This window comes from Edwardsiella hoshinae NBRC 105699 = ATCC 33379 (genome assembly GCF_000474215.1).
GTDB classification, from domain to species: domain Bacteria; phylum Pseudomonadota; class Gammaproteobacteria; order Enterobacterales; family Enterobacteriaceae; genus Edwardsiella; species Edwardsiella hoshinae.
Genome location: NZ_BAUC01000013.1, coordinates 1 through 90,596 on the forward strand (window position 1 = coordinate 1; position 90,596 = coordinate 90,596).

The 90,596-nt window shown below is 58.0% G+C and carries 79 protein-coding genes, 1 other RNA gene and 3 pseudogenes; 44 read left to right on the forward strand and 39 right to left on the reverse strand.

Annotation, left to right across the window (positions count from 1 at the left end; genetic code table 11):
- Positions 1–100 precede the first annotated feature (100 nt).
- An RNA gene (gene ffs / locus EHO01S_RS18190) (signal recognition particle sRNA small type) lies at positions 101–197 on the reverse strand.
- A gap of 142 nt (positions 198–339) precedes the next feature.
- On the opposite strand from ffs, the gene EHO01S_RS05590 reads away from it, so the two are divergent.
- Entirely contained in the window at positions 340–669 is a 330-nt protein-coding gene (locus EHO01S_RS05590) for an MGMT family protein (protein WP_024523033.1), read from the forward strand.
- 80 nt (positions 670–749) lie between these two features.
- Complete coding sequence (gene tesB, locus EHO01S_RS05595; RefSeq protein WP_024523034.1) at positions 750–1,616, forward strand: acyl-CoA thioesterase II; 867 nt, start codon at positions 750–752, stop codon at positions 1,614–1,616.
- Positions 1,617–1,640: 24 nt separating this feature from the next.
- Here tesB and amtB read toward each other — a convergent pair whose 3' ends face one another.
- From amtB to cof, 4 genes and pseudogenes are all read right to left on the reverse strand, one after another.
- The gene (gene amtB, locus EHO01S_RS05600; protein WP_024523035.1) at positions 1,641–2,918 is read right to left on the reverse strand and encodes an ammonium transporter AmtB; all 1,278 of its coding nucleotides are present in this window, start codon (positions 2,916–2,918) and stop codon (positions 1,641–1,643) included.
- A 26-nt stretch (positions 2,919–2,944) separates the two neighbouring features.
- A complete protein-coding gene (gene glnK, locus EHO01S_RS05605; RefSeq protein WP_024523036.1) occupies positions 2,945–3,283 on the reverse strand; it encodes a P-II family nitrogen regulator in 339 nt (112 codons plus the stop codon).
- 278 nt (positions 3,284–3,561) lie between these two features.
- Positions 3,562–4,023 carry an Lrp/AsnC family transcriptional regulator gene (locus EHO01S_RS05610; protein WP_024523037.1) on the reverse strand — a complete coding sequence of 154 codons (462 nt, stop codon included), beginning with the start codon at positions 4,021–4,023 and terminating at the stop codon, positions 3,562–3,564.
- A gap of 168 nt (positions 4,024–4,191) precedes the next feature.
- A pseudogene (gene cof / locus EHO01S_RS17435) lies at positions 4,192–5,006 on the reverse strand (HMP-PP phosphatase).
- A gap of 98 nt (positions 5,007–5,104) precedes the next feature.
- Here cof and EHO01S_RS17440 point away from each other — a divergent pair.
- Genes EHO01S_RS17440 through queC form a run of 4 tightly spaced genes read left to right on the forward strand, consistent with a single transcriptional unit; the run spans position 5,105 to position 7,558 of the window.
- Positions 5,105–6,385, forward strand: a complete 1,281-nt coding sequence (locus EHO01S_RS17440) for an SgrR family transcriptional regulator (protein WP_332270415.1) — start codon at positions 5,105–5,107, stop codon at positions 6,383–6,385.
- A gap of 23 nt (positions 6,386–6,408) precedes the next feature.
- Positions 6,409–6,603 carry a hypothetical protein gene (locus tag EHO01S_RS19395; protein WP_332270414.1) on the forward strand — a complete coding sequence of 65 codons (195 nt, stop codon included), beginning with the start codon at positions 6,409–6,411 and terminating at the stop codon, positions 6,601–6,603.
- A gap of 57 nt (positions 6,604–6,660) precedes the next feature.
- Positions 6,661–6,834 (forward strand): hypothetical protein, encoded by a 174-nt coding sequence (locus tag EHO01S_RS19400; protein WP_332270413.1) that lies wholly within the window; start codon positions 6,661–6,663, stop codon positions 6,832–6,834.
- Positions 6,835–6,868: 34 nt separating this feature from the next.
- Positions 6,869–7,558 (forward strand): 7-cyano-7-deazaguanine synthase QueC, encoded by a 690-nt coding sequence (gene queC / locus EHO01S_RS05625; protein ID WP_024523038.1) that lies wholly within the window; start codon positions 6,869–6,871, stop codon positions 7,556–7,558.
- 38 nt (positions 7,559–7,596) lie between these two features.
- Here the strand turns inward: queC and EHO01S_RS05630 are convergent, their stop codons facing one another.
- The 8 genes from EHO01S_RS05630 to bolA form a co-directional block, all read right to left on the reverse strand.
- Positions 7,597–7,938 carry a helix-hairpin-helix domain-containing protein gene (locus tag EHO01S_RS05630; RefSeq protein WP_051355197.1) on the reverse strand — a complete coding sequence of 114 codons (342 nt, stop codon included), beginning with the start codon at positions 7,936–7,938 and terminating at the stop codon, positions 7,597–7,599.
- Between the two features lie 142 nt (positions 7,939–8,080).
- Positions 8,081–9,961 carry a peptidylprolyl isomerase gene (gene ppiD / locus EHO01S_RS05635; RefSeq protein WP_024523040.1) on the reverse strand — a complete coding sequence of 627 codons (1,881 nt, stop codon included), beginning with the start codon at positions 9,959–9,961 and terminating at the stop codon, positions 8,081–8,083.
- Between the two features lie 282 nt (positions 9,962–10,243).
- Positions 10,244–10,516: a nucleoid-associated protein HU-beta gene (gene hupB, locus EHO01S_RS05640; RefSeq protein ID WP_005283482.1), complete on the reverse strand. Its 273-nt coding sequence runs from the start codon at positions 10,514–10,516 to the stop codon at positions 10,244–10,246.
- Positions 10,517–10,730: 214 nt separating this feature from the next.
- On the reverse strand, positions 10,731–13,085 hold the full coding sequence (gene lon / locus EHO01S_RS05645) for an endopeptidase La (RefSeq protein ID WP_024523041.1): 2,355 nt from the start codon (positions 13,083–13,085) through the stop codon (positions 10,731–10,733).
- Between the two features lie 223 nt (positions 13,086–13,308).
- Positions 13,309–14,580, reverse strand: coding sequence for an ATP-dependent protease ATP-binding subunit ClpX (gene clpX, locus EHO01S_RS05650; protein WP_024523042.1), 1,272 nt, complete (start codon positions 14,578–14,580; stop codon positions 13,309–13,311).
- Positions 14,581–14,765: 185 nt separating this feature from the next.
- Positions 14,766–15,386 (reverse strand): ATP-dependent Clp endopeptidase proteolytic subunit ClpP, encoded by a 621-nt coding sequence (clpP, locus tag EHO01S_RS05655; protein ID WP_005296829.1) that lies wholly within the window; start codon positions 15,384–15,386, stop codon positions 14,766–14,768.
- A gap of 230 nt (positions 15,387–15,616) precedes the next feature.
- On the reverse strand, positions 15,617–16,918 hold the full coding sequence (gene tig, locus EHO01S_RS05660; RefSeq protein ID WP_024523043.1) for a trigger factor: 1,302 nt from the start codon (positions 16,916–16,918) through the stop codon (positions 15,617–15,619).
- 468 nt (positions 16,919–17,386) lie between these two features.
- On the reverse strand, positions 17,387–17,713 hold the full coding sequence (gene bolA / locus EHO01S_RS05665; RefSeq protein WP_005283468.1) for a transcriptional regulator BolA: 327 nt from the start codon (positions 17,711–17,713) through the stop codon (positions 17,387–17,389).
- 415 nt (positions 17,714–18,128) lie between these two features.
- Here bolA and EHO01S_RS05670 point away from each other — a divergent pair, with 415 nt between their 5' ends.
- The 3 genes from EHO01S_RS05670 to EHO01S_RS05680 are packed head-to-tail and all read left to right on the forward strand — an operon-like array spanning position 18,129 to position 21,663.
- Complete coding sequence (locus tag EHO01S_RS05670) at positions 18,129–18,707, forward strand: lipoprotein (RefSeq protein WP_024523044.1); 579 nt, start codon at positions 18,129–18,131, stop codon at positions 18,705–18,707.
- Between the two features lie 41 nt (positions 18,708–18,748).
- Complete coding sequence (gene ampG / locus EHO01S_RS05675; protein WP_024523045.1) at positions 18,749–20,230, forward strand: muropeptide MFS transporter AmpG; 1,482 nt, start codon at positions 18,749–18,751, stop codon at positions 20,228–20,230.
- 35 nt (positions 20,231–20,265) lie between these two features.
- The gene (locus EHO01S_RS05680) at positions 20,266–21,663 is read left to right on the forward strand and encodes an MFS transporter (protein ID WP_024523046.1); all 1,398 of its coding nucleotides are present in this window, start codon (positions 20,266–20,268) and stop codon (positions 21,661–21,663) included.
- Between the two features lie 25 nt (positions 21,664–21,688).
- Here EHO01S_RS05680 and EHO01S_RS05685 read toward each other — a convergent pair whose 3' ends face one another.
- Positions 21,689–22,180 (reverse strand): YajQ family cyclic di-GMP-binding protein, encoded by a 492-nt coding sequence (locus EHO01S_RS05685; protein ID WP_024523047.1) that lies wholly within the window; start codon positions 22,178–22,180, stop codon positions 21,689–21,691.
- Positions 22,181–22,380: 200 nt separating this feature from the next.
- On the opposite strand from EHO01S_RS05685, the gene panE reads away from it, so the two are divergent.
- Positions 22,381–23,298 carry a 2-dehydropantoate 2-reductase gene (gene panE / locus EHO01S_RS05690; RefSeq protein WP_024523048.1) on the forward strand — a complete coding sequence of 306 codons (918 nt, stop codon included), beginning with the start codon at positions 22,381–22,383 and terminating at the stop codon, positions 23,296–23,298.
- Positions 23,258–23,848: a protein deglycase YajL gene (gene yajL / locus EHO01S_RS05695; RefSeq protein ID WP_024523049.1), complete on the forward strand. Its 591-nt coding sequence runs from the start codon at positions 23,258–23,260 to the stop codon at positions 23,846–23,848. Before panE ends, yajL begins: the two co-directional genes overlap by 41 nt.
- 143 nt (positions 23,849–23,991) lie before the next feature.
- Here yajL and thiI read toward each other — a convergent pair whose 3' ends face one another.
- Positions 23,992–25,440 (reverse strand): tRNA uracil 4-sulfurtransferase ThiI, encoded by a 1,449-nt coding sequence (thiI, locus tag EHO01S_RS05700; protein ID WP_024523050.1) that lies wholly within the window; start codon positions 25,438–25,440, stop codon positions 23,992–23,994.
- A gap of 199 nt (positions 25,441–25,639) precedes the next feature.
- Between thiI and xseB the strand changes: the two genes are divergently transcribed.
- From xseB to EHO01S_RS05730, 6 genes are all read left to right on the forward strand, one after another.
- Positions 25,640–25,882, forward strand: coding sequence for an exodeoxyribonuclease VII small subunit (gene xseB / locus EHO01S_RS05705; RefSeq protein WP_024523051.1), 243 nt, complete (start codon positions 25,640–25,642; stop codon positions 25,880–25,882).
- Positions 25,883–25,885: 3 nt separating this feature from the next.
- Positions 25,886–26,791 carry a (2E,6E)-farnesyl diphosphate synthase gene (gene ispA, locus EHO01S_RS05710; RefSeq protein WP_024523052.1) on the forward strand — a complete coding sequence of 302 codons (906 nt, stop codon included), beginning with the start codon at positions 25,886–25,888 and terminating at the stop codon, positions 26,789–26,791.
- 72 nt (positions 26,792–26,863) lie between these two features.
- Entirely contained in the window at positions 26,864–28,729 is a 1,866-nt protein-coding gene (gene dxs, locus EHO01S_RS05715; RefSeq protein ID WP_024523053.1) for a 1-deoxy-D-xylulose-5-phosphate synthase, read from the forward strand.
- 530 nt (positions 28,730–29,259) lie between these two features.
- Positions 29,260–30,654 (forward strand): MFS transporter, encoded by a 1,395-nt coding sequence (locus EHO01S_RS05720; protein WP_024523054.1) that lies wholly within the window; start codon positions 29,260–29,262, stop codon positions 30,652–30,654.
- A 105-nt stretch (positions 30,655–30,759) separates the two neighbouring features.
- Positions 30,760–31,791, forward strand: coding sequence for a LacI family DNA-binding transcriptional regulator (locus EHO01S_RS05725; protein ID WP_024523055.1), 1,032 nt, complete (start codon positions 30,760–30,762; stop codon positions 31,789–31,791).
- Positions 31,792–31,801: 10 nt separating this feature from the next.
- A complete protein-coding gene (locus EHO01S_RS05730; RefSeq protein WP_051355198.1) occupies positions 31,802–32,779 on the forward strand; it encodes a nucleoside hydrolase in 978 nt (325 codons plus the stop codon).
- A 414-nt stretch (positions 32,780–33,193) separates the two neighbouring features.
- On the opposite strand, the gene pgpA is transcribed toward EHO01S_RS05730, so the two are convergent.
- From pgpA to nrdR, 6 genes are all read right to left on the reverse strand, one after another.
- Positions 33,194–33,694: a phosphatidylglycerophosphatase A gene (gene pgpA / locus EHO01S_RS05735; protein WP_024523057.1), complete on the reverse strand. Its 501-nt coding sequence runs from the start codon at positions 33,692–33,694 to the stop codon at positions 33,194–33,196.
- Position 33,695: 1 nt separating this feature from the next.
- Positions 33,696–34,667 carry a thiamine-phosphate kinase gene (thiL, locus tag EHO01S_RS05740; protein WP_024523058.1) on the reverse strand — a complete coding sequence of 324 codons (972 nt, stop codon included), beginning with the start codon at positions 34,665–34,667 and terminating at the stop codon, positions 33,696–33,698.
- Positions 34,668–34,775: 108 nt separating this feature from the next.
- Complete coding sequence (nusB, locus tag EHO01S_RS05745; protein ID WP_024523059.1) at positions 34,776–35,195, reverse strand: transcription antitermination factor NusB; 420 nt, start codon at positions 35,193–35,195, stop codon at positions 34,776–34,778.
- A gap of 21 nt (positions 35,196–35,216) precedes the next feature.
- Positions 35,217–35,687, reverse strand: coding sequence for a 6,7-dimethyl-8-ribityllumazine synthase (gene ribH, locus EHO01S_RS05750; RefSeq protein WP_024523060.1), 471 nt, complete (start codon positions 35,685–35,687; stop codon positions 35,217–35,219).
- An 87-nt stretch (positions 35,688–35,774) separates the two neighbouring features.
- On the reverse strand, positions 35,775–36,890 hold the full coding sequence (ribD, locus tag EHO01S_RS05755; protein ID WP_024523061.1) for a bifunctional diaminohydroxyphosphoribosylaminopyrimidine deaminase/5-amino-6-(5-phosphoribosylamino)uracil reductase RibD: 1,116 nt from the start codon (positions 36,888–36,890) through the stop codon (positions 35,775–35,777).
- Positions 36,891–36,916: 26 nt separating this feature from the next.
- On the reverse strand, positions 36,917–37,366 hold the full coding sequence (gene nrdR / locus EHO01S_RS05760; RefSeq protein ID WP_024523062.1) for a transcriptional regulator NrdR: 450 nt from the start codon (positions 37,364–37,366) through the stop codon (positions 36,917–36,919).
- 361 nt (positions 37,367–37,727) lie between these two features.
- Between nrdR and EHO01S_RS05765 the strand changes: the two genes are divergently transcribed.
- The 3 genes from EHO01S_RS05765 to EHO01S_RS05775 all read left to right on the forward strand — a co-directional run bounded on the left by EHO01S_RS05765 (position 37,728) and on the right by EHO01S_RS05775 (position 42,529).
- Positions 37,728–38,912, forward strand: coding sequence for a MalY/PatB family protein (locus tag EHO01S_RS05765; protein WP_024523063.1), 1,185 nt, complete (start codon positions 37,728–37,730; stop codon positions 38,910–38,912).
- A 164-nt stretch (positions 38,913–39,076) separates the two neighbouring features.
- Positions 39,077–40,405: an APC family permease gene (locus tag EHO01S_RS05770; protein WP_024523064.1), complete on the forward strand. Its 1,329-nt coding sequence runs from the start codon at positions 39,077–39,079 to the stop codon at positions 40,403–40,405.
- A gap of 72 nt (positions 40,406–40,477) precedes the next feature.
- Positions 40,478–42,529, forward strand: a complete 2,052-nt coding sequence (locus EHO01S_RS05775; RefSeq protein ID WP_024523065.1) for an oxidoreductase — start codon at positions 40,478–40,480, stop codon at positions 42,527–42,529.
- 39 nt (positions 42,530–42,568) lie between these two features.
- Here EHO01S_RS05775 and EHO01S_RS05780 read toward each other — a convergent pair whose 3' ends face one another.
- Positions 42,569–44,635: an oxidoreductase gene (locus EHO01S_RS05780; RefSeq protein ID WP_024523066.1), complete on the reverse strand. Its 2,067-nt coding sequence runs from the start codon at positions 44,633–44,635 to the stop codon at positions 42,569–42,571.
- A 367-nt stretch (positions 44,636–45,002) separates the two neighbouring features.
- Here EHO01S_RS05780 and EHO01S_RS05785 point away from each other — a divergent pair, with 367 nt between their 5' ends.
- From EHO01S_RS05785 to EHO01S_RS05810, 6 genes are all read left to right on the forward strand, one after another.
- Positions 45,003–45,752, forward strand: a complete 750-nt coding sequence (locus EHO01S_RS05785; protein WP_024523067.1) for an SDR family NAD(P)-dependent oxidoreductase — start codon at positions 45,003–45,005, stop codon at positions 45,750–45,752.
- Between the two features lie 30 nt (positions 45,753–45,782).
- Positions 45,783–46,529 (forward strand): SDR family NAD(P)-dependent oxidoreductase, encoded by a 747-nt coding sequence (locus tag EHO01S_RS05790; protein ID WP_024523068.1) that lies wholly within the window; start codon positions 45,783–45,785, stop codon positions 46,527–46,529.
- 24 nt (positions 46,530–46,553) lie between these two features.
- Positions 46,554–47,276: an EthD domain-containing protein gene (locus EHO01S_RS05795; protein WP_024523069.1), complete on the forward strand. Its 723-nt coding sequence runs from the start codon at positions 46,554–46,556 to the stop codon at positions 47,274–47,276.
- Positions 47,273–47,965 (forward strand): EthD domain-containing protein, encoded by a 693-nt coding sequence (locus tag EHO01S_RS05800; protein WP_024523070.1) that lies wholly within the window; start codon positions 47,273–47,275, stop codon positions 47,963–47,965. The genes EHO01S_RS05795 and EHO01S_RS05800 overlap by 4 nt, the downstream gene beginning before the upstream one ends.
- A gap of 37 nt (positions 47,966–48,002) precedes the next feature.
- Positions 48,003–49,238: an OFA family MFS transporter gene (locus EHO01S_RS05805; protein WP_024523071.1), complete on the forward strand. Its 1,236-nt coding sequence runs from the start codon at positions 48,003–48,005 to the stop codon at positions 49,236–49,238.
- Positions 49,239–49,462: 224 nt separating this feature from the next.
- Positions 49,463–50,797 carry a sigma-54 interaction domain-containing protein gene (locus EHO01S_RS05810; RefSeq protein WP_232238263.1) on the forward strand — a complete coding sequence of 445 codons (1,335 nt, stop codon included), beginning with the start codon at positions 49,463–49,465 and terminating at the stop codon, positions 50,795–50,797.
- Between the two features lie 50 nt (positions 50,798–50,847).
- Here the strand turns inward: EHO01S_RS05810 and secF are convergent, their stop codons facing one another.
- The 5 genes from secF to queA all read right to left on the reverse strand — a co-directional run bounded on the left by secF (position 50,848) and on the right by queA (position 56,537).
- On the reverse strand, positions 50,848–51,816 hold the full coding sequence (secF, locus tag EHO01S_RS05815; RefSeq protein ID WP_024523073.1) for a protein translocase subunit SecF: 969 nt from the start codon (positions 51,814–51,816) through the stop codon (positions 50,848–50,850).
- Positions 51,817–51,826: 10 nt separating this feature from the next.
- The gene (gene secD / locus EHO01S_RS05820; RefSeq protein ID WP_024523074.1) at positions 51,827–53,683 is read right to left on the reverse strand and encodes a protein translocase subunit SecD; all 1,857 of its coding nucleotides are present in this window, start codon (positions 53,681–53,683) and stop codon (positions 51,827–51,829) included.
- Positions 53,684–53,710: 27 nt separating this feature from the next.
- Positions 53,711–54,043, reverse strand: coding sequence for a preprotein translocase subunit YajC (yajC, locus tag EHO01S_RS05825; RefSeq protein WP_005296781.1), 333 nt, complete (start codon positions 54,041–54,043; stop codon positions 53,711–53,713).
- Between the two features lie 138 nt (positions 54,044–54,181).
- Positions 54,182–55,318, reverse strand: a complete 1,137-nt coding sequence (tgt, locus tag EHO01S_RS05830) for a tRNA guanosine(34) transglycosylase Tgt (protein WP_024523075.1) — start codon at positions 55,316–55,318, stop codon at positions 54,182–54,184.
- A gap of 145 nt (positions 55,319–55,463) precedes the next feature.
- Entirely contained in the window at positions 55,464–56,537 is a 1,074-nt protein-coding gene (gene queA / locus EHO01S_RS05835; protein ID WP_024523076.1) for a tRNA preQ1(34) S-adenosylmethionine ribosyltransferase-isomerase QueA, read from the reverse strand.
- A gap of 163 nt (positions 56,538–56,700) precedes the next feature.
- Between queA and EHO01S_RS05840 the strand changes: the two genes are divergently transcribed.
- Both EHO01S_RS05840 and EHO01S_RS05845 read left to right on the forward strand, forming a co-directional pair.
- Positions 56,701–57,282 (forward strand): acyl carrier protein phosphodiesterase, encoded by a 582-nt coding sequence (locus tag EHO01S_RS05840; RefSeq protein ID WP_024523077.1) that lies wholly within the window; start codon positions 56,701–56,703, stop codon positions 57,280–57,282.
- A 256-nt stretch (positions 57,283–57,538) separates the two neighbouring features.
- On the forward strand, positions 57,539–58,141 hold the full coding sequence (locus EHO01S_RS05845) for a peroxiredoxin C (RefSeq protein WP_024523078.1): 603 nt from the start codon (positions 57,539–57,541) through the stop codon (positions 58,139–58,141).
- 68 nt (positions 58,142–58,209) lie between these two features.
- On the opposite strand, the gene malZ is transcribed toward EHO01S_RS05845, so the two are convergent.
- Positions 58,210–60,000 (reverse strand): maltodextrin glucosidase, encoded by a 1,791-nt coding sequence (gene malZ, locus EHO01S_RS05850; protein WP_024523079.1) that lies wholly within the window; start codon positions 59,998–60,000, stop codon positions 58,210–58,212.
- Positions 60,001–60,249: 249 nt separating this feature from the next.
- On the opposite strand from malZ, the gene EHO01S_RS05855 reads away from it, so the two are divergent.
- The 3 genes and pseudogenes from EHO01S_RS05855 to EHO01S_RS18830 all read left to right on the forward strand — a co-directional run.
- The gene (locus EHO01S_RS05855; protein WP_024523080.1) at positions 60,250–61,527 is read left to right on the forward strand and encodes a mechanosensitive ion channel family protein; all 1,278 of its coding nucleotides are present in this window, start codon (positions 60,250–60,252) and stop codon (positions 61,525–61,527) included.
- A gap of 131 nt (positions 61,528–61,658) precedes the next feature.
- Positions 61,659–61,925, forward strand: coding sequence for a hypothetical protein (locus tag EHO01S_RS05860; RefSeq protein WP_024523081.1), 267 nt, complete (start codon positions 61,659–61,661; stop codon positions 61,923–61,925).
- Between the two features lie 50 nt (positions 61,926–61,975).
- A pseudogene (locus EHO01S_RS18830) lies at positions 61,976–62,264 on the forward strand (IS3-like element ISKpn37 family transposase); the annotation flags it as partial.
- Here the strand turns inward: EHO01S_RS18830 and tnpA are convergent.
- From tnpA to EHO01S_RS05880, 4 genes and pseudogenes are all read right to left on the reverse strand, one after another.
- Positions 62,196–62,627 (reverse strand): annotated as a pseudogene (gene tnpA / locus EHO01S_RS17445) (IS200/IS605 family transposase). The pseudogenes EHO01S_RS18830 and tnpA overlap by 69 nt on opposite strands.
- 251 nt (positions 62,628–62,878) lie before the next feature.
- Positions 62,879–64,270 (reverse strand): proline-specific permease ProY, encoded by a 1,392-nt coding sequence (gene proY, locus EHO01S_RS05870; protein WP_024523083.1) that lies wholly within the window; start codon positions 64,268–64,270, stop codon positions 62,879–62,881.
- A 141-nt stretch (positions 64,271–64,411) separates the two neighbouring features.
- Positions 64,412–65,731, reverse strand: coding sequence for a branched-chain amino acid transport system II carrier protein (gene brnQ / locus EHO01S_RS05875; RefSeq protein WP_024523084.1), 1,320 nt, complete (start codon positions 65,729–65,731; stop codon positions 64,412–64,414).
- Positions 65,732–66,405: 674 nt separating this feature from the next.
- A complete protein-coding gene (locus EHO01S_RS05880; protein WP_024523085.1) occupies positions 66,406–68,637 on the reverse strand; it encodes an EAL domain-containing protein in 2,232 nt (743 codons plus the stop codon).
- A gap of 308 nt (positions 68,638–68,945) precedes the next feature.
- Here EHO01S_RS05880 and EHO01S_RS17450 point away from each other — a divergent pair, with 308 nt between their 5' ends.
- The 5 genes from EHO01S_RS17450 to EHO01S_RS05905 all read left to right on the forward strand — a co-directional run bounded on the left by EHO01S_RS17450 (position 68,946) and on the right by EHO01S_RS05905 (position 77,238).
- Positions 68,946–69,131, forward strand: coding sequence for a YfgG family protein (locus tag EHO01S_RS17450; RefSeq protein WP_051355199.1), 186 nt, complete (start codon positions 68,946–68,948; stop codon positions 69,129–69,131).
- A gap of 128 nt (positions 69,132–69,259) precedes the next feature.
- Positions 69,260–70,702: a magnesium transporter MgtE N-terminal domain-containing protein gene (locus EHO01S_RS05890; RefSeq protein WP_024523086.1), complete on the forward strand. Its 1,443-nt coding sequence runs from the start codon at positions 69,260–69,262 to the stop codon at positions 70,700–70,702.
- A gap of 165 nt (positions 70,703–70,867) precedes the next feature.
- Positions 70,868–73,876, forward strand: a complete 3,009-nt coding sequence (locus tag EHO01S_RS05895) for a diguanylate cyclase domain-containing protein (protein WP_024523087.1) — start codon at positions 70,868–70,870, stop codon at positions 73,874–73,876.
- A gap of 33 nt (positions 73,877–73,909) precedes the next feature.
- Positions 73,910–75,262 (forward strand): molecular chaperone, encoded by a 1,353-nt coding sequence (gene yegD, locus EHO01S_RS05900; protein WP_024523088.1) that lies wholly within the window; start codon positions 73,910–73,912, stop codon positions 75,260–75,262.
- 608 nt (positions 75,263–75,870) lie between these two features.
- The gene (locus EHO01S_RS05905; protein WP_024523089.1) at positions 75,871–77,238 is read left to right on the forward strand and encodes an APC family permease; all 1,368 of its coding nucleotides are present in this window, start codon (positions 75,871–75,873) and stop codon (positions 77,236–77,238) included.
- Between the two features lie 68 nt (positions 77,239–77,306).
- On the opposite strand, the gene EHO01S_RS05910 is transcribed toward EHO01S_RS05905, so the two are convergent.
- Complete coding sequence (locus tag EHO01S_RS05910) at positions 77,307–77,735, reverse strand: TOBE domain-containing protein (protein WP_024523090.1); 429 nt, start codon at positions 77,733–77,735, stop codon at positions 77,307–77,309.
- 100 nt (positions 77,736–77,835) lie between these two features.
- Positions 77,836–78,120 carry a DUF2623 family protein gene (locus tag EHO01S_RS05915; protein ID WP_024523091.1) on the reverse strand — a complete coding sequence of 95 codons (285 nt, stop codon included), beginning with the start codon at positions 78,118–78,120 and terminating at the stop codon, positions 77,836–77,838.
- A 193-nt stretch (positions 78,121–78,313) separates the two neighbouring features.
- Between EHO01S_RS05915 and EHO01S_RS05920 the strand changes: the two genes are divergently transcribed.
- On the forward strand, positions 78,314–78,517 hold the full coding sequence (locus EHO01S_RS05920) for a hypothetical protein (protein WP_005296746.1): 204 nt from the start codon (positions 78,314–78,316) through the stop codon (positions 78,515–78,517).
- 195 nt (positions 78,518–78,712) lie between these two features.
- Here EHO01S_RS05920 and yjjG read toward each other — a convergent pair whose 3' ends face one another.
- The gene (gene yjjG, locus EHO01S_RS05925) at positions 78,713–79,387 is read right to left on the reverse strand and encodes a pyrimidine 5'-nucleotidase (protein WP_024523092.1); all 675 of its coding nucleotides are present in this window, start codon (positions 79,385–79,387) and stop codon (positions 78,713–78,715) included.
- 597 nt (positions 79,388–79,984) lie between these two features.
- Between yjjG and EHO01S_RS05930 the strand changes: the two genes are divergently transcribed.
- The 6 genes from EHO01S_RS05930 (at position 79,985) to EHO01S_RS05955 (ending at position 86,357) form a co-directional block, all read left to right on the forward strand.
- Entirely contained in the window at positions 79,985–80,299 is a 315-nt protein-coding gene (locus EHO01S_RS05930; RefSeq protein WP_024523093.1) for a hypothetical protein, read from the forward strand.
- 427 nt (positions 80,300–80,726) lie between these two features.
- Positions 80,727–81,881, forward strand: coding sequence for an N-acetylneuraminate epimerase (locus EHO01S_RS05935; protein ID WP_024523094.1), 1,155 nt, complete (start codon positions 80,727–80,729; stop codon positions 81,879–81,881).
- A gap of 129 nt (positions 81,882–82,010) precedes the next feature.
- Positions 82,011–82,706, forward strand: coding sequence for an oligogalacturonate-specific porin KdgM family protein (locus tag EHO01S_RS05940; protein WP_035370253.1), 696 nt, complete (start codon positions 82,011–82,013; stop codon positions 82,704–82,706).
- 101 nt (positions 82,707–82,807) lie between these two features.
- Positions 82,808–84,292, forward strand: coding sequence for a sodium:solute symporter family protein (locus EHO01S_RS17455; protein ID WP_035370256.1), 1,485 nt, complete (start codon positions 82,808–82,810; stop codon positions 84,290–84,292).
- Between the two features lie 133 nt (positions 84,293–84,425).
- Positions 84,426–85,310: a MurR/RpiR family transcriptional regulator gene (locus EHO01S_RS05950; RefSeq protein WP_024523096.1), complete on the forward strand. Its 885-nt coding sequence runs from the start codon at positions 84,426–84,428 to the stop codon at positions 85,308–85,310.
- 156 nt (positions 85,311–85,466) lie between these two features.
- Complete coding sequence (locus EHO01S_RS05955) at positions 85,467–86,357, forward strand: dihydrodipicolinate synthase family protein (RefSeq protein ID WP_024523097.1); 891 nt, start codon at positions 85,467–85,469, stop codon at positions 86,355–86,357.
- Positions 86,358–86,361: 4 nt separating this feature from the next.
- On the opposite strand, the gene EHO01S_RS05960 is transcribed toward EHO01S_RS05955, so the two are convergent.
- Positions 86,362–87,000, reverse strand: coding sequence for a DUF1275 family protein (locus EHO01S_RS05960; RefSeq protein ID WP_115314556.1), 639 nt, complete (start codon positions 86,998–87,000; stop codon positions 86,362–86,364).
- A gap of 151 nt (positions 87,001–87,151) precedes the next feature.
- On the opposite strand from EHO01S_RS05960, the gene EHO01S_RS17460 reads away from it, so the two are divergent.
- Positions 87,152–88,195, forward strand: a complete 1,044-nt coding sequence (locus EHO01S_RS17460; RefSeq protein WP_035370258.1) for a sialate O-acetylesterase — start codon at positions 87,152–87,154, stop codon at positions 88,193–88,195.
- Positions 88,196–88,215: 20 nt separating this feature from the next.
- On the opposite strand, the gene EHO01S_RS05970 is transcribed toward EHO01S_RS17460, so the two are convergent.
- The 3 genes from EHO01S_RS05970 to modA are packed head-to-tail and all read right to left on the reverse strand — an operon-like array spanning position 88,216 to position 90,364.
- On the reverse strand, positions 88,216–88,836 hold the full coding sequence (locus tag EHO01S_RS05970) for an ABC transporter ATP-binding protein (RefSeq protein WP_024523099.1): 621 nt from the start codon (positions 88,834–88,836) through the stop codon (positions 88,216–88,218).
- Complete coding sequence (locus EHO01S_RS18650) at positions 88,823–89,611, reverse strand: ABC transporter permease (protein WP_024523100.1); 789 nt, start codon at positions 89,609–89,611, stop codon at positions 88,823–88,825. The genes EHO01S_RS05970 and EHO01S_RS18650 overlap by 14 nt, the downstream gene beginning before the upstream one ends.
- 6 nt (positions 89,612–89,617) lie before the next feature.
- Positions 89,618–90,364 carry a molybdate ABC transporter substrate-binding protein gene (gene modA / locus EHO01S_RS18655; RefSeq protein WP_024523101.1) on the reverse strand — a complete coding sequence of 249 codons (747 nt, stop codon included), beginning with the start codon at positions 90,362–90,364 and terminating at the stop codon, positions 89,618–89,620.
- Between the last annotated feature and the right edge of the window lie 232 nt (positions 90,365–90,596).

Genomic DNA, 90,596 nt, shown 5'->3' on the forward strand with positions numbered 1-90,596 from the left:
CAGAGGCATAGGCAGAGGCAGAGGCAGAGGCAGAGGCAGAGGCAGAGGCAGAGGCAGAGGCAGAGGCAGAGGCAGAGGCAGAGGCAGAAATGGGTGGGAGCCCTGCCAGCTACATCCCGGCACACACCTCACCTGCTACGGCTGCTTCCTTCCGGACCTGACCGAATTCACAAGCTAGTGTTGCGGGAGAACCAACAGGGCCCCCATAACGAGCGCCGCAATAACAACGCGCGAGCATTATCGGCGATGCCAGACACAATTGCAAGGCGGCTCCCGTTAAACGTTGTTTTCTTAGACAATCGACTTGAGCCGCGCGCTATAAACACCGATAATCGCGCTATGACGACGCCCAGCCCCCCTGACCACCACGACACCTTTCAGCAGCGCGTGCTACTCTGCGTCGCCGCCATCCCCGTTGCTCGGGTCGCCACTTATGGTCAGATCGCGGCGCTAGCCGGCCATGCCCGCGCCGCCCGACGTGTCGGCGCCATTCTGCGTGCTCTGCCTGAAGACACGCGCCTCCCCTGGTACCGGGTGGTCAACCGCCTTGGCACTCTCTCGCTGCAAGGCGACGCATTCCTACGCCAACGCCGGGCGTTACAGGCCGAGGGGATCGCCGTCGATGAACAGGGCGTGCTCGATTTGGCGCGCTGGCGCTGGCACCCCTAACGCAAATTTCGCGCAAGATTGACGCCGCCGCCTCGGTTGCGCACACTGTGGCCTATGTAACATAGGTTAAGGTATTACCGATGAGTCAGGCGTTACAGCAGTTGCTGAACCTTTTAAATCTAGAAAAAATCGAGCAGGGCATCTACCGGGGGCAGAGTGAGGACTTGGGGTTGCGTCAAGTCTTCGGCGGCCAGGTGGTCGGCCAAGCGCTGTATGCCGCCAAGCAAACAGTCGACCCGGCACGCCAGTTGCATTCGTTTCATAGTTACTTTTTACGTCCCGGCGACAGTCGGATGCCAATTGTCTACGATGTAGAGATCCTGCGCGATGGCAATAGCTTCAGCGCCCGACGCATCAAAGCCATCCAACACGGGCAGCCGATCTTCTACATGACCGCCTCCTTCCAAACGGAAGAGACGGGCTTCGATCACCAGAGCTCCATGCCGCAGACGGCTGGACCGGCCGGGTTAGCCAGCGAGGTCGATATCGCGCGCGCGTTACAACAGCACATCCCCGCAGCGGTGCGTGAGGCCTTTACCCGCGAACAGCCCATTGAAATGCGTCCGCTCCACTTTCATAACCCTTTACAGGGTGAGGTCGGCCCAGCGCAGCGCTATGTCTGGGTACGCGCCAACGGCACGTTACCCGACGATCCCCGCGTCCATCAATATCTGCTGGGCTACGCCTCCGACTTCAACTTTCTACCGACGGCCTTACAACCGCATGGCAAAGGCTTTCTTGAGCCAGGGATGCAAGTGGCGACGCTCGACCATGCCATGTGGTTCCATCGTCCCTTCCGTCTCGACGACTGGCTGCTGTACGCTATCGATAGCCCCTCCGCCTCTGGTGGACGCGGTTTGGTACGCGGGCAATTTTTTGATCGCCAAGGGCGGCTAGTTGCTTCAGCCATGCAGGAAGGCGTCATTCGCCAGCATCCGGCGCGTTAGTTCCGCGCCGGCGCGGCGCCGCCGTTAACGGTTATAGGCGCTCTCTCCGTGGCTGGTCACATCCAGCCCGGAATGCTCCTGCTCTTCGCTGACTCGCAGCCCGACGCACTTATCGGCGACCTTATAGGCGATCAGCGCCGCCGCCGCCGACCAGAGAACACTGACCAGCACACTCAGCGTCTGTACCCACAGCTGATGCCCCATGGTAACGCCGCTGGCGTAGCCCGTCCCCCCCAACACATCGGCACTCAGTACCCCGGTCGCCAGACAACCGACGATGCCGCACACGCCATGTACCCCGAATACATCGCAGGCGTCATCCACCTGTAACCACTGTTTCAGCGCCACCACACCCCATAGCCCCGCCACACCAGCCAGCAAGCCGAGTAATAACGCCCCGCCGACACCGACGCTCCCTGCCGCCGGTGTCACCGCCACCAACCCGGCGATACAACCGGAACAAGCCCCCAGTAGTGAAGGAGTGCCACGCAGCCACCACTCCAGCAACAACCATGAGAGGATGGCACCAGCCGCGGCGATTACCGTATTGAGGAAAGCCAATGCGGCAATGTCGCTAGCCGCACCGGCAGAGCCGGCGTTAAAGCCAAACCAGCCGACATAGAGAATGGCGCTACCAAGAAAGACCAGCGGCAGGCTGTGGGGTTTAAACGCTTCGCGTCCGTAACCGCTACGCGGCCCCAACAGATAGGCGCCGATCAGTCCGGCCACCGCCGCATTGATATGCACCACCGTGCCACCGGCGAAATCCAGTGCACCGTCTGCCGCCAGCCAGCCGCCTCCCCAGACCATATGTGCCAACGGAATATAAGAAAGGGTAAACCACAGCACCGCGAAGATCAGCACCGCGCCGAAACGCATGCGCTCGGCGAAAGCGCCAACCACCAACGCTACGGTAATGATGGCGAAAGAGCCTTGAAAGGCAACATGCACCAGAGTCGAGATCGAACCGGTAACATCGTGCAAGCCGACCCCGCGTAGCATCACGCGGTGCAAATTGCCCACGACGGCATTGCCGCTACCAAAGGCCAAACTATAGCCATACAACACCCACAACACGCTAACCAGCGCGAAGATCACCATCACCTGCGTCATCAACGACAAGACATTCTTGGCGCGCAATAGCCCGCCATAGAATAAAGCGATTCCCGGCAGTGTCATAAACAACACCAGTGCCGTGGCGATCAGCATGAAACCATTGTCTGCCCGATCCGCGAGCGGCGTCGCGGCTAGAGCCGTCCCCGGCAACCACAACGCCACAACCATCCCCTTACGCAATGTCATCATTTCCCCCCCCTCCCTGCCCATTATCACAATGCCGCCTCATCGCATTCGCCAGTACGAATGCGTACCACACGAGTTAAGTCGGCGACAAAAATCTTGCCATCACCGATTTTCCCACTGCCCGCAGCCTGGCAGATCGCCTCGATCACCGCCTCCAGCCGCTCATCTGCCAGGGCAATCTCGATCTTGACCTTGGGTAAGAAATTGACGGCATACTCCGCACCACGGTAAAGCTCGGCGTGCCCTTTCTGGCGGCCAAACCCCTTCACCTCGGTCACCGTCAATCCACAGATGCCAATGGCCGAGAGTGCATCGCGCACCTCATCCAACTTGAACGGCTTGATCACGGCACTCACCAGTTTCATCGCTCTCTCCTTTGTGGACACCACCTCATACGCCGAAAGATTCAGCAAATGTCATGCCATACATGAAAATAGTGAGAGAAAGTGCAGTATTCATGCGGGGTTAGTCACAAAATTGACTGGTAACGGTGTGCGAATGGACTAGCACCGAAATGGTGCAAAACGCGAGGGAAGCGGCCCAATATAGCGCAGCATGAAACACGGACCAGGATGGGCCGGCACACCGCCTGGGGCATGGGGGAGATGTGAGCATGACGCGGGGATACGTGCGCCAGCGCGCACTAGTCGCGTAGCGGCAGCGCTGTGGTGAACTTAATCTGCTCCATGGCGAAGCTGGAGGTGACATCGCTCAACCCTTTCACCGCTGTCACCAGGCGTTTATAAAACTCATCAAAGCTCTTCATGTCGGCTACCTGCACCTGCATCAGATAGTCGTACTCCCCCGCCATGCGATAAAACGCCAAGATCTCCGGCATATGTTCCACCTGTTGCACAAAATGGTGATACCACTCCGCACTGTGATACTGGGTCTTAATCGCCACGAAGGCGGTCAGTCCTAGGCCAAGCTTCTCCTTGTCCAGCAACGCGACCCGTTGCGTAATGTAGCCCTCCTCCTCTAGGCGCTTCAGACGCTTCCAGCAGGGGGTCGAGGTCAGATTGACCGCCTCGGACAACACTTGCAACGACAAGGTGCAGTCCCGCTGTAACATATTCAACAGGCTACGATCGATTTTATCCAACATAGGCACCTCCAGGAGAAATATTTCCTCCAATTAGGCCAATACGCGCAATAATAATCAATATTTTTCCCGCATAAATGGGATACGGCCAGAAGGATATCAGCGGGAATGGCAAGCAAAGAAAAAGCGCTAAGGGAACCATCCGGCCCCCTAGCACTTGGCTGCCAAACCTCAGTGATTCGGGGGGAAGGTGAGGTGAGATTGCGTGAGCCAACACGCTACTTGTTGTGCCACCGCCTGCTGGCGGCAGTCGCCGATTACGCGTAGATGGGGCAGAGCATATCGCAATTGCGCCAAAGCGTTACCCATGATGAATCCCTGGCCGACCATCGCGAGCATTTCCCGATCATTCATCGCATCGCCAAAGGCCATACATGCCGCCAACGTGATACCGAGATGCTCGCACAATACCGCTAATGCGTTGCCCTTATTGCTGCCTGGCGGCACCACCTCCAACGAATCCTGGCCGGAGAAACAGAGATCGCTGTGCCGAAGTGGCGGCGCAGGCGCTGCTGCAACGTCAACAAACGCTGATGATGATCGATGAAACAGATCTTGCAGATGCCATAGGCCGGTAGCTGGCGCAAATCCACCAAGCGATAGGCAAAGCCATCTGCCCGATGGGGGAGCAATAGCTCAGGACAGGCATGCCCCGTCAACCAACCATCATCACGGAACAGGTGCAACGATGCCATGTTGCTCCATGTCGCGTGCAACAGTTCATAGGCCACCGCCGGCGCCAGATCTTGGCTAAAGAGCAACTGGCCGTTGCGATCATGCACCCGGGTACCATTCGCGGTGATCAGGTGTCCACTCAGGCCAAGCCGCCGTGTCATGCGGCTAAGCTCCAGGTAATGGCGCCCTGTGGCGAAGGTCAGCATCACCTGCTGGCGCGTCAGGCGCTGCAAGGCATCAAGCATCTCTGCCCCGATGCGGTGATCCGGCATGAGAAATGTACCGTCCATATCAAACGCCGCCAAACGCATGTCGCCTCCCTCCCCCCCTCGCTACAGGTTGTGCAGTATCGCGCGATATTTACGGAACTAATAGTGAACAATTAGAGAAAAGTGTTCAGGATTTAGCGATGCACCTATTGCAACGGCTTAACCAATACCAACGGCTCTATCACTTCGCCGGAGATGCGCCTCGGGCAACCACCGTCGCCGAGCTGGCCGCCACACTCTGCTGTAGTGAACGCCATGCGCGCCCCCTCCTCAACCAGCTGCAAGAGGCGGGCTGGCTGAACTGGCAGGCCTGCGCCGGTCGGGGACGGCGAGGTCAATTACATTGTCGGGTGCCACTACAGCAACTGTACAGCCAACTGATGGCGCATCTCTTACTGGAGGGCAACCCTTCAGCGGCCTTACTCCTAGCGGCACGCGACCCGGCCCATCTGATACCCTACCTACAACCTCACCTCGGTGGGCAATGGTCGGCTGAACTGCCGACTCTGCGCATCCCCTATTACCGCTCACTGGAGCCGATCCATCCCCTGCAACTCAGCGGTCGCGCGGAGCAGCATCTGGCACACACGATCCATGCCGGGCTCACCCGCTTCATCCCCGGCAACACGACGCCACAGCCTGATCTCGCCCACCATTGGCACGTCAGCGCCGACGGCCTCTGCTGGCACTTCCAACTGCACAGCGATCTCCACGGGCATCATGGTCAGGCCATCACCAGCGCGCAACTGTTGGCAGTGCTGCAAATGCGACGCTCGCATCCGCAAGCTGGGGCCCTATTGACCAGCGTGTCGGCTATCGATCACCCCTCTCCACTGTGCTTACGCTTCACCCTCAAACGTCCCGACTACTGGTTGGCCCACCGGTTGGCGAATCTACTGTGTTTGCTGCCCCACCCGCAGCTAGCTGATATCGGCGCCGGACCGTTTCGTCTGGCCAATGCCGATCCGACGCTACTGCGCCTGGAGCAGTCCCCGGGATACCACTTGCAGCGCCCCTATCTGCACGCCATCGAATACTGGATCACCGCCGGACCACATGCGGCACTGCGCGCTTGCCAAGATGCGGTACGCATCCAGATCGGCGCAGATGAGGGAAAACAAGATATGCGCTGGCTCAAGAGCAGCACCAGCTTAGGATTCGGCTATATGGCCATCAATCAGCGGCGAGGGACGCTGACATCAGCGCAAGCGCGTTATCTGCTGGCACTGATGCGCGATGCGGAAAGCTTTAGTGCCCTAGCGCTTGAGGAGGGGATCACCCTACGCTGCGAAGCGCTGCTCCCCGGTTGGCCATTCCCCGAGGCCCCTCCCCCCCTTGTACGTTGCCCTCGCACCTGGTACTTCTGTCACACCCCGCCGCGCCCTTGCACCAATTGGCACGCCGTCTGCAATCTCGTCTGAGCCGCCTCGGTTGCACTCTAACCTTGCACTTTTTCGCAGGAAAACGCTGGCTCGATGAGGCGCAGCTGGCCCAGGCCGATATCATCTTGGGAGACAAACGCATCGGTGAGTCACCCGGTGCCACGCTAGACAACTGGCCTCGAACCGATCGCTTGTGGCCCGCGATCCTGCCGCCGGACGGCTATCGGGATACGCTGGATCACCTCAATCGCCAATAACAGGCGGCCAACAAAGCACAACGCCTGGCCGAACTCCGGCGGCTCTACGACACGTTGATGACACAAGGTTACCTGGCGCCGCTATTCAACTACCGTTATCAGGTCAGCGTCCCACCACGAGTCAAGGGTATCGTATTGACTGCCCACGGCTGGTTCGACTTTTGCCAAGCCTGGGTACCGGCGCCAGATGAAGACTGTTCATTGCCCGAGCCAGCGGCTACCATAGCCTGACGCTCTCTTTACTAGATTCTTGAGGTTTTTAGCTATGAAACGCGCCGTTGTGGTTTTCAGTGGTGGGCAGGATTCGACTACCTGCCTGATCCAAGCGTTGCAACGCTACGACGATGTCCATTGCATCACCTTTGACTACGGGCAGCGCCACCGCGCCGAGATCGATGTCGCCCGTAACCTGGCCCAGCAGCTCGGTGCCAGCGCTCACAAAGTGTTGGATGTCGGTTTATTAAACGAGTTAGCCATCAGCAGCTTAACCCGAGACAACATCCCGGTGCCGACCCAGAGCGAGTCGGGCATCCCCAATACCTTCGTGCCAGGACGTAACATTCTGTTCCTCACCCTGGCGGCGATTTACGCCTACCAGGTCGAGGCCGAGGCGGTGATCACCGGGGTCTGCGAGACCGACTTTTCCGGTTATCCCGACTGTCGCGATCAATTTGTCAAGGCACTCAATCACGCCGTGAGCCTGGGGATGGCCCGTGATATTCGTTTCGAGACACCGCTGATGTGGCTGAATAAGGCGGAGACCTGGGCTCTAGCCGACTATTACGGCCAATTGGAGCGTGTACGCCACGATACCCTGACCTGCTATAACGGCATTCAAGGCGACGGCTGCGGCCACTGCGCCGCCTGTCATCTACGCGCACACGGTCTACAGCAATACCAGGCCGATCCGGCGGGCGTAATGGCTGCCCTACGCCAGAAGAGCGGGTTAGCTTAACCCGCTCGCCTCCCCCCGAGCCTGGACGGCGGGGGCGGCTATAGCGCCAGGCGCGAACGATTCTTCTCTAACAGCGCCCGGCCAATTCCCTTCACTTGCAACAGTTGATCGAGGCTGGAAAAGGTACCGTGCTGCTGGCGGAAATCGACGATCGCCTTAGCCTTATCCAGCCCAACGCCCGTCATACCCGCTGCCAATGCCTGTGCCGAGGCCTGATTAATGTTCAAGCGTGCTCCCTGTGGCGGCGTACTCTGCCGCGTCTCGGCGGCGGGCGTACTGGCCGTGGCCGCAGCAACGCCCGTTGCGGCCTGGGGAGGTAGGGGGAAAAATAACAGGGAGAGCCACAGCGGGGAGGATAACAATAAGGTGAATAACGGCATAACAGTTCTCCTTCAGATCGGTTAACCAACGCGCTTACCATGCCTTAAGCTCCGACGGCTGACAAAAACCGGATGCCTGATACGCAAAAGGCCGCTGACGCGGCCTTTATCGTTTACATTGCTTCTCGTGCTACTGCGGCGGTCACTGCATTTCTGCCGCCGCGCCCAGCTTAATTTTACCATTAGCGCGCAGGTTATCCATCAGCGCCTCGAAGACGATCCCTGTCTCACCGGTCAGCATCTGCGCGGCGAAGGCTTTCTGTTCTTCCGCCGTCAGTTGGCCCGCTTTCACCGCATTCAGGCGGATCAGCACGATGTTATCCTGACGATCTTCCGAGAGGCCATAGACCGGCTTATTCGCCTGCGGATGTGGCAGGGCGAACACCGTGTCTACCAGTTGGCGGTCTTCGGAGGCGCGGGTCAACGTCTGCTCGGCAGCGAAGCTTAGGCCAGCGGCCTGCAACGCGGCATCGCCCTTGCCCGCCTGCAATTCGGCCAGCAGTTTCTCGCCTTCGCTACGTGCTTGGGCGATCGCCTTCTGGCGTTTCAGCAGTTCGCTCACCTGATCGCGAACCTGATCGAACGGCTTAACCGCCTCCGGCTTATGCGCGCTAACGCGCAGGACGAAGGCACGATCGCCCTCGACGCTGATCACGTCGGAGTTGCTGCCCGGCGTGCCGTTCTCGCCAAACAGCGAGCCATCAAAAATCGCCTGCACCACCGGCTTGAAGTTCAGCGCTGCCGGCACGCTATCACGGGTAAACCATGCGGTCTCGGTCGCCTTAACCCCCGCCGCCTCTTCGGCACCGGCCAAGGAGTCGTTATCGCTGGTGGCCGCATCGCTCACCTTTTGTTGCATGGCGTAGAAGGCATCCAACGATTTCTGCTGCTTCACCTTATCGGCGATAGCGGCACGTACCGCTGACAGGGGCTTAATCACCGCCGGTTGCGTGTCATCCAGACGCACGATCAGGTAACCGACGCTGGAAGCGATCGGCGCAGAAATCTGCCCCTTGCTCGTTAACTTGGCATCCAAGATCTCCTGCGGCGTCGTTTCCGGCTCCATCCACTCCAGCTCACCGCCATTCTTGCGGGAGATGATGTCGGTGGAGTGCGCTTTCGCCAGGGCGGCGAAGTCGGCGCCCTTGGCCAGTTGCTCCGCGATCGCCTTCGCTTCCGCCTCACTCTTCACCTGGATCACGCTGTACTTATTGCGCTCCGGTTGCGTGTAGCTGCGCTTATGCTGATCGTAATAGGCACTGATCTCCGCGTCGCTGACACTCATCTTGTCATTGATCGCGGCAGCATCCATCTCGATGTAACTCACGCGCACCGCTTCAGGCGCGATAAAGCTATTCTGGTGCTGTTGATAGTAACCTTGCAGCTCGGCATCGCTCACCTTCTGCTGCGGCATCAGTTGCTTGATATCGATGGTAGCGATGTTGATCAGGCGTTGCTGCATAGTCAGCGCCGCCAGCGCAGAGACCTCGCTCGGCAGCGTGAAACCGGTGGCGGTGAATCCCTGGATCAACTGTTGTGTCACCAGTTGCTGACGCAGTAATTGCGCATAGGCATCCGGCGTCAACCCCAGACGCGCCACCATCTCTAGGTACTTGGCGTTGTCGAAATGGTTATCCGTCTGGAAGTAGGGCATGGCACGAATCGCCTCTTTCACCTGCGCGTCGCTGATGGCCAGGTTTAATTTTTTGGCGTACTGATCGAGTAGCACATCATCGATCATGCGTGACAACACCTGCTGACGCAGCTGCTTCATGTACCCTTCGTTACCTGCCAGCACCGAGAACTGATCGCCCAACTGTTGCTGCAAACGGCTACGTTCATTCTGCACCGCCTGCTCCAGTTGGGCCCGGCTGATCTCCTGACCATCCACCTTGGCCGCATAGTCGCCGGAACCACCGATCAGATAATTACCTACCCCGGTCAGCACAAACGAGATGATGATCAGAGCCAGGATAACCTTGAGCACGACGTGATTGGCGGCCGCGCGTAAATTGTCCATCATAGTGTGGCAACACTCCGCTGTGATTGTTGGTAATACGTTGTGACTCCGCGTCGTGCCGGGACTCGCCCGGCTATGCACAGCACACGCTATAGATTAACTGCTTCAGGCTACCCTGACGAGGCATCGCGCCACAATGTGCAGGGAAGGCAGTTGCCAGCCATAAAAAAAGCGCATCAACATGATGCGCCTTGTATTTTACCTTAGCTACGCCATGGCGTCAGTCGATTGTTTGCGATTTGCAGAAATCGCCACCACCGATGCCCGGCACAGCGCGCCCTACGCTTAGTTCACCGCGTCTTTCAGCGCCTTGCCGGCACGGAAACCCGGTACCTTAGCGGCGGAAATCTCAATTTCCTTACCCGTCTGCGGGTTACGGCCTGTACGCGCGGCACGCTCACGCACATCAAAAGTACCAAAACCGACCAGAGCGACAGCATCACCCTGTTGCAGGCTTTCGGTCACGGAGGCAATGAAGGCATCCAGCGCACGACCGGCCGCCGCCTTGGAAATATCAGCACCCTCGGCAATCTTGTCGATCAGTTGTGATTTATTCACTCTCTCATCCCCTTTAAAAATCTCGGTCGCACAGGAAACAATCTCCCTACCGTACGACCGCGCAGCAGTTATCTCAAATCTGTCACGACCGACAAACGCATCGGCGGCGCTTGCTACGGCGGACAGGGCTCTACGTTAACGGCACAAAAAAAGGCTGGCAAGCCCGAAATGCGCCGCCAGCCGATGTTTTATCAACGTACTTTGCGATATGTCACTATTTCGCGGTGACCACGTCCATACCAAACGGTGCATTCTGCAACGCCAAGGCTAAAACCTCATCGATGCGCTTCACCGGATGAATGTCGAGATCGCGCAAGACGTTCTCAGGCATCTCTTCCAGATCCCGCTTGTTGTCATCCGGGATTAACACGGTTTTGATACCGCCACGATGCGCCGCCAGTAACTTCTCTTTCAACCCGCCGATCGGTAACACCTGACCGCGCAGGGTGATCTCGCCGGTCATCGCCACATCGGCACGAACCGGGTTGCCCGTCAGGCAAGAGACCAGCGCCGTACACATGGCAATACCGGCGCTCGGTCCATCTTTCGGCGTGGCACCCTCCGGCACATGGACGTGAATGTCGCGCTTCTCATAGAAGTCCTGATTGATCCCCAGTTTCTCGGCTCGGGCACGCACGACCGTTAATGCCGCCTGGATCGACTCCTGCATCACCTCACCCAGCGAACCGGTATAGGTCAACTTACCCTTGCCCGGCACGCAGGCGGTTTCGATAGTCAGCAGATCACCGCCCACCTCAGTCCAGGCCAAACCGGTCACCTGCCCAACGCGGTTTTCACTGTCGGCACGACCATAGTCGAAACGCTGTACCCCCAAATAATCTTTCAGGTTATCGCCATTGATCTCGATATGACGCAGCGACTTGTCTAACAACAGTTGCTTGACCGCCTTACGGCACAGCTTGGAGATCTCACGCTCCAACGCACGTACCCCTGCCTCACGGGTGTAATAACGGATGATGCCGACGATCGCACTATCGTCCACCGTTAGCTCGCCTTTCTTCAAGGCATTGCGCTCGATCTGCTTCGGCAGCAGATGCTGGCGAGCAATATTAAGCTTCTCATCCTCGGTGTAACCGGACAGGCGGATCACTTCCATACGATCCAACAGCGGCGCCGGAATGTTCATCGAGTTAGAGGTGGCGACGAACATCACATCGGACAGATCATAATCGACCTCCAGATAGTGATCGTTAAAAGCGACGTTCTGCTCCGGATCCAGCACTTCCAGCAGTGCCGAGGCCGGATCGCCGCGCATGTCGGAAGACATCTTGTCGATTTCATCCAACAGGAACAGCGGGTTACGTACCCCGACCTTCGCCATCTTCTGGATAAGCTTACCCGGCATGGAGCCGATATACGTCCGGCGATGACCGCGGATCTCCGCCTCATCGCGTACCCCCCCCAGCGCCATACGCACGTACTGACGCCCGGTAGCACGGGCGATAGACTGCCCCAGCGAGGTCTTACCTACCCCTGGCGGTCCCACCAGGCACAGGATCGGTCCCTTAATTTTGCTGACGCGGCTCTGCACCGCCAAGTATTCCAGGATGCGGTCTTTGACGCGCTCCAGGCCATAGTGGTCGGCGTCTAGAGTCTCCTGCGCCTTGCGTAGATCTTTCTTCACCTTGCTGCGTGCGTGCCACGGCACCTGCACGATCCAATCGATGTAGCCGCGCACCACAGTGGCTTCCGCCGACATCGGCGACATCATCTTCAATTTTTGCAGCTCGGCTTCCGCCTTCTCGCGCGCCTCTTTCGGCATCTTAGCCGCTTCGATCTTGCGCTTCAGCGCCTCGAACTCGTCCGGCGCATCGTCCATCTCGCCTAGCTCTTTCTGAATCGCCTTCATCTGCTCATTCAGATAGTACTCGCGCTGGCTCTTCTCCATCTGCTTCTTCACCCGATTACGGATGCGCTTCTCGACTTGCAGCAGATCGATCTCAGACTCCATCATCGCCATCAGATATTCCAGACGCTCGGCCACGTCGGACATCTCCAACACCGTCTGCTTATCATTCAATTTCAGCGGCATATGGGCGGCGATGGTATCCGCCAAACGGGCGGCGTCGTCGATGCTGTTCAGCGACGTCAGCACCTCCGGCGGGATTTTCTTATTCAGTTTGATATAGCCCTCAAACTGATTGATGGCGGTCCGTACCAGCACCTCCTGCTCACGCTCGTCGATCTCCGGCGTCGCCAGGTATTCCGCCTGGGCGGCGAAGTGTTCGCCGCCATCAGACAACGTGGTGATGCGTGCACGTTGGATCCCCTCCACCAGCACCTTCACCGTACCATCCGGGAGTTTCAGCATTTGCAGGATGGAGGCCACCGTCCCGACGGTAAACAGATCGTTGACGCCCGGCTCGTCGGTCGAGGCCTCTTTCTGTGCCACCAACAGGATCTTCTTGTCGTGATCCATTGCGGCTTCCAGGCAGCGGATCGACTTTTCCCGGCCTACAAACAACGGAATCACCATGTGCGGATAAACCACCACATCGCGCAAAGGCAATACGGGGATTTCTATGCGTTCGGAACGCTCAGGATTCATAGAGCTCTCTCTTTGTTTAGCTTCCGCCAGGTTATGGCGAAACAGCGCCATATCATGAATAAAGGCTGTTCCACCAAAGGATTATTAGAGTATATGGGGCTAGATTGACGGGATTCAACGCCACGATCTACGGAAAAAAAGGGGGGAATGCCATTCCCCCATTTCTCCTGCTATCCCTCAATCCAGCACGCCGACGGCGAACGCGTGCCACGGAGGGGGCGGGTTACTCGCCGGCGGCTTGCGCCTCGGGCTGTCCGTAAATCAGCATCGGCTTACTCTGTCCCTCGATAACCTGTTCATCGACCACCACCTTCTCCACATTCTCCATGGAGGGCAGATCGTACATGGTATCGAGCAACGTTCCCTCGACGATCGAACGCAGACCACGCGCACCGGTTTTACGCGCCATGGCTTTCTTGGCGATGGCGGTTAATGCCTCGTCACGGAACTCCAGCTCGACCCCTTCCAGGCTGAACAATGCCTGATACTGCTTGGTCAGGGCGTTCTTCGGCTCTTTCAGGATCTGGATCAGCGCAGCTTCATCCAACTCTTTCAGCGTCGCGACGACCGGCAGACGACCGATGAATTCCGGGATCAGACCAAACTTGATCAGATCTTCCGGCTCGACCTGGCCCAACAGCTCACTCTCGCTGGCCTTATCCGCCTTCCCTTTCACCTTCGCGCCGAAACCGATACCGGTGCCGGTATTCACACGCTGACCGATCACCTTATCCAGTCCGGCGAAGGCCCCCCCGCAGATGAACAGGATCTTGGAGGTATCGACCTGCAAGAACTCTTGCTGCGGATGCTTACGCCCGCCCTGCGGGGGAACGGCCGCTACCGTCCCTTCGATCAGTTTCAGCAACGCCTGCTGCACCCCTTCCCCTGACACGTCACGGGTAATCGATGGGTTATCTGATTTCCGTGAGATCTTGTCGATCTCGTCGATATAGACGATGCCACGTTGTGCCTTTTGCACGTCGTAGTCGCACTTCTGCAACAACTTCTGAATAATATTTTCGACGTCCTCACCGACATAACCGGCCTCGGTCAAGGTCGTCGCATCCGCCATGGTAAACGGCACATCCAGCAAACGGGCCAGCGTCTCCGCCAGCAGCGTCTTGCCGCTACCGGTCGGGCCGATCAACAGGATGTTACTCTTACCCAGCTCAACACCGTTGCTGGAATCTCCGTTACGCAGGCGTTTGTAGTGGTTATACACCGCCACCGCCAGCACCTTCTTCGCCTGTTCCTGGCCAATGACATAGTCATCCAGATGATGGCGGATTTCATGGGGCGTCGGCAGTGCGCTACGCTCGCGGTGCGGCGTCACGTCTTTGATCTCTTCGCGAATGATGTCGTTACACAGGTCGACACATTCATCGCAGATATACACTGACGGACCGGCGATCAGCTTACGAACTTCATGCTGGCTTTTGCCGCAAAAAGAGCAGTACAGCAGCTTGCCCGAGCCGTCTTTGCGCTTATCTGTCATCAGTAAACCTCTTTCATTTAATTGCTGTCCCACCCGCGACAGGCATACGCCCTATCATGGCCGTCGTGCTGATCCGCGCGGCACACAGCCTATCCAGACGAAAGCGCCCGTGGGCGCTTTATATCGCTATAGTATATCGGCGAATAGCCAGAGTGGCAGCATGGGGGAGCGGTTCGCCGCACAAATCAGGCGCGCTGAGTCAGCACGGCATCGACCAGACCGTAATCGACCGCTTCCTGTGCAGACATGAAGCGATCACGCTCGGTATCACGCTCGATCACCTCCAGCGGCTGACCGGAATGCTTGGCCATCAGGGTATTCATACGCGCTTTGATACTGAGGATCTCTTTCGCGTGGATCTCAATATCGGTCGCCTGGCCTTGGAAACCACCCAACGGTTGATGGATCATCACCCGCGAGTTCGGCAGGCAGAAACGCTTACCCTGTGCCCCGGCCGCCAACAGGAACGATCCCATTGAGCAAGCCTGCCCCATACAGATGGTGCTGACATCCGGTTTGATAAACTGCATGGTGTCATAGATAGACATCCCCGCGGTGATCACTCCACCTGGTGAGTTAATATATAAGTGGATGTCTTTTTCCGGGTTTTCTGCTTCCAGGAACAGCATCTGGGCCACGATCAGGTTGGCCATGTGATCCTCGACCTGCCCTGTCAGAAAAATAATGCGTTCTTTGAGCAGACGGGAAAAAATATCGTATGAACGCTCGCCGCGCGAAGTCTGCTCAACAACCATGGGCACCAACGCCATGTGCGGTGCTAACTCACGCTGGTCACTGTATGACATTAACCGTCTCCTATAGAAATCTCTTCAGCAGTGGTACATTTTGATTCTACTTGAGATAGGCCGGATTGACTATGCACAATCGGGCTCTCCTCCGCAGTCCCTGCGCCTCAGGCAGACAGTATTTTACTCATTTGGGGATGAACCCGGTGAAATAAAGGCGCTTGCTAAAAAAAAACCTTCGCCCTACGGCGAAGGTTTTTCAGACGACCTTAATCGATCAGACTAACAACTTAAGCCTGTGGCTGGTTCATCAGCTCGTTGAAGGTGGTCTCTTTCTCGCTAACTTTAGCCTGGGCCAGCAGCGCTTCAACCGCCTGCTCTTCCAGCGCCATGTTGCGCATGTTGTTCATCAGCTCTTTGTTCTTGCTGTAGAACTCGATCACTTCCTGCGGATCTTCGTAGGCAGAAGCCATCTCTTCGATCAGTGCGTTAACGCGAGCGTCGTCCGCTTTCAGTTCGTTCTTGCTGATCACTTCGCCCAGCAGCAGACCGACGATGACACGACGCTTAGCCTGCTCTTCGAACAGTTCGCGCGGCAGTTCCATCGCCTGCTTCTCATTACCACCGAAACGCTGTGCGGCCTGACGACGCAGTACGTCGATTTCGCCGTCGATCAAGGCAGCCGGAACATCGATTTCGTTCGCACTTACCAGACCGTCGAGAACCTGAGCCTTGATGCGGTTACGCACGGCGTTTTTCAGTTCACGGGTCATATTTTTACGAACTTCAGCTTTCAGGCCTTCCAGAGAGCCATCAGCCACGCCAAAACGTTTGATGAATTCAGCGGTCATTTCCGGCAATTCGCGCTCTTCTACTTTCTTCAGCACGATGTCGAACTTAGCCGCTTTACCTTTCAGGTTTTCTGCGTGGTAGTCTTCCGGGAAGGTCACGTCGATGACGAACTCTTCACCCGCTTTATGCCCCAGGATACCGTCTTCGAAACCCGGGATCATGCGGCCCTGGCCCATGGCCAGAACGAAATCGGTCGCTTTGCCGCCTTCGAAGGCTTCACCGTCGATGGAGCCGGTGAAATCGAGGGTCGCGCGATCTTCGGCACCCACAGCACCCTCTTTCGCCACCCAGGAAGCCTGCTGCTTACGCAGGGTTTCGATCATGGCGTCAACATCAGCGTCATTCACCTCAACCAGCGGCTTCTCAACCACGATGGTGTCCAGACCCTTCAGTTCGATCTCTGGGTAAACTTCGAACTCTACCGCGTAAGTGAAGTCGTCGCCCAGTTTGTATTCGCCCGGCACATACTTCGGCGCGCCGACCGGATTCAGTTTTTCTTTGATGATCGCGTCGACGAAATTACGCTGCATCAGATCGCCCAGCACGTCCTGACGTACAGATGCGCCATAACGCTGAGCGACGATGTTCATCGGCACTTTACCCTTACGGAAACCGTCAATGCGTGCCTTCTTGGCAACATTACGCAGTTCGCTCTCTACTGCTTTTTCGATGCTATCAGCAGTAACAGTAATATTTACGCGACGACCCAGGCCTTCGGTGGTTTCAACAGAAACTTGCATCTTATACCTCAAAAAATCACAGTGCTCGGTCAACGCTAGAAGCCGTTCTCCGCATCATGCCTGAGAGCCGCAACTTACTCTGAAGCGGGACGGCGCAAGAGTCACGCCCGCCGCCTTCCAAGTACCATTTCCGCCGTTATCGTCGTCCTCTCCTCGCGCTTACCTCGGCCAGCGCAGGAGACGCCAACGCATCACCGCCTCAATGTTGCTCGAAATTCATTGGGTCGATATCGCATTCCCTGTTTTCAGATGCGTCCCGAATACCATTCCGGAAAAATAGACGCGACATTATAGCGATGCGCGCACTGGGAGTCGAGAACCCGCGGGATTAAGTCACGCGGCGCCTCACACTTTCGCGCCGAACTCTCCGCTAGCCCCCGGCAACACGGACAAAAAAAGATGGCCATTAGGCCATCTCCGTCGCGGCGCTCGCCTCTGTTGGGCCGCAGCGCGCCTAAAAAGTTCCGTCTAAGCAAGGCTGGCGCTACCGTTACCGACACCGCGGCAAACCGGCGAGGCCAACACCGTATCCTGCAACCCCGCCCACTCTTTGCGGGTATAGGTATGCAACGCTAGGGCATGCACCCCATCGGCCATCTCTTCGGCCAACGCGCCGTAAATCGCGCGGTGGCGTTGCAGAAAGCGTTCGCCCTGAAAGCGGTCGCTGACCATGACCACCTTAAAATGGGTTTCCGATCCTGCCGGCACGTTGTGCCGATAACTTTCGTCTACCACATCGAGATAGACCGGCTCAAAAGCCGCGCGCAGTTTGGCTTCTATCTGCTCTCTCATCATACGACATCCCCTTATCCGGCAACGGCAGTGGTACATGACACGCTAACGCGTCGGGAGCACATCGCGGCGGCAGGCACCGCACTCGCATCCGATAGTCCCCGCGCCCCATCGGGGGCTGAGTCTATCTTTCCGCCTCCTTAACCTAAAGCGTAGCCGCTTTTTGCCATTCTACGCACTCCTTACATTAATTTAACGTCACGCTCTAGCGGCTTTCAACTGCAAATATAGCCTTATTATCAATAGGGTGAATCACCATTTCCGCCTACGGGCCCCGAGACGATCAACGCGGGAAGAAAATCCCCACCGGGGATCCCTCGCCCGCGGAGGCAATGGTATGATATACCTGTCCATCTCCTGCACAGCCGATGCAGTCCCTGTTATCACTCAACACCAGAAAATGGCTATCACAATGACTATGCTAAAAAAACTGTTTCTTCCTCTGCTGGCGCTGCTCGCCTTGGCCGGCTGCGCCAGCCAAAGTAATACTCTGAATATCAATCCGCAGATGGCGCTGCCACAGCCAGATCCTACGCTACAAGGCATCACTATCAGCATCAATGGCGCCGACGTTCGCCAAGATAAGGCGCTGGCAAAGGTCAACCGTGACGGTCAGTTGGTCACTCTGATGCCTCAGCGCGATCTGCGTTTCCTATTGCAAGAAATCTTAGAAAAGCAGATGAGCGCCCGCGGCTACATGATCGGTGCTAACGGTGCCGTCGACTTACAGATCGTGATTAACCGCCTGTATGCCGACGTTAGCGAAGGTAATCTGCGCTATAACATTACCACGCACGCCGATGTCTCCGTCATCGCTACCGCACGCAATGGTAGCAAGCTGGTGAAGACCTACCGCGCCAGCTATAACGAACAGGGTGCCTTCACCGCCAGCAATAGCAAGATCACCAATGCGGTCAATAATGCCTTGACGGACATCGTCAGCACCATGGCGCAAGACTCCAGCATCAGCGACTTCATTAAAGCCAACGCGCGTTAACCTGAACGCCGGTACGGCACGCCGTACCGGCCTATATCCTTATGCCAACAGCCTACTTTGCCATTTTCACCCAACGCCGCAGCGCCGTTCTGCTGTTGCTCGGCTTCGCCTCGGGGCTGCCGTTGGCCTTGACCTCAGGTACTCTCCAGGCCTGGATGACCGTCAGCGGTGTCGATCTAAAGACCATCGGTTTCTTCTCGCTGGTCGGCCAGGCTTACGTCTTCAAGTTTCTGTGGTCGCCGCTGATGGATCGCTACACACCGCCATTACTCGGCCGGCGTCGAGGCTGGTTGTTGTTGAGCCAAATTCTGCTGTTGCTAACTCTATTTGCCATGGGACTGCTCGATCCGCAGCGTCATCTGTGGTGGCTAGCGCTATTAGCGGTGCTGGTGGCGTTCTGCTCCGCCTCACAAGATATTGTCTTCGACGCCTATAAAACCGATCTGCTCAGCGCCGAGGAGCGCGGTGCCGGAGCCGCGATCTCGGTGCTCGGCTACCGCTTGGCGATGCTGGTCTCCGGCGGGCTGGCGCTATGGCTGGCTGATCGCTATCTCGGTTGGCAGGCGACCTACTGGCTGATGGCGGCGCTGATGTTGATCGGCATTGCCGCCACCCTATGGGCACCGGAGCCACAGTGTGATGTACCAGCCCCCCGTACCCTGGAGCAGGCGGTTCTGGCGCCGCTGCGCGACTTCTTCCAGCGCGATAACGCCTGGCTGATCCTGCTGCTCATCGTGATGTATAAGATGGGAGATGCCTTCGCCGGTAGCCTGAGCACCACCTTCCTAATCCGCGGCGTCGGCTTCGACGCGGGCGAAGTCGGCTTGGTCAATAAAACCCTAGGGCTGCTGGCCACCATCATCGGTGCCCTGTGGGGTGGGGTACTGATGCAGCGTCTATCGCTGTTCCGTGCCCTGATGCTATTCGGCCTCCTGCAAGGGATCTCCAACTTCGGCTACTGGCTATTGGCCATCACGGATAAGAGCCTGTTGACGATGGGCAGCGCCATCTTCCTGGAGAATCTGTGCGGCGGCATGGGAACGGCCGCCTTCGTCGCGCTACTGATGACCCTGTGCAACCGATCATTCTCCGCCACGCAATTTGCCCTGTTATCCGCGCTCTCCGCCGTTGGCCGCGTCTATGTTGGCCCTCTCGCTGGCTGGTTTGTCGAGCTGCATGGTTGGCCACTGTTCTACCTGTTCTCTGTGATCGCCGCCCTACCGGGACTGGCGTTGCTACTGCTATGCCGCCGCACACTGGAGTATGTTCAGGCGACCGGGACATTCCGCCAACGCCAGGCCTACGTCCAAGGCTATCGCTACGCACTGCGTCTGTTACTCGCTGGCGTACTGCTCATCACCCTCTGGCTGCTGGCGCTGCTGGCAGGGTACCTCGGGATGGCGGGGTTATCCTCTCTGGAGGAAACACTGTTTATCCTGGCGCTAACCCTATGTATAGCCGGTGTACTCTGGGGAGCCTGGCTCGACTACCGGGCTCAGACGCTAGCGCCACCACAGGCGTGAGAGCCGACCGATTCGCGTACCGATTCGAGGTTGTAATGAATGATTTTCGCATGACCCCCAACGAGCGTAAGGCTACCTGGGGACTGGGTGCCGTCTTTTCCCTGCGTATGCTAGGGATGTTTATGGTGTTACCGGTGCTGACCACCTATGGCATGTCCCTCAGCGGTGCCAGTGAGGCGCTGATTGGCTTAGCCATCGGCATTTATGGCGTTACCCAGGCGCTGTTGCAGATCCCCTGCGGCATTCTCTCCGATCGCCTGGGCCGTAAACCGTTAATCGTCGGAGGACTGCTGATCTTCGCCCTCGGCAGCGCCATCGCCGCACTGACCGACAATATTTGGGGCGTGATCCTGGGACGGGCGTTGCAAGGCGCCGGTGCCATCGCGGCGGCGCTGATGGCGCTACTGTCCGACCTGACTCGCGAACAGAATCGCACCAAGGCGATGGCTTTTATCGGGGTCAGTTTCGGCCTCACCTTCTCCCTCGCCATGGTCGCTGGCCCTTTACTCACACATATTCTGGGGCTTTCCGGCCTGTTCGCGCTGATCGCCCTGCTGGCATTACTCGGCGTAGTGATCACCCGTTACCTGATCCCCGAGCCGACGTCGCACCGTCTGAATCGCGAAGCCAGCATGGTGCGCGGCGCCTTTGGCCGGGTCTTGGCCAACCCGGCGCTATTGCGTCTCAATGCCGGGATCATGTGTATGCATATCCTGTTGATGTCCAGCTTTATCGCCCTGCCACCGTTGATGGAGCAAGCCGGGTTAGCGCGCGGTGAACAATGGAAAGTCTACCTTGGCACCATGCTGGTGGCCTTTATCGCCATGGTGCCCGGCATCATCTATGCCGAAAAACAACGGCGCATGAAGCCGGTGTTCCAATTCTGTGTAGTGGTATTGATCGCCGCCGAGGTGGTGTTGTGGTACGCCGGGTTGCATCTGACGGGCATCATCCTGGGGATACAGCTCTTCTTCTTCGCCTTTAATATGATGGAGGCCATGCTGCCCTCGCTGATCAGTAAGGAGTCACCACCCGGCTATAAAGGCACTGCCATGGGCGTCTACTCCACCTGCCAGTTTATCGGTGTAGCTATCGGCGGTATTCTCGGCGGCCTGGTTTACGCGCGCGGCGGGGCCGAGGCGGTATTTACCGGCTGCGCCGTGTTAGCGGTGATGTGGTTTGTTATCAGCCTGACGATGCAAGAGCCGCCTTATGTCAGCAGCCTACGCATCGTGCTACCGCCGACGCTAACGGCAGACGCATCCCTGACGCAACAGCTACGCCAGCTAACGGGAGTGAGCGACGCCATACTGGTGGCCGAGGAGCACACGGCCTACATCAAGATCGATAGCCTACTGACCAGCCGTGCCGCCATCGAACTGTTCCTGCAAAACTGTGCCGAGACGGCGGCCAGCGCGGCGGAGCCGACGTAAGGCCGCTACGCCCCGGCGCCTGCGATCAGTCGCGGAAGTTATTAAACTGGAACGGTTGGCCCAGATCGGCGCCTCGCACCAACGCCATCACGCCCTGCAAGTCGTCGCGTGACTTCCCTGTCACGCGCAGTTGATCGCCCTGGATCTGAGTCTGCACCTTCAACTTGCTGTCTTTGATCAGCTTGACCAGTTTCTTTGCCATCGCCGACTCAATGCCCTTCTGTAGCTTGGCTTCCACACTGTACAGCTTGCCGCTGTGCTCACACTCATCCGGGATGTCCAACGCCCCAGCTTCGATGCCGCGCTTCACCAACTTCTCACGCAGAATATCGACCAACTGCTTCACCTGAAAGTCAGAGATGGTCGTCAACTTGATGCTCTCGCTCTTCTCATTCAGTTCGATGCTGGCCTCGACGTTACGGAAATCCCAACGTGAAGCCAGTTCGCGCGTGGCGTTCTCCACCGCATTGCGCACTTCCTGCAAATCCACTTCGGATACGATATCGAATGACGGCATGTTACTTCTCCTCTCGCTATGATGCCGAGCATCATAGCGGCTCAGCGCCATGATGCAAGACACAGACGCCCCCCAGGCTTTTCCCTGAACAGATGGCGGCGATTTCCCCGCGCGGCACTGCGAATAAGCGAGAGAAAAGTTTATACTAAACACGGATAAGATGCGTTTTCGGCGCGCACGGAAACGCCATTGGAGGTGTAATGAAGATAACCGTTTTAGGTTGTGGTGCGTTGGGTAAATTATGGCTCTCCGCGCTGGTGCGGCGCGGGCATCAGGTGCAGGGCTGGCTGCGGGTGCCGCAGTCGGAATGTACAGTGCATCTGATCACGCCACAGGGTCTCACCGACCAGCGCCGTCTGCCGGCCAACGATCATGCCCAGTTGGCACAGAGTGATCTGCTACTGGTCACGCTGAAAGCCTGGCAGATCGCCAACGCGCTGCCCCCCTTGTTGCCCCGCCTCGCGCCCCACTGCACCATTCTGCTGTTGCACAACGGCATGGGGGCGCTGGATGACCTCACGCCTCTGCCCACCCAACCCCTGTTGCAGGGCAGCACCACCCATGCCGCACGCCGTGAAGGACATACCGTCTGGCATGTTGCCGGCGGCATCACCCATATCGGCCCGCTCAACGAGGCAGGCCAGGCATGTAGCGGGCTGGCCGACACGCTGCACCGGGCATTACCCGACGTAGCCTGGCACGATAATATTCAACCGGCGCTGTGGAATAAATTGGCCATCAACTGCGTGATTAATCCGCTGAGCGTACTGTATGGCTGCCATAACGGTGCGCTGGCCCAACGTCAGGAACACATCCATGCCCTGATCGCCGAGATCGCCGAGGTGATGGAGGCGGAAGGCTACCGCACCAGCGCCCAGACGCTCTATAGCTATGTGATGCAGGTCATCAACCAGACCGCCGACAACCTCTCTTCGATGTTGCAGGATGTACAGGCTCAGCGCCATACCGAAATCGACTACATCACCGGCTATCTAATCCGCCGTGGCCGTAGCCACGGTTTGGCACTCGCCGAAAACCGTCAACTTTTTGATCTGATAAAACGAAAGGAACAAACCTATGAGCGTATCGGCCTTGGTGTGTCTGGCGCCTGGCAGTGAAGAGACCGAAGCGGTCACGACCATGGATCTGCTCGTTCGAGCTGGTATCCGCGTCGTCAGCGCCAGCGTCGCACCGGATGGCAACCGGGAAATTGTTTGCTCGCGCGGCGTGCGCCTACTGGCGGACACCACGCTGGTCCAGGTGGCCGATGAGCCGTTCGACGTCATCGTCTTGCCCGGTGGCGTCGCTGGCGCCGAGTGCCTGCGCGATAGCGATCTGGTGATCGAGAAGATCCGCCAGATGCATCTGGAGGGCAAACTCATCGCCGCAATCTGTGCCTCGCCGGCGGTCGTCTTACAACACCACAACCTGTTTCCCATCGCCAACATGACCGGCTATCCGGGAATGAAAGCACAGATCCCGGCAGAAAAATGGATGGATAAGCGCGCCTACTACGACGAACGCGTCCGCCTACTGACCAGCCAAGGGCCGGGCACCAGCATCGACTTTGCCTTGAAAATCATCGATATTCTGCTTGGCAAAGCGCAAGCCGCCCGCGTTGCGGCACAATTGGTCACCGCCGCCGGTATCCACGATTACCACAGCTAACCATGCCGCCGCGCCTGCCGACATGGCAGCGGCGGTGCTGGTGCTCGACGGTTACGGCACCGATACAAGGCGGGAGGCATATAACTTGATGTTGCCACTCAGCCGCTAAGATAGGCTAAGTGGCAACGCAGAGGGAGGGGCGCTTAAGGGCGGTAGACGCGGACGTTGTGGTAGCCCTGCTCTTGCAGGTAGAGCGCCTGCAAACGGCTCATCACCCCGCGCTCACAATACAACACGTAGCGACGGTGTTGGTCCAGATCAGCGAACGCATTGGCTAATTTATAGAATGGCAAGCAGATCACTTCGCTCCCGTCGAGTTGCAACGGCTTACGCTCCTGCTCGTCGGGGGCACGGATATCCAGCACCACATCGCCTTCCGCCAACGATTCGATCGTCTCGACCTCGACGACGTCGGCCTTGCTCTGACGCGCGATATCGCGAATATCCAGGGTCTGCGCCTCGTCAACAACCCGATCCAGAATGGCGAAATCGAAGTGCTCTTCTTCGGCCTCGATCTTCGCCTTCACCGCTTTCACCGTCGGACTCTTCGAGATCACCCCACAGAATTCCGGCATGGTCTTGGCGAAATCTTCGGTGCCGATCTCACGTGCCAGACGAATGATATGCTCCTTATCGTGGGCGATCAGCGGACGCAGCACCAGGGTATCACTCACCCCATCGATCAAGCGCAAGTTGGTCAAGGTCTGGCTAGAGACTTGGCCCAACGCTTCGCCGGTCACCAATGCCTGGATACCGTAACGCTCCGCCACGCGTGAAGCCGCGCGCACCATCATGCGCTTAAGCACCACCCCCATCTGACCGTCGTCAACTTTCTCTAGGATCTCGCCTACCACGGGCGCGAAGTCGATAGCGACGAAGCGAACGCGGTGCGAACTGCCAAAACGGTTCCACAGATAATGCGCTACCTGCTTCACCCCAATCTCATGGGCGGAGCCGCCCAGGTTAAAGAAGCAGTAATGCACGCGACAGCCACGTCGCATCAGCATATAGCTGGAAACCCCGGAATCGAAGCCGCCGGAGATCAATGACAACACATCTTCCTGGGTACCGATGGGGTAACCGCCCTGGCCTTCGAAGCGGCCACGTACCAGCAGTAAACGATCGTCTTCGATCTCCAGGTTAACCGTTACCTCGGGGTGTGTCAGACGCACGCGGGCGCTGGGAATATGCTGATTCAGCCCCCCACCGACGTAACGCTCGACTTCGATTGAAGTGAAGTCATGCTTGCCACGCCGTTTTACGCGGACGCAGAACGTCTTGTCTTCCAACTGCTCGCGGTACATTACCAGCGTCTGTTCGAAGATATCGTGCAGATCGGTGAAGGGGTGATCCTCCACCTCTAAAATGTGATGAATACCCGGGATTCGGGTTAAGGCAGCGCGCACCAGGTCGCGGCGGCTTTCCTCTTTGGCCCGAACTTCGATATGATCCCAATGGCGCGTTACCGCCAGATCTTCAACCAACGGTTTCAACACGTTGCGGATATTCCCAGTCAGGATTTTAATAAAGCGCAGACGTACAGACTGGCTTTTGATAGTGATTTCCGGGAATAATTTAATGATAAACTTCATGGCGGTCGTGGCTAATAGTCGTCGAGATATGCGTTAAAAGGGCTTACACTGCACGGGCGTGTCACGCCGTGCCGAGCACAGGGCGCGCAGTATACCACTAAGTTAGCCAAAACGGTGCGAACATGTACGCGGGCAGGTGCAGAATCTTGCCGTGTCACGGACGTCACCCTCGTTTTGCCAGCAACCAAGTAAAGAGATTATGGCCAAGAAAGCACCTGCCGCACCGGCATTTGAACAGGCACTCAGCGAACTGGAACAGATCGTGGTGCGTCTGGAATCCGGCGATCTGCCGCTGGAAGAGGCGCTCAACGAGTTCGAGCGCGGCGTCCAACTGGCCCGCCAAGGACAGCAGACACTACAGCAGGCGGAACAGCGCGTAAAAATTCTACTGAGCGACGATCAAGATGCGCCGTTGTCACCCTTCAACCCAGAGCAAGAGTGAATCATGGCGTCCTTTGAACAACAGTTGAAAGCCTACCGTCAGCGGGCGGACGCCGCCTTATCTCGGGCGCTGGAGAGCCAAGCGCACCTCGACGGGCCGTTGGTCGATGCCATGCGCTACGGCGCCCTGTTAGGCGGTAAGCGGCTGCGCCCCTATCTGGTGTATGCTACCGGCAGCCTGTTCGGCTGCGCGCTCGACGCACTGGATGCGCCGGCTGCCGCCATTGAGTGCATCCACGCCTATTCGTTGCTACACGACGACCTGCCGGCGATGGACGATGACGATCTACGGCGCGGGCAGCCAACCTGCCACATTAAATTCGGTGAGGCTCACGCCATTCTGGCCGGCGACGCCTTGCAGACCCTCGCCTTTACCATTCTGGCCGACAGTCCGATGCCCGGCGTCGCCGAGCGCGATCGGCTGCGTATGCTGAGCGAACTGGCACACGCCAGCGGAGCCGCCGGCATGTGTGGCGGCCAGGCATTGGATCTTGCCGCCGAGGGACGGCACATCGATCTGGCGGCTCTGGAGCAGATCCACCGCCACAAAACCGGGGCCTTGATCCGCGGAGCGGTACGCCTGGGCGCACTGGCCGGCGGTGACGCGGGCCGCGCGGCGCTCAATACGCTTGACCGTTACGCCGACGCCATCGGCCTGGCGTTCCAGGTGCAAGACGACATCCTGGATGTGGTCGGCGATAGCAGCAAGACCGGTAAACGTCAGGGGGCCGATCAACAACTCGCAAAGAGCACCTACCCGGCCCTACTGGGGCTGGCGCAAGCGCGGCAGAAGGCCGCCGACCTCCAGCAGGAGGCGCTACACGCCCTGGCAGAGCTTGAACAACAGCACAACCTGAATACACAGGCGCTAAAATCCTTAGCCAGTTTTATCATTGAGCGCGATAATTAACGCCATACTAACAACCTTGTCCTCCAAGCCTAAACGGCGAGGTTGTCCCGAATAAGTCGACATGAGCCGCTAATGAGTTTTGATATTGCCAAATACCCTACGCTGGCGCTGGTGCAAGATCCCGACGATCTGCGTCTGCTGCCCAAAGAGAGTTTGCCGAAGCTGTGTGATGAGCTCCGCCAGTACCTGCTGAACAGCGTCAGCCGCTCCAGCGGGCACTTCGCCTCCGGGCTAGGCGCCGTCGAACTGACCGTGGCGCTGCACTACGTCTACCACACCCCGTTCGACTCGCTGATCTGGGATGTCGGCCACCAAGCCTATCCGCATAAAATCTTGACCGGACGGCGTGATCGCATCGCCACCATTCGTCAGAAAGGCGGGTTACACCCCTTCCCGTGGCGGGATGAGAGCGAGTATGACGTGTTGAGTGTCGGTCACTCCTCCACCTCGATCAGCGCCGGTCTGGGCATGGCGGTCGCCGCCGAGCGGGAAGGTCAGGGACGGCGCACCGTCTGTGTCATCGGCGACGGTGCGATGACCGCAGGAATGGCCTTCGAGGCGATGAACCATGCTGGCGACATCAAGGCCGACATGCTGGTGGTGTTGAACGACAACGAGATGTCGATTTCGGAAAACGTCGGAGCCCTGAACAACCACCTGGCGCAACTGCTCTCCGGTAAGCTGTATGCCAGCCTGCGCGAGGGAGGCAAGAAGGTGCTCTCCGGTCTGCCGCCGATCAAAGAGTTGGTCAAGCGTACCGAAGAGCACCTGAAAGGCATGGTCGTGCCGGGAACCCTGTTCGAAGAGCTGGGCTTTAACTACATCGGTCCAGTCGATGGTCACGATGTGCTGGCGCTGGTGGCGACGCTGAAAAACATGCGCGACCTGAAAGGCCCACAGCTGCTGCACATCATGACCAAGAAAGGGAAAGGCTATGCGCCGGCGGAGAAAGATCCCATCAGTTGGCATGCGGTGCCCAAGTTCGATCCGGCCTCCGGTACGCTTCCCAAGAGCAACGCCACCCTGCCAACCTACTCCAAGATCTTTGGCGACTGGCTGTGCGAGACGGCGCGTAACGATGAGAAACTGATGGGGATCACCCCGGCGATGCGTGAAGGTTCCGGCATGGTGCGCTTCTCACGCGAATTTCCGCAACAGTTCTTCGATGTTGCCATCGCCGAACAACACGCCGTCACCTTTGGTGCCGGGCTCGCTATCGGCGGCTATCACCCGGTGGTGGCCATCTATTCCAGCTTCCTACAGCGCGCCTACGACCAGTTGATCCACGATGTCGCCATCCAGCGCTTGCCGGTGTTGTTCGCCATCGATCGCGGCGGTATCGTCGGCGCCGATGGTCAAACTCATCAGGGTGCCTTCGATCTCTCCTTTCTGCGTTGTATCCCTCATCTGCTAATCATGACACCGAGCGATGAGAACGAGTGCCGCCAGATGCTCCAAACCGGCTATGAATACCGCCAGGGCCCCTCGGCAGTGCGTTATCCGCGCGGCAGCGGAACCGGAGCGGCGTTAGCGCCGCTCGCTGCCTTGCCAATCGGCAAAGGGCTGCTACGCCGCCATGGCAAGCGTATCGCCATCCTCAACTTCGGCACCCTACTGCCGGAGGCGCTGGCTGCCGCCGAACGGCTCAATGCCACTGTCGCCGACATGCGCTTCGTCAAACCGCTGGATGACGCATTAGTGTGCCAACTGGCGCAGCAACACGACTACCTGATCACCTTAGAAGAGAACGCGGTGATGGGCGGTGCCGGTAGTGGTGTCAACGAACTGTTGATGCAGCGGCGCCTGTCGTGCCCAGTGTTGAACATCGGTTTGCCGGACAGCTTCGTGCCGCAGGGGAGTCAGGAAGAGATCCGCCACGATCTACAACTGGACGCCGATGGTATCGTCGCACAGTTCGACGCCTGGCTGGCACGTTGACCGTCCCCTGGACGACCTCGAGGCCCCTCGCGCAGAGGGGGCCTCACCCAGAGAGGCTGGCATCGCGCTGGGATGAGTCCCAGTCTGGTTTCCCGATCAGCTAGCGCAACACCGCGATGCCTGTTTTTCCACGTGGACTATGCCCGCTTACGCTCTATTTTCTCATCAGACCCTGGGGGCACACCGCGCGAGACCGCAGGCTCTGCGCGGGATGCCGCGTTTTCGGTTGCCCTGCGCTAGCACTGGCCGCCTGTCGCCCTCAACCAGGTAAGCAACTTCCCCTTAGCAAAACGTAATTACAGACGCATTCCCCAGCAGATAAAACGGGTATTCCCACGAATGTTGCCGCCCTATTTTCTGTAACAATTCCCTGCTATAAGTTTTTTCCATTCTCACACACACCATTTTCATTTGAATTATCTACGCGAGTAGATTCATTAATTTGTCGTGAAAATACTATATCTACGCGAGTAGAACATGACGGATAAACATCAGGTACAACGGTCGACAGATAACGTCAAGGAGTGCTTATGAACACACATGTATCCTCTGTTCCTATGACTGACGAGCAGCAAGCCGCACAGGAAAGGCTGGAAACCCCTGAGGGACGTCGCGAGTTCTGGCGCGCGGCATTTTCCTGTTGGTTAGGCACCACAATGGAATATGCCGATTTTGCCCTGTATGGCCTGGCTGCTGGCATTATCTTTGGCGACGTATTTTTTCCGGAAGCCACACCTGTTATCGCACTACTTTCCAGCTTTGCCGCCTATTCCGTTGGTTTTCTTGCCCGTCCTATTGGTGCGTTGCTGTTTGGCTGGCTCGGTGATCGCCATGGCCGGAAAATAGTTATGGTGACCACGATTGGGTTAATGGGCATATCAACCATGTTGATCGGTTTAATTCCCAGCTACGCTCAGATCGGTGTTTGGGCACCGACATGCCTGGTCATCTTACGATTCCTCCAGGGGTTGGGGGCAGGAGCGGAGCTTTCCGGTGGTACCGTAATGCTCGGTGAATATGCCCCAGTTAAGCGCCGTGGGCTGGTCTCCTCCATTATCGCTCTAGGATCGAATAGCGGAACATTACTGGCTTCATTCGTTTGGCTTATCGTGTTGCAAATGGAGAAAGAAGCCTTATTGAGCTGGGGGTGGCGTATTCCTTTTCTTTGCAGTTTTCTCATCGCCGCCACCGCACTGTTTATTCGCCGCCATCTGCGTGAAACTCCGGTGTTTGAACGACAGAGAGCACACCTACAGGCCGAACGCGACAATGCGTTTCGCCAGAGTATGGAACGACCGCAGCATGACTCCCGCGGTTTCTGGCGGCGTACCAGAGCGTTCTGGACCATGGTCGGATTACGCATCGGTGAAAATGGTCCTTCCTACCTCGCCCAGGGATTCATGATTGGTTATGTCGCCAAGGTATTAATGGTTGATAAATCCATCCCCACCGTTGCTGTATTTATCGCGTCAATTTTGGGATTTGCCATTATTCCTTTGGCGGGGTGGCTTTCTGATCGGTTTGGCAGACGCATCACTTATCGTTGGTTTTGTCTATTACTAATCCTGTACGCATTCCCAGCGTTTATGCTGTTGGATTCCCGTGAGCCATGGATTGTTATCCCGACGATCATTAGCGGCATGGGGCTAGCCTCTCTGGGAATTTTTGGGGTTCAGGCTGCCTGGGGCGTTGAACTGTTTGGGGTGACCAATCGTTATACCAAAATGGCTTTTGCTAAAGAACTGGGGTCCATTATGTCTGGCGGTACGGCTCCCTTGGTGGCCTCGGCCTTACTTTCATTTTATGGTCACTGGTGGCCCATCGCTCTCTACTTTTCACTGATGGCCGCGATTGGTTTGATCACCACGTTCTTCGCCCCGGAGACGCGGGGACGCGACCTCAACTTACCGCAGGATGCGATTTAACCACTGAGAACATGGGAAGCGCATTCGTTATCAACGATTTTCAAATTCTCACACCCTATGCTTATTGGGAAAAGACTATCTTGAAATCAATTAAATAGGTGCTTTGTGACCTACCTACACTCACAACGTGTAACACGCGCGGATGTTGCCAAAGAAGCGGGAACATCTGTCGCTGTTGTTAGTTATGTTATTAATCACGGCCCGCGCCCAGTCGCTGAGGCGACCCGGCAGCGCGTATTGCAGGCGATAAAAAAGACCGGTTACCGTCCCAATGGTATTGCGCGCGCCCTAGCTTCAGGTAGTACGCAAACCTATGGACTCATTGTGCCTGACATCACTAACCCGTTTATCGCTTCAATGGCTCGAGCTCTGCAACGTGAAGCCTTTGCGGATGGCAAAATACTTCTGCTAGGTGACGCGGGCGACAGTAGTGGACGAGAACGTGAGCTGATTAATAATATGTTACACCGTCAAGTCGACGGACTTATCTATACCAGTGTTGACCGACATCCCTATATTGACTTAATTCATGAAAACGCAACGCCCTGTGTCATGTTGGATCACCTAGCGGGCAGGCTAGATGTCAGTGTAATTCAGGTCGATGAAGAACTGGCGGCAAGGCAGGTCACGCAGCACCTTATCGATCACGGCTACCGCGACATTGGCATTATTTGCGGTCCACGTGACATGTTGAATACACAAGATCGCATCCGGGGATGGCAATTAGCGTTGGAAGCCTCATCACTCACTATCAACCCCAGTTGGATCTTTTCGACTGGCTATACCCGCGCTGGCGGCTACGAGGCGACGAAACGCTTATTGCAAGGTCCCCTCCCGCGTGCGTTGTTCGCGAGCAATGAACAGCAGGCACTCGGTTGTTTACGAGCCCTGGCCGAACAAGGGCTCCGAGTACCACAGGACATGGCACTCGTCTGCTTTAACGCTACGCAAGAATCGGCTTACAACGTCCCCTCTCTGACCGCCGTCCGACAGCCTGTCGACCAAATGGCCCGTGCGGCAATCTCGATGTTGAAAAACTGGAATGGCGAGGCTCGGCGCATTGAATTTGCGTTTTTTTTACAAATAGGAGAGTCTTGTGGCTGCCAGCACCATGAAAACCTCCTTGAAACGAGGTAAAAATGGAATGATGCGCGTAATTATCGACTGTGATCCAGGTAACGGCGTTCCCGGCGCCAATATCGATGATGGCCTCGCACTAGCGCTGGCCATTGCCGCACCGCAACTCTCTCTGGAGATGATCACAACCGTGGCCGGTAATACACCGGTCGAGATTGGCTACGCTGTCGCCCAAGATCTCGTGCATCAGTTAGCGCTCCCGATTCCTGTCTATCGTGGTGCTGCGCGTGCGCTCAAAGAGGACCCTCGCCCCTGGAGGGAAAAGCTGGATCATGGTGTGGATCATCATGGTTTACGCCAGCTCTGGGCGGATGTTCCCGCTCCGCCGACATATCAGACTGAGAAATCGCTTGCACCTGAAGCTATAGGCGAACTGATATGCAACCATCCCGGTGAAATAACGTTGGTTGCAACTGGACCACTCACCAACGTGGCCATAGCTCTGCAACACTATCCGCAACTCGTCCATGCCGTGAAAAATATCGTCATCATGGGGGGCGTATTCAATGTGCCGGGTTATCGAAAAGACACGAATTTTAGTCTGGATCCCGAAGCGGCACATGCCGTGCTCACCTGCGGTGCGCCGATGACATTAGTTCCACTGGATGTCACTACCCAAACCCAATTGCTCCACACCGACTTAGATCAGCTGGCGATGACAAACAATGCCCTGAGTCGCTATCTAGTGCAAACTATTCGCCCGTGGCTCACTTACTCCATGCAGACCCGTAATCTGCCCGGCTGCTGGATCCACGATGTGTTGACTATCGCCTGGCTGTTGGATCCCACACTGTCCGCTACGACAGCCAGTTTTCTGGCTGTCTCACTTGAAGGCCCCTCACGCGGTATGACCCGCCATTATGGACACACCAAACCGGATAGCCGCATTCCCGCCCCTAAAGGCGCAATGATAAACATTTTGCAGACTATCGATAACCAACGACTTCTTTCGCTGATTACACACTATATACACCGCTACAACGCCTAACACGACGGCACAGGAGAGATCGTTTTCACACGGTCGGTGAATGGCTATTTTAATAAAAAAATCAATATGTTGTCACGATATCTATCGACAGCGAAGCGGATCTACTTACATGGCAGGTGCGACAATACGCCATATTTTTTCTGAGAAAACTCATCTACCGCGTCCGCTTACGCTCTATTTTCTCATCCGCCCCTGGGGTCACGCGTAATCGATACTTTCCGGCACATGGCCGAGTGACCTCTCTGACGCTGAGCCCAAACATCCCCCGGCTATCGATAGGAACACGAGCCCCCCGCCCGTGGGCATGCCGCGATGGCGAAAGCCTCGCGTAGGCACATCATGGGGTATTGATGAAATGTCAGAAAATCCCTCAGACGCCATGCCCCGTCGCGTCGCCGAAAATGAAGTAGGGGCTCAGAATAGCCCATAGTACCCAGCCAGCCACAATAGGATCGCTGACAGCACCCCGGCGACGATGTCATCCACCATGATCCCCCAACCGCCATGCACGTTGCGATCGAACCAGCGAATCGGCCAGGGTTTCCACATGTCAAGCACGCGGAAGATGATCAAGCCCAGCACGATCCAACGCCACTCTAGGGCCGGTACCGCCAGCAGGGTGATCCACATGCCAACGAACTCATCCCAGACGATACTGCCATGATCGTGAACCCCCATGTCGCGGGCGGTTCGGTGGCACAGATAGGTTCCCAACACGATGCTCAGTAGCAGAAAGATCAGATACAGCGCCAAGGGAAGCTGTGTCAGCAACAGCCAAAAGGGGATCGCCGCAATGGAGCCGATGGTACCGGGCACCAGCGGACTCAATCCGCTCCCGAAGCCGGTCGCCAACAGATGAAAGGGGTTCGCCATGCGCAGGCGCGCCTTCGCCGCCTGGCGTTGTGTCTTCGTCATCTTAGCCAAAGTGATCAAACCCCTGTAGATCCAGTGTAACCTGACGATCCCCGCGCCATAGGCAGATCCCCTCCGACGCGGGGATCACCTGCCCGACACAAGTAAAACGGCAACCCAACTGGCCGAGAGCCATATCCAGGGCACCGCGCGAAATCTCCGGCACGGTAAAGCACAGCTCATAATCCTCACCCCCGGCTAACGACCAGCGCTGACGCGTCTCGGCATCCACTTGGCGCAACAGGGCCTCGGACTGTGGTAGCTTATCCAGGTACAGATTAGCGCCGCAGCCGCTGGCCTTGAGGATATGGCCGAGATCGGCGATCAAACCATCGGAAATATCGATGGCAGCGCTGGCCAGATCACGCAGTGCTTGCCCTTGCAGCAGGCGTGGCTGCGGGCGCAGATGGCGCGCCAACAGATAGCGGCGATCGGCCTCATCGCTGACCGTCAACTGGCGCTGCAACAACGCCAGACCGGCGGCGCTATCGCCCAGCGTCCCGGTGACGTAGACCCAGTCGCCGACGCGCGCGCCACTGCGTTGCAGCGCCCGTCCCGCCGGTACCAGTCCCTGCACGGTATAGGTCATGCTCAACGGGCCGCGGGTGGTATCGCCCCCGATCAGTTGCATGCCATAGTAGTCCAGTTGCTCGAACAGTGCGTCGCTAAAAGCCTGCAACCAAGGCTCATCTACCGCAGGTAAGGTCAGCGCCAACGACGCCCAGGCGGGATCGGCGCCCATCGCCGCCAAATCGCTAATATTTACCGCCAGAGATTTATAACCGAGGTCGGCCGGATCGATGTCCGGCAGGAAGTGCAAGCCGCTGACCAGCGTATCGCTGCTGACGGCCACCCATTGCTTTTCCGAAACGGACAGCAACGCGCAATCGTCGCCGATGCCGCATTGGACATCGTGGCGTAGCGTGCGCTGGCGGTTAAAGTAACGGGCGATCAGATCAAACTCACCGTATGCCATAACGAGATTCCTACGCGCGGCGCGCCCGCGATAGCCGAAAAAAAGGCCGGAAATCCGGCCTATTGCGTAGCTATCAGCCCAACGGGCCGGGCGGGTAAGCCGCGCTGTTTATTTGCGATTCGGGCGCACCTGCGGTGCGATTTTGTCCAGCACGCCATTGACGAACTTGTGGCTATCTTCCGCGCCAAAGGTTTTGGCCAATTCAACGCCTTCGTTGATCGCCACCTTGTAGGGAACGTCCTGACGCTTGCTCAGTTCATAGATAGAGACGCGCAGGATAGCTTTTTCCACCTGCCCCAGCTCATCCAGTTGGCGAGACAGCACCGGAGCCATCAGACCATCCAGATAGTCCGCATTGCTTGCCACACCGGACAGCAGTTCACGGAAGTAGTTTACATCAACGTCTTTCACGTCCTGCTCAGACAGAAACTGGTATTCGATATCGGCGATATCGTTTTTAGAGATCTGCCAGGAGTAGAGTGCCTGGACGGCACACTCACGGGCGCGGCGACGGGCAGCAGGTTTCACGGAATTCCCCTTACTAATAAATCAGGCTTTAATGGCTGTCAGTACATTGATCATTTCGAGTGCGGTCAGCGCGGCTTCCGCCCCTTTGTTCCCCGCTTTAGTCCCTGCACGATCAATGGCTTGTTCGATGGTTTCGGTGGTTAGCACGCCAAAGGCGACCGGCACTTCGCTATTCAGCGCGACGCTGGCCAAGCCCGAGCTGCACTCACCGGCAACAAATTCAAAATGGGCGGTGCCGCCGCGGATCACCGTTCCCAGCGCCACGACGGCGTCATAACGGCCGGTCGCCGTCAGTGCGCGTACGGTCAGCGGCAGTTCATAGGCACCCGGCACCCAGACTACGGTGATATTTTCGTCAGAAACCTGACCAATACGCTTCAGCGCGTCGATCGCCCCTTCCAACAAACTGTCATTGATGAAATGGTTAAAACGCGCGATCGCGATGGCAACACGCGCTTGAGGGGCAGCAACAACGCCTTGAATCGTTTTCATACGGTTTCCTTAACATACGTAAGTTATACCCCGCAGGGGGGCGGATTCTATCATACTCTTTGCGTTTCTGCTCAGCTCCGTTGCCATTTAGGCTACGCGTAGCGTCAGACGCAAATCGTCACCGACGCGCGTCACCTCGCTAAAACTCAACGACGGCGCGTCGCCCAGGCGCTCCAGCCCGGGTAAGTGACACAATCCTCGCGCCGCATCGCCTAATAGCTTCGGCGCCAGATAGACAATTAATTCATCGACCACGCCGGCCTGCAACAACGCACCGGCCAGACGCGGGCCGGCTTCGACCCATACGCTGTTGATCTGCCGCTTACCCAATTGCATCATCAGCAGCACCAAATCCAAGCCGGCGCCATTACGCGGCAGCGCCAACTGGCTTACCGTCGCCGGCCAAACCTGCTCATCGGGCGTCTCGCGTACCAGCAAGGTCTCGCCCGGCTGAGTGATTAACCGATGGTGCGGCGTCACACGGTTATGGCTGTCGACGATCACTCGCAGCGGCTGGCGTAGCCATGCTCGCGGATAATGACGCTGCGTCTCCTCATCCAGCTCATCCCAGCGTACCGTCAGCGACGGATCATCGGCCAGCACCGTGGCGCTACTGCTTAAGATGGCTGAGCTCTGTGCCCGATAGCGCTGTACATCGGCGCGGGCAGCAGCGGCGGTGATCCACTGGCTTTCTCCAGAGGCCATGGCGGTGCGGCCATCGAGTGAAGCAGCCAATTTCAATTGGACATAAGGAAAACCGGTGCGCATGCGCTTCAAGAAACCTTGGTTGACCGCTTCGGCCTCGGCCAACATCAGCCCATGGCGTACGTCGATGCCCGCCTGCTGCAAGCGATACAGTCCGCGCCCCGCCACGTGCGGATTGGGATCCTGCATCGCCGCCACCACCCGGCTGACACCGGCGGCGATCAACGCGTCGGCACAAGGCGGGGTACGGCCATGGTGGCTACACGGCTCCAGGGTTACATAAGCCGTTGCGCCCCGCGCACGTTCGCCGGCCATACGCAGCGCATGCACCTCGGCATGCGGCTCACCGGCACGCAGGTGGAACCCTTCGCCGACGATCTGTCCGTCACGCACCAGCACGCAACCGACGTTGGGATTCGGAGTAGTGGTAAAACGACCGCGGCGCGCCAGCTCGAAAGCGCGCGCCAGGTAAAATTCATCAGGATGGCTAGCCGACATCGTTACGATCTCCTGCGCGCGCGGCGCTACTCCTGCAAACGGGCGATCTCTTCGCCGAATTCGCGTACATCCTCAAAACTGCGGTAGACGGAGGCAAAACGGATATAGGCGACCTTATCGAGCCGCTTCAGCGCATCCATCACCAGGTTGCCGACCATCTTCGTCGGCACTTCGCGCTCGCCAGTCGCGCGCAACTGCGATTTAATCTGACTGATGGCCATTTCGACATCGTCAGAGTTAACCGGACGCTTCTCCAGCGCCTTCAGCATACCGCTACGCAGCTTATCTTCGTTAAAGGGCTCCCGCACACCGTTGCTCTTGACCACGCGAGGCATGACCAACTCGGCCACCTCAAAGGTGGTGAAACGCTCGTTACAAACCAGACACTGACGGCGGCGGCGTACCTGTGAGCCATCGCCCACCAGACGTGAATCGATGACTTTGGTATCGACGGCGGAACAAAACGGACAGTGCATAACTCTTCCTGAACAGCTTCGGGGTCGCCATAGTGTACCCTCAACGCCGCTGACAACAAAGGGAGAGGGCCCTTCGTTTGCAGAGAAAATCACACCAGCGAACGATAAAACACATATTTTGCCCGCGATATCACCAAACTCGCAGACAACGGTGCAAGGAATATCCCACCTCGGCCAAGCGAGGGAAAAGAGCCGACTGTCCCTGCGCGCCATGCGTCATATTCACTCCCATGAATATTCTTTTTATTCACATATAAATAAAAAAGTTCCCCAACCAAAATCGATTAATTATTGAGCAATAATTCACATCTTTGCGGCGGCGCCGAATTTTATAATAGTAAAAAAAGGAGATCGTTTATTTATGGAACGGAATACATTTATAGAAAAATACTTTACGCCGCGTCGGCATACCGACAGCGTAAAATGGGATGGGTTACAGGAGAAGTTCGGCGATGGCGATCTGCTCGCCATGTGGGTCGCCGATATGGACTTTCGCTCCCCTGATGCCGTCATCGATGCCCTCCTTCAGCGGGTACAACACGGCGTATTCGGCTACGGCCAAATACCGGAAGCCTACTTCCACGCGTTTATACAGTGGCAGCAGCAACGGCATGGCTACGCTATCCAGCGTTCATGGCTGCGTTATACGCCCGGCGTCGTCACAGGCCTGTACTGGGTGATTAATGCTTTCACCCGCCCCGGCGATGCCGTGATGGTCAATACGCCAGTGTACTATCCGTTTTTACAGGCCATCCGCGACTGCGGACGTACGCTGATCACCTCTGATCTCATTAATCATCAAGGCTATTACCGCATGGACTTCGCCGATATGGCGGAAAAAATCGCCGCGCATCGAGTCCGGCTATTTATCCTCTGCTCGCCGCATAACCCGGTAGGACGCGTCTGGCAAGAACAAGAACTTGCGCAACTGCTGGCACTGTGCGCTCAACATAATGTGTTAGTCATCTCTGATGAGATCCACCAGGATCTGGTGATCGAGGGTCAGCATCGTCCGAGTGCCACGGTTGAGGCGGGCGCGTTCCGCTCACGCATTCTCACCTTCACCGCCGCCTCCAAGACCTTCAATCTGGCCGGGCTAAAGAACGCATTTCTCATCGTTGAGTCCCCCACGTTGCAGGAAACCTTTGATGATTATGCCGGACGCGTAGTCCATACCACCAACGGCGGCCTACTAGGCTACTATGCTATCGCCGCCGCCTACCGTCACGGCGCTGACTGGCTGCGGCAGGTGCTGGCGCTCATTCGCGATAACTATCACTACATCGATGCCACCCTGCGCCAGGCGCTGCCCCTGATCCAAATTTCACCGTTACAGGGTACCTATCTAATGTGGATCGATCTGCGCGCCTACTGTAGCGACGACACGCTGCCGCAACTGATCCAGCAACAGGGGCGGCTCGCCGTCGACTATGGCTCATGGTTCGGCGACGCAGGACGCGGTTTTATTCGCCTGAATATCGCCACGTCACCGGCGTATATTCGCCAGGCGGTCGACAATATCATCCAGGCATTGAAGCCCGCCTAATACTTTCCGCTACCGCGTGCGCCGCTACCACGCGGTGCGGAGCTCGTATCAAGCATAACAGGAGTCAGAATAGCCGTGTCATTCCTCCTCCCATGACACTGAACCACCGCGCTGAGCCATCCCTGGTATAGCGTCACGGTTCGCCTACGCAAGGGACTGACATTATGAGTACCAAAGAGCTAAAACGGGTATTAGGTCGCGCCGACTTGATGGGGATCGCCGTCGGACAGATTATCGGCGCCGGGATTATGTCATTAACCGGTGTCGCCATCGCCATGACCGGACGCTCGGCCAATTTTGCCTTTCTCATATCCACTCTCTTTGTCATCGCGGCAGCCATTCCACTCGTCTTCGTCAACAGCTGCCTACGCCTGCGCGGCGGCTTCTATACCCAGACCAGCATTTTCATCGGCGCTAAATGGTCTGGACTGTATATCATCCAATACGCCATCGGCTGTATCTCCATCTCGCTGTTTACTATCTCACTGGCACAGTATCTCCACCCTTTTCTGCCTATCGTCAGTGAAAAAAGTCTCGCCATCGGTGTACTGACACTGTTCTTCATCATCAACTATTTTGGCGTAGCCAACGCCGCCCGGGTGCAAAAGCTGATGGTGCTGTGTCTGATTAGCGCGTTACTCCTGTTTACCCTGTTCGGCCTATTTAAAATCCAGCCAGGCTTCTTCAGCGCCCCCGACTTTCTCACCCACGGCATGATCGGCATGCTGCAAACGGCGGCACTGCTGGTCTTCGCCACCGGAGGTGCCGAAGTGATCGTCGATGTCAGCGGCGAGGCCAAGAATCCCAAACGGGACATTCCACTGGTGATCATCATCTCTACACTGGCTGTGGCTCTGCTCTATGCCCTGCTATGCAGCGTGGCCGCCGGTGTCCTCCCGGTCGCAGAGGTCGCCGACAAGTCACTCCTCTTGGTTGCCGAAACGATCATGCCACGCCCCCTGTTCATCTACTTTGTCATCTGCGGCGCCATTTTCGCCCTAGCCACGACCCTGAATGCCAAAATCAGTACCTGCACCAAGCCGATTCTACAGGCCTGTGACGATGGTTGGTTTCCCCGGCGATTGGCCTATCTGCACCCTCGCTATAAAACGCCGGTCTATCTGCTGATGATTTTCTACCTGATTGGACTAATCCCCATCCTGTTTGACTTTAGTATGAGTACCATCGCCAGCAGCGTGGTGCTGCTGGCCTACAGCTTTAAGATCGTTCTCGCCTATAAGGTCCTGGACTTACCCCGATTGTTTCCCCAGCAGTATGCCCAGTCACCCTATCGCGTCTCTCCACTGGCCCTGAAGTGCCTGCTTGCCTTCTCTATGGCGGGCACCGCCTTTCAATGCTATCTGCTGGCAAGCCGCGCCAGCGCCATTCAGCTATGCGGTTTGCTCAGCGTAATCGTCCTTGGTTTTCTGTATGTCAGTTGGCACTACCCCCATATTGCCAACAGCATCGAGGAGAGCCATGAGAGCGAATAAATCACGCAATGATCGGACGCGACGCCATCGGTGCGTCACGGTTTCCTCCCGTCGTCCCTCTGGAGGGTTGCCATGAAATACCCCTTGACCTTCTCCCCCTTGGCGTTAACAGCGCACTGTACGCTAAAAAACCGTCTGTTGAAGAGCGGCCAGTCCACTTGGCTATGGAATCAAGACGGTAGTGCCCAGAATAGCCGCGCCGCCGATCTGTATGAACGCATCGCCCAAGGCGGCGCCGCTGCCATCATTCTCGGAGGGTGCGCCATCGAAGAGACCCCCGGGATCTACCTAGGACTCTGGGACGATAAATTTATTGCTGGCCTCCGCCATCTCGCCCACCGGGTGCAACGCCATGATTGTAAGCTCTTTGCCCAATTTCATCATTCAGGCCCGGCGGCCTGGCCACGCTTAGGCGCGCCGCCGATCTCGTCGTCGACCCTGAACATCGATGAAATCCCGATGAAACCGCCCTTGGCCAATCCCTGCCAGGGAATGACTCGCCAGCAGATCCGCCAGAAGCAACAACAGATCGTCGACGCCTGTGTCCGCGCCGATCGCGCAGGCCTAGACGGCATGGAGATCCATGCCGCCCATGGTTACCTGCTGAATAGTTTTCTCAGCCGGGTATGGAATCGACGCGATGATGAATATGGCTGCCAAAACGTGGAAAACCGCACCCGTATCGTGCGTGAAATTCTGTACGCCGCCCGCCAACGCTGCCGCCCTGAGTTCGTACTGGGCGTACGCATCAACGGACGCGAATACGGTGCCGCAGGTGCCATTACCATTACAGAAGCGATGGAGAATGCCGTCGCGCTGGAACAGGCTGGCGCCCAATTTATCAACGTTGCAGGCTACGGCTATGGCAATGCGCCTTTTCGTTACTGTCCCGATTACTTCCCCTATCCGGAGCCCGATGACTTTATGCTGCCCTACATGGCCAGTTGGCATGACAAAGGGCTGTGGACCGACTCTGCACGCCAGATCCGAAAAGTGGTGAACGTCGCGGTGATCACCGCAGGAAGAATGGACGAAGATCGGGCGGAGCGTATCCTGCGTGACGGCGATGCGGATCTGATTGGCCTCGGCCGCACGCTGTGGGCTGACCCCGACTTTCCACGCAAAGTCCTGCAAGGACACCCCGAAGACATCATGCGCTGTACCCGCTGCGCCAGTTGCGAAGATCCGGTCACCCAGCCGCGCATCTGTCGCGTTAATCCTTCGTTGGGACGCGAGCGCGAACTAGCAATCCTCCCCGCGCCGCACCCCAAACGCATCATGGTGATCGGCGCTGGCCCGGCTGGTATGGAAGCCGCCCGGGTGGCGGCATTACGTGGTCACCGGGTGACGCTGTACGACCGCGCCCCTGTCCTCGGTGGACGGCTCCGCCTGGCGGCGATGATAAAAGGGTGCGATGTGGAAAATGTCCTCCCCATTTATGACTGGCTCACGACCCAATTGGCCAAGTCTACGGTGACGCTACGTCTGCGTACGGAAGTCACGCCGGAACGGGTACAGCGCGAGCAGCCCGATGCCATCGTGCTGGCTAGCAGTGGCGAGTATCCGCTGCCTGCAATTTCCGGTATTGACCTGCCCCATGTGTTGAGCATCAAACAGCTTGCCAAGCGGGCCATGCTCCCCTTACGCCTGCTCGGCCCCCAGCTATTGGAACGCCTAACCCACTTCTACTTACCGGTAGGGAAGCGGGTGGTGGTGCTCGGCGGGCAGATAGAGGGATTACAAGGCGCCGTATTCCTACGTAAACGCGGACGTTCGGTCACCGTGGTAGAGTCCGGCGCACAGGTGGGCAACGGGATCCCGGAACGCTATCTACAGCGTTTACTGCCGTGGCTACAACGTAACGCGGTCACGCTACTCACAGAAACGCGCGTCTTGTCAATCCAGCGCCATCAGGTCATCGTATGTGACCAGTTGGGACAACGCCACACCCTCCCCTGTGATACGGTCATGGTGCTAATGCCTCAAGTACCGGCTCGGGATCTGGCGGAGGCCCTCTCTCCCCATGTCGCGGAACTGCATCAGATTGGCTCGGCGTTAGGCGCGGAAAACGGGTTACTGAAGCATGCTTTACTTGATGGACGGCGTATCGGTTGCACCTTGTGAGCACTAGGTGCCCAGGTACAACGGGCCGTGCTGCCATACTTACAGCCGCACACCGACCTCGCGTCCCTGAGCGAGAGCATCAACGATTAGGCTGTGCCGAGCGCCGTTCACTGAACCGATCGTATGCACTTCCATCCCGCGGTTGCGCAGGGCATCGGCCAGTTCGGTTGCCGGGCTCTGCCGGGTCAGCACCAGTACCGAGTGACAGGGCTCGCAGCGGGCTATGCCCGCCTCCGTGACAATATGTACGCCTTGTCGGTCGATACGCTGCCAGCGGACACCAGTGCACAAGCTGACCCGTGGGTGCTGCCGCAGCCAAGCCAGCGCACGCTCCCGATAACGGGGCGGAATGCCCTCCCCCAGTTGCGCCGAGGGCTCCAATACGGTGACGCGCTTGCCGCGCTTAGCCAGAAAGATCGCCCCCTGAATGCCCTCGATCTGCCCGCCAAGAATCACGATGCGCCTTCCCAATGGCAAGGCGATCCGAGTCAGCCGATTGAGCAAGTCTGGGCCAAACACGCGCAGCGACCAGGCGGCTAGACGCGACAGTGATTTAATGCCCTTAACATTCCAGCGCTGGATCCCGGGAATAGCTGGCAACGCATAGTTACCGCCAGTGGCTACCACGACGACATCGGGCTGCACGGCCAGCACATCCTCAATCCCCATCGGACGGTTCAAACGGATATCAATACCGGTCCCATTGGCGACCTGATACGTCAGATACTCTAATAATGGGTGGACATCTTCGACCTCGCGCCCCTTGATCATCGACGCTAACCATAACCGCCCGCCAAGGCGCGACGCCGCGTCACACAACGTCACCTGATGGCCGCGTAACGCCGCCACGCGGGCGGCTTCCATACCAGCCGGGCCAGCGCCGATCACCAGAATATGCCGAGGCAACACCGCCGGCTGAATAGCCAGCTCACGTTCCCGCCCCAGCGCTGGATTCACTCGACAGCGCCGCGCGGCCCGCGGCGGATCCTCACAGGTCGCGCAGCGGTTACAACGCACAATATCTCGCTCCCGTCCTGCGCGCAGCTTATTAGGAAACGCCGGATCGGCCCATAGCATGCGGCCATAGGCGATGATATCCGCCTTCCCTGCCCGTAGCAGTCGCTCCCCGCGCTGTTCATCCATGCATCCTACCGCCACCACCGGAATCGCGACATGCGGCTTGATCGCCGCCGCCGCGAAGGCATAGAGTCCGTCCTGAGCATAACGCGTCATATAGGGGCGCATCGCCGCTTCCGGCTCCGGGTAGGGGAAATAGTCCGGTACATAGGTCATCGGCAACGGGCCAAACCCATAGCCACTCACACTGATATAACAGGCGCCCGCTCGCTCTAAGGTTTGCGCTATCTGGATCGATTCTTCCAGCGTCATCGCCCCCTGTGCCATAAACTCCTCACCGTTGATGCGTACGCCGACCGGAAACGCCTCGCCTAACCGCGCCTTGATGCCCCGGATTATCTCCACCATCAAACGCGTACGGTTCTCAATGCTTTGGCTACCATACTCATCGTCGCGCCGGTTCCATACCCGACTCAAAAAGCTCTGCAAAAAGTAGCCGTGGGCGCCATGTACCTCGACCCCATCAAACCCCGCTTGATAGGCGCGCACCGCCGCCGCGATATAACGCTCACGATGCATGGCGATCTCATCGCGGGTCACGCCGCGGGTGGCGTGCAGATAGGGGGCGGGCGATGGTAGCTCGGCCTGCTCCAGCGTGGCGGCAGCAAAGGGGCGGCCCCCGTGTTCATCACTGGGCGCGGAGGGGCCAGTGTGATGGAACTGGCAGAATACGACGCAGTCGTGGCGATGCAGCGCCGTCACCAACCGTCGCATTCCGGCGATATACCGATCGTCGAATAGCGCACCATAGATCCCGCCGGGATGGGCCGGATACCACAAGATCCCGGCGATCACGATCATCCCCGCGCCGCCCTGCGCAATGCTTTCATAGAAATCCACCACCCGATCGCTCATCGCATACTCTGCCCCCCAATACATCGTGGACTGCGGTGACTTCATGATGCGGTTTTTCAGCGACAGTGTGGGCGTTAACGCCAGCGGTGAGAACAGATGTGTGTATTTGACCATGAAACTCCCCTTACGCTAAACAGCGGGCGATATGAGTGCCGCCCGGCTGGAGGACGGCGGGCGATAGGACAAATGCAAGATGTACGCCACGCCAACGCCGCGGCGCCCCCCTGCACGCTCACCCCACTGCCTCGCGCTGTCAACGCTCAAAGCGTCGCGTTTTGACCTCGCCCCGCGCGACAAATCTGGACGTTTGTAGACATACAGACTAAAAACGCGCGCTCCTCTGCGAGACGCCCTCACCGCTGGGTGCGGCGCTGCACATCGCCGTCCGACTGGTACAAACCTTGCTTACCGTGTAAGACGGGGTTCACAGCGGTGCACACGTGCCGCCGGGATGCCGTGCTTACCGCACTGGAGGTGTGCTATGTCGCGTTTTGCAGAGAAAGTCGCCATTGTCTCCGGCGGCGCACAGGGCATTGGCAAAGCCATTGTCTGCGGGCTATTGCAGGAAGGTGTGCAGGCGGTGGTGATCGCCGATTGGCAGCCCGAGGCGCTAGCCGCCGTTCAGGCTGAGCTGGGGGAGCGCGTGTTTACCGTTCCCACTGATGTCAGTTGTCAGCAGGATGTCGCACAGCTGGTCGCGCAAACGCTGGAGCGTTACGGCCATATCGATCTGCTGTTCAACAACGCCGGGATCTGCCGTTACAACCTGTTTTTAGAGGAGAACGAACAAAACTGGGAAACCACCTTCAACGTTAACGTCAAGGGCATGTTTCTGCTGGGGCAGGCGGTCGCTCGTGCCATGGTAGAGCGCGGCACTCGCGGGGCTATCGTCAATACGGCCTCGATCGCCTGTGAATTGGTCTCTGCCACCACCGCCGCCTACGCCGCATCCAAAGGCGCGGTAATGCAGTTAACGCGAGTCATGGCGCTAGAGTTGGCTCAGCATGGCATTCGTGTTAATGCCTTTGGCCCAGGCTCCACACGAACCGACATGACGGCGCAAAGCCGCGCTAACCCAAAACGTAAGGCGATGTTTATGTCCAAGCTGGTGGATCAACGCTACGGCGAACCCGATGAAATCGCCGCTGTCGCGCTGTTCCTGGCCAGCGACGAAGCCAGCTTTATCAACGGTGCACTCTATTACGTCGATGGCGGATACCGTGTCCAGTAAGCCCCCATTACGTTAAAGGAGAATCATGCCATGACACGTTTTAACGACAAGATAGTGCTGGTCACTGGCGGTGCGAGCGGGTTGGGCGAGAATCTGGTACGCCGCCTCGCCCAGGAGGGGGCTCGCATCGCGCTGGCCGATAACGATCCCCTCGCTGCCCAGGCCGTGTGCGATACCCTGCCCGAGCTCGCCTTTCCCTTCCATTGCGATGTCAGCGATCACGCGTCTGTGAACCAGATGGTCAGCGCCGTCATCAACCAATTTGGCCGTATCGATATTCTGTTTAACCATGCCGGCATCGGCCTATTCACTCCGTTTCTGGAGATCAGCGAAACGGCCTGGCGCAAAGTGATCGACGTCAATCTGACCGGTTGTTTCCTGGTCGGCCAGGCGGTAGCGCGCGAAATGGTTCGCTTAGGGATCCGCGGAACCATCGTCAACACGGCGTCGATAGGCGCGCTACGCGCCACGCCCTACTCCGCCGCCTATGGCCCCAGCAAAGCCGGCGTGGTGCAACTGACTCGCCTGATGTCACTGGAGCTCGCCCCCCATGGTATTCGGGTCAACGCCGTATGCCCTGGCTCCGCCATCACGCCACTGACGGAGGCGACGCGCAACAACCCCGAAAAATACCAACGCATGCTGAGCAAATACAGTATGGGGCGCTTCGCCTATCCGGACGAAATCACGAGTGTGATGCTATTTCTCGCCTCGGAGCAAGCCTCCTACGTCCACGGCGATAGCTACATCGTTGACAGCGGTTATACCACCCACTAATCGCCCGACGACGGAGAACGGATCATGATTACACGTATGGGGATCGTTACGCGGCGGCAGGATCTCAACCAAGAGCGATTTCTTCATCACTGGCGTGAGGTGCATGCCCCGATCGTCTGCGCCATGACGGGGCTCCGCCGCTACCAGCAAAACCGCGTCATCGACTGCCGTCAACACGGTATTCACTTCGCCCAAGACGAGCATGACACGCTGAAAGTCGACGGTTTTTCCGAGCTGTGGTTTGACGATCTGCATGCCATGCAGCGCGGGATTGCCTCTCAAGCGGCCGCCGCCCAAGCCGATCTCTCGCTGTTCGCTCAGACGTGTCCGGTGGTGATCTTGCTTAAGCGCGCAGTCGTTACCTTGCCGACTCCGCCCTCAGCCAACTGGATTAAACGCATTACCTTCCTACGGCGCCGAGCGGAGATAAGCGCGGAAACATTCCAAAACGCGTGGTTTGGCCCCCACGCCGAGATGGTCAAACAGATGCCCGGCGTCATCGGCTATAACCAGAACATGATTGTGGATCGCTGGATAAATGGCGTATCCGTGCCGTATGAAGACTACCCCTATGATGGGATTGTCGAATTTTGGTTTGCCGACCTGGCTAGTCTGGAAGCCAGCTTTGCCTCACCCGCCTATGCACAAACCGCCGCCCATGGACAGACCTTCATCGCCACCATGACCACCTTTCTCGTCGAAACCACGTCTATCTTAGACCGCGCGCCATTGGAGAGCACACCATGATCACCTGCTGGGAATTACTTACGCGCAGCCAGATGTCACAAACCGATACGCTTTCCCTTACCCACCACGATCCGCGCATCGCCGCACAGAGCTTCCCTCTACTGCGTCGTCTAGTACGGCACCGCGTGATCGACGCAGAACAGCGTGGCGTCGACTTCCCTCGCTGCCCTGTCGATGCCGATCTGTTGCTGGAAATAGAGTGCGATGATCTGTTTCAGTTGATGCAGGCTGACGACACAGCGCCGCTGCAAACACTGAGGCGCATGAATGCGCTGGAGGCGACCCAGCCCCCATCCATCCGCTTGATCACCCTGAAAAATAGCATTATCCCCATACCAGACAATGTTCCCTCACTGCTTAAACGCGTCTCGTTTATTCAGCGTCGTCCGGAGATCACGCCCCAACAGTTCCGCCATGAATGGTGGAATATCCACGGTGATTATGTGCGTGATTTTAAAGGCGTTCGCGGCTATCAGCAAAGTCTGATCCTAGGACGCAGCCTCGCCGGGCGCAACTGTAGCTACGATGAGGTTGCCATCGATGGCATTGTCGAACTCTATTTCGACGATCTGTCTGCCCTAGAGGCCGATTTTGCTTCAGAGGCCGGACAACGGGCGCAACACCATGGACACCGCTTTCTACGGGCCGTCTCGACCTATCTGGTAGAACAAGATCGGCTCATTCCCTAACCGGATCCGCCATGCGACATACAGGCTGGGAGGTGCTATGCAGCGCTGGTTTATTTTATTAGCCTCAGGGGTCATTCTGTGCCAAGTGTCTTATATCAATATCTGGAGCCTGTTCCAGCAACCCCTGCTCGCCTATATCCCAGGATCGACCATTTCCCAAGTCGTACTGGTCTACTCACTCCTGCTGATTTTTATTGGGCTGACGGCGCCCTTTGCCGGGCGGATGATGGACAAGTTTGGGCCGCGCATCGTCATCAGCGGAGGGTGCGCCGCATGGGCGCTGGCCTGGTATCTGGCCTCATTCTCTAGCCAGATGTGGCACCTGTATCTTACTGCCGGGATCCTGGCGGGGATTGCCGATGGCTTTATCTACACCAACTGCGTGGTCAACGTGGTGCGCTGGTTTCCGGATAAAAAAGGACTGGCCGGCGGCGTCATCGTCGCTTTCGCATCGCTGGGTCCTTTCATTTGGAAACCGATCGCGATGGCCTACTTCGATCCGAGCCACCCCACCGCATTCTACGCGCTTTCGGCGCTGATCTTCCTGCTAACCATGGTACTGCTGGCGCTGTTTCTTTCTGCGCCGCCCACCGACTATCAACCAGCGAGCAGCCGCCAAGGAAACGGGGCACCGCCATCCGCGCCGCTCAACACCCCCTCGATTTCCCCCAAGGGAATGGTGCGCGACCCGGCCTTCTATGTGGTGTTTCCCACCTTTAGCTTGGCAGTCGGTTCCGGCGCGGTGATGGTGGGACATTCGGTCGCTATCGCGGTCAATCAGTTGGGGCTAGACTTGGCCGATGCCGCCTCAACGGTCACCGTATTCGCCTTGTTTAATCTGGCCGGGCGCCTACTCTGGGGAGCGCTCTCTGATCGCTTCGGCCGCTTTATCTGCCAAGCAGCCATCTTTGCCCTCTACTGCCTTGGCGCCTTGGCGCTGATGCGCGCCGACACCTACCTGCTCTTCATGGCGGGCTGCGCCACTTTCGCCCTGTGTTGGGGCGGCTCCTACGCCATCTATCCGGCCATGATCTCGGAGCTGTGGGGCAGTCAGCATCTGGGCGTCAACTACGGCATTCTGTACCTGCTGGGGCCGGCGAGCGGCAGCCTGATCTTTCCGCGTATAGCAGCACAGGCCTACGAACAATCCGGCTCCTATGCCCAGGCCTACTACGCTATTATCGTTATCGCCCTGATCAGCCTCGTCGGCATGCTATGGTTGCAGAGGCAATACAAAAGGACACGGTTACACAAACAGAAGGAATGCGTTTAATAAGTTGTATTTATTGAAAATATTAAAATAACTGGCGGTTGTGGGCGCGATCATAAAGCAACAGAAAAGCGTTATCGCCCAGAAAGGGGCTTTGTTACCCTGCCTTGCAGGATATCTCCGCATAGGCTGGGGGCTATATGCCAAAGCACCTCTCCGACACGATCTCATCCGCCCCAGCCATCGCTGCGGAGGTAGACTTAGTCGCGCTGCTCGCTGATCAGTGTATGAATGAATGGCTAATACAGATGGTCGAGCTGGGAGCCAGCATCGCCATCCTCGACCCTCATTTACACCTGCAACATGCGGTCGGCACGCATATACTTCCCCATGCCTGGCAGCCCGGTGTTATTGCGGCAAGCGCCGCTAGCCAGATCAGCGACGCGCATCCCGTAGCCTGGATCCCCCCAGGGAAACACAACTTGGCCTGTCTACGCGATTGGGCTAGCTATGCCTGGCTTCATCCCCCCTCTCACGCTACGCCACGTGCCATCCTCTGTGTCCTGTTACCCAAGCGGTTATATTCACCGATGTTTTTACTTATGATGCACCACTTTCGCTACAACCTCAGCCAAGCAAACGCCAGCGCAGCAAGAGCCAGCAGCGCTGCCACAATACAACAGGATGATGCGGTAGATGGTCTGATCGGTAACGCGCCCGCGTTCCTATTAGCCAAAAATACGATGCTGCGTGTCGCCCGTGGTGACAGCTCTATTATGTTGAGTGGAGAAAGCGGCAGTGGTAAAGAGCTCTTCGCCCGGGCGATCCATCGCCACAGCCCGCGCGCCGCCCGTCCCTTTGTCGCCATCAATTGTAGCGCGATCCCCAGCAGCCTGATCAGCAGCGAACTCTTCGGCTATCGCGACGGTGCCTTCACCGGTGCTCGGCGCGGCGGTGCCAGCGGCCAATTTGAGTCGGCCAACGGCGGAACGCTGCTGCTGGATGAAATCGGTGAGCTGCCGCTGGATGCCCAGGCCATCCTGTTGCGTGTACTGGAGGAGCGCTCGGTGGTGCGTCTGGGCGATCACCGCGCCATTCCCATCGATGTCCGCATCATTACCGCCACCAATCGTGACTTACAGCAAATGGTGCGGGAGCATACCTTTCGCCAGGATCTCTATTACCGGTTAAATGTCATTACTATCATGTTGCCCCCCTTGCGCCAGCGCCTACAGGATATTCCTTTGCTCGCCCACTTTTTTCTCCAACGCCTAAGTCATCGCCAACACCGCCCCGTCACCGCCATTGATGCTGATGCCATGGCACGCCTGTGTGCCTACCATTGGCCTGGCAATATCCGCCAATTACGCAACGCGATTGAATGGGGGATCAACTTTGCCGAAGGCACCACACTGCGTAGCCACGACTTACCGCCAGAACTTAACCAACCGGACACGGATAGCGAAGCCGCAGAAAGGAACGCCTCTAGCTATGAAGCCTGGGAGCGGCGTCAGATATATGCCCTGATGCAGCGCTATCGCGCTAATAAGACACGCATCGCCCAGGTTCTAGGCATTTCCCGCAGCACGCTATATAAAAAAATCCGCCATTACGGATTGTAATGGCGGATTGATCCTTCAGCACAGGCCGCCCTTGCGGCCCATCATGCCACTTACGGCAACAGTGAAGGCTGGTCGGCTCCCTCTTTCTCCACCTTCTGCTGCAACATGTGCTCGCGCTTCATGCCCAGCTTCAGCGCCAACGCGGACGCGACGTAAATGGAGGAGATGGTACCGATGGAGACCCCGATCAGCATGGTCAGAGAGAAGCCTTTCAGCATCGCGCCGCCGAAAACGTACAGGCAGAGTACCACCACCAAGGTCGTTGCCGAGGTCATGATGGTACGGCTCAGGGTCTGGGTCAGCGAGACGTTCACGATCTCGTACGGTGTACCGCGGCGGATCTTGCGGAAGTTCTCACGAATACGGTCAGAGACCACGATGCTGTCGTTGAGCGAGTAACCGATCACTGACATCAGCGATGCCACGATGGTCAGGTCGATCTCAATGTGGAACAACGACAGTACCCCAAGCGTAATCACCACATCGTGCGCCAATGCCAGCACCGCACCGAGCGCCAGACGCCACTCGAAACGGAAGCCGACGTAGATCAGGATACTGATCAGCGCCACCAGCAGCGCCATGCCGCCGGCCTGCGCCAAATCGCTGCCCACGCTCGGCCCGACGAACTCGATACGCTTGACGGAGGCATCCCCTTGGATGACCTGCTTGACCACCGCCACGACATGATTGCCCAGTTCCTGGCCTTGGTTGCCGCTGATCGGCGCCATGCGGATCATGATGTCACGACTGCTGCCGAAGTTCTGCACCACCGGCTCGTCGAAGCCGGACTTGACCAAAGCCGCACGCATCGCATTGAGATCCGGGGCTTTCTCCACCGTCAGCTCAATCACCGTCCCGCCGGTGAAGTCCAGTCCCCAGTTGAAGCCCTTCACGTACATCACCAGGCAGGACGCCAGCAGCAGCAACCCGGAGATAGTGAAGGCAACGTAGTCCCAGCGCATAAAGTCGATGACTTTACGCCCGTGGTTCAGTTGTTCAACGCTATAATCTTGTGCCATTCCCTACCCCTTAGATAGACAGCTTGTTGATGCGCTTGCCGCCGTACAGCAGGTTGACAATGGCGCGCGTACCGACAATGGCGGTAAACATCGAGGTCGCCACACCGATAGCCGTAGTGATGGCGAAGCCCTTGATGGAGCCGGTACCCACGGCGTACAGGATCACGGCGGTGATCAGCGTGGTCACGTTGGCGTCGATGATACTGGAGAACGCGCCCTTGTAGCCCTCATGGATCGCCTGCTGCACGGTTCGCCCGTTGCGCAGCTCCTCCTTGATACGCTCGTTGATCAACACGTTGGCATCCACCGCCACCGCCAAGGTCAACACGATCCCCGCGATGCCTGGCATGGTCAGGGTTGCCCCCGGTAGCAGCGACATTACCCCGACGATCATCACCAGGTTAGCCAGCAGCGCCGTGGTGGCGATCAGGCCAAACTTCTTGTAGAACACCACCATGAAGATGATGGAGGCCACCAGACCCCATAGGCAGGCTTCCAGCCCCTGTTGGATGTTCTGCATCCCTAGGGTTGGGCCGATCGTCCGCTCTTCCACGATCTGGATCGGCGCGATCAGCGCACCGGCACGCAACAGCAAGGAGAGCTGACGCGCCTCGGCAGGGTTGTCGATGCCGGTGATACGGAAGCTGTTCCCCAGACGCGACTGGATCGTGGCGACGTTGATCACTTCTTCCTGTTTCACCAGAATCGGCTTGCCGTTAGCATCTTTCTTACCGCTGTCCTTATACTCCACGAACAGGGTGGCCATCGGCTTACCGATGTTATCCTTAGTGAAGTTGGACATGGTGCTACCGCCGGCGCTATCGAGAGAGATATTCACCTGCGGGCGGTTGAACTCATCCTGGCTGGAGGTCGAGTCGGTAATATGGTCACCGGTCAAGATCACCCGCTTATACAGTACCACCGGACGACCGTCACGGGTGTACTTCACTTCGGAGTCGCCCGGAACACGGCCGCTCGCAGCGGCCTGCGCATCCACGTTGCTGTTCACCAGACGGAATTCCAAGGTGGCGGTTGCCCCGAGGATCTCTTTGGCGCGCGCGGTGTCTTGAATACCCGGCAGTTCGACGACGATGCGGTCAGCGCCCTGACGCTGCACCAGCGGCTCGGCGACACCCAGTTGGTTCACACGGTTACGGAGGATGTTAATGTTCTGCTGTACCGCATATTCGCGGGCTTCGCGCAGACGATCATCGCTCATCACCGCTTTCAGCGTGGTATCGCCCACGTTGCTGAACACCAGATCGCGATGGCGTGACGACAGATAGTCATTCGCCTGGCTACGCGCCGCGGCATCACGGAAATGGATTTCTACCCCACCGCTGGCGGGATCGGGCAGCTTACGAATGGTAGAATAGGCGATGCCTTTCTCACGCAGATCGCTGCGCAGCGTATCCATGGTCTGCTCTTGCAACTTGCTCAGCGCAGTGTCCATGTCTACCTGCATCAAGAAATGCACGCCACCACGCAGGTCGAGACCCAGCTTCATCGGCTCGGCGCCGATCATCTCCATCCACTTCGGCGTAGCGGGAGCCAGGTTCAGCGCCACAACATATTTGTCACCCAGCGTGTCGACCAGCGCCTCACGCGCCCGCAGCTGAATGTCGGTATCAGTAAAGCGTGCCAGGATGGCACCATTTTCCAGCGCAATGGATTTGCTGGGGATATGCTGCTTTTCCAGCACATCACGGACTTGGACCAGTGTTGACTCACTGGCGGCGACACCGCGCGCGCCAGTGATTTGAACAGCCGGATCCTCGCCATAAAGGTTAGGGAGCGCATATAGCAGACCGATGACCAACGCCACGATCAGCATGATGTACTTCCACAAAGGATAACGGTTTAACACGGCAGTTCCCTTAGGGAAAATCGAAAATTACAGCGCTTTCATCGTACCTTTCGGCAGGACAGCGGTCACGAAGTCACGCTTGATGATCACTTCGGTAGTGTCATTCAGCGCAATGGCGATGTAGCCGGTTTCAGCCACTTTGGTCACCCGGCCAATCAGACCACCGTTGGTCAACACCTCGTCACCCTTACCGATGGAATCCATCAGTTTCTTATGTTCCTTGGCGCGTTTTTGCTGCGGACGCAGGATCATAAAGTAGAAAATCAGGCCGAATACCACCAGCATGATCACCAGAGAGTACGGACTACCCTGCGCCGGAGCCCCTGCAGATGCAACAGCGTCAGAAATGAATAAACTCATCGAAATATCCCTCATTAATTACTATAGATAGCAACAACACACTGCCAAAGCACTGTAAGTGCATTAAATCGGCCAGATCCATTTCCCGACCGACCTAACTTTTTCACGCTACCGGCCCCTCCTTTCGCCCGCAGGCGATCAGGAGGCGGCGGCGTCGCCCAACGGTGGAACCGTGCAACCACGGCGGCCATAAAACTCGGCCACAAACGTCTCTAATTTACCTTCCTCGATAGCCTGGCGTAAACCTGCCATCAGACGCTGGTAGTAACGTAGGTTATGGATGGTGTTCAAGCGGGCACCCAGAATTTCGTTACAACGGTCGAGATGATGCAAGTAGGCACGGCTATAATTGCGACAGGTGTAACAATCGCACTCCGCATCCAGCGGGCGTGTATCCTCTTTGTATTTCGCATTACGGATTTTCACCACCCCGCCGGTGACGAAGAGATGGCCGTTGCGCGCATTGCGCGTCGGCATCACGCAGTCAAACATATCGATGCCGCGACGTACCCCCTCCACCAGATCTTCCGGCTTACCGACGCCCATCAGATAGCGCGGCTTATCCTGCGGGATCATCGGGCAGACATGCTCCAAAATACGATGCATGTCCTCTTTGGGTTCCCCCACCGCGAGGCCGCCCACAGCGTAACCATCAAAGCCGATCTCTACCAGCCCTTTTAATGATACATCTCGTAAATCTTCGTAAACACTGCCCTGAATGATACCGAACAGCGCATTCTTATTACCCAGCTCGTCGAAGCGCTGACGGCTACGTTTCGCCCAACGCAGCGACATCTCCATCGAACGCTTGGCATAATCCCAATCCGCCGGATAAGGCGTACACTCGTCAAAGATCATCACGATGTCGGAGCCGAGATCATACTGGATCTCCATCGACTTCTCAGGACTGAGAAATATCGGCGAGCCGTTGATCGGGTTACGGAAGTAAACGCCTTCCTCCTTGATCTTACGCATCGCGCCCAGGCTGAACACCTGAAAACCGCCGGAGTCGGTCAGGATTGGCCCCGGCCACTGCATGAAGTCATGCAGATCGCCGTGCAGTTTCATGATCTCCTGTCCCGGACGCAGCCACAGGTGGAAAGTATTGCCCAGCAGGATCTGTGCGCCGGTCTGCGCCACCTCCTCCGGCGTCATCCCCTTCACCGTGCCATAAGTTCCCACCGGCATAAATGCTGGGGTCTCGACCACACCGCGTTCGAAAATCAGGCGGCCACGACGCGCGCGCCCATCCGTAGTGACTAACTCGTACTTCACATAAACCTCCGTCATCAGAAAGACAGTCTGATGGTGTCATGCCCTTGCGGCATTCCCGACGCAGCGGGAAACCGACTTGCTGGCACCGCTCGGCGCCGCGTTGAGGCGAAAAATGACCCGCCGCATGGGGCGGGCCGCGTCATGATCAGGCTGAGGTGATGCACTCCTGCTCAGCCTGGGGATTACGGGTAATATACATGGCATCCCCGTAACTAAAGAAACGATATTGCTGCGCCACTGCCTCGTGGTAGGCATTCAAGGTATGGCGATAACCCGCGAAGGCCGAAACCAGCATGATCAATGTAGACTCCGGCAGGTGGAAGTTGGTGATCAGAGCATCAATCACCTGATAGTGATAGCCCGGATAGATAAAGATCTGGGTATCATCGAAGAAAGGCGCGATCAAGGCCGACTGGCTGGCCGCCGCCGCGCTCTCTAACGAGCGCACCGAGGTGGTACCGACCGCAATCACGCGATTACCCCGCGCCTTGCACGCCAGCACCGCATCCACCACCTCCTGCGGCACTTCGGCGTACTCGGAGTGCATGATGTGATCTTCGATGCTTTCGACCCGCACCGGCTGGAACGTGCCCGCCCCGACATGCAGGGTGACGAAAGCCATCTCTACCCCTTTGGCGCGCAGGCGGTCGAGCAGCGGCTGATCGAAATGCAGGCCGGCCGTCGGAGCCGCCACCGCCCCCGGGCGTGTGCTGTATACCGTCTGATAGAGTTCGCGATCCGCATGTTCGTCTGGACGATCAATATAGGGCGGCAGCGGCATATGACCGACGGCGTTGAGGATAGTCAACACATCGCGCTCATCCTCGAATCCCAATTCAAATAAGGTATCGTGACGCGCCAACATCGTGGCACGGATCTCCTCATTGTCGCCCAGCAACAATTCAGCGCCCGGCTTCGGCGCCTTGGAGGCACGCACATGTGCCAATACGCGTGCGCGATCCAGCACCCGCTCGACCAAGACTTCGATCTTACCGCCGCTGGCCTTACGGCCAAACAGACGCGCCGGGATCACCCGGGTATTGTTGAAGACCAACAGATCGCCTGGCTGGAGTTTGTCGACGATGTCCGTGAATACCCCGTGCTCCAGCTTACCCGTCGGCCCATCCAACGACAGCAAACGGCAGGCGCTACGCTGTGCTTGAGGATAACGGGCGATCAGTTCATCGGGCAGTTCGAAGGTAAAGTCAGAGACACGCATGATTTAGGTTCACTATATAATTGACAGTAATACGCCGAAGACAAGCGGCTTAGTCTAGAGCCGGCGGCGATAGGCTGCAACCGCAGATACCGCCCCAAGGCAAATTAGCGTGCAAAACCAACGCGCGCTGGCTCCGTACACGCCGCTCCCTTATACTCGGCGGATGAATTTTCTGGCCCATCTCCACCTCGCCGCCTTGGCGGACAGCTCGCTGCTCGGCAATCTGCTGGCCGACTTTGTGCGCGGCGATCCGCAGCCCTATTACGATGATGTCGTCTGTGCCGGCATCCGCATGCATCGCCGCGTCGACCGCATCACGGATGGGCTGCCGCAAGTGCGCGCCGCGCGGGCTTGGTTTAGCGCCGAGTGCCGGCGCATCGCCCCAATCACCCTGGATATCGTCTGGGATCACTTCCTGGCCCGCGATTGGACACGTCTAGAGCCGAATCAACCGTTGGCGCACTTTGTCGCGCATGCCGCGCGCACCATCCAACCCCAACTGGACGCGACCCCCGCAAGCTTTCAGCACCTCAATCATCATCTGTGGCAGGAGCGCTGGCTACAGCGATACGCCGAATTGCCCTTCCTGGCCCGCGTGCTGAATGGCATGGCGCAACGCCGTCCTCGCCTGGCCGCCCTGAGCGGCTCTTTTCGCGATATCGAACGCCACTATGCCCAGTTCGAGCGGCAATTCTGGGATTTCTATCCGCAAATGATGCAACAAGCGCGAGAGCGCACACTGTAATCTATGCCTGACATCGAAAGGACATATTGATAACAAAATTCACACAGAAAGGATTGCTAAAATACGACATTGCGTTATGGTTTTAGCACTGTCAGGCCTAGATTTACTGTAATCTGGCCATTGCGCGTAAAAGATGATTGGCGCAGGCTATCATATCGATTGGTGTTTCACGCTTTATTTACAAACATCGACTTCGTATAGTTGTCGCCAGTTAAAGATTATATAACCTATTGAATACTATTTAACGGGAGTTATTATGGTCCTGGTTTCTCGTCAAGCACCTGACTTTACCGCTGCCGCCGTGATGGGTAACGGCGAAATCGTTGATAAATTCAACTTCAAAGCCTTCACCCAGGGTAAACCGGTTGTAGTGTTCTTCTGGCCGATGGACTTCACCTTCGTCTGCCCGTCAGAACTGATCGCTTTCGATCACCGTTATAAAGAATTCCAGGCTCGTGGCGTCGAAGTCGTCGGCGTCTCCATGGACTCTGAGTTCGTCCACAACGCCTGGCGTAAAACCCCGGTCGATAAGGGCGGTATCGGCGAAGTCCAGTACCCGCTGGTTGCCGACGTGAAGCATGAAATCATGCGTGCCTATGGCATCGAGCATCCGGAAGAAGGCGTCGCACTGCGCGGCTCTTTCCTGATCGACAAAGAGGGTATCGTACGTCACCAGGTGGTCAACGATCTGCCGCTGGGACGTAACGTCGATGAAATGCTGCGCATGGTCGACGCCATGCAGTTCCACGAAGAGCACGGCGATGTTTGCCCGGCTCAGTGGGAAAAAGGCAAAGCTGGCATGGGTGCCTCACCGGACGGTGTCGCGAAATACCTGACTGAAAACGCCGACCAGCTGTAATCTACGCGCCTCACGCGATGAAAAAGCGGCCAGATGGCCGCTTTTTTTATCGTTGTCGCCTGGGCGAATCAGCGCCGCAGCAGCCACAGGCTGGCACTCTCCGCGGGCAGGTCGAGTGCCATCATCTGCGCGCCGACTTCAAGCTGTCCCTCGCCGCAGAGTCTCTGCCAGGGGCCATGGGGCAACAGAGGGGTATACGGCAAGGTTAGCGCTCCCCGCCCCGCACGCTGAATGGCGATCAGCAGATGTTCATCCTGCCACTGGCGTATAAACAGCAACGACTCGTCATCGGCATGGATCACCCGGCAGCCCCCGCGGCGTAGCGCAGTATGCTGCTTACGCAGCGCCGCCAAGCGGCGACATAGCGCCAGCAAGGTGCTGTCCCAACTGACGTCATCCCAGGGAAAGGGCGCGCGACAATAGGGATCGTTGTCGCCCGCTAGGCCGATCTCGTCGCCGTAGTAGAGGCAGGGCACGCCGATCCAAGTAAACAGCCAGGTCAGTGCCAAGTGCATCCGAGCGCGATTCCCGTGCAACAGGGTAAGGAAACGGGCAGTATCGTGGCTATCCAACTGATTAAACTGGCATAACTGTTGCTGTTGACTCAGCCCGGCGCGATAGCGTTCCATCCACTCGGCACACTCGGCCGCCGTCAGACGTATCGCTTGATAGGCAACATCTTTACCGGCCAGAAAGGCGCGCAACGGTAAGGCGAATCCCATGTAATTCATCGCCCCATCCTCGACGCCGGCCTGTAACCAGCGGCGCGCATCAGCAAAGTGTTCACCTAACACATAGCCCTGCGGGTTCTCCTCTTTCACGGCCTGATAAATCCCTGCCAGATGCGTGAGGTTAGCGCGCGCACTGCCTCCCTCGCCCAGCATATGGATCACATCTAAGCGCCAACCGTCGATGGCATAGGGCGGACGTAACCAATGACGAACCACGCTATCGGCACCGCGATAGATGCTATCGACCACCCGAGGACTGGCATAATCCAGCTTGGGCAAGGATGCCTGGCCCTTCCAGCCCAGCGCCTGCCCCGCACTATCGAAGGTGTAACGCTCGCGCTGCGGCGATTCGGGATGATGACAGGCGCCATCATCACCCTGACGCGGGCGATCAAACCAGGGATGGGTATCACCGGTATGATTGAAGACGCCATCCAGTACCAGGCGCATGCCGGCATGCTGCGTCGCCTGGCGCAGACGGATCAACGCCGCCTCCCCGCCCAAGCGGACATCGACATGGTAATAGTCGGCGGTATCATATTTATGGTTGCTCGGCGCGCTGAAGATGGGATTGAGGTATAAGGCATCGACCCCTAATGCCTGGAGGTAGGGCAAGCGCTCGACAATGCCGTCGAGATCGCCGCCGTAGCAGGTATAGCCATCCGTCGCCGCATCGATCGGCGCATCCCAGGCGCGCAGTCCCTCCGCCTGCGCATCCCGGGCACCGCTGGTACGAGCGAAACGGTCGGGAAATATCTGGTAGAACACGCGATCGGCCACCCAGTCGGGATAGGGTGAGGGCTCACTGACAGCGAATTGCTCCATCTGTCCCGGTGGCGTCGTCTGGAGACCGTTAGGCGTCATCCAGCACTGGCGATCGTCCCACACCAGCTTAAAGCAGTAACGGCGCAACGCCTCCCCCTCCGTTAGCGTTAAACGGGCGCGGTATATGGCGTAGGGCGGCTGCCGCCGCAGGCGCATCGCCAGCAACCACTCTTCATTATCCGGCTCACAGCGCAGCAAGACCTGTCGCGGCAGCGCCGTTCCCGCCAACCACAAGCTCACCTCCAACGCCTCTCCACACCGGCGCACATAGGGTGCGACCGGCAAATGCCAGGCATTCAACATACTTCCCTCTCCCTTTTCGCTCAGATATGTCGATCATGGCAGCGCTTTCCCGCGCTACCTCCTCTATTCTGCCTTTTTCTAGGGATGAGCGCGGGGGAGGAGAAACAATAATATGCGAGAGTTTTTTGTAAGCCTGTGTCAAGTAAAGAGAAAATTGGTTGACTGATGCAAAACAGCCGTTAGCCTATGCGCAAGGATACTATCCCTCTATTCCCCCACGATGCATCATGAGAAAAGAAAGGAGCCTGCATGCAAAAAATAGTGATGCGCTGGCTGGAACAGTTCGGCCTTGAATTCACCCACCTGACCTCGCTGGTACTGGTGCTGAGCCTGATTGTCGTGACGGCGGTGGTCATCCATCTGCTGTTACATCGCCTATTACTCTCGCGCCTGCGCCGCCGCGGCCTACAGAGTGAAAACATGTGGCTCAAGGTTCTCACGCAGCACAACTTATTTCATCGCCTGGCCCTGTTGTTTCAAGGGGTGATCGTCAACCTCCAGGCCGTCTTCTGGCTTCACCCCGGCACCGATGCCGGCAATGCGCTGATCATCGCCGCCCAGCTGTGGATCCTGCTGTATGCCCTGCTCTCGCTCTTCTCCCTGCTCGACATCCTGTTAGATCTGTCGCATCAGTTGGCGGTCGCCACCCAGTTACCGCTGCGCGGCATCTTCCAAGGAACCAAGCTGCTGGCGGCCATCATCATCGGCATCTTGATGATCTCGCTGCTGATGGGCCAGTCGCCCATCCTGCTGATCAGTGGCCTGGGCGCTATGGCTGCCGTGCTAATGTTGGTCTTTAAAGATCCCATCCTCGGTTTAGTGGCCGGCATTCAGCTCTCCGCCAACGATATGCTACGCCTCGGTGATTGGTTGGAGATGCCCAAGTATGGCGCCGACGGCGCGGTGATCGACATCGGCCTGACCACGGTAAAGGTGCGTAACTGGGATAACACCATCACCACCATCCCAACCTATGCGCTAGTGTCCGACTCCTTCAAGAACTGGCGCGGCATGTCAGAATCCGGAGGGCGGCGTATCAAACGCAGCCTGAATATCGATACCACCAGCATTCGCTTCCTGAGCGACGCAGATCTGGCTTCGCTGCAACGCAGCGTGTTGCTACAACCCTATCTGCACGACAAGACGTTGGAGATCGCCCGCTACAACCAGCAGGTACACAGTGATCTGAGTTCACCGCTCAATGGTCGGCGCATGACCAACCTGGGCACCCTACGCGCCTATCTTCAGGCCTACCTTACTCAACATCCCCGCATCCGTAAGGACATGACGCTGATGGTGCGCCAGTTGGCACCGACCCCCGATGGGCTGCCCATCGAGATCTATGCCTTTACCAACACGGTTGTCTGGGCGGAGTATGAGGCGATCCAGGCGGATATCTTCGATCACACCTTCGCGGTGATTGAGCAATTCGGTTTACGCATTCACCAGACGCCGACCGGCACCGATGTGCGCGCCATCGCGCATCATCTCACCGCGGCGCCGACGCGCAACTTTACCGCCGATTGACAGTTAGCGACGTAGATGTATCGGCCAGTAACAAATCTCAGCCATCCCTCTCACAATATGAATGCGGGGTTTCCGCCCCGCCGTGACTGGGATACAACGGTCTCGCACGTTTTTAACCGGGAGAGTTTGTTGTGTTTACACGGCTACGCGCACACCTGCTACCGCTGCTGTCCGCCTTGATCTTGGCGGCCGGCCTGCACAGCGTCGGCGGCGAACGCATGGCACCCGATCGCCTGCACGCCGCCCAACACTATGAAGAAGTGGTCAGTACCCTACACGACGTCCGCGACGCACTACGCCAACGCGTCAACGCGGCCGGACGTGATGAACAAGAGGACAGTCTCGGCGAGGTAATCGCCAGCGATGCTGAGGTTCGCGCCCGCGATCGCCCCGACTAACACACCGTCAAACCAATAAATATCCTCTGGCATAGCCGGAGGTTTCTCGGATGCGCCTGTATCAGCAGGCGGTTCAGGGCATTGAGCCTGTGGATTATGTGATTACAGCTGAACAACGTGAAATTCAGCCGATTAAAGCACAGAGCAAACGCCTGGAGATGGAAAAAGAAATACTAAAGCAAACTGCCATGATGATGAGCGAAATCCCCGGAAAACTATCGCGTTAATCACACGGCAGAAAGCAAAGTGGCCCGAGCTGATCGTTGTCATTTATTCGGTATTCACCGTAGCGTTTATTATGCGCAGGTGAAGCGAACGGTTAATGTGCAACAGATTGAGAAACAGGCTATTCCTGTGTCCTGATGTTGTGATGTTGTGATGTTGTGATGTTGTGATGTTGTGATCCACTACAGTATCTACGTAGTATCCACGACACCAGAACGCCCTGTTCCTGTGTGTAAAATTCAGATCCCCAAACTGCGGATACACCGTCAGACTGCTTTTCCCTTTCAGCTCCCCCATAAAGCCGGATACGCGCATTTGGAGCGGGATTTCCACAAGCATATGGATATGATCGGCGCAACATTCCGCTGCCAGGAGCCGTACGCTTTCCCACTCGCACCGCTTTCTTACGGTGCTGCCTATTGCTCTGCGTTTCTCTCCGTAGAACACCTGCCTTCGCTAGTTTGGCGCAAAAATGATGTGATATTTACCGTTCCCTCGGAGGGGCGCTAAGCACTTCTCGTTCCCCCTTAGGCCCCCTGTTGATTTCTTGTTGCACGTTTGCCGTTGCCAGACCGCAAGACGTTTTAACAAATCAAAAGGGGGTTAATGACTGGCTCCACGCTGAAAACTTTCCGGAATCCCCAGCCTAGCAGGGGGCGATAGACAAAAAAACGGAGCCGTTCGGCTCCGTTTTTTTACCCATGCTGCGGCCTAGCAGCCACCGGACATCACTCCTCGGGGGGTAAGGACTGCTGCAAATCCGGCGTCATCGGACGACGCACGAAACGGTAGCCGACCAGCAACGCCAAGATCCAGATAGCGCCCGCGTACAGCGAGATGCGCGTATCCGGGAAATAGCCGATCAACGCGATGATGAAGGCCAGGAACAGAATACCCAGCAATGAGGTGTAGATCCCCCCCCGCAATGGAAAATCCAGCGCCTTTACCTGCGCCGGAGTCAGCCCACGGCGAAAGGCGATCTGCGACAACAAGATCATGATCCACACCCACACCGTCGCGAAGGTCGCCAAGGAGGCGATCACCAGGAAGACGCCCTGCGGCATGATGTAGTTCAGGTAGACCGCCACCAGCAACGCCAGCACCATCACCACCACCGTGACCCAAGGGATCCCGTGGCGCGACACCCGGGCAAACATCTGCGGCGCATGCCCCTGCTGCGCCATGCCGTGTAGCATACGCCCAACGCCGAACACATCGCTGTTGATCGCCGACAGTGAGGCGGTGATCACCACGAAGTTCAGTATCCCTGCCGCCACAGTGATCCCCAGATGCTGAAAGGTCAGCACGAAGGGGCTGCCCTGCGTGCCCACCTGATTCCAGGGATAGATAGACATGATGACAAACAGCGTACCGACATAGAACACCAGGATACGCAGCGGCACCGAGTTGATCGCCTTGGGAATAGCGGTCTTCGGATTGGCTGCCTCACCGGCGGTGATGCCGATGATCTCAATCCCACCGTAGGCGAACATCACCAGCTGCAACGACAATATCATTCCCATCACGCCGTGGCTGAAGAAACCGCCATGGCTCCACAAGTTGGCGATCCCGGTCGGCTGGCCGCCGTTGCCGATCCCCCAAATGATGATGCCGAACCCCGCCAGGATCATTACCACGATGGTGGCGACCTTGAAGAAGGAGAACCAAAACTCCAATTCGCCGAAGACCCGCACACTCATCAGGTTGACCGCGCCGATGATCAACACCACGCTTAACACCCAGATCCAGTGGGGCACCGCCGGAAACCAGACGCCCATGTAAATACCGAACGCCGTCACATCGGCGATAGCGACGATCAAGATCTCGAAGCAATAGGTCCAGCCCGTGATATAGCCGGCCATCGGCCCCAGGTAGTCTTGCGCATAACGCGAGAAAGAGCTGGCCTGCGGATTATTGACCGACATCTCCCCCAACGCGCGCATAATGATAAACGCCGCAATACCGCCGATCAGGTAGGCCAGCAGCACGCTGGGCCCCGCCATCTTGATGGCATCGGCCGACCCGTAGAACAGGCCGGTGCCAATCGCCGACCCCAATGCCATAAAACGGATATGGCGCGCATTCAGCCCCCGTTTTAACTTATTGGCTTGTTGTTGCATCTTGTTAGTTACCCATCTCGCCGGTCAAAAAAACACGGGCGTATGCCCGTGCTAAAATTTTTGTGTGATTATAGGGTGAGCGCCGGATGAGTTCACCTCATCAACTGTAACAATTTCATGACGGCCCCCGTTACGGTGAGCTTACGACGGCATCACCTGCTGACGCGCGCCGCGCACACGGTCATACAACCCCGCCAGCACCATCATCGCCAACGACGGCGGCAACCAGGCCAACCCCTGTTGCGCCAGCGGCAACTGCTCGATCCAGGCCGGGAGTTGCACCGCCAGTGCCGACGACTTAACGGCGTCCAGAATACCGAACAGTAGGCTGACGACCATCACCGGTTTGAATACCCGCGGCGCACTACACCACCAGCGGCGGGTAAAGCTCAACACCACCAACACGATGCACGGCGGGTAGATGGCGGTCAGCACCGGAATCGAAATCTGGATCAACAGGCTCAACCCCAGGTTGGAGACCACCATCGAGAACAATCCCAAGATGAAGACCAGGCTACGGTAGCTAAGCGGCAGATGCTCGGCGAAAAACTCGGCGCAGGCGCAAGTCAGGCCGACCGCCGTTACCATACAGGCGATAAAGATCAACGCCGCCAGGAAAATCGATCCCATATTGCCAAAGGTATGCTGCACGTAGGCATGCAGGATCACCGCGCCATTCTGCGCCCCCGGCACCAACATCCCACTATCTGAGCCCAGCTTAAACAGGCTCAGGTAGACCAGCGTTAAACCGATGCCGGCGATCAGCCCGGCCCAGATGGTGTAACGCGTCAACAAGCGTGCATCGCTGACGCCGCGTGAACGCGCCGCGTTGACGATGACGATGCCGAACACCATCGCCCCTAAGGTATCCATCGTCAGGTAACCATTGATAAAACCACTGGAGAACGGGATCTGGCGATACACCTCGGTGGCGGGAGCGAAGTCGCCCGCCGGCCAAACCAGCGCGGAGATCCCCAGCATCGCCAGGGCCACGATCTTCAGCGGAGCCAGGACGTGACCGACGGTATCCAACAACTTGCCCGGGTAGAGCGAGATACCGATCACCAACACGAAATAGATCAGGCTGTATACCAGCAGCGGCAATGCCCCTTCGCCGCTCAGCGGCGCGATGCCGACTTCAAAGGAAACGGTCGTCGTACGCGGGATGGCAAACAGCGGCCCCACCGCCAGATAGGCGAGAGTCGCCAGCAACAGCCCGGCGCGACGGCCAAGCGGCGAGCTGAGGGTATCGATGCCACCGCCGACCTTCGCCAGCGCCACCACCGTCGCCACCGGTAGGCCGACCGCGGTGATCAGGAAGCCCAGAGCCGCAATCCAGACATGTTCGCCGGATTGCAGTCCGACCATCGGCGGGAAAATAATGTTGCCCGCGCCGACAAACAGCGCGAAGGTCATAAATCCTAGCGCCAGGATATCTTTAGAGGTTAAACGATGCGTCATAATAGGATGTTGTGTTGCCTTAATTCTTAGGATATATCCGCTGCTCGACGCGAGGGCGGCCGACGGCACGCCGCGCTGTTCGGCAGCATGGTTGATATCGCGGGGGAAAAATCCTTGCGGATGACAAACGAGACCACGCTCGGGAGTCTGGGGGAGCTTACCACAGAATCGCGCCAGGGCAGCACTTCACCCGAGTCCCTACGGCGCATTCACATCCACACACACCACGCCGCGGCGCGATCGTGCTGCCCTCGGCCAACACCGCACAGCCCTGTCGCCCCTTGCCAACGGCGACATCTCCGATCGTCATCCACGGTAAGCGCAGCATGGCGACAACGGTGACAGTAAACACGTTAGCGACGGCAAAAGACAAGCACAAAATGCAGCGACGGAATCATCGTCCAGAGAAACATATTAGCCTAGAGAATGATTTGGAGTTATCTCAGGATAACCATAGATAAATTGCCCCGTGGGCAGGTCAACCCTGCGGTCAGGCGGACAAAAAAGGGACGATAGCCAGGATTTTCCGCTATTATCGCCGCCGCCCGCCTGCCGTCGACGATCCCCCTTGATAACACCGCGCTGGCAGGCAATCATCGAGAAATTATGCCATGTCTCACGCAGTAAAATCCGTACTCCTCCTCATTAGCACAACAGTTCACTACACAACGCTATTATGCTGTCCCCTCATCGGCGGGCAACAGCGCCGTCAATGACACCGCCTGGCCGATGTCCCCTCCCTGGAGCGCATCGACGCCCAGTTGCCTCAGGCACTGGCCCTGTTCCTCGCTCTCCACCGCCCGCGCCACCACACGCTGGCGCCGGCGATGTGCCACCTGGCACAACGCCGCCACAATGTGCCGCTCCTGCGAGTCGGGCTGCACACGGCGACTCAGCGATGGAGCCATCAACAGGATATCGGCCTGCGCCTCGCCCGAACGCCCCTCGCCGGCGTGTACGCCATCAATGCCATCGAGGGCGATGTGGCAGCCCATCACGCGTAGGGCCTCCAAGGTCGCGCGCGCGGGCGTCAACGCCGCCAACTCGGCGGCATCGAAAATCAGGATCAACTGCCATGGTTCGATGTGCGTCTGCCTCAGCGTCATCGAAAGCCAGCCCGGCAGCGTCGGCGGGCTCAGGGTAGCGCCAGAGAGGGAAATCGCCACCCGAATCCCCGCTAACGAATGTCGATGGCGGGCAATAAATGCCAACGTCTGCGTGATGATCCAACGATCGAGCGTGCTGCGCAGGCCAAACTCCTCGGCGATGGGCAAGAAACGCTCTGCGGGGATGTTTTTCCCTTGCTCATCCGTCAATGCCAACACGATCTCCTGATAACGCTCCCCGCGGAAACCGACGATCGGTCGGGCCAGTAACGCCAAGCGTTGTTGCTCCAGCGCCTGCTGTAACTGGTGCAACATGCCGCTCTTGCGCGCAATGCCCCGTTGTAGACGACGCTGACTGAGCGCCAGACACTCCACGCGTCCGCTATCCAATGACTGCTCCGCCATCGCACTCAGCTCCCCGATCAGACGGGATAATCCGTCAAACGCCCCCGGCACACGGCAATAACACACGCCATGCTGGCGTTGCAGCGCCAGTCCATTCCACTGCAAACGGAAACGTTGCACCGTCTGTTCGATACGGCGTAGGCTCGCTGACGCGCTTGCTGGTGCCAGGCGAATCAACAGATCATAGCCCGGCAGATGATAGACCAACTCCTCGGCGCTCAACTCGGCGCGCAAGGCCGAAGCCAACCGCTGCTTATAGGCCAGACGAACCTGCATGCCATAAGTGCGGCACAAGGTATCCAGGTTTGCGATACGGACGAAGCAGAGCACTGCGCCGCCATGGCGGCGCAGATCCCGCGCGAGGCAACGCATATTGGGCAGACGTACCACCGGATCGATCATCGCCGCCCGACGCATCTGTTGGTAAAGACGCCGCTGGCGACTGTTGATCGCCGCCATCAAGATCACCGTCAGGCTGAAGACAATCATCAGCGCCGTGATGAAACAGATGTTGCGGCTCAGATCGTCCTGCTCAACATACCCCTCGTAGTTAAACAACAGCACCAACACCGCCGACGACCAGACCAGGGTACTCAGCAGATAGCCATAACGCATGGCGCCGAAAATCATCACCGGCAGCAAAAGGATCAGGGTGTAATCGGTAAACAGGATATTGCCCTGGGCCTGGGCTCGGATACACAACAAGGCGATCATCGCCACGACGACCCCGCCCCAGAGGGGACGTTCCCACGGGGCAACGTCGGCGGCTTGCTCATGGCGGCAACGTTGACGCATCACCCGCCAATAGTGCGGCCGCCGGAACAGACGCAACAGGTGATAATAGAGCGGGGTCGCGGCAAGGACGCCTAAGACCATCGCCTGATAGTTGGTCAACGTACTCAACGAGAAGGGCAGGCGAGCGGTAAAGAAGGGATGACCAGAAAACATCCCCATGGTAACGATGATCTGCGTCAGCAGGATAAACAGCAAAGGAAACATGCCCGCCAGCCAGAAGAGTCGGGGGAGTAACAGTTTCGGCCGCGCCAGGCCGGCGCGCCAACGCTCGCCGCTCTGCAAGGTATAGCCCCAGCAACAGAGCAGCAACGTCAGGCAAAAGGGCCCCCCGACCGCCAACAGCGGCGTCATGCCGTAGGCCAGATAGAGCGTACCTGAAATCGCCACCACGATCGCCGTCAACAGGCGCGTCCCATAGAGGAATAGCAGGGAGAGCGCCGCGGCAGGTAGCAACGCGATCAGATACGCCTGACCATGCGGCAAGATCACCCGCGGCGAGTAAAGAATGCTGAGCGGGATCACCAATAAGGTCAACAGAAGCGGCACGCCCCAGCGTGAACACGACAAGGCAAAGAGTGAGCGATGCTGATCTACTTTCATGGGGCCAAATGAATCACTACACCTTAATGGCTGCACGCAGCAGGAGAAAATAGCGCCTCCGAGGCGACGCCGTGGTTATACTAACTGAAGTATGTGTGATTTTAGCACGAAACGCGGTATGGAAACACGCGGCGGCGAGGGCGGTGACGGTAGTGAAAGGCGCTGGCCTTCACGGCGCTCCGCGGCACGCCCCCGTTTGCCGCGTCGCAACCCGGCCTTTCCCCCATTGACGCCCGCCCATTCCTATGCCTAAATCTCTCTATAATCCTAAGATGAGACCCTACGTTCCAATAATGATGACCCACAAAATGAAACGACGAACCAACATACACATGACACGGATCGTGTTGCTGATCAGCTTTATCATTTTGTTTGGCCGCCTACTGTATGCCTCTATCGGCGCAATCAACCACCACCAAGACCAGCAGCGTCAATCGCTCCCCACCGAACAGACTCACCCCCTCTCGCACAGTGATAGCGGCCCGCGCAACTGACCCCCCCCTTTCTCGGCTTAGCACCCCATTGCGTAGCGCGGCCAAGCACCCGATAATGGCTGATCGCCGTCTGCCCTTTGCCGTTTACCATTTGCTTAGCGCCGAATCAGCACAAGGATTGAGTCCCGATGTCCGTCACCGTTACCCCCAGTGCCGCGTCACGCGCCCAGATGCGCGCACGCATCCTGCACATCTTGCTGAACGAACAGGCCATCAGCGACGGGCTGCTTGGCCGTCTTGAGGATCCCCAATTACTCGCCGATCCGCAGCTGTTGGATGAGAGCGCCGAGCTGAAGCAGAGCGTCCGCCAGCTATCGTCCGCCGATCTCAGCGATGTATTGGCCGCCTTGCCCTGCGATCGACGCCTGGCACTGTGGTCACTGCTCAACCCGGCGCAACGCGCGGCGGTGCTGGCCGACTGCGATCCTTGCCTGTGGCCAGAGCTCACCGCGACCCTAAGCGATAAGCACTTACTCCAGATGCTACAGACCTTACCACTGGAGCGCCGCGTCATGCTGGGACGACAGTTACCGCGCGCGCTCGGCGGGCGTCTCCTTACCCTGATGGAGGGAGAGCAGCGCAACCAGGCGCGGACCCTGCTTAGTTACGCGCCGCACAGCGTCGGCGCGCTAATGACTCTGGATAGCGTCGCCGGAAGCGTGCGACGGGATATGCCTTTACTGCTCTTGCTGCAATGGTTGCGCCAGCAACCGGCGTTGCCAACCGGCTGCGAGCGGCTGTGGGTTACCGACGAACGGGGCCGCCTGTGCGGCGAATTGCCGCTGGGCGAACTGCTGGCCGCCGCCCCCGATGGTCGGGTCGCCGACCTCATGCAACCAACGCGCCTGAGTCTACACCCCAGCGAGGAGGCTCTCGACGCTTACCAACGGCTACTGCATGAGCACCAGCCCTGCGCACCGGTGGTCGATGAACAGGGCTATTTGCTCGGGCACTTCAGCCTGATACAAGCAAGCCGTTATCAGCAACGCCAGCAAGAGCGCACGCATTTCCAGCAGGCCGGATTACGCCGGGATGAAGATCTGTTCGCCCCCATCACGCGTAGTCTGCGCGACCGGGCGCTCCCCCTACTGGGCATCGTCATCGCCACCCTGCCCGCCGCGTTGCTGGCGGCGCATTTCAGCTCACTACTGGCGCGTTGGCCGATGCTGGCCTTGCTCATGCCCCTGTTGATGCTGCTCGGCAGCAACACGGCGCGCCAGAGCGCGGCCGTCACGCAACGCGCATTGCGACGCCATCATCTCCCGACGACTAGCGCCGCTTTGGTATTGGTGCGTGAACTGGGAGTGGCGCTACTCGGCGGCTTGATCATCGGCAGCCTGTTGGGGCTCGTCGGCGGGATCTATTACCGAGATGCGCAGCTCGCTAGCCTGGTGGTCTTGCTCACGGTACTGAGCCTGATGCTCTGCGCGTTGCTCGGCGTCGAACTGCCACGCCTGGTGGCGCGCTTACGGTCGCGTGAGGGAACGTTGAACAGCACGCTGCTGGGGGCCCTGGCCGCGAGCCTGGTGTGCGCCCTACTATTTCTATTAAGCGCCCTGTTTTTGATTTAACGGCTATTGCACAGATTATCGACCAAAGTCTAGGTTACTTTTTCTTTGTGCCAAGCCAGAACTATACTGGAAAAAAACGTTTCGCTGCCGATGCAGCCTTCTTATTTGCTTTTGCGCGCCACGATGTTAGGGCGCGTTATGGACATCATCGCCAGGGGCGAGTAAATGGAAAGCAACCCGAATCGTAGCGCCAATGACGCTCGCCTTTCCCTATGGCGTCTGTCGCTGTTCGCCCTGAGCAATGCCCTGCTGGCCCTGCTCAGCCTGCTCTTGGCCCGTCCCGATGCCGTATCGCCTACGCTCTGGCTACCGACCGCCTTCACCAGCGCGATCCTGTTTCATTCCCCCCGGCGCTACTGGCCGACGCTGCTGGCGATCGCGCTGGTGAGCAGCCTGCTTCCGCTCCCCTTGACCCACGTACATTATGGTTTGCGGCACGCCCTGATCGATCAAGGCCAAGCCTGGCTCGGTGCCGTGGCGCTCTGTCGCCTGCTACCGGCACAACGCCCCTTCGACACGCTGGCGCACTGGCTGCGTTTCATCCTCACCGTCGTGGTAACGATACCGCTGCTATGCGCCGTGTTGAGCGCCCTCAGCAATCCGGTGCCGTCGAGTGCGTTCGTCAGCCAGATGATCGCCGACTTTCTCTCTGACGCACTCGGTATGTTAGCACTGACTCCACTAGGACTACTGGCTGGCCCTGCGTGGCCGACGCGAGGACGCATCCCCTGGCTTACCCTGCCGATCCTGCTGGTCACATTGGTAAGCGATTACTTCGCCTTGCCGCGCTTACCTTATCCTTTCACCATCGTCCTGATCCCACTGCTCTGGGCGGCCATCGTGTTGCCGCTATGGCCGGCGTTCTTGATCTTCGCCTGCTCCGCATTGTTGCTGTGCGCACAGATGAACCACCTGCCACTCGCAGGCGCTACCCCAAACCCGCTGTTGCTGTATATGCCGATCCTGTTGGTGCTGCTCCCGGCCCACGCTATCGCCATTCAGACACACGCCTATCGTCGTGAGCGTCAGCGACTACAAGAGAATGAAACCCGGCTACGTAACGTTATGGAGTATTCGGCCATCGGTACCGCCCTGATCGACTTACAGGGGCAGTGGATCCAGTGCAATCCGGCATTCTGTCAAATGCTAGGCTATGAGGCTCCAACCCTGATGAGTATGCCCTATCAGCAACGGGTGCATCCCGATGATCGGCAAAGCGACAAGCGCCAACAGGCTGCGTTGCTGGCGGGCTACCTCGATAGCTACACCCTGGAAAAACGCTACCTGCACCGCAACGGTCAGGCCATCTGGACCCTGTTGACGGTTTCTTTGGTGCGCGATCCGCAGGCGGAACCACTGTACTTCGTGATGCAGTTAAAAGAGATCAACGACATCAAAAACAACCAGCGTCAGAAGCAGCGCTTGCTGGATACCCTGCATCAAGAGCGTGAGCGCTTGCACACGACGCTGAGCGCCATTGGCGAGGCGGTGATCAGCAGCGACCCTCAGCAGATCATCCGCTTTATGAATCCCAGCGCGGAGAAGATGACCGGTTGGCCCCAAGGCGAGGCCATCGGCCAGCCGCTCGATAGGGTGATCCAATTGCAGGAGAGCAATAGCGGCAAAGCGCGTCCGGTGTTGCGCGCCAGCGCGCAAGACGATGGCGACGATGAGAGCGACCCCCTCAACCTGCAAAGCCGCGAGGGGCGCCGTTATGAGGTCCAGAGTCGGGTGGCCGAATTGCGCCACGGCGATGGCATCCTGATGGGATATGTGGTGGTCTTCCAAGACGTCAGCGAGACACGTGCCCTGCTGCGCCAGCTCTCCTACAGCGCGCTGCACGATGCGTTGACCGGGCTGCCTAACCGCGCCAGCTTCGAACAGGCGCTGCGCCAGGCGCTGCGCGGCGCCATCGAGCACCATCAGCGTCATGTATTGGTCTTTCTCGATCTCGACTATTTTAAGTCCATCAACGACAACGCCGGCCATGCGGCAGGGGATCGGCTGCTACAGGATCTGGCACAACTGATGCGCTCGCTATTACGTCCTCAGGATACGCTCGCCCGTCTCGGGGGGGACGAGTTCGCGCTGATCCTCTGCAATTGCGAACTGGAACAAGGTAAGCTCATGGCCGATCAGTTAATTCACGACATAGCCACCTATCCGTTCCATTGGCAGGGCAAGCAATATACGATCGGCGCCAGCGCCGGGCTAACCCAGTTGCACCATGACAATGCCTTGGCCGACGAAGCGATCAACCAGGCCGATGCCGCCTGTTACCTAGCCAAGCACCGTGGACGCGGGCGTGCCTGTTGCCACGCACCACAACACCGTGTCTATCCCGCCTCCGCGCGGCATGAGCCGACGGCTGATCAGCTCAGCACCCTGCTGGCCAATGCCCGCTTTACCCTATTGCTACGCGCCGTCTGTTCACGTGCCAACCCGCAGCAGATCCCTTTCTATCTGCTCGATCTGGAGGCCTACCATACCGATGGTACCCCTTATTCGCCCCAGGCCTTTAACACCGCCTGCCTGCGTCACCAACGTCAACAAGAGGTCGAGCACTGGCTGTTGAGTCAGATCCTGGAGCAGCACGCCGAATGCCTGAGCCGCCAACCCCAAGCGCTGGCCGTCAGCCTTTCGACCACCAGCCTCTGCCAACCAGCGTTTGTCGGCTGGCTCTGCGACACCTTGGCGCGTTCGCCTTTGCCTGCCGATCGCCTCTGGTTGCGACTGGAAGAGAGTGCCCTGATCGAACAACAGGCGCATACCGCACCGGCCCTTAACGCGTTACGCCGCTACGGCTGCCGGCTGATCGCCGAGGGCTTCGAGCGCCATCTCGAAAGTATCGCACGCCTGGAGCATTGTCAGGTCGATTACGTGATCGCCAACAGTGGATTAGTCAGCCAAGTCCACGCGAATCGCATGGATGAGATGATGCTCTCACTGTTACATACCCAGGCGCACAGTTACGGTATTCAGACTATCGCCGGCCCCGCAGAACTCCCGGCAACGCTGGCGACCTTAAACATGCTCGGGATCGATTTACTCTTCGGCAGTTGCCTCCACCCCCCCCTTACGCTGCAACAACAGTTGACGCAACTGGCCTCTCCCGCCAGCGTCCCGGCGACCGATCCGCGGGCAACCGTTGCCGATGACGTCACAATGCAGTAAAGTCGCCGCCCTTCACCGGCATGGGAGACGACGATGTATATTGGTTTTGACTATGGGACCGCCAACTGCTCAGTAGCGATGATGGCGGATGAACAGGTACGCATGCTGCCGCTGGAACACGACTCCCCCTACCTCCCCTCGATGCTCTGCGCGCCGTCGCGCGATGCGGTAAGCGAATGCTTACATCTCCATTGGCAGATCCCGACTGCCAGTGACGCGAACCAACAACTGCTCCGGCGCGCCATCGCCGCCAACCGCGAAGAGGATATTCGCGTCGACGGCCAGAGCCTGCAATTTGGTCTCCAGGCCCTGCACAGTTACAACTGCGATCCGCAGGAGGTGTACTTCGTCAAGTCTCCTAAGTCCTTCCTCGGCGCCGCTGGCCTGAAGCGCCAGCAAATCGCCCTGTTTGAAGATCTGGTCTGCGCCATGATGGTTCACATCCGCCGCCAGGCCGAGACGGCGTTGCAACAGCCTATCGACCAGGCGGTGATCGGCCGACCTGTTAACTTCCAAGGCAGCGGCGGCGACGAGGCCAACACCCAGGCGTTGGGGATCCTCGAGCGCGCGGCGCGACGCGCCGGATTACGCGAGGTGAGCTTCGAATTCGAACCGGTCGCCGCCGGGCTAGATTACGAGGCCACACTGACACAAGAACAATGCGTACTGGTGGTCGACATCGGCGGTGGCACCACGGATTGTTCCGTCTTGCTGATGAGCCCACATTGGCGCAACCAGGCAGATCGTAGCCAGAGTCTGCTCGGCCACAGCGGCTGCCGCATTGGCGGTAACGATCTGGATATCATGCTAGCCTTCCGCCAACTGATGCCACTGCTGGGTGCTGGCGGCAGCAATCTCAAGGGGATCGCCCTACCGTCGCTCCCTTACTGGAACGCCGTCGCCATCAACGATGTGCCGGCGCAGAGTGAGTTCTACAGCGCCGCCACAGGCCGTCTGCTACGCGAACTGGTGCGCGATGCCAGTCATCCGCAGCAGGTGGAGCGTCTGTTACGGGTCTACCAACAACGGCTCAGCTACCGCTTGGTACGCTGCGCCGAAGAGAGCAAGATCGCCCTCTCTCAGCAGGCGCATTGCCGGGCCGCGCTGACGTTCCTCGAAGACGGACTGGACACCACGCTGCATCAAGCGGATCTGGCGGCGGCCATCAGCCAGCCATTAGCGCGCATCCAGGAGCAAGTCGCGGCGGCATTGGCGGTCAGCGCCATCACCCCGGACGTCATCTACCTGACCGGCGGCAGCGCTCGCTCCCCCTTGATTCGCCAAGCCTTATCACAGCAGTTACCCGGGATTCCGCTGGTCGGTGGCGATGACTTCGGTTCAGTCACTGCGGGACTGGCCCGTGCCGCCCAGCGTCGCTATGCCTGATACGCCTCGCTGCCCAGCGGGCGGCGAAAAAAGGCCGGGCGAACACTGTTTTATGTCAATTTGTTTCAAATTACCCTGGCAAATACCCCGTCGCCGCCCTATCGCGGAAAAAATATAATAAAAACACAATAAAAACAATTAATTACATGGCAGCCTCGCTAAACAAAAATAAATTTAATAAATGCAATTCTTGGCTTGTCATCACGATTTGAGTGGGGCAAAATACGCGCCCTGCGAATAGCCGATGTTTTACGTTGTGTCAGTAAGTAAAGACCAATGGACGTCGGTTATTTTTTTGTAGTGCAGAAAATCAAGTAGATGACTGAGGCCGGCCTTCGACCGGACATGATAACTGGCTATTTATGCGGTCCACCGCATGTTGACTGAGGAAACCTAGATGGGGCAATCATTCGCTTTCGCACCGGGCTTTACCGGTATGCGCTGCAGCAGCAGCGACTATGGGGCAGGCGCGCCGTTCTCCGCTCGCGCTTCTTTATCCCATCCCCTCTTTGAATATCCTGCATACCGTTTCACACGAAGTTTTCCTGTGACCTCTCCGCTTTGCGCTACATCAAATCAAAACGTCGAGAGCATGGGAGGACTGCGTCATGGCCGCTAATACCGCCGCAGCACAAAACCGCGTTCAGCTACGCAAGACCTTGACCCTGGTTCAGGTGGTCATGATGGGCTTGGCGTATCTGCAACCGATGACTATCTTCGATACTTTCGGCATCGTGAGTGGACTGACCAATGGTCATGTCGCCACCTCTTACGCTATTGCGCTGATTGCCATTCTGTTTACGGCGATCAGTTACGGAAAGCTGGTTAAACGCTTCCCGTCCGCCGGCTCCGCCTATACCTACGCGCAGAAGGCGATCAGCCCGCACGTCGGCTTCATGGTGGGCTGGTCTTCACTGCTTGATTATCTGTTTATGCCGATGATCAACATCCTGCTGGCCAAGATTTACCTGGAGGCGATCTTCCCCGGCGTACCGTCGTGGATCTTCGTCATGGCCCTGGTCACCATGATGACCCTGTTCAACCTGCGTGGCATCAACCTGGTAGCCAACCTGAACACCGGTATCGTGATCGTCCAGGTCGCCATTATGGTGATCTTCCTCGGTCTGGTAGTACATGGCATCACCCAAGGCGAAGGGGCCGGTACTCTGTTCAGCAGCCGTCCGTTTATCTCGGAGGACGCACACCTGATCCCCATGATCACCGGAGCGACTATCCTCTGCTTCTCGTTCCTCGGTTTTGACGGCATCAGCTCGCTGTCGGAAGAGACGCCGGATGCCGGGCGCGTGATCCCGAAAGCCATCTTCCTGACGGCGCTGATCGGCGGCATCATCTTCATCGTGGTGTCCTACTTCCTGCAACTGTACTTCCCGGATATCTCCCGCTTTAAGGACCCGGATGCCTCGCAGCCGGAGATCATGCTGTATGTAGCCGGTAAGTTCTTCCAGTCCATCATCCTGGTCTTCTCCTGCGTGACGGTACTGGCATCGGGCATGGCGGCGCACGCCGGGGTATCCCGCCTGATGTATGTGATGGGGCGCGACGGCGTGTTCCCGGAGCGTTTCTTCGGTTATATCCATCCGAAGTGGCGAACCCCGGCTTTTAACGTGCTGTTAGTCGGTGCTATCGCGCTATCGGCAGTCTCTTTCGACCTGGTGACGGCAACGGCGCTGATCAACTTTGGTGCGCTGGTAGCCTTTACCTTCGTCAACCTGTCGGTGATCTCGCAGTTCTATATTCGCGAACGCCGTAACCGGACGCTGAAAGACACCATCGCCTACCTGATCCTGCCGCTGATCGGCGCGGCAACCGTCGGTGTATTGTGGATGAACCTGGAAGCCAGCTCGATGACGCTGGGTCTGGTATGGGCCGCTATCGGCCTAGGCTACCTGGCGGTGCTGACGCGCCGTTTCCGCCAGCCGCCGCCGCAGTATCAGGATGCAGAGGCCATCCAGTAAGCGCTACGCTACACTGTACGATACGAAAAAAGCGCCCTCGGGCGCTTTTTTTACCGGCTTAATTCGGCTTACTGACGCACCGCCAGCAGTACGCTGGAGGCTTTCACCAGCGCGATCACCCGGCTACCAGCCCGCAAGGCCATGCTGTCGGTGCTCTCATTGGTGATGATCGACACCAGACGCAGACCGCTATCACAGCACAGTTCGACGGTGCTATTCACCGCACCGCGATGCAACGCCGTCACCGTGCAGGCAAACTGGTTACGAGCCGAAAACATTAGACCGCAGTTTTCCGATGCCAGCATCACCCAAGGAGCCTTAATCAAGGCGATCGCCTCTTTCCCCGGCGCCAACCCCATCGCCTCGCGGCTGGCACGGGTCACTACCGCCACCAGCTTTTCGCCCCCTGCCAACGTCAACACCACTTCATCGTTCACCGCACCTTCCGCCAAGGCTGAAATAGTTCCCTGCCACTGATTGCGAGCCGATACGTTCATCTTTCTCTCCTGCTCCTTTCATCGCATACCATACTGATTCGGTTAGCCTAACAGAGACGAATAGAGCGTGGTATCGCATCTGCGCAGAGTACGATCTGGATCAGATTCGCTCATAACCATGGTAGTAGTAGTACTGTAGTTGGCTATCTTCACTACTGAGGAAAAACTCCGCGATGGCCTCGCGCGCAAGGCCATATTGCCGCGCCAACTCGCCCGCCCGGCACGCGGCCAGGTAACGATCATCGATGCGTTTTCCAAGGCTATACGCGAAACCGCAGACGTAACCCCGCCGGTAATCCAGGCAATACCGTTGCATATCGCCGGCAGGGCATGGTTCGTAACATTTCACGCCATCCATGAGCCCCTCGCCAAAGTGGTTCGTCATCACACGCCTCCCTCAACCCGAACCATCGCTATAAAAAAAATTATATAACGAATGATGCGCCCAACGCTATCCACGCAAAGCGCCAGAGTGATGCCGAAAGATCAAGAATCGTACCTTCGACACTCCACGCTACGCTCAGAAATCGGTATAATCGGCGCCGGTCTATCCTATCTACAAACGTTGAGGTATTTCTATGGCAGACGAATTTGACAACGCTAGCGCGCTGGAAGAACTGGAACGCGACCTGGCGCTGGCCAACCGTCACAAACCCAGCATGGCCCCGACCGGTTACTGCTACAACTGTCACGCCCCGATCCCGACAGGCAACTTCTGCGACAGCGACTGCTGCGAAGACTGGCAAAAAGTGCAATGGGCCAAATCCCAGCGCCAGCGTTAACCCCCGCCATCCCTCCTCGCGCACCACGCCGCCGGTTGCTATCGCGGCGCCCGTTTCGCTGACCCGCCGCCCTTTTCGCTAGGCCGTATCCTGTATACTACCTCGCACGCCTTTGCGCCGTCCCTCTGCTGATGGGCCTTTTGGCCTCCGGACATACGGCGCTATGGCGTGCTGCTCCATTCCCCGCGTGCTGGCTTACGCCAGTAAGATCTGCTGGAGTTCGTGTAACGAGCTCACCTGATAGTTCGCCGTGATGCCCTGCGGCATCGGTTCCTCGCGTGGATTCAACCAACAGGTATCAATACCGGCATTAATACCGCCGAGAATGTCGGAATGCGGGTTATCCCCGACCATCAGGATCTGCTCCCGAGGTGGGTGATTCATCAGCGCGAAGGCATGTTCGAAAATCGCCACATCCGGCTTAGCCACGCCCACCGCTTCCGATACCACCAGTGGAGTGAAGACATCGCTCAAACCGGTACGTTTTAAGCGTGCGTCCTGCATGGCGGAAAACCCGTTGGTAATGATCCCCATACGAACCCGGCCACGCAGCGAGAGCACTAACTCACGCGCGCCCGGTAACGGTTCGCAGATCTCCGCCATCGCCTGAATGAAAGCCGCATTGATAACGCTCGCCGCCATGTTCAGACGCTTGGCCCACGCGGAGAAACGCCGCTCTTGCAGTTGCTGCGAGTCGATGCGCCCCTCTTGGTAAGCGACCCATAACGGTTGATTCACTGCCTCATAAGCCTGGTAATCCTCCAGGCTAAAATCGACATTAAAGCGAGAAAACATCAGGCGTAGCCCACGATAGGCATCAAAACGGAATAGTGTTTCATCCGCATCAAATAAAATCCAACTGTATTTCATAGCGTTACTTATTCCACTTACATCGCCCCCACGCCACCACACACAACCCCGGGCGCAGCGGGTAATGGCACACTGACCGAACCGCGTTCAGAACGAGACACCGCCCCATCGCCAGCAAGCCGCGAACGATGAGCGCCGCTCATTGTGCCATAGAATAGCGAGCGATCCCTACCGCGGCGAGTAACCGGATAGCGTCGCGGTAACATGAACGCACTATTCTGGTAGTTTTAGTTAAATCAATATGATAGTTCAGATATTGGGTGCGTTCGCCGTTGAACAGCCTGTCCGAGCACCGGCAAACCGAGGCTTGGGCAAAAAATCCGAATAAAAATCTACAGCCCTCTGTTTTTATTAGCTCTTTTCTGATTAAAAGCACCTTGACGCTAGCCAGAAACTCTTGTTATACAGGCGCCGGACTCTTTTTATGGCTATGCTTTAACGATGGCCATTTTGACCGATAGACCACCGTCGTTTGTCGTCTTGCGCCTCCCGCCTCCGGCGCCGCATACCCTTGCGGTTATCACGCCATCGCGTCAGCGCCAGCTCTACAACGACGATCAATACGATAATAAAAACCGTCAGCATCAGGATAGTTCTATGGCCTCCCGAAGATGGCATACCCCCAACAATCCAAGCCAGCGCAATGCGCCGCGCCTACGCGCGTTGATCGATCAGATCGCGGAGAAACGACACGCTACCGCGCCGCCCCCTCGCTATCGCTTACTGCTGTCCCTGCTCGAGATTAGCGACGAACTGCGTGATTTTTGCACATTGCATCGCATCAGCATCAGCGATGCGCCCTATCTGCAAGTGATGTTCGTCGGCGAGAAGATCGATCTGCAACTATTAATCCGCAGCTTCCTGCCGCCGGAGAAGCAGAGCGATTGCCTGAATAGCCTCTACCTCGCCTAGCGACGGCGACAGGCACAGCCGTCCCCTTTACCCCTTCGCGAGCAAAGTCAGGGCGCAGGCGAGACGCCCGATTATCTCAACCCCATCGTCAGCGCTAACGGTAACGATCAGGCGAAACAAGCCGTACAGCACGTGGCGTCTCGTCGGAGAGGCCTGGGCGCGTAGCGGGCAAACGCCCAGCGCGCCCAGGGTAGCGCTGCCGCGTGATGCGCCCCGCGCCTCGGGGGGAATAAAGCCGTTGATTGCTTTTTGAGCTCACTCACATTTCCTCGTCAAACGCATTGAAGTATTACTCCAAAGATCATTTCATAATGGAGCAATACTACAATAGCAGCGTGTCCTACCGTGTAGGAGCGATGAGCGCGCTGCCAGCGCAGTCGCCATCATCTTATTTATATGCCATTACACGTTGATCACAGGAGTGTTTATGCCTGGCTTAATACCCTCTACTACGCGGCTCATCGCCGCCTTAGTCGTCTCACTTGCAGTTATTCCGGCATTACGCGCGGAATCATTACCTCCATTACCCCAAACCGTTAAGGCGGGAACCGGTGCCATTCTCAATAAGGTTATGTATATCGGATTAGGCAGTGCCAATAAATCCTGGTATCGCCTGGATATGCAAAGTAAAGAGAAAAGGTGGCAGCCAATCGCCGAATTTCCCGGTACGCCACGCGATCAAGCCGTCACCTTGGCGTTAAATAATAGCCTCTATGTCTTTGGCGGTATCGGTAACGCCAGCGGGCACGATGCCACCGCGTCTATCCTCAGCGATATTTACCGTTATGATCCGGCTAACGATCAATGGCAGAAAATCGCCAGCCATCCGCCCCGCAGTCTCGCCGGCCATGCTGGCGTCGCCCTGAACACTTATCAGGGATTATTCCTCGGCGGCGTTAATAAATCGATATTCGATGGCTATCTACGTGATAGCAACCAATATAAAGACGATAAAGCCGCCACTGAAAATATTATCCAGAATTATTTTAACAAGCCGAGTGCAGACTATTTTTTTAGTCGTGAAGCATTGCTATATGATGCGAAAAATAATCAGTGGCACGCCTTGGGGATCACCCCCTTTGCTGGTACAGCCGGTTCAGCCCTGGTGCGTAGCGGCGAACGCATTACCCTAATCAATGGCGAGATCAAGCCGGGCCTGCGTACCGACCGTATCCACTATGGCCTCTGGTCGCAGGGCAAGCTGCGCTGGACGGGCGATGCGCACCTGCCCCCCGCACAAGGGGAGAATCTCCAGGAGGGACTGGCCGGGGCCTATGCCGGTTACAGCCACGGCACATTGTTGGTGGCCGGCGGGGCCAACTTCCCCGGAGCACGCGCCAACTACCGCCAGCAGCACTACTATGCGCATCAAGGGCTAAACAAGACCTGGCAACGCGCGATATTCGCTCAGCAGGGGGAGACCTGGCGCGCCGTCGGTGAGCTGCCGCAACCGTTGGGCTATGGGGTCGCGATCAGTGATGGCGCGACGCTGTATCTGATCGGCGGTGAAACACAACAAGGGCAAGCGGTAGATTCGGTCATCGGCCTAAGTCTACGTAACGGCAAACTCACTATCGAATAACCACGGCAAATGCCGTAAGCGTTTTTATTGATCTTACCGTTCTCGCACCCGATAGCGCTGTGCGAGACGCTGTGGCAACACAGTACTCATAATCAAAACATAGTTATCAATACCTCTGGGAATATAAAAATGGAAAAGAAAATCATTGCATTAACGCTAGCAGCGGCCACGTTAGCGCTACCTTACACCTATGCCGCTACCACCTTAGATTTTCGTCATGAATATGCTGACTCGACACGTATTCATAAAGATCGTATCGCTATTATTCAAAGCCTTGATAATGGCGTCAGTTTTTATGTCGATGCCAGCGTGAAATCGGGTGGCGTGAATAATGAACAAGATAAATTCCTCAGCGATCTGGTCACCAATGCCATAGAAATGGGACTGAGTTATAACTACAAGATCGATCAAAATATTAGTCTACAACCAGGGATTATTTTTGAAAGCGGTAACGATAACGCCATCTATAAACCCTACCTACGGGCACAATACAGCTTTGACAATGGCCTGTATCTGGCCGGACGTTACCGTTATGACTATGCGCGCAAAACGCAAGACGGAAGTAATGACGAAACGACCAACCGTCTCGACGGTTATATCGGTTACCGCTTCGCGGATGCGCGTCTGGAATATAATTATACGCAGATGTATAGCGATGCACTGAAATATAACAACAAAAAGACTAACTACGAACATAACGTGGCATTCGCCTACAAGATCAACCAGACCTTTACGCCTTATATCGAAGTCGGCAATGTCGCGGTCAATAAAAACAGCGATGCGCGCCAGACGCGCTACCGTGTGGGACTGCAATACAATTTTTAATTATCCCACCGCAGGTGCCAAGGGATCGGCACCTGCATCAGCACGCCAAACCGCGACACGGCGCGCTCCGCCCCCTATTCCATCCATGGCAGGAGTGAAATATGCAAATTCATGATTTCGGCGTTCTCAACTACACCGTCCTGTTCGGCTACCTGCTGGCGATCATCGTGGTTGCGATGTACTTCGCAAAACGGCAAAAAACGGCGGATGACTACTTCCGTGCCGGCGGTCGCGTCCCCGGCTGGGCCGCCGGGATATCGGTGTTCGCTACCACCCTCAGCTCCATCACGTTCATGTCGATCCCAGCCAAAACCTATACTTCCGACTGGACCTTCATCATCGGCCAGTATCTGGTCATCGCCATCCTGCCGCTGGTGTTCTATTTCTATATCCCGTTCTTCCGTAAATTGAAGATCACCTCGGCCTATGAGTATCTGGAAGCGCGCTTCGACGTACGCAGCCGTCTGTTCGCCAGCCTCTCCTTCATGCTCTTTCATATCGGGCGGATCGCCATCATCACCTACCTGACCGTACTGGCGCTCCGCCCGCTTATCAACATCGATCCTATTCTGTTGGTGTTACTGATCAGCATCCTTTGCATCATCTATACCTGGATGGGTGGGATCGAAGGGGTCATCTGGACCGACGTGATCCAAGGGGCGCTGCTCTCCGGCGGGGCGATCCTGATCTTCCTGATGATCTGCTGGAAAGTGGACGGAGGGATCGTCGAGATCTACCAGGCAACCGCCAGCGCCGACAAGTTTTTCCCCGCCAGTCAGTGGCGTTGGAGCTGGACCGATAGCACTATTCCGGTGCTGACCATCGGCTTCCTGTTCGCCAACATCCAACAATTTACCGCCAGCCAAGACGTGGTGCAGCGCTACATCGTCACCGATTCCATTGAGGAGACTAAGCGCACCCTGATCACCAACGCCAAGTTGGTCGCCGTCATGCCGCTCATTTTCTTCACCATCGGTTCGGCGCTGTTTGTCTTCTACCAGCAGCATCCCCAACTGCTGCCGCAGGACTTCAACACCGGCGGCATTCTGCCCCTGTTCGTGGTGACGCAGATGCCGAGCGGGATCGCCGGACTCATCATCGCCGCCATCTTCGCCGCGGCCCAATCCAGTATCTCCAGTAGCCTGAACAGCATCTCCAGCTGCTTCAACTCCGATATCTATGTACGCTTAAGCCGCCAAGAGCCTAACCCGGCACAGAAGATGAAACTGGCGCGCCTGGTGATCATCATTGCAGGGCTACTGAGCAGCCTGGCCACCCTATGGCTGGTGTATGCCAACGAGTCGGAGGTATGGGACGCCTTCAACAGCCTGATCGGCCTGATGGGAGGGCCGATGACCGGTCTGTTCATGTTGGGGATCTTCTGTAAACGCGCCAACGCCAGCAGCGCCGTCGTCGGCATCATCGTCAGCGTCATCGCGGTACTGCTGGCCCGTTATACCACCGATCTCAACTTCTTCTTTTACGGCGTGATCGGTACCTTGACCGTGGTGATCGCCGGGATGATCAGCGCGCCACTCTTCGCGGCTCCCGCCAAACAAATCATCCTCGACGAGGATCAGGCTTAACTCGCCGCTTAGCCCCGCCCAGCCCGGCGTCCGCCGGGCTCTCTTTTTTTGGCCGTCGTTATTTGTTAGGCTTAATCACCCTATCCATGTCGCCGCGCCGCAGGGTGATGTGCGCACCAATCAAGGCCCAGAGATGAAGGATTCACAGCAGATTCGTCTACAGCCCGGCAAAATCCTCGATACCCTTTCCGCCATGCGCAACAGCTTGACTCGCGTCTCCCAGCGCATCGCCGACTATATCCTGCAACATCCCGCGCAGGTGAGTCAGCTCTCCATTGCCCAGTTGGCGCAGACGACCCAGGCCGGAGAAGCGACGGTGATCCGTTTCTGCCGCACCCTCGGTTACAAGGGATTCCAAGATTTTAAGCTGGATCTGGCGATCGAGCTGGCCCGCAACGACGACGACGAGACGCCGTTGCTCGATGCCGAGATCGCCGACGATGACGATCTGCTGACCATTGGCCGTAAGCTACAAAGCGCGATCAACTGTGTCCTCTCGGAGACCCTAAACTTATTGGATATGGCACAGGTGCAGGCGGCGGTAGACGCTATCCGCCAGGCCAACTCTCTGTTTATCTGCGGGGTTGGCTCCTCCGGCATCACCGCCGAGGATATGAAGAATAAGCTGATGCGCATCGGCTACCGGGTCAACAGCACCAGCAACAATCACTTCATGTATATGCAGGCCACGCTGCTGCAACCGGGTGACGTCGCCATCGCCATCAGCCACTCTGGCGCCTCCGCAGAGACGGTGCATACCCTCAAACTGGCGCGTGAGGCGGGGGCTCGCACCATCGCCCTAACCCACAATCTGGGCTCGGCGTTGATCAGTTACGCCGATATCTGCCTGATCAACGGCAACCAACAGGGCAAACTCCAGGGCGACTCCATCGGCACCAAGACCGCTCAGCTCTTTGTGCTGGATCTGCTGTATACCCTGCTGGTGCAGGCCGAGCCCCAACGCACCGCCCAAAAACGGCGCACCCTAGACGCCCTACACAGCGCCAAGTCCCTGTAACCCGTCCCCAGCGACACCGCAGGCGGTCACATTTTGCGCCATGCAGGCGTTGTGACCGCGCGCGACGGTTGCCTCGGCATCATGCACGGTCTAATATGGAGCAAAACTCCATCGTAAAACACCCAACGATAAAACCGCTCCAACAAGGAGGCTGGAATGAAAAAGCTAACAGGTTTGATCGCCGCGCCACACACCCCCTTCCAGGTCGACGGCAGCGTTAATTACCCGGTGATCGATCAGATCGCCGCCCACCTGATCAATAGCGGCGTGACCGGCGCCTACGTGCTCGGCACCACCGGCGAGGGCATCCACTGCTCGGTCGAGGAACGAATGCGCATCGCCGAACGCTGGGTGGCGGCCAGCCAGGGTAAGTTAGATCTGATCATCCACACCGGCGCTCTGAGCATCGCCGACTCACTCACCCTGGCGCGCCACGCCAACACCTTGGAGATCATGGCCACCTCGGTCATCGGCCCCTGCTTCTTCAAGCCCAACAACGTAGACGATCTGGTCGAGTATTGCCGTCTGATCGCCGCCGCCGCGCCGGATAAAGGCTTCTACTACTACCACTCCACGATGTCTGGCCTCAATATCGACATGGAGCGTTTTCTCTTGCACGCCGCCGATCGCATCGCCAACCTGAGTGGAATGAAATTCAATGCCAGCGATATGTATGAGTATCAGCGCTGTCTCCGCGTCGATCACGGCCGCTTCGACATCCCATTTGGCGTCGACGAATTCATGCCCGCGGGGTTAGCCTGTGGCGCCACCAGCGCGGTCGGTAGCACCTATAACTATGCGGCGCCGCTCTATCTGCGCCTGATGGCGAGCTTCCAGCGGGGCGATATGCAAGATGTCGCCCGCTGCATGGATAAGGTTATCGCCATCATTCGCGTCCTGGTGGAATATGGTGGCGTCGCCGCGGGTAAGGTCGCCATGCAACTGCACGGTATCGACGTCGGCGATCCCCGCCGCCCGTTGCGTCCGTTGAACGCGCAACAGAAAGCCGATGCCCTCGCCAAGCTACAGGCCATTGCGTGGGAGTAGTGCGTTATCCGTTATCAGCCAGTTGCCGGCTCAACTGGGCGGCCGCCAATAGCGGCAGCAGCAGCACGATGAAGCCAAACAGCGCGAAGCGGGCGGTCAACACGCCGCCTAACAGCGCTCCGGCGACAAAACCGAGGATCCCGGCAAACAGCGTCCAGCGCAGCGCACGCTCCTGCGCATGGCAGCCGTTCGCGAGACTGTTGATCAGCGACGTCGACATCCCGGTGATGTAGGTGGAATGAACCTTGGCGCTACGTAGGCTCTGGATGACACCATTCTGTAGCCCGAGCGCCAGTGCCTGTAGCAAGATGAAGCCGGCACTACTGCCCAGTTGCCATAGACCGCATCCCGCCAACATCAACAGCGCTTGCCAGCACAACAGCGGCGCGATATGTCGCGGGGCGTTATCCGTCTGGTGGCGTAGACGCCAGCAGCTACCGAAGAAGGTGCCCGCCAGGAAACAGCATAAGGCGATGGTGCAGTAACCCAGCGTCAGCCAGTGTCCCTGGGCCAGGTAGATCATCGCCAACACGGCATTACCGGTGATATGGCCGGTAAAGGTGGTCAATAAAACAAAGCTACCGGCATCGGCGAAACCGCCGACCAAGGTAAGTAATAACAGCACCGCAAAACGCTTATCCATTCCCCGCTCCCGCTGGCGCACGCCGCCGCCCATTGAGCGGGCGCACTTCCCTATAGCATAGCCGATGGCGCGGGGAAAACGGATAGCGCGGTGCGACGGCAAACCGGTTCACCGGCCGCCGTCTCAAGCGACCCGGAAGAGGAGAGCGCCAATGATGACTCGCCCGACATGCGCCGTCGATGCTTGCGCCGCGCAGAAGCACACGCCGCCGCGCTATTACTATGTGCTGCCTATCGCCGGGCAGTCGAATGCGATGGCCTACGGCGAAGGAATACCGCTGCCCTACACCCTGGATGCGCCCCATGAGCGCATTAAGCAGCTGGCCCGCCGTGCCACGGTGACCCCCGACGGACCACCTTGCCATTACAATCAGGTGATCGCGCTGGATCACTGCCCACACGATGTGCAAGACATGAGTGGCTTCCACCATCCACATGCCGATCTGCGGCGCGGCGAGTATGGCTGTGTCGCCCAGGCGCTGCATATCGGCAAGAAGCTGCTGCCCTACCTGCCTGCCGAGGCGGGACTCCTGATCGTGCCGTGCGCTCGGGGCGGTTCCGCCTTCACTCAGGGAGAACACGGTAGCTATCATCCCGCGCACGGCGCGACGGCGGATGCCTGTCGCTGGGGGGTAGCGACACCGCTCTACCGGGATCTATGCGATCGGACGCGGGCCGCGTTGCGCCATAACCCGGCCAACCGTCTGCTGGCGGTGATCTGGATGCAGGGTGAGTTTGACCTGACCAGCGCAGATTACGCCCGTCACCCCGCCTTGTTCCAAGCCATGGTCGCCCGTTTCCGTCACGATATGGCCGATACGGCAGCGCAGCAGGCCGGAGGAGCGACCCAGGCGGTGCCCTGGATCTGCGGCGATACCTGCACGTATTGGCAGACGACCTACCCGCTACAGTACGCGGCGATCTATGGTGCCTATCGACGCTGCCCGTTGCCTGGGGTACATTTCGTCCCCTTGATGTACGACGCGCAGGGCAAGGCCACCCCGAGCAATGCGCCGGCTGACGATCCCGATATCCCGGCGGCGCACTACTACGGCGCCGCCTCCCGCGATGCGACAAACTGGACCACCGCGTTACGCGCCGCCCACTTCAGCGCGCCGGCTCGGCGTACGCTGATCCCCGAACGCTTGGTTGCCGCCATCCTGCGCCACAGCGCGCTCCAGCCCGCCAAGGTCTGAGGCGAGCCCCCTCGGACGGCTCAATCGCCAGGAAGCAGGCGCCCCTGCTGCAAACGGTAGCCGCCGTCGGCCAACGCCGCGATCTCGCGCGGCTCGTGGCTGACCAACAGTAACGTCAGGGCGCGGCGGCGCTGCACCTGACGCAACGCCTGCCACAAACGGCGCCGCAACGGCCAATCCAGGCTGGAGAACGGCTCGTCCAATAACAGCAGTGCCGGCGCACTCACCAGCGCGCGCGCCAACGCCACTCGTTGCTGCTCACCGCCGGACAGCTGTCCCGGATAGCGCCGCGCCAGATGGTCAACCTCCAAGGCATGCAACACCTCACGTCGGGGCTCGGCCTGGCGCGCCTGCCCGGCGGCGAACTGCGCCAGCGTTAGATTCTGCTCCACGGTGAGAAAGGGAAAGAGATATAAGCGTTGATTGAGATGGCGGCAGGGGCGGCGCCAGGCCGGCAGTCCGTCGACGCACTGGCCGGCGATCGCGACCCGACCGCGGTAGGGGAGATGACCGGCGATGGCGCGCAATAGCGTGGTTTTGCCACTGCCCGAAGCCCCCGCAATGGCGGTACAGCATCCGGCGGGCGCCGTTAGGCTTATCTCCCGCAATATGGCGCACTGTAGCCCTTCAACATGCAGCATGTCGTCCCTCCTCGGCGCGCGGGCGTATCCCATGCAGCACCAGTAGCAGCAGAAACGCCAGCAGGATCAGCAGCAGCGCGCAGCCGACGGCGGCGGAGAAATCCCCTCCGGCGATGTTAAGATACACCGCGATCGGTAGGGTCTCGGTCTTCATCCGCGTCGCCCCCGCCAACATCAGGGTCGCGCCGAACTCCCCTAACGCTCGCGACAACGCCAGCACCGCCCCGCTCACCAGGGCGCGCCACACCAACGGGATCTCCACCAACAGAAAGGTAGCCAACGGTGCCAGTCCCAGGTTGTGTGCCGTCTCCAGCCAGGTGCGATCGATGCCAGCCAGCGCCGCGCTGGCACTGCGTAACAGGATGGCGCTGGCGACATAGGTCTGCGCGATGACAATACCCAATGGCGAAAACAGGCGCTGGGCCATGGCCGGCCACCAGCTACCCACCACGCCTTGCTGCCCCAATAACAGCAACAGACCGATCCCGATCACCAGCGGCGGCGTCACCAGCGGGAGATCGAGCAGCAGATTGAGCCAACGCTTACCCGGCAGTTCGAGGCGCACCAGCGCCCAGGCCGCCGGTAAAGCGAGTAGGCAAGCCAACAGCAACGACACTAGGGCGCTGCTCAACGAGAGAGCGACGGCAAAACGGATCTCCTCATCGCGCAGCAATCGGGTCAGCGTCGTCGCCTCAATCTGCCCCACAAGCGCGGCCAACGAGCCGGCGATGAACAGCAACAGGATCACTAGCGGCACCAGCGCCAAGATACGCATCCTGCGTTACTCCGCCAACGGCAAATAGCCACGCGCGGTAAATGCCGCGATCCCGGCGGGTGAAGCGAAGTAATCCGCCAGGGCGCGCGCAGCCTGCGGCGCCGCGCTGCTCTTCAGCACGGCGATGGTGGCGACCTCTTGCGGCACGCCGGGCGGTGTCGGCAGCAGACGCAACTGATCGCGGTGGCGCATCGCATCCGCTCGGCCAATCACCGCCGCATCCACGTCGCCGTTCAGCACATACAGCAACAGCTGTTTAATCGTCGTCGCCTGCACCGTCACCTTAGCGCGCAATGCCGGCCCCACACCGCTGGCCGTCAACAAGGCATCACCGCTGCGCCCCAAGGCGATGGCCTGTGGATCGCCCATACCGATCGTCAACGGGCTCTGCGCCAACTGCGCCAAGCTGGCCACCCGGCCCGGACTGGCGCGGCGCACCACCATCACCGGCGTATGCAACACCAGCGGTGCAGAGAAGGCGATGCGATCCTGAGCGCGTAGACGCTCGACATAGTCGGCCGAGCCGGGGAGAAACAGATCGCCCGCCTGGGTCAAGTTAATCCGGGTCAACAATTGCCCGGAACCGCCATATTCGATCGTTACCCGGTGGCCACTCTGCCGCTCGAAGGCGGCGACCACCGCCTCGACCGGCTCGCGCAGCCCGGCTCCGGCATACAGATGCAATTCCGCCGCTGTCGCCAACGCGCTCCACCCGCACAGCAGTGCGATCCCCATCGTTCTTACCCAGCCCATGTTGTCCCTCTCTTAGCGCAAGCTGCTTCGTCAATCGCTATATATGTAAATATATTACGATAATTCGACAACGACCAAACCGGGGCAACGTGATCACCATCGACCTTTTCCCGCCATAGGCTCCCGGGCTACTCGCCCCGTCCACAGGGCAGCAGGGCAGCAGGGCAGCAGGGCAGCAAGGCAGCAAGGCAGCAAGGCAGCAAGGCAGCAAGGCAGCAAGGCAGCAAGGCAG

Excerpts from the sequence above, each read along its gene's own strand:
- EHO01S_RS05590 (WP_024523033.1), top strand. The coding sequence starts at position 340 with ATGACGACGCCCAGCCCCCCTGACCACCACGACACCTTTCAGCAGCGC.
- tesB (WP_024523034.1), top strand. The coding sequence starts at position 750 with ATGAGTCAGGCGTTACAGCAGTTGCTGAACCTTTTAAATCTAGAAAAA.
- amtB (WP_024523035.1), bottom strand. The coding sequence starts at position 2,918 with ATGACATTGCGTAAGGGGATGGTTGTGGCGTTGTGGTTGCCGGGGACG.
- glnK (WP_024523036.1), bottom strand. The coding sequence starts at position 3,283 with ATGAAACTGGTGAGTGCCGTGATCAAGCCGTTCAAGTTGGATGAGGTG.
- EHO01S_RS05610 (WP_024523037.1), bottom strand. The coding sequence starts at position 4,023 with ATGTTGGATAAAATCGATCGTAGCCTGTTGAATATGTTACAGCGGGAC.
- EHO01S_RS17440 (WP_332270415.1), top strand. The coding sequence starts at position 5,105 with ATGCACCTATTGCAACGGCTTAACCAATACCAACGGCTCTATCACTTC.
- EHO01S_RS19400 (WP_332270413.1), top strand. The coding sequence starts at position 6,661 with ATGACACAAGGTTACCTGGCGCCGCTATTCAACTACCGTTATCAGGTC.
- queC (WP_024523038.1), top strand. The coding sequence starts at position 6,869 with ATGAAACGCGCCGTTGTGGTTTTCAGTGGTGGGCAGGATTCGACTACC.
- EHO01S_RS05630 (WP_051355197.1), bottom strand. The coding sequence starts at position 7,938 with ATGCCGTTATTCACCTTATTGTTATCCTCCCCGCTGTGGCTCTCCCTG.
- ppiD (WP_024523040.1), bottom strand. The coding sequence starts at position 9,961 with ATGATGGACAATTTACGCGCGGCCGCCAATCACGTCGTGCTCAAGGTT.
- lon (WP_024523041.1), bottom strand. The coding sequence starts at position 13,085 with ATGAATCCTGAGCGTTCCGAACGCATAGAAATCCCCGTATTGCCTTTG.
- clpX (WP_024523042.1), bottom strand. The coding sequence starts at position 14,580 with ATGACAGATAAGCGCAAAGACGGCTCGGGCAAGCTGCTGTACTGCTCT.
- clpP (WP_005296829.1), bottom strand. The coding sequence starts at position 15,386 with ATGTCATACAGTGACCAGCGTGAGTTAGCACCGCACATGGCGTTGGTG.
- tig (WP_024523043.1), bottom strand. The coding sequence starts at position 16,918 with ATGCAAGTTTCTGTTGAAACCACCGAAGGCCTGGGTCGTCGCGTAAAT.
- bolA (WP_005283468.1), bottom strand. The coding sequence starts at position 17,713 with ATGATGAGAGAGCAGATAGAAGCCAAACTGCGCGCGGCTTTTGAGCCG.
- EHO01S_RS05670 (WP_024523044.1), top strand. The coding sequence starts at position 18,129 with ATGCTAAAAAAACTGTTTCTTCCTCTGCTGGCGCTGCTCGCCTTGGCC.
- ampG (WP_024523045.1), top strand. The coding sequence starts at position 18,749 with ATGCCAACAGCCTACTTTGCCATTTTCACCCAACGCCGCAGCGCCGTT.
- EHO01S_RS05680 (WP_024523046.1), top strand. The coding sequence starts at position 20,266 with ATGAATGATTTTCGCATGACCCCCAACGAGCGTAAGGCTACCTGGGGA.
- EHO01S_RS05685 (WP_024523047.1), bottom strand. The coding sequence starts at position 22,180 with ATGCCGTCATTCGATATCGTATCCGAAGTGGATTTGCAGGAAGTGCGC.
- panE (WP_024523048.1), top strand. The coding sequence starts at position 22,381 with ATGAAGATAACCGTTTTAGGTTGTGGTGCGTTGGGTAAATTATGGCTC.
- yajL (WP_024523049.1), top strand. The coding sequence starts at position 23,258 with ATGAGCGTATCGGCCTTGGTGTGTCTGGCGCCTGGCAGTGAAGAGACC.
- thiI (WP_024523050.1), bottom strand. The coding sequence starts at position 25,440 with ATGAAGTTTATCATTAAATTATTCCCGGAAATCACTATCAAAAGCCAG.
- xseB (WP_024523051.1), top strand. The coding sequence starts at position 25,640 with ATGGCCAAGAAAGCACCTGCCGCACCGGCATTTGAACAGGCACTCAGC.
- ispA (WP_024523052.1), top strand. The coding sequence starts at position 25,886 with ATGGCGTCCTTTGAACAACAGTTGAAAGCCTACCGTCAGCGGGCGGAC.
- dxs (WP_024523053.1), top strand. The coding sequence starts at position 26,864 with ATGAGTTTTGATATTGCCAAATACCCTACGCTGGCGCTGGTGCAAGAT.
- EHO01S_RS05720 (WP_024523054.1), top strand. The coding sequence starts at position 29,260 with ATGAACACACATGTATCCTCTGTTCCTATGACTGACGAGCAGCAAGCC.
- EHO01S_RS05730 (WP_051355198.1), top strand. The coding sequence starts at position 31,802 with ATGCGCGTAATTATCGACTGTGATCCAGGTAACGGCGTTCCCGGCGCC.
- pgpA (WP_024523057.1), bottom strand. The coding sequence starts at position 33,694 with ATGACGAAGACACAACGCCAGGCGGCGAAGGCGCGCCTGCGCATGGCG.
- thiL (WP_024523058.1), bottom strand. The coding sequence starts at position 34,667 with ATGGCATACGGTGAGTTTGATCTGATCGCCCGTTACTTTAACCGCCAG.
- ribH (WP_024523060.1), bottom strand. The coding sequence starts at position 35,687 with ATGAAAACGATTCAAGGCGTTGTTGCTGCCCCTCAAGCGCGTGTTGCC.
- ribD (WP_024523061.1), bottom strand. The coding sequence starts at position 36,890 with ATGTCGGCTAGCCATCCTGATGAATTTTACCTGGCGCGCGCTTTCGAG.
- nrdR (WP_024523062.1), bottom strand. The coding sequence starts at position 37,366 with ATGCACTGTCCGTTTTGTTCCGCCGTCGATACCAAAGTCATCGATTCA.
- EHO01S_RS05765 (WP_024523063.1), top strand. The coding sequence starts at position 37,728 with ATGGAACGGAATACATTTATAGAAAAATACTTTACGCCGCGTCGGCAT.
- EHO01S_RS05770 (WP_024523064.1), top strand. The coding sequence starts at position 39,077 with ATGAGTACCAAAGAGCTAAAACGGGTATTAGGTCGCGCCGACTTGATG.
- EHO01S_RS05775 (WP_024523065.1), top strand. The coding sequence starts at position 40,478 with ATGAAATACCCCTTGACCTTCTCCCCCTTGGCGTTAACAGCGCACTGT.
- EHO01S_RS05780 (WP_024523066.1), bottom strand. The coding sequence starts at position 44,635 with ATGGTCAAATACACACATCTGTTCTCACCGCTGGCGTTAACGCCCACA.
- EHO01S_RS05785 (WP_024523067.1), top strand. The coding sequence starts at position 45,003 with ATGTCGCGTTTTGCAGAGAAAGTCGCCATTGTCTCCGGCGGCGCACAG.
- EHO01S_RS05790 (WP_024523068.1), top strand. The coding sequence starts at position 45,783 with ATGACACGTTTTAACGACAAGATAGTGCTGGTCACTGGCGGTGCGAGC.
- EHO01S_RS05795 (WP_024523069.1), top strand. The coding sequence starts at position 46,554 with ATGATTACACGTATGGGGATCGTTACGCGGCGGCAGGATCTCAACCAA.
- EHO01S_RS05800 (WP_024523070.1), top strand. The coding sequence starts at position 47,273 with ATGATCACCTGCTGGGAATTACTTACGCGCAGCCAGATGTCACAAACC.
- EHO01S_RS05805 (WP_024523071.1), top strand. The coding sequence starts at position 48,003 with ATGCAGCGCTGGTTTATTTTATTAGCCTCAGGGGTCATTCTGTGCCAA.
- EHO01S_RS05810 (WP_232238263.1), top strand. The coding sequence starts at position 49,463 with ATGAATGAATGGCTAATACAGATGGTCGAGCTGGGAGCCAGCATCGCC.
- secF (WP_024523073.1), bottom strand. The coding sequence starts at position 51,816 with ATGGCACAAGATTATAGCGTTGAACAACTGAACCACGGGCGTAAAGTC.
- yajC (WP_005296781.1), bottom strand. The coding sequence starts at position 54,043 with ATGAGTTTATTCATTTCTGACGCTGTTGCATCTGCAGGGGCTCCGGCG.
- queA (WP_024523076.1), bottom strand. The coding sequence starts at position 56,537 with ATGCGTGTCTCTGACTTTACCTTCGAACTGCCCGATGAACTGATCGCC.
- EHO01S_RS05840 (WP_024523077.1), top strand. The coding sequence starts at position 56,701 with ATGAATTTTCTGGCCCATCTCCACCTCGCCGCCTTGGCGGACAGCTCG.
- EHO01S_RS05845 (WP_024523078.1), top strand. The coding sequence starts at position 57,539 with ATGGTCCTGGTTTCTCGTCAAGCACCTGACTTTACCGCTGCCGCCGTG.
- malZ (WP_024523079.1), bottom strand. The coding sequence starts at position 60,000 with ATGTTGAATGCCTGGCATTTGCCGGTCGCACCCTATGTGCGCCGGTGT.
- EHO01S_RS05855 (WP_024523080.1), top strand. The coding sequence starts at position 60,250 with ATGCAAAAAATAGTGATGCGCTGGCTGGAACAGTTCGGCCTTGAATTC.
- proY (WP_024523083.1), bottom strand. The coding sequence starts at position 64,270 with ATGCAACAACAAGCCAATAAGTTAAAACGGGGGCTGAATGCGCGCCAT.
- brnQ (WP_024523084.1), bottom strand. The coding sequence starts at position 65,731 with ATGACGCATCGTTTAACCTCTAAAGATATCCTGGCGCTAGGATTTATG.
- EHO01S_RS05880 (WP_024523085.1), bottom strand. The coding sequence starts at position 68,637 with ATGAAAGTAGATCAGCATCGCTCACTCTTTGCCTTGTCGTGTTCACGC.
- EHO01S_RS17450 (WP_051355199.1), top strand. The coding sequence starts at position 68,946 with ATGAAACGACGAACCAACATACACATGACACGGATCGTGTTGCTGATC.
- EHO01S_RS05890 (WP_024523086.1), top strand. The coding sequence starts at position 69,260 with ATGTCCGTCACCGTTACCCCCAGTGCCGCGTCACGCGCCCAGATGCGC.
- EHO01S_RS05895 (WP_024523087.1), top strand. The coding sequence starts at position 70,868 with ATGGAAAGCAACCCGAATCGTAGCGCCAATGACGCTCGCCTTTCCCTA.
- yegD (WP_024523088.1), top strand. The coding sequence starts at position 73,910 with ATGTATATTGGTTTTGACTATGGGACCGCCAACTGCTCAGTAGCGATG.
- EHO01S_RS05905 (WP_024523089.1), top strand. The coding sequence starts at position 75,871 with ATGGCCGCTAATACCGCCGCAGCACAAAACCGCGTTCAGCTACGCAAG.
- EHO01S_RS05910 (WP_024523090.1), bottom strand. The coding sequence starts at position 77,735 with ATGAACGTATCGGCTCGCAATCAGTGGCAGGGAACTATTTCAGCCTTG.
- EHO01S_RS05915 (WP_024523091.1), bottom strand. The coding sequence starts at position 78,120 with ATGACGAACCACTTTGGCGAGGGGCTCATGGATGGCGTGAAATGTTAC.
- EHO01S_RS05920 (WP_005296746.1), top strand. The coding sequence starts at position 78,314 with ATGGCAGACGAATTTGACAACGCTAGCGCGCTGGAAGAACTGGAACGC.
- yjjG (WP_024523092.1), bottom strand. The coding sequence starts at position 79,387 with ATGAAATACAGTTGGATTTTATTTGATGCGGATGAAACACTATTCCGT.
- EHO01S_RS05930 (WP_024523093.1), top strand. The coding sequence starts at position 79,985 with ATGGCCTCCCGAAGATGGCATACCCCCAACAATCCAAGCCAGCGCAAT.
- EHO01S_RS05935 (WP_024523094.1), top strand. The coding sequence starts at position 80,727 with ATGCCTGGCTTAATACCCTCTACTACGCGGCTCATCGCCGCCTTAGTC.
- EHO01S_RS05940 (WP_035370253.1), top strand. The coding sequence starts at position 82,011 with ATGGAAAAGAAAATCATTGCATTAACGCTAGCAGCGGCCACGTTAGCG.
- EHO01S_RS17455 (WP_035370256.1), top strand. The coding sequence starts at position 82,808 with ATGCAAATTCATGATTTCGGCGTTCTCAACTACACCGTCCTGTTCGGC.
- EHO01S_RS05950 (WP_024523096.1), top strand. The coding sequence starts at position 84,426 with ATGAAGGATTCACAGCAGATTCGTCTACAGCCCGGCAAAATCCTCGAT.
- EHO01S_RS05955 (WP_024523097.1), top strand. The coding sequence starts at position 85,467 with ATGAAAAAGCTAACAGGTTTGATCGCCGCGCCACACACCCCCTTCCAG.
- EHO01S_RS05960 (WP_115314556.1), bottom strand. The coding sequence starts at position 87,000 with ATGGATAAGCGTTTTGCGGTGCTGTTATTACTTACCTTGGTCGGCGGT.
- EHO01S_RS17460 (WP_035370258.1), top strand. The coding sequence starts at position 87,152 with ATGATGACTCGCCCGACATGCGCCGTCGATGCTTGCGCCGCGCAGAAG.
- EHO01S_RS05970 (WP_024523099.1), bottom strand. The coding sequence starts at position 88,836 with ATGCTGCATGTTGAAGGGCTACAGTGCGCCATATTGCGGGAGATAAGC.
- EHO01S_RS18650 (WP_024523100.1), bottom strand. The coding sequence starts at position 89,611 with ATGCGTATCTTGGCGCTGGTGCCGCTAGTGATCCTGTTGCTGTTCATC.
- modA (WP_024523101.1), bottom strand. The coding sequence starts at position 90,364 with ATGGGCTGGGTAAGAACGATGGGGATCGCACTGCTGTGCGGGTGGAGC.